We start from the raw sequence: 115,343 nt of genomic DNA on the forward strand, positions 1-115,343 counted from the left end.
AACAAGCTGGATTTTGCGACATACATTTTATTGATGACCGGATGCGCATGTACCCTACCGTGATCGCCCGGAAAACGAAAAACGTCGCGTAACGCATATAACGCATCCAAGAAAAAGGGGCGGCAAATGCCACCCCTTATCGCTTTCGGATGTTGTGAAAGCGGATGCTTAGTTAAGACGCTCTTTGATACGAGCAGACTTACCAGCACGCTCACGCAGGTAGTACAGTTTGGCTTTACGCACAGCACCACGGCGCTTAACGGTAATGCTGTCCACTACCGGAGAGTGCGTCTGGAATACGCGCTCTACGCCTTCGCCGTTGGAAATCTTGCGAACAGTGAATGCAGAGTGCAGACCGCGGTTACGAATTGCGATAACCACGCCCTCGAATGCCTGCAGACGTTTTTTGGAACCTTCAACGACCCATACCTTCACTTCCACGGTGTCACCCGGACGGAATGCAGGTACGTCTTGCTTCATCTGCTCTTGTTCAAGCTGCTTGATAATATTGCTCATAATATGTCTCTTACCCTAGGTAAACTGATATTTGGGTTCGCCCGGCACTACCGCAGCGCCCCCCTAATACTCATGCTGTTCAGACTGATATTCCTGTTGGAATTCCGTCAACAACGTTGCTTGCTCGTCAGTCAGAGCTAGGCTTTTCAGAAGTTCAGGTCTTCTAAGCCAGGTTCGGCCCAGCGACTGCTTCAAACGCCAGCGGCGTATTTCCGCATGATTGCCCGACAGTAACACTGCCGGCACATCCATACCTTCCAACACTTCAGGTCGGGTGTAGTGAGGACAATCCAACAATCCATCAGCAAAAGAATCTTCTTGTGCCGAAGCTTCATGACCCAGTACGCCAGGGATAAAACGGGCTACCGAATCAATCAGCGTCATTGCTGGCAGTTCGCCACCACTGAGAACGTAATCGCCGATTGACCATTCTTCGTCAATTTCGGTTTTGATGACACGCTCATCAATGCCCTCGTACCTTCCGCAAACCAGAATCATCTTCTGATGTGCGGCGAGTTGACGTACGCCTTGCTGATCCAGTTTGCGACCCTGCGGTGACAGATAAATCACCCGAGCCCCTTCGCCTGCCGCTGCTTTCGCTGCATGAATGGCATCCCGTAAGGGCTGCACCATCATCAACATACCAGGACCGCCGCCATAAGGGCGGTCATCCACAGTACGATGTCGATCGTAAGTGAAGTCACGAGGACTCCAGTACTGTACGCTCAGCAGGCCATTTTTAACTGCCCGGCCTGTGACTCCATAATCAGTAATGGCGCGGAACATCTCAGGAAACAGGCTAATCACCCCAATCCACATAATATCGTTCCACTCATTAACTACAGACTTTACAGAGTTCAAAAACCAGGATCCCAGTCTACTTCAATACGATGTGTAGACAGGTCAACGTGCTTAATAACCTGTTCAGTCAGAAACGGGATCAACCGTTCCTTGACTCCGTAAGCATCTTTCAGGTTGGCTCTCACCACCAGAACGTCATTAGAACCGGTTTCCATCATGTCAGTGACTTTTCCCAGCTCATAGCCACCTACGGTGACAACGTCGCAGCCAATCAGATCCTTCCAGTAATAATCCCCATCATCCAGCTCAGGCAACTGGGTCGAATCTACGACAATCTCGCAATTGGTCAATAAATTCGCCGCATCCCGATCATCAATATCTTTAATCTTAATGACCAGATCCTGATTATGGTGCCGCCAGCTCTCGATCTCGATCAATTGCCACAGCCCATTATTCTGGATGAACCAGGGTTGATAATCAAAAATGCTTTCGGCGTTTTCGGTGGATGAAAACACTCTGAGCCAACCTTTAATGCCGTATGTAGACCCCATTTTCCCCAATATAACCGGGTTAACCGGGACTTTCGGGCTGAGTTGCTTGCTCATTACCATTACCACCACCGCAACAGATTATGCTGCTTTTTTAGCGTCTTTGATCAGCGCAGAAACGCGATCAGAAACGGTAGCGCCCTGACCAACCCAGTGCTCGATACGGTCAAGATCCAGACGCAGAGCTTCTGCTTTACCGGTAGCGATCGGGTTGAAGAAACCTACGCGTTCAATGAAACGACCGTCGCGCGCATTGCGGCTATCGGTCACAACGACTTGATAGAACGGGCGTTTTTTAGCGCCGCCACGTGCCAAACGAATTGTTACCATAACATCCTCTTTAGTTAATAAAACAACCGGGCCCCATCGAGGAACGGGGCCCAGTGTCATATAAAAAGCCCGAAGATTTTACTCATTTTGGTGCAAAAAGCAATCTAAAACCGTGCATTCACACCACCGACTTTTCTGCCGGGGTCACATTTCCCCGACTTACCGACCCGGAAAACCTGGCGGCATCATCCCTTTCATACCACGCATCATTTTTGCCAGACCGCCATTCTTCATCTTTTTCATCATGCGCTGCATATCATCAAACTGCTTTAGCAGCCGGTTGACGTCCTGTACTTGCATACCCGAACCCATCGCGATGCGGCGCTTACGAGAACCTTTGATGATTTCAGGCTTAGCACGCTCTTGCAACGTCATGGAATTGATGATCGCTTCCATACGCACCAACACCTTGTCATCCATCTGCGATTTTACGTTATCGGGAATCTGCCCCATGCCCGGCAGTTTGCTCATCATGCTGGCCATACCGCCCATGTTGCGCATCTGTTTAAGTTGATCCAGAAAATCGGTCAGGTCAAAACCATCGCCTTTTTTAAGCTTTTTGGCCAACTTCTCGGCTTGAGAACGATCAACCTTACTTTCCAGTTCCTCAATCAGCGAGAGCACATCGCCCATACCGAGAATGCGCGAGGCGATACGGTCCGGATAGAAAGGCTCCAGCGCGTCGGTTTTCTCACCAACACCTAAAAACTTGATCGGTTTACCCGTGATATGACGGATGGACAGTGCCGCACCGCCGCGGGCATCACCATCGATTTTTGTCAGAATCACCCCGGTCAACGGCAACGCTTCGTTAAATGCTTTCGCAGTATTCGCAGCATCCTGGCCGGTCATGGCGTCAACAACAAACAGTGTTTCCACCGGATTAATAGAGGCATGAACCTGCTTGATTTCATCCATCATGGCGTCATCGACATGCAGACGACCAGCGGTATCCACCAGCAGAACATCATAGAATTTCAGTTTGGCGTGCTGTAACGCACGGTTAACGATATCGATAGGTTTTTCATGCACTTGCGAGGAAAAAAAATCGACACCGACGGTCTGTACCAGCGTTTCCAGCTGTTTGATAGCAGCAGGGCGATACACGTCCGCCGACACGACCAACACTTTCTTCTTCTGCTTTTCACGCAGGAACTTACCTAACTTACCCACGCTGGTGGTTTTACCTGCCCCTTGCAGACCCGCCATGAGCACCACTGCCGGCGGCTGGGCAGCCAGATTGAGCGCCTGATTGACCTCGCCCATGGCGGCAACCAGTTCATTCTGGACAATCTTGACGAATTCCTGGCCCGGCGTCAGGCTCTTGTTGACGTCATGGCCCACAGCTTGTTCTTTGACCCGGTTGATGAAATCACGCACCACGGGCAACGCCACGTCCGCTTCCAGCAACGCCATGCGCACTTCACGTAACGTATCCTTGATATTGTCTTCAGTCAGCCGCCCACGTCCGCTGATATTGCGCAGAGTGCGCGACAGTCGATCGGTTAAATTTTCAAACATATCTCATGCCCAATGTGAAACTGGCCGCTATCGCGACGCGAATAACGGGGAGTATAACACGAAAGCCAGACCAATCTGCGCGCTCCGGCGCGGATAACTGGTTGGTGGCGGTGGCGACTAAAGCTATACTGATCCTTCATTTTACTCAGTTGATATTGAATAACCCATCGCTATGTCTGTCTTCGCCATTGTAGCTTTAGCGGCCTATTTCCTCAGTCTGGGACTGATCATCCCAAGCCTGGTGCGAAAAAACGGAGCCTACCGCCGTCTGGCGGTGGTATCCGCCATACTTGCCCTGACCTGCCATGCAGTGGCCTTGTATCAGCGTATCTTCGATGTGCAGGTCGGGCAAAATTTGAGTCTGTTGAATATGGGTTCGTTGATAAGCCTGATTATGTGCACAGTGATGACTATCGTGGCATCACGTAATCGTGGCTGGTTTCTGCTGCCCGTCGTCTATACCTTTGCATTGATTAATCTGGCATTTGCCAGTTTTATGCCGGGAGAGTTTATTACCCACCTCGAAGCCATGCCGGGCCTGATGGTGCATATCGGTCTGGCGTTATTTGCTTACGCCACTCTGATGATTGCGGCGTTATATGCGCTGCAACTGGCGCTGCTGGACTACATGCTGAAAACCAAGAAACTGGGATTTGCCACCGATATGCCGCCGTTGCTGGGTATAGAACGCAAAATGTTCCACATTACCCAAATTGGTGTCATGCTGCTGACGCTGACGTTGTGCACCGGGCTTATCTACATGAACGATTTGCTCAGCAATAAAGAGAATCTGCATAAAGCACTGTTCTCCCTGCTGGCCTGGTTTGTCTACATTCTGTTGCTCTGGGGACACTACCACGAAGGCTGGCGTGGACGCCGGGTGGTGTGGTTCAACCTTATTGGCGCGCTGCTGCTGACGCTCTCCTACTTCGGCAGCCGGGTCATTCAGCATTTTCTGGCGCAGTGACAACGCTCCGACAGTAGATTTTACGAGAACTGGATTTTACGGGCATAAAAAAGAGAGCATCGCTCTCTTTTTTACAGCCCTAAACGTCAGCATCTCATTAGTCAGATGTGCAACTCTGACAGCTTATCTTTCGGCAATGCCAGCTCGTCGTTTTTATTGACCAGAACATCATGTTCCAGAATGTGGCGAGCAATATCCTGCGCTTCAGTCAGGGAATGCATTTCATAGGTACCGCATTGATATTCGTTCAACTCCGGGATCTTACGCTGGTCGGTAACCTTCAGCACATCTGCCATAGCCGCTTTCCAGGCATCGGCCACACGTTGCTCTGCCGGCGTCCCAATCAGGCTCATGTAGAACCCTGTACGGCATCCCATCGGCGAGATATCGATAATTTCTACACCATCACCATTGAGGTGATCACGCATAAAACCGGCAAACAGGTGTTCCAGAGTATGAATACCACGTTCTGGCATAATCTCATGATTAGGGCGACAGAAACGCAGGTCAAACACGGTAATCGTATCACCATGAGGGGTTGTCATGGTTTTGGCCACCCGAACGGCAGGAGCAGCCATACGAGTGTGATCGACAGTAAAACTATCTAGTAATGGCATGTTGCCACCTCCTCATGAAAAAAATTATTTCTTGTTTCCAGGAAACTTTTCTTACCAGTACCGGTCTTAATACATGAAAGACGCGCATTTATTATCATCATCCCTATTATCAGAGATGTTTCTTTGGTCACCCGATGAAAATCGGGTGACCTTTTCTTTTATATATATTGGTACTAGCCTCACTGTCTGGACAGATAGGCATCAAAACTCAACGTATCTTCCGACTCCAGTTGACGCTGGCGCTGCCATGAGCGCTCGCACTCAGCGGCAAACTGGGCTTCAGACAAAATCTCCAGCGGCTCTTGCAACAATTGCTCGCGGTATTGCCCAGACAGTTGGAGCCCAACACCACCGCTGCCATGCTCCAGCATCATCGCCAGTACCTGGGCCGAGAACGTCTTGTTCGGGTCATCGAACCCGTCCACTAGTTGATCGCAAACCTGCTGATAGTAAGGCTTCGCCTGCCCGTGATCCAACAACTGCGCAACATACCGCAAGTCAGCAAATAGCGCACGCCCAACTTCTGCAATCGGCTGACGCGCGGTTTCACAGCCCATTCCTATCGTCTGCCCCGGTTTACGCCCTTCCAGAATCACCCTATTCCAGTTTTTGCGTGTACAGAGCAACTCAGCTTCACTCATTTCCGGCGCATCAGCCAACGCACACCAAATCAGGAACAGATCGAGGAACCGAACCTGTTCCGCGCTGACGCCAATGGCCGAAAACGGATTAATGTCCAGCGAGCGAACTTCGATATATTCAATACCACCACGCAGCAACGCATCGGATGGCGACTCTCCCATACGGGTGACACGCTTGGGCCGAATCGGCGCATACAATTCGTTTTCAATCTGCAACACGTTGGTATTCAGTTGCAGATAACGGCCATCTTTCTTGAGACCAATCTCAGCATACTCTTGCGAAGGGGTGCGGATCGCTTTTTTCAGTGCCGAAACATACGTCTCCAGACTGTTGAAGGTAATGCCAAGATTACTCTGCGACTTATTGGTGTACCCCAGATCGCTCAGACGTAATGACGTAGCATACGGCAAATAGAGCATCCCTTTTTCAGAACGCTCAAACGGCAGGTGAGTGTCTTTACCCTGCAGGAAAGATGAGCAGATTGCCGGAGAGGCACCAAACAGATACGGGATCACCCAACCGAACCGATAGTAGTTACGAATCAGTTGAAAGTATCCGGCAGATATCGCTTCCTTGCCGCTGATAGCATCAGTAATACCATCACGGGCCTGCCAAAATGACAACGGTAGCGAAAAGTTATAATGCACACCGGAAATGGTCTGCATCAATGCGCCATACCGATTCTTCAACCCTTCACGGTATAGTGTTTTGAAACGGCCAATATTCGACGAGCCATATTGCGCGAGTTCGATATCCTGACCAGCTTCAATAAAACAAGGCATACTCAGCGGCCACATACGCTCATCACCCAGATGGCGGGCGACATAACGATGAATATCACGCAAAAAAGCGAGAAGGTGATCAATATCCTTGTCAACCGGCGTAATGAATTCCAGCAGCGTCTCAGCGAAATCCGTAGTAATCCAGGGATGGGTCAACGCCGCCCCTAGCTTCTCTGGATGCCCTGTTGTCGCCAGATGTCCATTTGCCATCACACGCAGTGTTTCACGCTCAATACCACGCTGGATCCCTGCTATAGACTGAGGATGTTTTTCCAGCCAGGACAGCGCTTTTGATACGTCCGGGATCAAATTGACCTCCAGCTATGAAGATATAGTCATGTTAATAAGAATGATGGATGCTATATGGGGACAACAATCGTGATTACAACTCACCCGGTTCCCATCGTCCATTCCAGTGTCACGACAGCCAAGATCAGGTAGCGCAACGTTTTTCCAATAAAAATACAGATTACTGAACCCACCCAGGGCATCCGCAGCCATCCCGCCAATACACACAATATATCGCCGACTATCGGCACCCAGCTAAATAATAACGCCGCCGTACCGTAACGCTGCAGCCAGCAACTCGCGGTGTCTAAGCCTTTTTGCGGTTTGAGTTCAGGGACCAGACGCCCAACAATAATATTGGTAATTCCTCCTAGCGTATTACCGATAGAAGCAATCAAAATCAGTAATAAAGGGCTGGCACTGTGGGTCAATAGTAACGATACCAATACAACTTCAGAGCTGCCCGGCAGCAGCGTCGCGCTCAGAAAACTACTCCAGAACAAAGAAAACAGCGCCAGAGACTCATTCACAGCGTTCTTACGTCAATCACGTCCATACCAGCGCTGGCAGCAGCACGAATGCCAAAATCAGCATCTTCAAACACCACGCAATGTTCGGGAACCACATGGATTAATGCTGCACAACGCAGGAACGTATCCGGGAAGGGTTTATGTCGCAGAACATCATCAGCACCAACCAGTGCAGAGAAATAATCACGCAAGCCAAGATGGCGCAGCAAACGCTCAGCCAGGCCATGTGTACTTCCAGTACCAACAGCCATCGGACGACGCCCATAATAAGCTTTGACGACCTCGATTAACGGCAGAGGCTGTACGGTATCCATTAGCATGGTTTCAGTCAGTGACGCTTTTTCTGCTGCCAAGACATGCGGATCAAGGTCCGACTGGTTGTGATTAAGAATTACCTCGGCGATACGCCAGGTCGGCGCACCATTTAGTGCTGTCATGGCATTGTTGTCATAACTCATACCATACTTTGCCAGTACCTGCTGCCATGCCTGACAATGGGTCGACTCCGTATCGAGGATAGTTCCATCCATGTCAAAGATGAGGCCTTGATAGCGATCGTACATCATGACTCCGTACCCACCGAAAGAGACGACTACTTTAACGCAAAGTCAAAACGTTGTCGCTTACTCAATAACCATAATAAAAACAGTAGAATATAAACATAGAGCAGCGGAAAGGCATTGATTTTATATTACGAAATAACAGAGTAGAGGTAGGAAGGATTAAGACGATACGAAAACTAAGATGGTGCATCCGGGAGGATTCGAACCTCCGACCGCTCGGTTCGTAGCCGAGTACTCTATCCAGCTGAGCTACGGATGCATTGTAGAAACAATCAAGAATATAAATTTACAACAAGAGGAAACCGCATCAGGAGAATGGTGCATCCGGGAGGATTCGAACCTCCGACCGCTCGGTTCGTAGCCGAGTACTCTATCCAGCTGAGCTACGGATGCATTTCAAGAATGACTGAAAACGTCTCTTAAATTGTATTACTGACAATAATCATTGTCATAAAACGCGCTACATTAAATGGTGCATCCGGGAGGATTCGAACCTCCGACCGCTCGGTTCGTAGCCGAGTACTCTATCCAGCTGAGCTACGGATGCAATTTAATGGCGGTGAGGGAGGGATTCGAACCCTCGATGCAGCTTTTGACCGCATACTCCCTTAGCAGGGGAGCGCCTTCAGCCTCTCGGCCACCTCACCGTACCGACTAGTAATCACTGAATTTTATTTTTATTCAGCGCTCACCTGTCTGCGTGGCGCACATATTACTTTCCCGGTCTTATAAGTCAAATAATTTTTCCGATATCAGTTCCGTTTGAACACTTCGCACCCAACAAGAACAGATTAACAACAAAAAGCCTGCTTTATCACTCATAAAACAACCAGTTACTTCTGTTCACCATAGCAATGCACCAGGTGACCATTTACTGGTCAAAAAAGGAAACTCAGGGAGCCGACGAAAACAGCAGAACAACAACAGCGCCTCGCCAACACGAGACGCTATTCAGTCAGTAGGAGGTGGGTTGAGATTTCTCTGCCTGGATACGCTGGTAGATCTCTTCACGATGTACAGACACTTCTTTCGGCGCATTCACACCGATACGAACCTGATTGCCCTTTACTCCTAGTACGGTAACCGTAACCTCATCGCCAATCATGAGGGTTTCGCCAACTCGACGAGTTAAAATAAGCATTCTTTGCTCCTTGAAAGATTATAAAGAGTCAGGTCACTCCATTCTCCCGTCATTATCCATCATGGGCGGGGAAAACGTAAACCTGGATGACAAAAATGTCTCATCATCGCACTCATTGTTTGTTACTAATGTTCAGTTTAGTCGATATAAGACAGCTTGCGCTTTTTGTTATCACAACCAGACATCGCCTCACAGTTCATCTCTGGAACCCCACAGATGGACTATTAATCAGTCTTGTTTATGGGCATCCTTACCGCAAGCAAAAAACGCCAAAACCACTCATAGGCATGGCGTTTTTGCCGAGATAACACGTATTTAGTATTTATATCTTATCAACCACCCAGGCTTCAACGCTGGTCAACGCCGACGGCAATGCATCAACATCGCTACCGCCAGCTTGCGCCATATCTGCACGACCACCGCCTTTTCCACCAACCTGGTTTGCCACAAAACCAATCAACTCACCCGCTTTTACACGGTCGGTCAATTCTTTGGTCACACCGGCTATCAGGCTGACTTTGCCATCCGCCACTGTCGACAATACGATCACCGCAGAACCCAGTTGATTCTTCAGATCATCGACCATCGTTCGCAGCAGCTTGGGTTCAACATTGTTCAGTTGCGTTACCAGCAACTTCACGCCGTTGATATCTTTCGCTTTGCTGGATAGTAAAGAACTCTCCTGCGCAGCCTGCTGTTCCTTCAACTGCTGCAACTCTTTTTCCAACCCACGAGTGCGTTCTAACAAAGAGCGTACTTTGTCGGCCAGATTGTTGCTATCGCCCTTCACCAGTTGTGTTACTTCATGCAACAAATCATTCTGATGGTGCAGGTTAGCAATCGCATTCTCGCCAGTAACAGCTTCAATACGACGAATACCCGCAGCCGTACCAGATTCAGACACAATCCGGAACAAACCGATATCACCAGTACGACGAGCGTGCGTACCACCACATAACTCAATGGAGAAATCGCCCATCGACAGTACGCGAACCTGATCGTCGTACTTCTCGCCAAACAGCGCCATCGCGCCTTTCGCTCTGGCTGCATCCAGCGCCATTACGTCGGTTTCTATCGACAGATTGCAACGAATCTGGGTATTAACGATATCTTCCACCTGACGAATCTGTTCCGGTTTCATCGCTTCAGGATGAGAGAAGTCAAAACGCAGGTAGTTATCATTAACCAGCGACCCTTTCTGTGCCACGTGCTCACCCAAAATCTGGCGCAGAGCCGCATGTAGCAAGTGAGTCGCCGAATGATTCAGACGAATACGGTCGCGGCGAGCGTGATCGACTACCGCATCGACATTATCGTTTACTCGCAGGGTACCCTGAGCCAGAGAGCCGACATGCCCAATAGCCTGACCATATTTCTGTGCATCGGCAACCGAGAAACGGGCAGCAGTTGACACCAATACACCCTGGTCGCCAACCTGACCACCGGACTCACCATAGAATGGCGTTTCACTCAGAATCACAACCGCATCGTCACCCGCCTGAATTTCCTGCACGGATTCGCCATGACGATAAATAGCCACGACCTTAGATTGCTGTTCGGTACGCTCATAGCCACAGAACGTCGTAGACTCATCGACACGGATCAGGCTGTTATAATCCGCGCCAAAGCCACTGGCATCGCGCGCCCGCTGGCGTTGAGCTTCCATTGCGCGCTCAAAACCCGCTTCATCGACTTTCAGATTACGTTCACGGCAGACATCCGCAGTCAAATCAACCGGGAAACCATAGGTGTCATAGAGACGGAATGCCGCTTCACCGCTCAGCGTATCGCCCTTGAGCTGCTTAATTTCTTCATCCAGCAACAACAAACCACGTTCCAGCGTTCGCGCAAATTGCTCTTCTTCATTCTTAAGCGCCTGCTCCACCAGGCTCTGCTGGCGTTTCAGTTCTTCGGCTGCCGATCCCATCACCTCAATCAGCGTACCCACCAGCTTATAGAAGAAAGTTTCTTTTGCACCGAGCATATTACCGTGACGAATTGCGCGACGAATAATGCGACGCAGCACATAACCGCGGTTTTCATTCGACGGCATCACGCCATCAGCAATCAGAAACGCACAGGAGCGGATATGATCGGCGATAACGCGCAACGACTTATTATTGAGATCATCAGTTCCTACCACACGGGCCGCTTTAGCGATCAGGGTGTTGAACAGATCGATTTCGTAATTGGAATTCACATGTTGAAGAACAGCGGAAATACGCTCCAGACCCATGCCGGTATCAACCGATGGTTTCGGCAGCGGCAACATTGTGCCATCAGCCTGTCGGTTGAATTGCATAAAGACCAGGTTCCAGATCTCAATGTAACGATCACCGTCTTCTTCCAAGCTTCCCGGCGGTCCACCCCAAATGTGATCACCATGATCGTAGAAAATTTCAGAACACGGACCACAAGGGCCGGTATCGCCCATTTGCCAGAAGTTATCTGACGCGTAAGGCGCACCTTTATTGTCGCCGATACGGATAATACGCTCACGCGGCACCCCCACCTCATTAGCCCAAATGTCATAGGCCTCATCATCGGTGGCGTAAACCGTAACCCACAGTTTTTCCTTGGGCAAACCAAACCACTGGGAGCTGGTCAACAGTTCCCAGGCATGAAGAATGGCGTCGCGTTTAAAATAATCACCGAAGCTGAAGTTACCCAGCATTTCGAAGAAAGTGTGATGACGCGCCGTGTAACCCACATTTTCCAGATCGTTATGTTTACCGCCAGCACGGACACAACGCTGGGACGTCGTGGCTCGCGTATAGTTGCGTTTGTCCAGTCCCAAAAACACATCCTTGAACTGGTTCATCCCGGCATTGGTAAACAACAGTGTGGGATCATTGTTTGGCACCAGTGAACTACTGGCGACAACCTGATGACCTTTACTATGGAAAAAGTCGAGAAACGCTTGACGGATCTCAGCGGTGCTCTTGCTCATAATTGTCCTGAAATCAAGCTAAAAGAACAGTCGCGGGCAAGGTGGATGCAACATACTGACGTGACCGAGCCAAACGCGAACAAAAAAGTGGGAATAAGATAAATTTTCTTAGGTGGGAAGTAAAATCCCGTATGCGTTCAATCGGAAAAATTCATATATACCGACTGAATTTCATCGTGGGAAAAACCGCGATAAAGCAAATAACGCTGAACTTTGGCACGCTCCTGCCAAGTGATTGGCAATGGTGAGCCGAATTTGCGGTTCGCCACTGTTCGCGCTTGCGAATACCAATCGATATTGCAGGACTGCAACGCCATACGTTGGATTGATTTATCAATTCCCCGCTGACTGAGTTCGGCACAGATACGCTGTGTACCATACCCTTTACGACAGCGGCCATGAATATAACGCTGGGCGTAGCGCTCATCATCCAGCCAGCCTTGTTGCCGACAACTGGCTACCACCTGCTCGATTTGCTTATTCAATTCAGATAATGCATAGCATTCATCTGCGTTATCGCATTCGAGATTTGTCTGCAAATACGCCGCAATTTTGCGGCGTAATTCTATCTCGCTGTGATCTCGCACAGCCAGCACATTCATCGCATAGCGGAGTATGTTAGACATGCCTGTCATCCAAAGAATGTGCTGTGCGCGCCACACCGACTATTAAAAGTCGTCGTTAAGTTCGCCAGCCGCTTCCTCATCATACTCAGCACTTTCGCCACTAACATTCGGCACGGCGTCATTATCCTTGTGCAGCAATAATTCACGTAACTTCTTATCGAGTTCAGTAGAAATGGCCGGATTATCCTTCAGGAAATTGCAGGCATTAGCCTTACCCTGACCAATTTTATCGCCGTTGTAACTGTACCAGGCACCGGCTTTTTCAATCAGCTTGTACTTCACACCCAGATCAACCAACTCACCAAAGGTATTAATCCCTTCGCCATAAAGAATCTGGAATTCGGCCTGTTTGAACGGGGCAGCAACCTTGTTCTTCACAACTTTGACTCTGGTTTCGCTGCCAACGACCTCTTCGCCTTCCTTTATCGAACCGATGCGGCGGATATCCAGACGAACAGAAGCGTAGAATTTCAGCGCATTCCCACCGGTCGTGGTTTCCGGGTTACCGAACATCACACCAATCTTCATACGGATCTGGTTGATAAAGATCAGCAGCGTATTGGATTGTTTCAGGTTACCAGCCAGTTTACGCATAGCCTGACTCATCATGCGCGCTGCCAGCCCCATGTGTGAATCGCCGATTTCCCCTTCGATCTCAGCTTTCGGTGTCAGCGCAGCTACGGAGTCAACAATGATCACATCCACGGCACCAGAACGCGCCAGCGCATCACAAATCTCCAGTGCCTGTTCACCCGTGTCTGGCTGAGAACACAGCAAATTGTCGATATCTACTCCTAACTTCTTGGCGTAGATCGGGTCTAGCGCGTGCTCGGCATCAATGAACGCACAGGTTTTCCCCTCACGCTGTGCCGCAGCAATCACTTGCAACGTCAGCGTGGTTTTACCAGAGGATTCCGGGCCATAGATTTCAACAATACGCCCCATTGGCAAACCACCAACACCCAGAGCGATATCGAGCGACAAGGAACCCGTGGAGATCGTTTCAACATCCATTGAGCGATCTTCGCCCAAACGCATGATAGAACCTTTGCCGAATTGTTTTTCGATCTGCCCCAACGCCGCCGCCAGTGCCTTTTGCTTGTTCTCATCAATAGCCATTTCTACTCCTGTCGCGCAGCCTGATGCTGCCTCTACGCTGTTGCTTATTCATGACTCACAGAAACCAATAGGCTCATTATACTGTATACGTATACAGCATCAAGCCTATTTTATAAAAATCTATCTAACAGCGTCTGCAAAGCAAAAGCTACCGCCTGCAGCCGAACATCATGGCGATCACCGTCAAACTGCACTCGCTGAGTCAGACTGTTGCCATCTTTATCGTTAAAGCCGAACCATACGGTTCCTACGGGCTTGTCCGGCGTTCCACCGTCGGGACCGGCAATACCACTGACTGATACGGCAACATTTGCGCCGGAACGGCTCAGTGCTCCCGCCGCCATTTCCCTCACCACTTCACAGCTCACCGCGCCAAACTGTTCCAGGGTATTTACCTGCACGCCAAGCAGCGCCTGTTTAGCCTGATTGCTGTAAGTCACAAAACCATAGTCAAACCATCCTGAACTGCCGGCCACATCAGTGATAGTCTTCGCCAACCATCCACCGGTACAAGATTCAGCACAGGTCATTTTCGCCTGACGCGCCTTAAGGCGCTCTCCCACCCGCACGCTTAGTCGCAACACTTCTGCTTCTGTCATCACGATGTCCCGTTTTCTTTAATTGCGGCAATTGCGGCTCAATATAATCGGCGCACTCCTCCTCAGGGTAGCATTTTTCCTGTTGCTCTCTTATTGATTAACAGGAATGCGAAGCAGCACGCAACATGACACTCAATGTTGTCGTATTATTGTCAACATGCCTATATATGCTTGATACACAATAATAACGGCGATAGCGTTTTTACGACATGCATGCCCCGCCTCGGGGCTTTTTTATTGGTGCTATAACCCGTCATATTTCAAGTTGCAGGACAACACGCTCGCGTGTTGAACAACGCAACGCACTGGTCCTTTAGGACAAGGCCCATTAGAAACTTGTCACGCGGCAAGTGAGTGACAACGCTGCCGGAAGCAAAGTTGAACAAGGCTGGCAATGACCCCACAAGGCTGAGGGATCCCCAGAAAACAAGACAGGCATAGAGTTTTATGATCTACTGATTTTCGCCAAAAAATTCAATGAGATCACCCTATGCCTGTCCGTAAAGTATGCCAGACTTTTTTCCGTAACGCTTTAGCTTCAACGCATCAATATCGACAACATGCGCTTATTGATTCTACCGCTGCGTTGATAAGCGGTGCGACGCTTTCACTCACCTGCATCGGGCGTTATTTACCCGGCCCTGCTCGCGTTAAAGATAAAATAAAACGGGTTGACCGCCTTTTGGGAAACACTGCGCTTCATAACGATATCCCGAAAATATTTAATCAGATTACATCCATGATGACCAAAAACATGCCGTGGTGTGTTATTGCCGTCGACTGGAGTGGCTATCCCTCTCAGGCTTTTCATGTCCTGCGTGCAAGTCTTGTCTGTGATGGTCGCGCTATCCCCTTGATGAGTCAGGTAGTTCCGTCAGAAAAACAAAACAATATTTTGATACAGAAGGCCTTTCTTGACGCGCTTGCCAGCGCCATAGCCCCACAAATGAAAGTCACCCTCATCACCGACGCGGGCTTCCACAATGAATGGTTTCGGCATATCAAAGCACTGGGATGGGACTTTATTGGCCGAATCCGGGGAAACGTAAAATTTTGCCTTCATCATGGCCCGGAACACTGGCTGAACGTGAAAGACTGTGCCGGGACAGCGCGGGCGGAATATCTGGGAACAGGTACGCTGGCGCGTTCAAAAAAAGCGCAATGCGATGGACATTTTTACCTTCACAAGAAAGCGTCAAAAGGGAGAAAAAGCAAACGTGCCAGAGGGAAACCGGGCTATCCGACCGTGGAAAAAGAGCAACGTGCGTCAGCCAAAGAGCCGTGGCTGATATTTACCAACACAGATGAATTTAAGCCCCGTGAAATCATGAAGCTCTACAGCAGGAGAATGCAGATTGAACAAAACTTTCGTGATGAAAAGAGTGAGAGATTTGGTTTTGGCTTACGCGCCTGTGGAAGCAAAACGGGTGAGCGGCTTTGGGTGCTGAGTCTGCTGGCGACACTGGCATCAATTGTTCTCTGGTTATTAGGATATCATTTTGAAAATAAAGGTCTTCATCTTCATTATCAGGCGAACAGCCTTAAAAATCGAAGAGTGATATCGTTTTTGACACTGGCGGAAAATGTACTGCGGCATTCACCACGAATAATCGGGCGGGTGAAACTGGAGAGTATTTTAGCCCAACTCACCAGCACCTACCGAAGCATGATGCTGGTTTATTAGCGGTGATTTTGTGGGGATCCCTCAGCCCACAAGGGCGATGCACAGGGATGGGCCGAGAATACCTGCAATTTGAAGTACGACGTGTCATAGAGCATTTAAAAAACATATTGAGCCATCCCTGCCTCTGACCATTTTTTTGAAACAAAAATCAATACCATTACCTTTTAAATGAATTTTTATTTCCCCACATGATTGTACCCTGATAAATTATTTTTATTTCACAATAAGCAGAATCGGTAATATATATAAAAAAAAACCCACCAACCGGTGGGCAAAGCTATTGAGTTTTTCAACAGCAAAAGATTAGTAGTACTGGCACGACAGTTATCCATCCACTGCGTATTTATAAATTTACCAGCCATTCCTTAAAATAACCTTAGTTTTTCCTTCATCTAATGAAAATTGATAAAAACAAAAAAACCGAAGTAACGCTATGTATTTAAAAAGCAAAAAAAAGCCCACCATAATGGTGGGCAAAATGACACTATTCTCTGGCATGAAGCATCCTGAAGACACAGGTCGGCGGTTTTCCTCCGCCTGTAAACAATTCTATGATATGAATATTAAGCCAACATTAGGAGCAATAAAAATATATCCCCTAACGCAGGACAACACGCTCGCGTGTTGAACAACGCAATGCGCTGGTCCATTAGGACAAGGCACGCTGATACCTCTCACTTCCCCACTCACTTGAAATAAGCAGGGAATTGCGGCCTTGCCATCTGTTTGCCACTGGCATCATTCTTATTATATGCACTGTAATGCAATCATTCGCTTATAGAAAACAGTACACATAAGCAGTACACATAAAAAAAGAAAAGCCCACCTGACGGTGGGCAAATATCATATTATTATAAAAACAAAACCCCGGTGTTTTGCGCAACAAAGTGATTACTTAAAAACAAAATTACACCATAGAGATTAAATAAACCTTAAAAAAATCGGGCATTTTATTTTTATGTGACAATAAAAACACAAAGATCACAAGCTCAAAAAATGGCTAATAATACTCATCGTCATTATCATCAGAAAACAAAAAGCCCATCAGTGGATGGGCTAAAAAATAATGAACATCGAAAGTACCCTAGTAACATGGCACAGCAGTCAATTAACTCTAATTAAAAGGATAACAGAAACTCAGCAGTCTGCCCGAAAATCAGTCACTATTCTCCGTTTTTGTGAGTGCACGCATTCTCTCCAGCCTCATGCAGGCAACAGCACCATGCATCTTAATGCAGTGCCGCCAATTTTTATTTCCTGCGGGTTTGCAGGTTTCCCCAGGCATCACGTACACTCGCCAGAAGAGATAACTGTACGTCAATACCACAAACTTATTGGGTCGGACTTTAATCACTCTACCGATATTACGTACGATAATAGCGGTATATCAGCTGTTTAAGGTGCTGTTTAAGATGACATAAAAGGGAGAAGACAACATGCCATCAACATTTTTACGCGGGCTTGGCATGACGGATAGCCACGCTGATGAACTCAGCAGTTCACTGATCATTCATCAGCCAGCTGAAGTGCTATTTGATTTATGGCGCAAACCCGAAACGCTACCGGTGTTGATGAACCATGTCGCCCATATCGACATCATCAATCGCACAGATTCTCTGTGGCGAATGAAAGCGCCCTTCGGCCAGTATATCGAATGGCGGGCGCGTATAATCGATGAACAACCCGGTCAGTTCATCCACTGGCGCTCACTACCAGGCGCCAGAATTCCCAATGAAGGTCGCCTCTCATTTCGTCCCGCTCCAAACGGCAAAGGCACCGCTGTGACTCTCAGCATTCGTTTCGATCCACCTGGTGGTTTTCTGGGACGAACCATCAGCCAGATGTTTCAACTGCTGCCCAAAGAAATGCTGCATAAGACGTTGTTACGTTTCAAACAAATGGCGGAACACCCTGATCCCATGCACTCCCCTGACCAGGAGTCATAAAAAAACGGGCGGCGGGTAAAGCCCCGCCGCCCGTCATTCATAGTGACGCCAATGACGATTATTTCTTGCCTGGCATCATTCGCAGCAACGTATTATCACGCACCACATAGTGATGATACAGCGCAGCCACCGCATGGAGTCCTACCAGAAAATACCCCGCGTTGGCGATCAGTTCATGGATGCTCAGCAATGTGTGTCTGATATCGTCATCCGGTTCTGCAGCAATCGGCATCGCAATACCGAATACCGACCAGTCTGCGCCGCGGTAGTACATCCCCAGCACGCCCAACACCGGCAACGCCAGGAATATCAGATAAAGAAAACCATGCACCGCATGAGAGATAATCACTATCAACCGATCAGGCTGTGGCGAGATCGGCGGAGTAGGATAACGAAAGCGCTGCACCATCCTCAGGACCATCAGCACCCACACGGATACACCGCAACTGTAATGAATAGTCGACATCAGTAATCTTGCATTACTCCCTCTGGGAGCAAAGCCACGCAGCTCCATCGCTGCGTAAGTAGCCACCACCAGCACGAGTGCCAACCAGTGTAAGACTATCTGGGATGAATGATACCTGGTCTTCATGGAATTCCCTCTCTGTATAAGCATACAAACACAACTAGCGTGATCTATAACCGATACAGACTACCTTCGCTCTATTAAGCCAACATTAGTTTTTGGCAGACTACCGCAAGATTTATTTGCGGACAAAAAAATCCCGCCTTACTCGAAGGCGGGAAAACAACATACTCTCTGACAGGGATGAATAACACAACATCAACAAGGGTTGATACAAACATTACCAGCTTCAGTGTATAGAACTGTCATTGGTCGGTAAGGTTGATTGATAGGATGTAAGTCGAATTTGGCGGGGACAATATTGCCGAACAGGCAATGCCACACTGGGAAAATGAGAAAAGTGCGAGGGGACGAGAAAAAAGTAGGTAAATAGTATTGGACCGAGCGTCCCCCGCTCACGCAATAGCAGCAAAGAGTATGACTATTTGGACACCCTCACCATCATTTACCTCGACAAATCACACATAGCCATTACTCCTCCGGCGGATAACGGTAATCCCACCGGAAAAAACCGTGATCCTGGAACGAACCAGACAGTAACGACTGTTTTCGCGTTTTGACATAGTTTGGCGGCGGACAGGTTACATTGCACATCCAGTATCCTGGAAACCACCCTTCCATACCAGGCAATCGTGCCATTCGTGTATCGAACGGATTAAGTTCCGGCAACGAGTAGTAAACAAATTCGCCAATAGAGTGTTCAATCCACTCCTCAGCGCTGCCCAATTCCGACAAGGGATTGGGGTGCAACGGCGAACGGGCCAGATCAACAAACTCCTTGACGTGATTCATTGACCAACCGCAAAACTCCAGCGAACGCGGCCTTTCCGCCATTTCGTACAATCTATCTACCGAAAGTGACGGCAACGGATCAGGCTGCTCTGGAAAAAATTCATTGTGTTTTTGCAGACATAACAACAGATAGGACGCCACCAGCGCCCCTAACTGATGGATAACCAGCGCCGGATGCTCGCCAGCGCCGCCGCCGATAATCAAATTGTCTGGCGTACATGAAAAATCATCCGCTTCCCAGGGAGAATCAGTCACCTCTTCGAGCGGATGATAGATTGGCAATCCGTTCAGGAAGCCAACCAGTTCGTGTTTGATGGTATCGATATAACTCATAGTTACCAGCTTTTAAACATTCATCAAGGCAAGTATCGGCGGGACATGACCCGAATGAGGGTCTTCGCAGGGTACACTGTGTTTATCGCCTTCTCCAGACCAATCTTTACAGCGCGCAAAACAACTCGCCTCACCACCGCTTTAGCATCAGAATAAAAAATCAAAAAATAAATACATCACAGTTATAAAAATCAAACTTAATTTATAAATGAAAAACTTAATCTATTTGACTGATAGTTATCGATATTTACTATAAGTTTTCATTCCTGTTGCCACACGTTAGCCTGCCGGTAGTAACGGTTCTTTCATTAACAACACAGGAAAAGACCATGAAACAAAAAGTCGCATTGGTCACTGGCGCAGGCCAGGGAATTGGTCGAGCCATCGCTCTTCGTCTGGCAAAAGACGGCTTTGCCTTAGCTGTCGTAGATTACAACGGTGATACGGCAGGCCAGGTGGTACAGGAAATCAGACACCACGGCGGTAACGCCATCGCATTCACCGCTGATGTCTCAGACCGTGACCAGGTATTTAATGCAGTACGTAGCGCGCACAAGCAACTGGGCGGTTTTCATGTAATCGTGAATAATGCGGGTATCGCCCCTACTACGCTGATTGAAGAGATTACCCCCGACATTGTTGATAAGGTTTACAATATTAATGTGAAAGGCGTCATTTGGGGGATACAGGCTGCGGTGGAAGCCTTCAAAGCCCAGGGACAAGGGGGCAAAATCATCAATGCGGCATCACAGGCAGGCCATGTCGGCAATCCGGAACTGGCGGTTTACAGCTCCAGTAAATTCGCCGTACGCGGCCTGACACAAACTGCCGCGCGAGATTTAGCGCCGCTCGGTATTACCGTCAACGCCTATTGCCCCGGCATCGTCAAAACACCGATGTGGGAAGAGATTGACCGCCAGATTTCCGAGGCGGCAGGCAAACCGCTCGGCTATGGTACGGCGGAGTTCGCCAAACGCATCACCTTGGGCCGCCTGTCCGAACCGGAAGATGTTGCCGCCTGCGTTTCCTACCTTGCCAGCCCCGATTCAGATTACATGACCGGTCAAGCCCTGCTGATCGACGGCGGCATGGTATTCAACTGATTGATAAAATTTGATTAATAGCGTTTCAGGGCATCAATAATTCCGCGTTGCCCTCCTGATCCTACGACGCCCCCATAGCACATTACTCACGCTATGAGGGGCTGTCTTCTGACTGAATCTTATTCCGATCCATAGAAGAAAATTTGAACAGACTTGTGCTATGGTAGCAATCCACTTGATACAAACCATGGTCAAAAAACACCGCCTTATGCCGGCAAGGTCGCACCGTGTCCCCTGGACTTCCAGACCGCCCTGTAGATGAAAAGTGACGCAGGCATCGAGTGGGCGGGGAGATCAGTGCTGGCTGTCGGTTGCCGTCATACGGTTTCACCGTCGAACAAAGGAGTCAAGGTGATGCAAGATGATGAAATCAATGCTGACGATCTATGGGAACGCCCCGGTTTCCTCATTCGTCGCTTAAATCAGATCCACCATACGATATTCTTTGAAGCACTCAAAGGTGAGCTTACTCCGCTGCAATACGGTCTTCTGGCGGTAGTCAACGCCAGAGGCGGGCAGGACCAGACCACGCTCGGCGCTGAGCTGGGAACCGACCGTACCACGCTGACCAGCACCATTGAGCAACTGGAACTCAAGGGGTATGTCCGGCGCGCAACTCACTATTCCGACCGCCGCCGCAAAATGGTCGAAATTACGCTCAAGGGAAGAAAAATTCTGAATAAAACCTCTGCCGACATGCATCGGGCACAGATAAAATTACTGGCACCGCTGCCACTCGCCTCAAGAAAAACCTTTATTCAGATGATGAGAACACTGGTTGAAGGCAACAACCACTACGGTAGTGTACCTATCAAGCGCTTTACATCGCAGGTAGCATCACTGGACTGAATATCGTACCGGAAAGCCTGTTTTTCCAAAGCATCGCGGTCTTTCCGGTACGCCTCGCCAACCGCTCCATTCTTTTCCCGTATTGTCCGTGGTGCCCATCACTCTTTTACCTATTCCCTATGAAAGACATTCCTATTAATTCGATAGAAATAACTGCCATTATCCATTATGTAAAAAACGGTAAAGTGTTTACAGTTGCTGTAGGCATTTAAGACTCTCCAGTAACAGCGACGGTTAACCATACCGCCGACCAGACGGAACACCATATCCCGTCATGACGACAGGTAAAGACCGGTAAACCGCATTCACCAACAGAGCACCCGTATTATCGACGTCTCTGATGGAGAATCTTCTCTGCTTATAGCTTCGAGCAGTGCAATGGAACCACAGCAATAACCAAACCTATTGTTGTTAAAAATCATATGGAAAATGAGGAAAGTTATGAGCAATCACACCGCCACATATCGTGTTCCCAGTTGGAAAAAATCGCTGGTGATCGTATCGTCGCTGTTGACGGCCTATCCTGTGCTGGCAGATACCCTGACCCGCGACAACGGCGCACCGGTAGGCGACAACCAGAACTCGCAAACCGCCGGCCCGAACGGTCCGGTTGTGCTACAGGATGTGCAGTTGCTGCAAAAGCTGCAACGTTTTGATCGTGAACGTATTCCTGAGCGTGTAGTCCATGCCCGCGGTACCGGCGCACACGGCACATTTACCGCTACAGCAGATATTTCGGACTTGACCATCGCCGAGGTGTTCAAAAAAGGCAGCGCAACCCCGGTATTCGTACGTTTCTCCAGTGTGGTACATGGCAATCACTCCCCGGAGACCCTGCGCGACCCGCGCGGCTTCGCCACCAAGTTCTACACCACCCAAGGCAATTGGGATCTGGTAGGCAACAACTTCCCCACCTTTTTCATTCGTGATGCCATCAAATTTCCGGACATGGTGCACGCGTTCAAGCCAGATCCTCGTACCAATCAGGATAATGACGGACGCCGGTTTGATTTCTTCTCACACGTTCCGGAATCTATCCGTACCCTGACTTTGCTTTACTCCAACGAAGGCACACCGGCCAGCTATCGCAATATGGACGGCAACAGCGTCCATGCCTACAAGCTGGTCAATGCCAAAGGGGAAGTGCATTACGTCAAATTCCACTGGAAGACGCTGCAAGGCGTGAAAAACCTCGATCCCAAACAGGTAGAGGACGTTCAGGGCAAAGATTACAGCCATCTGACTAACGATCTGGTCGCGGCCATCAACCGCGGCGACTACCCGAAATGGGATCTCTACATTCAGGTACTGACACCGGGCGACCTGGCTAAGTTTGATTTCGACCCGCTGGACGCCACCAAAATCTGGCCGGGTGTACCCGAACGTAAAATCGGCCAGATGGTGCTGAACAAGAACCCGGACAACTTCTTCCAGGAAACCGAGCAGGTCGCCATGGCCCCCTCGAATCTGGTCCCTGGCATCGAACCGTCTGAAGATCGTCTGCTGCAAGGCCGCCTGTTCGCCTATGCCGATACCCAGATGTACCGGCTCGGCGCGAACGGCCTGAGCTTACCGATCAATGCTCCGCTGAAAAAAGCCAACAACATCAATCAGGATGGCAGCCTGAACAGTGGCCATACGCAAGACAACGGAGTGAACTACCAACCAAGCCGCCTGTATCCACGCGAAGAGCTGGTTTCCGCCCGCTACAGCCAGACACCGCTCAGCGGCACCACCCAGCAGCGTAAGATCCAAAAAGAGCAGAACTTCAAACAGACCGGCGAACTGTATCGTTCTTACAGCAAGAAAGATCAGGATGATCTGGTGCAAAGCCTGGGTTCTGCTCTAGCGATGGCCGATACCGAAAGCAAAACCATCATGCTTTCCTATTTCTACAAGGCTGACGCGACCTACGGCACTCGTCTGACCGCCGTCGCCAAAGGCGACCTGAGCAAAGTGCAGTCACTGGCCAGCAAACTGGCTGACTAACTGAACGTCGCCGCCTGAGCACATTGTTCAGGCGGCACCAACGACCAGGGAATCGTCATCATGAAACCACTTCGTCTCATTTTTTGCCTGTTGGCGTTAGCCCAGGCAACGGCCCAGGCACAACAGCCTGTTGCCCCGGTAACGTCATCGCCCTCTATTGTCGCTAACGCCGCGCCTTCGACGACAGATGAACGGCAGATTCAAAACCAGCTCAATCAGTATTTATGGGATGCCGCCCGCAATGGCAACGACGCCGTGCTTCAGGAATTCGTCAGCGCCGGTTATAACCTAAATGCCCGTGATGACAAGGGCTTTACTGCGGTCATTCTGGCGGCTTATCACGGCCATTACGACACGGTATCACTGCTTATTAACCACGGCGCTGACCCTTGCCTGCAGGATAGTCGCGGTAATACCGCGCTGATGGGAGCAGTGTTCAAAGGCGAGCTGAAAATTGCTCACTTGTTGCTGAATGCAAAATGTAGCCCGGATACCCGCAATAATGCCGGACAAACCGCCGCGATGTACGCATCACTGTTTCAGCGCACAGAAATTCTTAAAGCGTTGCAGGAAAAAGGCGCGGATATGAATGCTACCGATGCGATGGGCAACAGCGTGCAAGCGTTAGGGAAAGGGGAAGTGAAAGGGCAATAACCGAAGCCTATCAGCTAAAGCAACACGCCCCGCATGAATCAATAACCTTCAGGCGGGGCGTATATTATCAGACTGGGTTAGCATTATTCAGTCATTCCATTTAGGACTCAGAAAGGCGGCCAGAAATCCCGGTACAACGATAACGGCCAGTATCGCTAAATAAACGGTAACTTGTTCGAGCATAACAACCTCCTACATCAACATGTAAAACGACCTCATAGTTCAACTACACATTCACTGACGACTCATTCACTACTACACCATGATTTTATCGGTAGAATGTTAAGCAAACATTAATGTCTCTTTGATGAATAAGAAATCGGATCAGGACGAAAATGGAAAAACTCGACGGTTTGATGACCTTTCTCACGCTTCCGTCAGCCTATTTTGCCATTAAACCTCACCGTGACCTTAGACCTGACGTTGCACAGGCCACCCAAAGGTTTACCACTCCTAATTACTCTACGAAACTAATATCAAATAAAATAATACACACCAATATGTATTTATACCGTAATATCGATTATTGATAATAATAAAAACGTATAGTTATTGTCAGGAAGCCAATAAACAAAAAACAAAATGTAATAAATTTTGACAATCAACACCTGACAACATTTACTTAAAAAAAGTAAGAAAAAAATGAACCATAAAAAACAGTTCTACCCTAAATAATTCGAGTTGCAGGCAGGCGGCAAAGCTCTGGGATGAGCCGAGTAATAAAGCCAACGCACCTGCAACGTGAAGTATGACGGGTATATAAGCCTTCGCATCACGTCAATAACACGTTTTCAATCCAGGTAATCAATAACAACGCGTGGATAACTACGCCTGTTTAACACGTCATTCCGGTAGTTGGCACCTGAAACATGACAGGAATAACGCGTTTTCATTAAACACGAGTGACATCAGCTGTGCATCGTTATTACATGGAGAAAACAGGGTGAAAAAACGATTATTACTTAACTCAGTGGTGATGCTGTTGGGTATTTATTTACCCGCAACGCAGGCGGCAGAAACCACCAACGAACCACCAGCCAACGCGTTTATGAATCCGCCGGTACTGACGGAGTCGTCGGTAAAATCCGTGGGAACGCTGTATCTGAAAAAACCGGACGCCTCAGCGCCGCATTCCGGTCGGGAACGCGTGCTTGATCTGAAAATACAATATACCGAAGGGGTTATCCGCAACCCGACTCAGGGCCACGCCGATAAAGTACGGCTGCGCAGTTACAGCGGTACCGGCATCGATCCGTACCATCCGTTCGTTGCTCCAACGATTGAAGCCACACCCGGCGATACCGTCAGAATCCGGTTGAACAACCAGCTACCGCCAGATCCTGACTGCTCGGCCCAACATACCACGCCTAATACGCCGCATTGCTTTAACAGCACCAATCTGCACAGCCACGGTTTATGGGTCAGTCCGTCGGGCAATAGCGACAACGTGTTGCTTACCATTAATCCGGGAGTGAAATTCGAATACGAATACAATATTCCAGCCGATCATCCGGCGGGAACCTTCTGGTATCACCCGCACAATCATGGATCTACGGCGTTGCAAGTAGGTAGCGGCATGGCTGGCGCACTGATCATTCGCGGTGATCGCCAGCCGACCACCACCACCAACGGTGATATCGATACACTGCTGACTACCACAGACGGCAAACCTCTGCCGGAACGGTTACTGGTGTTTGAACAGATTCCGTATGCCTGCTTTAAGGATGGCAAGCTGAAAACCAAGCCAGACCCTGAAAACCCAGGTAAAACCATTATCGACTGGTCTTGTGCCCCCGGTGAGATTGGCGAAGTCAATTCCTACGATCAATTCGCCCCCGGCGTTTGGGAGCAATCCGGTCGTCTTACCACGGTGAATGGCCGGGTACGCCCACTATTTAGCCATGTGGAAGCCGGTAAAGTAGAGCGCTGGCGTCTGGTACACGCTGGGGTGCGCGAAACCATCAAGGTAGAATTCCGCAAACTCAATAGCAGCGACTTTTTCTCCAGGGAAAAAACGCTGGGAGCTGCCGATCAGGACCGTTTCGTACGCGATCTTTGTACTGGCGCGCCAGTCCCTTACGCGGTTATCGCGGCTGACGGTTTGACTATGTCACAGGCTCAACCCCAAACCGACATCACTATGCAACCGGGGTATCGTAACGACTTGCTGCTCAACTTCCCGGAGGAAGGGATCTACTGCATTGTTAATCCGCCGGTTTCTGCTGCGGATAATGTATCTCGCTCAGAAAAGCAGCGCTCAGTACTCGGTTTTGTACGGGTCAAAGGTGGACATGCCGTCACCGACCCCATTGCGGCAACAACCGCTTATCTGGCCGAGCGTGCCGGGAAAACCTATCATCCCACCGCGCTGGCCGACAGCATCCGCCACGACCTGAACAACGGTTTCAGGCTGACAAAATTCACTCCTCATCCACCCATTACCGATAAAGAAGTAGCGGGTTCCCCCGTTCAGCAATTGGTCTTCTACATCAAGCTGCCCGCAAAAGACGCCAGTGCTCCGCCCCTTTTCGAAGTCGGCAATGCCTTCAATGTCGAGAAACTCAGCGATGGCACGTTCAATCCACAGGGAGCCAAACCCTATTCCCCGCATCAGATTGATCGCTCGCTGGTGTTAGGCAGCGCACAGGAATGGCAACTACGTTCCTACTTCGTTAGTCACCCGTTTCATATCCACGTCAATCCCTTCGAAATCATCAAAATCATTGACCCAAAAGGTAATGACGTCAGTTTACCGGGAGCCAAAGAAGCGGATGGTTCCGTTTCCCAATACGCCGGGCTAAAAGGAGTATGGAAAGATACGATTTGGGTTAAAAGCAACGTGCCGCCAACGGAACAGCTCTCATCGCAGACACCGCCGCTGGATAAAATCTATACCCTTTATATCCGTACCCGTTATGAACGCTATATTGGGGAATTCGTACTGCATTGCCATATCCTTGACCATGAAGATCAGGGCATGATGCAGAATGTCATGATTGGGTTGCCTGACGGCAACGGTGGTCTGGCTCAGGGACACCATTAGCCACTCACAAAGCGGCTGGTCGAGCCAGCCGCTTTTAACTACTCACATCGCACCTCCTGTATTAGCCATAAACCTTCAAACCGTTTTAACCATGAATAAAATCATTGCGCTACTCCGGTGGTTATAAATAACGAGTCTCCCTCACATTTCGCATAATTTATATTCCGCAGGCCACTGATGTCCTCGCTGAAAAACACGCCAAATATCCATATCATTCCTATACGCCTGGAATAAAAAGCGCGCTATGAATCAATACACCACTACTCACCCTATTTCATCAGACGTAATAAATACCACTAGTTAAAAAACATGACGCCGATAACAGAATACAGCACGCCGATGCCTGACACCGAAAAAATGACTTAAAACAATATTTGCGTGGGGTCACAGATTCCCCGCTGATGGCCATTTTATCCATAAGATCAGCGAATACGCCCTGACCCTCTTCCCATGACAAAAACTACTGTTTTGTTATGAACGTTGAGTGGAGGAAAAATAATGCCGCCTGTCGTATCCCGATACAGGCGACAATGTTGAATACCCAATAATACCGCTGTCCCCAAGAACGAAAACCGATAGCCAATGATTACCAGAGAGGACACTTTTATGTGGAAACGCGTCATTTTAGCTTCAGCTGTATGTGCGTCACTGTCATCAGTCGCGCTGGCAGCGCCATTGACAGTGGGATTTTCTCAAGTCGGATCGGAATCAGGCTGGCGCGCGGCTGAAACGACCGTGGCCAAAGAGCAGGCAAAAGCGCGCGGTATTAACCTGAAAATTGCCGATGCCCAGCAAAAACAGGAGAACCAGATCAAAGCAGTACGCTCCTTTATCGCACAAGGGGTGGACGCTATTTTCATCGCTCCCGTGGTAGCGACCGGCTGGGAACCCGTGCTGAAAGAAGCCAAAGAAGCCAGGATACCGGTAATCCTGCTGGACCGCGGTATTGACGTCAAAGACGACTCGCTTTATCTCACTACCGTACGCGCCGACAATATCAAAGAAGGGGCATTAATTGGCGAATGGCTGATTAAAACCGAAAACGGCAAGAATTGTAATGTCGTTCAATTAGAAGGCACCGTCGGTGCCAGCGTCGCCATTGACCGTAAAAAAGGGTTTGAAGACGCTATCGCTAAAACACCGAATATTAAAATTATCCGTTCCCAGTCTGGCGACTTTACCCGTAGCGGAGGCAAACAGGTAATGGAAAGTTTTATCAAGTCAGAGAATAACGGCAAAAATATCTGCATGGTTTTCGCCCATAACGACGATATGGTGATTGGCGCCATTCAGGCTATTAAGGAAGCGGGGTTAAAACCGGGAAAAGATATTCTGACCGGATCGATTGACGGTGTGCCGGATATTTTCCGTGCCATGCTGGCAAACGAGGCTAATGTCTCGGTTGAACTGACGCCAAATATGGCCGGGCCGGCGTTTGATGCGCTGGAAAAATATAAAAAGGATGGCACGTTGCCAGCCAAACTGATTCTGACGCCGTCCACCCTATTTAAACCAGACAGCGCACAGGCTGAGCTCGATAAGAAAAAGAACATGGGATATTGATAGCTCACCACCGCCATGGCCACTACCGCCATGGCGGACATCGCCTGTTTTGTGAGGGAGAATCGCATGAACGGTTTCGACAACCAGGAAATCTTGCGTACGGAAGGGCTGAGCAAAATTTTTCCTGGGGTGAAAGCACTGGACAAGGTCGATTTCAGCCTGCGGCGCGGGGAAATCATGGCATTGCTGGGGGAAAATGGCGCGGGCAAATCTACGCTTATCAAAACGCTCACCGGCGTATACCAACGCGATGCGGGCACTATCTATCTCGAAGGTCAGCCCATTTCACCGAAAAATACCGCTCACGCCCAACAACTGGGCATCGGCACGGTATATCAGGAAGTCAACCTGCTACCCAATCTGTCAGTGGCGGATAATCTGTTTATTGGCCGCGAACCCAGACGCTTCGGATTACTGCAACGCACCGAAATGGAAAAACGAGCGGCGGCACTGATGTCTTCCTACGGTTTTGAGCTGGATGTCCGCGAACCGCTGAACCGCTTTTCCGTGGCGATGCAGCAAATCGTCGCCATCTGCCGCGCCATTGACCTGTCCGCCAGGGTGTTAATCCTCGACGAACCTACCGCCAGTCTCGACACTCAGGAAGTAGAGATGCTGTTCACCCTGATGCGTCAACTGCGCGATCAGGGCGTCAGTCTGATCTTCGTCACCCACTTTCTCGACCAGGTTTATCAGGTGACCGACCGCATTACCGTGCTGCGCAACGGCGCATTCGTCGGCACCCACGACACGGCATCGCTGCCGCAGATAGAGCTGGTGAAAATGATGCTGGGCCGCGAACTGGAGCAAAACGCGCTGCAGCGCGCCGGACGCACGCTGTTGAGCGACAAGCCGGTAGTGGAATTCAAAGGCTACGGCAAAAAAGGGGTGATTGAACCGTTCGAACTGGCGGTACGGCCCGGCGAAATCGTCGGTCTTGCCGGGTTGCTGGGTTCCGGGCGCACAGAAACCGCCGAAGTGATCTTCGGCATCAAACCAGCTGATCGCGGTGAAGCGGTGATCAAAGGCAAATCGCAGACGTTGCGCTCGCCGCATCAGGCCTCCTGCCTTGGCATCGGTTTTTGCCCGGAAGATCGCAAAACCGACGGCATTATCGCTGCCGCGTCGGTACGGGAGAATATCATTCTGGCGCTGCAAGCCCAGCGCGGCTGGCTACGCCCCATCCCCCGCAAGGAGCAGCTAGCCATTGCCGAGCGATTCATTCGCCAGCTTGGCATCCGCACCCCAAGCGCCGATCAACCCATCGAATTGCTGTCCGGCGGTAACCAACAGAAAGTGCTGCTGTCTCGCTGGCTGCTGACCAAGCCGCAATTCCTGATCCTGGATGAACCGACCCGCGGCATCGACGTCGGCGCTCATGCCGAGATCATCCGGTTGATCGAAAGTCTGTGTGCCAACGGGCTGGCGCTGCTGGTGATCTCGTCCGAACTGGAAGAACTGGTGGGGTACGCCGACCGGGTACTGATTATGCGTGACCGGCAGCAGGTGGCGGAAATCCCGCTCGACCAGCTATCTGTTTCCGCCATCATGAATGCCATCGCGGCATAAGGAGGGCATAGTGATGCCTCGATCACTGAGCAAGCCGGGTTCTGATAAACACCCGTTTCGCTGGCCGTCATTACGGTTTTCACAAGGTATGCCGCAGATAGCCGCGCTGGCGCTGGTACTGCTGGTAGACAGCCTGGTCGCCAGCCACTTTTTCCAGATTGTCGTGCAGGATGGCCGCTTGTTCGGCAGCCCTATCGATATTCTCAACCGGGCAGCGCCGGTGGCGTTGCTGGCTATCGGCATGACGCTGGTGATCGCCACCGGCAGCATTGACCTGTCGGTCGGGGCCATTATGGCGATTTCCGGAGCGGTTGCAGCATCGCTCACCGTACAAGGCTACAGCCTGTCGGTAGTGCTGCTGGCGGCGCTCGGCGTCGGCATGTTGGCCGGGTTGTGGAACGGTATTCTGGTTGCTGTCCTGAAGATTCAGCCATTCGTCGCTACCTTGATCCTGATGGTAGCCGGGCGCGGTATCGCCCAGTTGATTACCGCCGGGCAGATAGTCACCTTCAACTCGCCGCCGCTGGCATGGCTTGGCAGCGGCGCGCTATTCTACTTCCCAACGCCGGTCATCATTGCGCTGGTCACACTGCTGTTGTTCTGGTTGCTGGTGCGGCGCACCGCGCTGGGGCTGTTCATCGAATCAGTGGGGATCAACATCCGGGCGGCGAAAAACGCCGGTGTCAGTACCCGCGCTATGGTGACCATGACGTATATACTGAGCGGGCTGTGTGCCGCCATCGCCGGGGTGATCGTCACCGCCGATATTCGGGGTGCTGATGCCAACAACGCCGGTCTGTGGCTGGAGATGGACGCCATTCTCGCCGTGGTGATCGGTGGCGGTTCGCTGATGGGTGGTCGCTTCAACATGGTACTTTCCGTGTTAGGCGCGCTGATTATTCAGGGTATGAACACCGGTATTCTGCTGTCAGGTTTTCCACCGGAGCTCAATCAGGTGGTGAAAGCCGTCGTGGTATTGTGCGTACTGGTCGTCCAGTCGCCACGTTTTGTGACCTTGCTGAAAGGAGCTGGCCGCCATGATAAAGCGTAACTTGCCGCTGATGATCACACTGGCGGTATTCGTGCTTGGGTACCTGTACTGCCTGACGCAATTTCCAGGTTTCGCCTCCACGCGTGTCATCTGCAACATTCTTACCGATAACGCCTTTCTGGGTATTGTCGCCGTCGGCATGACCTTTGTGATCCTCTCCGGCGGTATCGACCTGTCCGTCGGCTCGGTGATCGCGTTTACCGGCGTGTTCCTCGCCAAAGCCATCGGCATGTGGGGACTGTCGCCGCTGGTGGCGTTCCCATTGATCCTGCTGATGGGGTGCGCCTTTGGCGCATTCATGGGCCTGCTCATCGATGCGTTAAAAATCCCGGCGTTTATTATCACGCTGGCGGGAATGTTCTTTCTGCGCGGCGCCAGCTATCTGGTATCGAAAGAATCCCTGCCGATTAACCACCCGATCTACGAGACGCTCTCCAGTCTGGCATGGACTATCCCCGGCGGCGGTCGGCTCAGCGCCATGGGGCTGTTGATGCTGATGGTGGTCGCCGTCGGCATCGTGCTGGCGCGCCATACCCGCTTCGGCAATCAGGTTTACGCCATCGGCGGCAACAGCACCTCCGCCAACCTGATGGGTATTTCCACCCGCAGCACCACCATTCGCATTTACATGCTGTCCACCGGGCTGGCGACCCTCGCCGGGATCGTATTTTCCATTTATACCTCGGCAGGTTATGCGCTGGCGGGTGTTGGGGTCGAGCTGGACGCCATCGCCTCGGTGGTGATCGGCGGCACGCTGCTGAGCGGCGGCGTCGGCACCGTACTCGGCACGCTGTTCGGCGTGGCGATTCAGGGGTTGATCCAGACCTACATCAACTTTGACGGCACGCTCAGTTCCTGGTGGACCAAGATTGCCATCGGCATATTGCTGTTTGTGTTCATTGCCCTGCAACGCGGCCTGACCGCACTGTGGGAAAACCGCCAGAACGCGCCGGTAAAACGTGTCACTCCAGCGGTGAAAGCAAGTTGAACGACCAGCTTACGCCTCGCGGTGTCTCGCAATAAGGTGTTAAATATGACCACAAACGCGCCGGCCCCTCATCACAGGGTCTGGCGCGTTTTCAATTACCCCACTTCTGCCCTACTTTTCTTTTCGTGATCTCTTTCAACCTTTACGCCGACTTGCCGAATTTTGTTATTCGCTTTGACCTGCCATTGCCACAATGACCACAAGTCAACACAGGAAACACCGGGCCGCCCCATCAGAACAGGCGCGGCATTAAAATGGAAGGGTTCTCTCAGGGATGAGAATCCTCCGGGCGCGGCACAATCCTTCTGGCTTCCCTGGTTGGAATGGCGCCCTCTGCGCGTACCGAGCCGAACGCAGCCGGACTTGAATAATACGCCGAATCCGCATCCGTACTTTTTCCATACTTTTGGCCACGGCACTGTTGATCAACGCCATGTAAACCGATGATCAGCGTGGTTTAAACAAGTTACATAACAAGAGGATAGACTCTATGGAACACTCCTTGATCGAACCGACCGTACCGATGCCCGCCCCGGTGATGTTTGATGCACCGAGCGGTATTTTCGACTCGCTTGACGACGCGGTTCAGGCTGCAGCGCACGCTCAGCAGCAATTGAGCAGCGTCGAACTACGTCAACAGGTGATTAAGGCGATTCGGGTTGCTGGCGAGCGCTATGCTCAGGTACTGGCGGAAATGGCAGTGGCCGAAACCGGCATGGGACGCGTGGTCGATAAGTACATCAAGAACGTGTCGCAGGCGCGCCATACGCCGGGAATCGAGTGCCTGTCGGCGGAAGTGCTGACCGGCGACAACGGGTTGACGCTGATCGAAAACGCGCCATGGGGGGTCGTTGCATCGGTCACACCCTCTACCAACCCGGCAGCGACGGTAATCAACAATGCCATCAGCATGATCGCAGCGGGCAACAGCGTGGTGTTCGCCCCTCATCCATCGGCGAAAAATGTGTCGCTGCGTACCATCAGCCTGCTCAACAAAGCGATTGTCGCCACCGGCGGCCCGGAGAATTTGCTGGTCAGCGTCTTCGAACCCAACATTGAAACCGCGCAACGCCTGTTTTGCTACCCCGGCATCGGCCTGCTGGTGGTCACCGGCGGCGAAGCGGTGGTGGAAGCGGCACGCAAACATACCGACAAACGGCTGATTGCCGCCGGAGCGGGTAACCCACCGGTAGTGGTGGATGAAACCGCGGACATTCCGAAAGCGGCCCGCGCCATCGTTAAAGGCGCTTCATTCGACAACAACATCATCTGTGCCGACGAGAAGGTATTGATCGTAGTGGACAGCGTGGCTGATGCTTTGCTGGCAGAAATGCAGCACAACCATGCCGTGCTGCTCACACCGGAACAAACCGAACAATTGCTGCCGGTGCTGTTGAGCGATATCGACCCGCAGGGTAAAGGTCGCGTCAACCGCGATTATGTTGGCCGCGATGCCGCTAAACTTGCTGCGGCTATTGGTCTGGAAGTCAGCGAACATACCCGCCTGCTATTGGCTGAAACCGACGCCAGCCACCCGTTCGCCATCACTGAACTGATGATGCCGGTACTGCCGGTAGTGCGGGTGAAAAACGTGGATGACGCCATCGCGCTGGCGCTTACGCTGGAAAACGGCTGTCGCCACACTGCCGCGATGCACTCCACCAATATCAGGAATCTGAACCGTATGGCGAACGCCATCAACACCAGTATTTTCGTCAAAAACGGCCCTTGTATCGCCGGGCTGGGGCTGGGCGGCGAAGGCTGGACCTCGATGACCATCTCGACGCCGACCGGTGAAGGCGTGACCTCGGCCCGCACCTTTGTTCGCCTGCGGCGCTGTGTGCTGGTGGATATGTTCCGTATCGCCTGAATGGGGTCGCTGCGTTATTGCCGCTGGTTAACCTCAGCGGCAACATCACCACGTAACCGGACATAAAGGAGATAAACAGAGGACGAGGAAGCAACGGACGGGTCATACCAGAATAAGGCTAAATGTGCTTTAGCGCCTGTTCCTCCCCAATCGAATGCCGTATAACGGGCTAATGTATGGGTCTGCCTGAGTGTCGTCCACCGACATGGCGCAGCCATCATGCAGAGTGGACCCCGCCCGACATTGTCACGGAGGTGAGCTGACGATGAAACACAATCCGGTCAACCTGCATCATCTGGATGCAGAGCACCGTCTCCCGGCAACAACGCCAGTGTCGCCAGACGATAACATACACCAATGTCAGACACAGGATGTCTACGCCCAATCCCGCACCATTACCGCCTGGCAGCAGATTTATGACCAGGTTTCGCCGGGGCATTTCACAGGGGAATTACGAGAAATTCTGCTCGATGGCATCCAGCTTTGCCACGAATACACCAGTCTGGCGTTGCGCCAGTCCTGCATGATATGGCCGGATTCCTTCTGGTTCGGTATTCCCGCCCGCCATGCAGGAACCGGCTTCATCGGTTCTTATCCCATCAGCAACAGTGCGATTGCCGTCAGCCCCGGAGGTAAAGAATTCGAGCTGAACACGCCGGATGACTACGCCATTCTGGGCGTGGCTATCTCCCGCGACGAACTGCTGCAATACACCGATGTGCTGGAAGAACCGGAGCCATTGACCCGCCTGCTGGCGCAAAGCTCCACCTTACTGGTGGAGCCGCACAGGCGCGAGATCTTCTGGTCGTTTGTACGCGAAGCGCTGTGGTATGGCTGCAACGAGCCGCAACGTCTGCAACATAGCAATGCGGTCAAAGTACTGAAACACAATCTGCTGACTACGGTGATTTCGTTTCTGGAAAGCGCCCAACCAGCCGATGTCAACACTGCACATACCGGCAGACGCATCGGCTACCGCAGCCTGATTGGCTGCGCCAGAGAATATGTACTCAGCCAGCAGTCGGAACCGGTCACGGTGCTTGACCTGTGCCGCCGCCTGCATGTCAGCCGCCGCACGCTGCAAAACGCATTCTGCAATGTGATGGGCTGCGGTCCTAACGCCTGGCTGAAGATGATCCGCCTCAACGCAGTACGCCGCGAGTTAGTCAGCCCTTACTCCCGTCATCACACCGTGCAGGATGCCGCGATGCAATGGGGCTTCTGGCACCTGAGCCAGTTCGCCTGCGACTACCAGCGACTGTTTGGTGAAAAGCCCTCGGTGACGCTCAAGGCTCGATTAGCAGGATAAGTGAAAACAACTGTAAGCTGAAATAAGGAAGGTAGGTATTGCCGGATTTTCATCCGGCAAGCCTGGATCACGCATTCAGCGCATCAAACGCGCGGCGGATATCGTCTTCCGGCAGACGAATACCGATAAACACCATGACACTCTCGCGTGGTTCATCATCGTTCCATGGGCGATCCCAGTCGGCACTGTAGAGCCGTTGTACCCCTTGGAATAACAACCGACGATCATCCCCCTCGATTGCCAGCACCCCTTTGTAGCGCAGCAGGTTATCAGCACAGTCAACCAACAGTTGCTCCATCACCGCCGATACCGCCGCCATATCTACCGGACGCGTCAGTTGCACCACCAGCGAGGTGATGGCGTTATCCTGTTCGATCAGCGGTCGAAAACGCGGTAAAGACACCTGTAGCCGATCATCTAACATAAAACCATCGACGCCGAAGATCTGACGGTGGTCGATCTGACCGTTCACCACCCGATACAGGCTGGCACGGGCGTTGATACGCGCCAGTCTCTCCTCCAGTGCCTGCGTCTCACCTGCCAGATCAGTCTTGGTCAGCAATATCCGGTCAGCGTAGCCTACCTGCGCCTGTGCTACGGTGTGCCGGTTCAGTTGGTCATCGGCGTGCACCGCATCTACCAGCGCAATCACGCCATCCAACAGGAAGCGTTGGCTCAGGCGTTCGTCAGAAAAAAAGGTTTGAATCACCGGCCCCGGATCGGCCATACCGGTACATTCGATCACCAGCCGGTCAAACGCCAGCTCGCCGCTGTCGATGCCGTCCAGCAGTTCATGCAGCGCATCGGACAGCTCATTCGCGCTGCTACAGCAGATACACCCATTGCTGAGCGTGGTGATACGGGTCGCCCGGTCGCCCAGCAGGGCATCATCAATTGCCACCGCACCGAATTCATTTTCAATCACAGCGATCTTTTCACCGTGGTCGGCATACAACAGGTGCCGCAGTAGCGTGGTTTTACCCGCGCCGAGAAAGCCGGTAAGAATAGTTGCGGGTAATACCGCTGCCGGTAATGAATGGGTCATAATCGAAAAAACTCCTTCGCCCCTGGCGCGTCAACAGCACCGAAAACCGCCTTTGCCGCTGCCGCCATAGCGCGCCTGCTGGCGTTCACGGAAAAACTCCTCATAGCTCATGACATCCTGGTCCGGGTGGTTAGTCTGCATATGCTGCACGTAGTTATCATAATCCGGGATGCCCACCAGCATTCTGGCGGCCTGCCCCAGATATTTTCCCGCTTTACCAAGATTTCCGAACATATCGCCCTCTCTTCGTATGAGCGCCTGTAGTATGAGCCGACAAATATAAGCGCCGACAGGCCCGCACAGGCGCCTGTCGGCGGTATGTTCCTCACCGTCTGTTAATGATGGGAAGAAATCTTCACGCCACCTTCCGGCACCGGTACATAAGGCGTTTCCCGGTCGGAACGCTCCGACTGGTTACGTTCCCGCAACGCTGTACGAATACCATAGAAGATTATGCTATACACCACCACCAGGAACACCACGCTCAGCACCGCATTGGTGTAGTTGTTAACAACGATGTGATGCATGTTGGCAATCTGCTGCGCGCTCAGATCCGTCCCTTCGGCAATGCGCTGTTTGTAAACGCGCGCCAGGTACAGGAACCCTTCCATCTGGGGATTATTGCTAAACAACTTCAGGCCCAGCGCCCAGGTGGTGCAAATCAGCAGCCAGACTGCCGGCAGCACCGTTACCCAGATATAACGCGTACGTTTCATCTTGATCAGCACCACGGTGCCCAGCACCAGCGCTACGGCGGCCAGCATCTGGTTGGAGATGCCGAACAGCGGCCACAAGCTCTTGACGCCACCCAGCGGATCGACCACGCCCTGATACAACAGGTAGCCCCACAGGCCGACGCAACCGGCAGTACCAACAATACCGGCGATCAGCGAATCGGTCTTTTTCAGGAATGGTACGAAGTTACCCAGCAGGTCCTGCAACATAAAGCGGCCAGAGCGGGTACCGGCGTCCAGCGCGGTCAGAATAAACAGCGCTTCAAACAAGATTCCGAAGTGATACCAGAAACCCATGTTGGCGCTCGGAATGATCTGGTGGAACACATGGGCGATACCCACCGCCAGCGTTGGCGCGCCACCGGCACGGTTGAGCACCGACGGTTCGCCGATGTCTTTCGCCGTTTGCAGGATCTGCTCCGGCGAAATCACAAACCCCCAGGCACTGACAGTGGCGGCGGCCTGTGCGGTGACATCATGCAATTGCGCCATAATCGCCGGCGCATTCGCGCCGCCTAGCTCGTGCAGGTTAGGCATGGTGATACCCAGCCCAACCGGCGGGGTGTTCATCGCAAAGTACAAACCCGGCTCAATAATCGACGCCGCAACCAGCGCCATAATGGCAACGAAAGATTCCATCAGCATCGCGCCATAACCGATAAAGCGGGCGTCGGTTTCGTTAGCCAGTAGTTTCGGCGTCGTGCCGGATGCAATCAGCGCATGGAAGCCGGATACCGCGCCGCAGGCGATAGTAATAAACAGGAATGGGAACAGCGCGCCTTTCCACACCGGACCGGTGCCGTCGATAAACTGCGTGATCGACGGCATTTTCAGCTCAGGGTTGATGATCACGATGCCAATCGCCAGACCGACGATCACCCCAATTTTCAGGAACGTCGCCAGATAGTCACGCGGCGCCAGAATCAACCACACCGGCAGCAGCGCAGAAATAAACGCATAACCGATCAGCGCAAAAGTGATGGTCGTGTCCTTGAAGGTCAGTGCCGGCCCCCAGTACGGGTCGTGAGCGATGACGCCGCCAAACCAGATGGCCAGCAGCAGCAGCACGATACCAATCACTGAGACTTCCCCCACCCGACCAGGGCGCAGGAAGCGCATATAAATGCCCATAAACAGTGCGATAGGCACGGTGGAGCACACGGTAAACACACCCCATGGGCTTTCCGCCAGCGCTTTCACCACGATCAACGCCAGTACCGCCAGGATAATGATCATAATCAGGAAGCAGCCGAACAGCGCGATGGTGCCGGGCACCGGTCCCATTTCCTCTTTGATCATTTCCCCAAGCGATACTCCATTGCGGCGGGTTGACATGAACAGCACCATAAAGTCCTGCACGGCACCGGCCAACACCACCCCGGCCAGCAGCCACAGCGTGCCGGGCAGGTAGCCCATCTGAGCCGCCAGCACCGGTCCCACCAGTGGGCCTGCGCCGGCAATCGCCGCAAAGTGGTGACCGAACAACACATTGCGGTTGGTCGGCACATAGTTAAGCCCGTCATTGTTAACCACTGCCGGCGTGGCACGGTTAGCGTCAAGTTGCATCACCTTACGGGCGATATACAGGCTGTAATAACGGTAAGCCACCAGGTAGACCGCCACCGAGGCGACCACTATCCACATGGCGCTGACGTGCTCACCGCGACGCAGCGCGACTACCCCCAGGCAACATGCCCCAATGAACCCCAGCAACGCCCAGGGAAGATGCCTGAGAAGTTTATCTTTCATAGCGTTTACCCTTCTTATAATGTCGTTATTAATGATGTAGTCACGTTTCGTGACTGTAAGCGGGCCACAAGTGAGGTCATAGCTGAATTTGGGTAAGTGGTCGGATAAGCCGATGACCGGTCACATATCAGGATAAGCGGTGAAGAATTTTTACTTAATTTGAAGCAATTCACCCTGCAGTGAGCAACAGACGAGATGTCATGCCAACGCGTATTCACGCATCAGCCAAACAAGAAGCTAACAAGGCAACAGCAGCAAACACAGAAGACAGGCAACGCAGACAATTGCCGGGAGCAGTTCAGCCTTTGAGGCCAAGCCATTGCTTGAGGGTTTTCAGATAGCGACGGCTAACCGGTAACGCCAGGCCGCTTTTTAGCAGAATCTCCGCCTGGCCGCTCTCTTCCAGCCGGATTTCGCGCAGATAGTCCATATTGACCAGATATTGCCGATGACAGCGCACCAGCGGAGTACGGCTTTCCAGCGTTTTCAGCGTCAATTCGGTAAAGCACTCCTCCCCTTGCGGCCCCGTCACGTAGACGCCGCTCTGACGTGAGCTGGCAAACTGCACCTCGCTGCTTTTCATCAGGTAGATCCGGCTATGTCCGGTGCACGGGATGTAGTCAAGACCAGCCTGATGATCAGACAATTTGTCGATACTCTGTGCTGGCCGCTCACGATGCAGATTGCGCAAGGTTTTTGCCAGCCGCGGCGGATCGATAGGTTTAAGCAGGTAATCAAACGCCTGTTCCTCAAACGCCTTGATGGCATATTCGTCGTAGGCGGTAATGAACACAATGTAGGGCATGTTGTCCGGATCGATCATGCCGATCATCTCCAGCCCACTGATACGCGGCATCTGAATATCCAGAAACACCACATCAGGATGCAAGCGGTGAATCGCGCTGATCGCCTCTATCGCGTTCGCGCACTCGCCCACCAGCTCAAGACCATCATCCTGTTCCAGCAGGCAGCGCAGGTTGTCCCGCGCCAACGGTTCATCATCAACAATCAGTACGTTCAGCATGACTGGCTTTCCTCACAAGGCAGCGTCACATGGATATGGGTATAACGCTCAGGCTCACACTCCACGCTCAGGCCATAATCATTGCCATAGCGGCTGCGAATGCGCTTATCCACCAGATTCATCCCCAGCCCGGTGCAGTTGGTTCGCGGCTGGTACAAACCAGCATTATCCTCAATGCTCAGCAACAGCCTGTCACCCTGCCGCCTGGCGCTGATGGTGATAATCCCCGTCCCCAGCAGGTGTGCCGTACCGTGTTTTATCGCGTTTTCCACCAGCGGTTGCAGTGAGAACGCCGGTAACCGCATCGACATTAACGCCCGCGGCAGGTCAAAACGAATTTGCAGCCGTTCCTGAAAGCGGGCTTTCTCAATCTGCAAATAAGCGTTCACATGCTCTATCTCATCGGCCAGCGTAACCACTTCCTCAGAACGTTTAAGATTTTTACGGAAAAACGTCGAGAGCGACTGCACCAATTTACCAGCCTGTTCACTATCGCGGCGAATCACCGCCAACAGCGTGTTGAGCGCGTTAAACAGGAAATGTGGATTAACCTGCGCGTGAAGCAGTTTGATTTCCGATTGCGTCAGCAACTGCTTGCTGCGCTCATACTGGCCGGCCAGAATCTGCGCGGCCAGCAGGCGGGCAATGCCTTCGCCAAAGGTACGGTTAATTGAACTGAACAGCCGATTTTTGGCCTCATACAGTTTGATGGTGCCGATCACCTGCTGATTCTCGCCGCACAGCGGGATCACCAGCGTGGACCCCAAACGGCAACCGGACTGCAACGAGCACTGGTAAGGTGTTTCGTTGCCGTCGGCGTACACCACCTCGTTGTGCTCAATGGCTCGCCGGGTATGGCCCGATGCGATAGGTGTTCCCGGAAGATGGTGATCGTCGCCGATACCGATAAAGGCCAGCAGTTTTTCACGATCAGTGATCGCCACCGCGCCGATATCCATCTCCTGATAGATAACCTGCGCCACCTTCATGCTGTTTTCTTCGTTAAACCCTTGATGCAGGATACCTTCGGTACAGGCGGCGATTTTTAATGCTCTGGCAGAAAACGCCGAGGTGTACTTTTCGAACATGGCGCGCCGGTCCAGCAGGATTCGCATGAACATCGCCGCACCAATGCTGTTGGTAACAATCATCGGAGCGGCAATATCTTTAACCAGCCTCAGCGCATCATCAAATGGTCGCGCCAGCAACAGAATAATCGCCATTTGCAGCAATTCGGCGATAAACGTCACCCCAGCTACGGTAAACGGGTTAAATAATCGGTCGATTCGGCCACGACGCATCAACCAACGGTGCGCTATGCCGCCCAACAGTCCCTCAACGATGGTTGATACCATGCAACTGAACGCGGTCATGCCGCCGAGCGAATAACGGTGCAGCCCACCGGTCATCCCCACCAACACGCCAACGCCCGGCCCACCGAGCAGACCGCCCAGCACCGCCCCCATCGCACGCGTATTGGCGATGGAGTCCTGTACATGCAGCCCGAAATAGGTCCCCATGATGCAGAACATAGAAAACATGGCATAACACAACAGTTTATGTGGCAGCCGGACCGTGACCTGCATCAACGGAATGAATAGCGGCGTTTTACTAAGCAGATAGGCGATCACCAGATACACACACATCTGCTGGAGCAACAGTAAAACCAGTTTGAACTCATACATGATAGAAACTCGGACGGGGCAAAAACCGGGAACCGGGCGATTCCCTAAGACGCATACCCTACCACAAACTCACGACGTTACCTTGACGAGTTTCACTGATTTGTATACTGAGGTTCCTAAAATAAAGACCCCGAATGACAACATCCGGGGTGTTGAAAGATACAAATATTCCCCGTTTATCAAGGCTTAGCCACGATGCTCTTCGATGTAGCGAGCCAAATCCGCCGGAGTCTTCAGAACGTTGGCGACTTCGGTCGGCGGGATCATGCAGCCGTACACGTCCTGCACTTCCAGCACCAGATCGACCGCCAGAATCGAGTCGAGGATATCGGACTCAATCAGTTCATCATTAAACCCCACTTTACGAGATAAGACCTTTTCAAACAGGGCGAGTATTTCTTGTTCCATCATTTTTTCCTGGTGTAATTAATTCGTGCGGGCATGAGTATCCAGCAACTTACGGTCAATTTTACCGTTAGGATTAAGCGGCAACGAGTCTTTAATAATAATCTGAGAAGGCACCATATAGGGAGGAATTACCTTCGACAGCGAGGTTTTAATCGCTTCAGGGGCTAAGTGCGTCACACAGAAAGCAGCGATACGCAGAACGCCGCCCCCTGATTTCATCAGCGGCAGGACAACGGCTTCCCTGATGTCATGCATAGCCAGCAGGCGATTTTCAATTTCATTGATCTCGATACGATAGCCGTTGAGCTTGATCTGGCTGTCGTTACGGCCCTGACAATACAGGATACCGCCTTCTTCATAACCCAGATCGCCGGTTCGGTAGCCCCGGAATTCCTCGCTCTCCCGGCGTAACAATTTCTCCGCGTTCTCCTGAGCTAACCCAAGATAACCGCGCATCACGTTTTTACCCCAGATAATCAGCTCACCGTCCGCCGTAATTTCCATTCTGGAATCCGGCATCATCGCCCCCACCGGCAGCAGGTCCTGCTCGCTGTGCAGGATTTCATCCGTAATTTCAATCACAGTGGTAGCGATAGTCGCTTCCGTTGGACCATAGGAATTGAGAATTTTGGCGTGTGGGAAGCGGCGACGTAACTGTTTTACCAGCGCTTTGTTCAACACTTCGCCAATGAATACGAACACGTTGAGATCAGGTAAATAGTCGCTGTTGAACTGAGGGGAGAGCAACCGTTGATAGGCAAAAGACGGCGTGGAAACCCAAACGGACACTCCGTTGATTTTCAGTCTATCCAGCCAGTTTTCCGCTGCGATATCCTCTTTCGCATTCAGAACAATGTGCCCACCGGTTGCCAGATTAGCCAGCAGCGGGATCAGGGAGAGATCGAAGCTGAATACCGCATGGTTCATCAACACCGGCAGTTCAGGCAATGAAAAATCCTGACGTACCCATTTCATGAAGTGCCACAGGCTTTCGCGGCCAATCTGCACACCTTTGGGTTTTCCGGTGCTGCCGGAGGTGAACATGATATAGGCAAGATCCTGCTCAGCTAGTACCTGCCCCACCTCACCGGTAGTCATAAACTGCTTTGTGGCCACATCGTAATAGTAAGGAGCCTTCGCCTGCTGGCAAATCTCTTTGAGCCGCTCCTGCGGATAGATGCAATCCACCGGAATGTAGGGAATGTTATGCAACAGGCAGCTATAAATCGCTACGGCAAATTCAGCCTGCTGATGCCCGTATAACACTACCGGTGTACCGGCAGGCTGCTGGCAGTGCTGATAGCGCTGCGCCCAATCGGTCACCGCGGCGGAGAGCTGTTGCCAGGTCATCGCGTCGTCGCTACCGCTAATCGCCAACTGATGTGGATTCGCGGGCTTGAGTAATGCTGTGTGCAAGAAATCTTGCAGTTCCTTAAGCTCGGAGTGATAGTTCATAGAGGTGACATTCCGCTAAAGATGTAAAGGGAGACAGCGGCGCTTGCCAGCGTCAGAATTCGTCCCAAAAACACAATAACTGGATAATGTAACCAGTTGCTGAGCGTCGGACTGCGTTTGGCTGACCACTGCAACATGTTGTGTGCAACAGAAATGGCGCCAAACAGCGCGCCGCTGATGATATAGTGTCGTTCAAGCCCGTTCCATGCTCCCATGCAAAACAGGGTGCAAAAAATACCAATGTTTTGTGCCAGCGTTTTGTTTTGTCTGAAAAAATCGATCTTCATCAAATTCATATAAATCGGCATAAACACCACATCCCTTAGCCATTCAGACAAGCTAATGTGGAAGCGGCGCCAGAAATCCTGCGGATTCTTAGCCAAAATGGGCATATTGAAGTTTGCCGGAATATTCAGGCCAAATAAGCGCCCGGCACCGATAGCCATATTGCTGTAGCCGGCAAAGTCAAAATAGAGATAAGCGCTATAGGCCAACGACATAACGATGCCTACGCTTAAAGTAAACGGGCGCTGGCTCCAGGACTGAATAATCTGGGTATCTATCAGCATGGCGAATAAGAATTTCTGGATAATGCCGACAAAAATTTGCTCCATGGCAGCTAAAAACTGCTCGCGGGAGAGTGTGAAGACCTGCTTATTAATATCACTCATCCATGACCGCCAGCGATACATCGGACCAGCCTGAATGACAAGGGGCATAAAGAGATAACAAAGATAATTCAGGAAATTCTGACCATCTTTTTTGGTGCGGTAGAGTAATACATCAACGGCGCGGAATGTCATAAACGACAAGCCGATCATACCCCAGTGATTGTTAAGGTGTAATTTCACCAAAAACAACGGCAACAGAGTCAGGATTACTGACTGCCAGGTTTTTAACCATCCCTTCTCTTTTAGCGTAACAATAATATAAAAACTCAGGAAAACTGCCACGGGTACAATATAATCACCCTGGAAAATATATCCCCAACCGCACGCCACCAATACAGAAATAGCGGATAAATACGTCAACCGGTAATGCAATACCCGGTTAATCAACGCAAACAGCAACGCTGATGAAAACAGAAAGAAAAAAAATGTTCCGGAGCTATACATCATTTATCCTTCAGAACTTTTGATATTCAAAATGCACTTTTAAGCTCATGCTGTCATCAACAGAGGTCCACGCAACGATGGTCACCGCCAGCAAGAGATAAAGAAAAAAAAGGCGAATAGCGTGTTTCATCGTTTAAAGCTCTCAGCAATAAAGCGGTCCATCACAACCCATGCCGGGTCTGTTGGGTGCAGGCGATCCCAATTCCAGCCGTTCTGATAAGGTTGTGCATACATATCCAAATAAGGGACCTGATTTTTCTCCAGTACCGACCTGATCTGGCTATCAATGGACTGAAATTTTTCTGAATTGACAATCGCCCACGGATTAATCGCATCAACAATCACCACAAGCTGGACGTGGCGCTCTTTGAGCAGTTTGATAGTCGCCAGAAACGCTTCCATTTGTGCCGGAAAAAGCGGCGCGTTATCCCACTCATCCTTGGTTGGATCATCATCGAAAACCGACTTGTCCATCCAGAATGTCTGCGCGCTTTGCTGACGGTACTGATTCAACTCATGGGCGTGGGCCAGTTCGTGATCCCAATCGGGAATGATGTCTGTGGCGGGTCGCTGAGGCCACGGTTGCGCAGGCTGAGGGGCAATTCCCAGCATTGCCAGCCAGTCTTTCTTTATCATTTCGCAGAAAATCGCAAACTGATAGCTCACTTCCTGCCAGATAAGTTGCGGATGCCAGCCATAAATTTTCATTTGAGCGAAAGTTAAATGACTGAGCTCTTCTTCATTAATATGTTGCAAATAATCCACCAGCAGGGGGCGCGTCTGCGCATCCTCCATCAGGGGATTAAACATCGGTGCCGGAAAATGGTCGGCAAAAACCGATGCAGGAATGCCATCGCCATAAAAGCTATCGGGAGCAAGTTGTAAAACAACCTTACTGTTTTCGTTAAGATCATTTTTAAAACGTGACAACAGTAAAAAATGCGCAATATTATCGATATAAATATCGCCATAGGCGACTACGGGTCGATGCAGCTGGTTATTAAAGTAATTATATACTGCGTAATATTCATCTTCAGACGTGGAAACCTCTGAAGCGCCGATGAAGAAAATTGCATTTCCTTGTAAAGCATGGGAAATGGTCGCTATTTTTTCCCGCAGCTCCTTTGGCGTTCCTTCCATGGTTTTAATCAATGGTTGAAATTTTAGCGGCGGATCAAAGCTTGTCACCAACGGGTGAACACTAAGGAACACGATGGCCAGAACAGCCATCAAGATATGTAGGCAGAAAGTATTCTTGATTTTTATCATAAAAGTAAAACTACATCACATCAACTTGTTTGGAATTTGTTAATTTTCATCTTTACAGTCAATCAGCCACTGTTTTTTTTGACACTATATACCAGCCTAATCTTCAATGATGAGCGTTGCTGTGTAACGGTATGTACAGTGATTATGCCCGTTGTGTGATAACGATCCTGATTTAAAAATACTCCCCCCCTTTATTGAGTAATTGAGAAACTCATTTCACCAAATAAGGCAAATTCTCCCCCTTTATTCGCTCAATTAATAAACCGACACGCTGAAGGCAATCGTCATCAGGCCCCCCCGATGGCGGTGCGCTTTACCTTCTGATTCCCCGCCTCCAACATTTAGGATAATGCCGGAGGCGGAGATGATTGACTTATCTGTCACGCCCTTCCCACTGCATTACCAGGCTGATTGCCGCCGGTAATACCGTCAATGTCAGCAACGTAGCAACCACCAGCCCACCGATAATGGCATAGGCCATCGGTCCCCAGAACACCTGGGTAGCGATAGGGATCATCCCCAAAATCGCCGCCAACGCCGTCAGCAGAATCGGTCGTGAGCGGTGGCGGGCCGCAAGGATAATGGCGTCGTTGGCTGGCATACCTGTCGCTGTGTTCGCATCGACCTCGCTAATCAGGATCACCGCATTACGGATGATCATTCCCGCCAGCGCAATTACCCCCAGCAAGGCGACAAAACCCATCGGCGTCCCCGTCGGCAACATCGCCGCCACCACGCCAATCACCCCAAACGGCGCCATCAGCAGCGCCAGCATCATGCGCGAGAAGCGCTGTAACTGCACCATCAGTAAAATCAGCATCACCAGCAGCGTCACCGGCAATACCTGATACACCGAATTGTTGCCCTTATTAGACTTCGACACCACCCCGCCTTCTTTGATGCGATAACCCGCCGGCAGCCTCGCCTGATACGCCGCTACCTGTGGTGCCAGCGTGGCTGATAGCGTCTGAGCACGAACGCCCGGCGCCAGGTCGGTCTGCACGGTAATAAACGGCAGTCGCTGACGACGCCAGATGATCGGTTCATCTATGCCATACCGGACGGACGCTATCTGTCGCAACGGCACCCGCTGGCCATTAGCGGCGCGCAATTGCAGGCTGGCGACGGTATCCAGATCCTGACGCTCTTCATCCCGCGCACGCACCACCACCCCAACCATTCGGTTGCGATCTCGCACGCTGGTTACCGTCGTGCCGGAAAAAATGGTCGCCAGTGCGCTGGCTACATCCTGCGAGCTGATGCCGACCGCCCGCGCTTCAGTCTGGTTGATGTCAACGCGAATAGCGCGCTCTGGCTCGCCAGCGGTCAGATTGACCTCCCGTGCGCCGGGGGCGTTGCCAATCAGCGCCGCCAAACCGGTGGCATACTCACGAACTTTGCCGATATCCGGCCCGGTTACCCGATATCTGAGCGGCCAACCGACCGGTGGACCCAGTTCCAGCGGCGACACCCGCGTCACCAGATGACTGAAATCCTGCTGCAGGCGTTTTTCCAGCCGGGCGCGCAGCGCATCCCGTGCTGTTAACCCTTTTGCTACCACCACCAGTTGCGCGATGTTTTCATTCTGTAGCAACACATCCATCGGCAGATAGAAACGCACCGCGCCAGCACCGACATAGGTCGAGAAATGGTCCAGATCCGGATCGTCTTTCAGCGACTGCTCCAGCCGCACCACTTCCCGCTCAGTAGCCTGCTGCGAAGCATTGTTCGGCAGCGTCAGACTGACCAGCAGTTCCGGCCTGTCCGACGCCGGAAAAAACTCATCCTCCAATTGACCGGCGGCTACTATCGCCAGTCCCAGCAGCGCTACCGCCAGCAACAACGTACGACCGCGATAGTGCAGCGCTGCGGACAACAGCCGGTCATACGCCCGCGATAGCCGACCTGCGTGCAGTTGGTGTTTATGCGCACTCATCGTTTTTGGCAGCAGCCAGACACCAATCAGCGGCGAAAACAAGATAGCCACCACCCAGGAGCAGAGCAGCGCGATCATCACCACGATAAACAGCGAGTAGCAGTACTCGCCAGCGCTGGATGCGGCAAACCCGACCGGAATGAAGCCCGCCACCATCACCAACGTGCCGGTCAGCATCGGAAACGCGGTAGTTTCATAGGCGCGGGTGGCAGCCTGCTCGCGGGCCTCGCCCTTCTCCAGGCTGGAAACCATCGCCTCTACCGTAATCATGGCGTCATCCACCAGCAGCCCAAGCGCAATGATCAACGCGCCCAGTGAAATACGTTGCAGGCCGATGCCGGCTATTTCCATGCCAGTAAACGTCATCGCCAACACAATCGGTATCGAGGCCGCCACCACCAGCCCGGCACGACTGCCCAGCGACACGAACGACACCGCCAGTACGATTACCACCGCTTCCAGCAATACCTTAACGAAACCGTTGACCGACGATTTCACCACTGCTGACTGATCCGCCACCTTAGTGACTTCAATACCGTATGGCAGTAATGCGCTAATCGTCGCCATCTTGCTACGCAACGCCTGACCGAAATCCAGCATGTTGCCGGTCGGCGACATTGAGATAGCCAGCCCGATGGCCGGTTGTCCATTCACGCGAAACGCCGGCGCTGGCGGCTCGGCTGCCTGACGATAAATAGTGGCGATATCGGTCAACGGAATAAAACGGCCACCAATGCGCAGCGTTACCTGACGCAGACTCTCTTCGGAAACAAACGCACCGCTGACCCTCAGTTCCACCTTGTCGTTTGCCGTACGGATAGTACCTGCCGGGCTAACAGCATTCTGTGCCTGCAACGCCGCCGTCACCTGTTGCAGGTCCAGCCCCATGCCAGATAGTTGTCTGGGTGAAAATGCCACGATGATCTGCTCGTCCTGTGCGCCCAGCACATCAATTTTGCCGATATCCGGCGTAGCAAGCAGCGCAGTGCGAATGTCATCCACCTTGTCGCGCAGCTCACGCGGCGAGTAACCATCGGCGGTAAAGCCATATATGGTGCCGAATGTATCGTCAAACTCATCATCGACGGCGGGTTCAGCCACCCCTTCCGGCAGACTGGGAGCAACATCCTTCATCTTTTTGCGGACGGTGTACCAGATGTCCTTTACTCTGGATGGCGGCGTATCGTCGCGCAGATTAACGAAAATCACCGCTTCGCCGGGGCGGCTATAACTCTCAAGAACATCAAGATAAGGCGTTTCCTGTAGCTTCTTTTCCAGCACATCGGTCACGAAGCTGACGGTGTCCTGCACCGTGGCCCCCGGCCAACTGGCGGACACCACCGCTGTTTTAATGGTAAAGGCCGGATCTTCGTTGCGCGGCAACCGCTGGTAGCTCATCACGCCCGCCACCACAATCACCAGCATAAAAAAAGCCACCAGTTGCTGATGAGCCAGCGCCCAGGCAGAAAAATTCCACTTTTGCTTGAATCCGGATGGCATTATTTCGCCTCCGCCAGGGCGACCTTCTCACCAGCCCGCAGTTTACTCACGCCGGCGGTGACCACCTTGTCACCAACAGCAAGACCGCCTGCGACAACGATCTGTGTCTCGCTGTAATGACGCAGAGTGATCGGTTGCAGCCGCAGCATCTGCGTCTGTGGGTCAACCACAAACACCGCTGGATTATCGCCCTGACGGGTCAACGCCGAGGCGGGTAACTCAATAGCGCTGTTGCCGGGCAGCGTGATTCCGCCTTCCACCGTTGCGCCCAGCACCATTTCTGGCGGCGGGTCGATGAGCGAAACCCGCACCCGCCAGGTACGGGTTTCTGCATCAGCCTGCGGACTCACGTCACGCACATGTCCCTGGGTTTTGATAGCAGGATTGGACAACAATGAAACCATCACCAGCGGATCTTTCAGGCCGCTGGTAATCAAACGTTCGGAAACATTAAAAACTGCATCACGGCCTGCAAACGTCGCCAGCCGCACCACTTCCTGACCCGCATTCACCACCTGACCGGGATTGGCGCTGACCGAAGTAATCACCCCGGCAACAGGCGCGTACAACCGGGTATAACCGAGACGATCCTGAGCGGTTTTGACGCTGGCCTGCGCACTTTCACGCACAGATACGGCTGATGCCCAGTTAGACCTTGCCTCATCCAATTGCGCACGGGAAATCGCACCGTTAGGCACCAGTTGCCTCATGCGGTTAAGGTTCTGCTCCGCCAGACGTTCCGCAGCAACCGCACGGGTCAGATCGGCTTTGGCGCTCTGCAACTGGTTTTCGCTATCACGGCTATCCAGCGTAGCGACCACCTCGCCTTTCTTTACCATCGTCCCTACATCGACCGGGCGTGACACCACGCGTCCATCAAGACGAAATCCGAGCAAGGTTTCTTCCGCCGGGCGAATCTCCCCGACTTGCGACAACACCTTACCGGCAGTAGACGGCTCGACGGTAACCGTGCGAACCGGGCGCAGCGGCGCAGCCGGAGGCTCACTGCTGGCACCATCGCAGCCAGACAGCAGGCTGACAGCCAGCAACAACAAGGCTGCCAAACCGCCAGCGCGAAAAGTCACGCGCCTTCCTTGACGGGCCAGGCAATGAAGGGGAAAAAAGGTGAACTCGGTATTCATCATGAAGGGGTCCTGTTACCAACTGGCTACTATTACACCACGCACATTTCCAGATTATTTCCACACTTCATCAATAACCCGTCAAGATTGCTAAAAAAAATCGGTTTTATCCCAACCTATTACCGCCTATCCCATTGGGAAACCTATAGTCAATCGTGCACATCGTCAGCAGCGCCTGAAAATTATTGCGCTTCAGGTAAGTCTCCAGCACGTTGGCAGCATCCGCGTCATCTTCAATTATCAACATGCGTTTCGGACTCATCGTCGTTCTCTTAATAATTCTTCATAAATTCGCCGACAGGAGAGTGATGCAGAGGTGTATACTTCAACGCCTTCGTGCAAGGAGGCACGAAAACGCCAGTATCAGGCAACATCACTTTCCCGCTTTAAGGAGTTCCGACAGGATGATAGTGCGACATATTCCCTTTTACATAGCGACTCTTTTCTTAGTCGGCAGCAACGCCTGTTGGGCTGACGACACCGCGCCCGGTCAACAGGATGGCGTTACCCTTGGCCTCGCCGCCCACAATGCGCCGCGCTACAGCGGCTCTGATGAACGAGCCTGGGATCTGCTGCCAGTGATTCAGGCCCGCCAGGGTGCCTTCTTTTTCGATACCGCTAAAGGCGCTGGCTATGACCTGCAGTTCGGACAGTTTTATCTTGAGCACACGCTGGGTTACGCCCCTGGACGTACCGACAAAAAATCCTCTTTCCGCGCAGGTTCCGACAAATTACGCGGAATGGGCAAGATTGATGGCGTACTGAACACCGCCGTGGCGCTAGGCTGGCAATTTACCGATCAGTTGTCGGTGGAAGCGAAGGCAATTCTGCCGTTGACCGACAGCCAGGGCGTGCAATATCAGGCATCGCTGACCGACATCTTGTTCCAGAACAAATCGGATACGCTGGGCGCACAGGGCACATTGCTGTTCGGCGACGCGCGTTATAACAATCTGTTTTACGGCGTCAGCCAGCAGCAGAGCCAAAACTCCGGTTATCGCGCCTATCAGGCCGAAAGCGGTTTGTACGGCCAGTCTGTTTCGCTGTTCTGGATGCATCAGTTTGACCCACACTGGGCTGCTACGCTCAGCGGCAGTTATACCCGCCTGAACGATAAAGCATCAGACAGCCCCATCGTGTTTAGCGCCAATCAGAGCGAGGGCACGTTTGCGGTAACGTATACGTTTTAGGTCGCGCCCCGTATCATGCGTGATCATAAGCTATCCATATGAGTTGACTGTCATATGGCCGTATAACCGGGCGGGGTTCCTGCACATAGCGACTTCGTCTGGTATGTTCTGCCAGGTTTTATACCCAAAATAATTCGAGTTGCAGGAAGGCGGCAAGGGAGTGACAAATTCGTTGGGAACGAATTTGACCAGCCAACGGCTGGCCTCCGGTGAGAGACAAGATGTCTCTCATTTCATCCCGATGAGCTTACTCAGGTAAGTGATTCGGGTGAGCGAACGCCGCCAACACACCTGCAACTTGAAGTATGACGGGTATATCCATTAAAAGACATTTCATATTTACCTTAATCCACCATTATTTTTTGCTGTCTATGCGTTTCCCCCACCCCCATCATTTGGCCGGTGACAATTGAAAATTCCACTTAATATTTGAATAAAAATAAATAATTAGAAAAAATCACAACAGCACAAAAAAGCTAAACAGAGAGACAACAGAACGAGAAATGTTGATTATGAAATTGAAAACCTGGAACCTCATGAAATAGAATGTCACCGTTGTACCTGAGTGCGATTCATACAACACTACCCTTTACATAAAATGGTCTTAACATTATGAAAAAAATCCTCATCACCGGGGCCACCGGTTTCCTGGGCGGTGCGATTATGGAAAAAGCGCTTCAGGACAAGCAGATTGAAAATATATTTATGCTGGTCAGAGCTGAGACTAAACAAGATGGTCTTGAACGAATCTTAAATAACCTGCGTAAATTTGATATTTCGGAATTATCATTATCTCGTTTAACACAAGATAATATTATTATTGGCGATTTGGCCGAACCTGCCTCTTTCCTTCAGCATCCAGCACTGGATAGCATCACGCATGTCATCAACAGCGCAGCAATTGCCTCTTTTGGCAATAATCCGTTGATCTGGAAAGTGAATGTAGAAGGCACACTGGCGTTTGCCAAACGCATGAGCCAGGTTAAATCACTGCGTAAATTCATTCAGGTCGGCACTGCAATGTCCTGCGTACCGGATCAAGACCAGGTGGTGGTGGAATGCGGCCAGTTGGATACGGAAAAATCGCACATCGTCGAATACACCCTGTCCAAAGCTACCATTGAAAACCTGATGCGTGAGCACTGTCCGTCCATGCCGCTACTGATTGTGCGCCCGTCTATTATCGTCGGCCATTCGCGTCTGGGCTGTAAGCCTTCCAGCAGCATCTACTGGGTGTTCGAAATGGCGATGAAACTGAAGAGATTCATGTGCTCGCTTGATGACAAAATCGACGTCATCCCGGTGGATTTCTGCGCTGAAGCAATCCTGATGCTGCTGAACTCAGAACAGGCGGTTAATGATATCTACCATATTTCCGCCGGCGAAGCTTCCAGCGTAAGTTTCAGCGAAGTGGACCAGGCAATGGCACTGGCAGCGTCGCGTCCTCCTATGGGGGAAGACTACCGCCAGGTGAGTTATCACGATCTTATCAAGCTGCGCAGCAGCTTCAGCGATCTATACGGACCTTGCAACGAGCGCCTGATGCTGCGTGCGATGCGTCTGTACGGTTCGTTTGCCCAGTTAAACGTGAAGTTCAGTAACCGCAAACTGCTGCAACTGGGCATGAAAAACCCGCCGCGCTTTACTGAATACGTGGATAAGTGTGTGGAAACCACCCGCCAGTACAGTGTGCCAGAACTGATGACGGTAGATTTTAAATAATCTCGTTCACCACCCAGCCCTGCTGTCACCGCCGGAGATAGCAGGGCAAGTACAGATTAAATCAGACCATCTTCCCGCGTTTTACTACTCATTAATCCGCTTTGTATCGATAAATCTGTTTAGTATCGACCAGTAAAGAAATATCTTTTCGATAATAACCGACAAAAAACAGCTGCCGCAAAAAACATTCCCGCAAAGAAAGAAATACAAAAATGAAACAGCGTAACGGATAATATTAATCCGACACCGTATTACAAATCGGATTGAAAATAGATAACCTGCTGCTTATAAAACAGTTACCGAACCCATTCTAAAGCAAAAATAATGTTTTAATGATTGCCTCGGCAATCATTAAAATAACGCCCTGCAATTGGCAGGGCGTATGAGTTATCAGGCAAGGATATTTCACGCCTCATTGATAGGCTGGCGGGAGCCAGGGCAAACCAGTTGCCTGCTCTTAATGTGATACATCTCCAGATTGGGCCGCAGGAAAAACGCCATTTCCCACGGGTTCTTATTGATGAACGCATGACGAACTTCTTCAAATAACGGCGTCGCCGGGTCAATCAGATGCGCATCACCTTCAATCAGGGTGTAATTCCATTCGATTGAACGCTCAAAAGTGTAATGTGAGCGCTCATCCATAGCGAAAAAGCAGTGTGGGTTACGTTTAAGCAGTTTGGATTTGAACGTTTCCGGAAAGGTAATCAGGAAAATATCGTCCTCGACGGAGGAGAGAAACGCCAGTACCGTGGTATGCGGCTGCTGCTCCGCCATCGTCACCAACACACCGACTTTATTGGTAAAATCTTTACGCTCGGTATCCGGCAGTGCGGTCATCGATGTAAACGGCACGGGTCGTTCAGGCCGATTATCGGTTGGGAACACATAGCCCGGCTCACGAATATCCACGACCGGCGTGAAGCCATGCAGCAACTGGCATTCGCGCGGCGCCAGAATCACCCAGTCTTCATCCACGCTGACGACCCGGCCTTTATACGACGCACGATATACAGAAATATTGGCGTCAAACTCATCAACACCGGTGCGATTATCAAGGTGCACCGTCGCTAAATCCCCTACCGTCAGCTCATGTCCTTTCGGGAAAAACACCCGCAGGCTGTTGTCGGCACGCGGATAAACCCCGCAAATATGAATTACCACATTTCCTTGTTGGTAACAGGCCAGCACCCCCAGCACCTGTTTGCCCAGATACGTCGTCAGAAGACTCATGTTGCAGCACCTTAATTTATTATTTTCGTACCGAATACGTCAGGCTATGGCTATGTGTAAAGCTAAAGCCGCCGTTAGCGTCGGCTGGCAGAACGTGGCCCGTCAACCGCCATTGTCGTTTCCACCCTATGCGAGCAACAGATTGACTGTCAAGGCGTTTAGGGTCTTTACCACCGTACTGATTGATGTGTGAATTTCACTCACATGTTCGTGATTTTTTCGTCAGCGATCTTCATTCGGCACTCAGGTATGTCCGCCTCAGAAAAACCAATAAACACGATGAGGCGACATCCTGATGTTTCTCCAATAACCGGGATGTATATCGGTAAACGCTGTCCGTACGCTAACGCGGCGATGATGGTAATGACAAAAAATACTCAAGATAGTCGCGGTACTCATCACCCAGTGTCGGTAACGCCTGAAGATCGAAGAAACGTACATCGTGCGATTCAGTTTTATCTACCACGATATCTCCCTGCCAGTCACGGGAGACATACAAGGCCGTGATGACGTAGATTTGGTCCTGATTCGGTAAGGTAAAAAAGTGCCTGGGACCAGAGAACATTTTCAGAAAATCGAGTGAGTTCAGTTGCAAGCCGGTTTCTTCGCGCACCTCCCGGATCGCCGCCTCCTCCAGCGACTCGCCCAGCTCCAGCAAACCACCGGGTAACCCCCAAAAGCCCTCCAGCCGATGCTGTAGCAATACGTGTCCGCACGCGTTTAGCACAATCACGTTAGATCCTGCCAGCATTAACGGACGATGCCCAATCAGCTGGCGCATTTCCTGCACATAATTCATTGCGTTCTCCTCCTGATTCACTCCTTTCGAGCAAGGTACTGCTGGTGCATGACAGTAGTGTGAGCAAGCTGCTGTCATGACCGCGGCTTGCTCTGGTAGCCATGCCAATCGAGAGCGAAGCCTCCGTCAGACTGTATCACAGCCCGGAAATAACACCGTTATGGCCCGATATAACACATGTCTGATTGGAATAAGAGCTGACTGGTCTGCTCCGTAGCAGACTTGTATGATGGCAAATAAATAACAGGCTACCTAATAGGTTAGCCCTCATCTATACAGGCACAGCCTGCCCACCGAGGATGTTATGACAATCAAGCGTTATCCACATCTCGCCCATTGGGGCGCATTCACCGCAGTCGTTGAGGACGGTCGGCTTATCCGCTGCGAACCGTTTGCCAGCGATCCAGACCCGTCGCCCATGCTTGATTCCATCGTACCACTGGTCTATTCCGACAAGCGTATTCGCAAACCGGCGGTGCGCCGCTCCTGGCTTGCGAAACGCGAACACAGCGACCGCACGCTGCGCGGCAAGGAACCATTCATCGAGGTGGAATGGGATCTGGCGTTGGATCTGGTGGCGGAAGAAAACCGCCGGGTACGTGATCGCTACGGTGCTGACGGCCTGTTCGCCGGGTCATATGGCTGGTCTTCCGCCGGACGTTTTCATCATGCCCGCTCACAAGTGCGGCGTTTCTATTTCTCCGGCGGCGGCGCAGTAGACCAGACCGGCAATTACAGTTGGGGAGCCGCGCAATTTTTCCTGCCATATGTGATAGGCACTTTCCACCCGTTGACCGGCAAAGTCACTGAGTGGCGTAGCGTGGCGGATCACTGTGAGCTGTTCATTGCCTTTGGCGGACTGGCGCTGAAAAACGCTCAGGTAGCTTCCGGCGGTGCCGGGCATCACACGCTAAAACCGGCGCTTGAGAAACTGGTAGCGCGCGGCATTCCGGTTATCAACATCAGCCCGATGCGGGAGGACTGCCCGGCGTTCGTCAACGCAGAGTGGATTCCTATCCGCCCAAATACCGACGTGGCGCTGATGCTGGCGTTGGGCTACGAGATCCAACGACGGGACGCGGAAGATCACGATTTTCTTGCACGCCACTGTGTCGGTTACCCGCAATTGCGCGATTATCTCACTGGCCGCAGCGACGGCATCGCCAAAACCCCGGAATGGGCCAGCGCCATCACCGGTATCCCGGCGGCACGCATCGAAAAACTGGCTCAGCAGTTGATCGGCATACGCAGCTTTATTACCTGTTCTTATTCAGTACAACGCGCCCATCGTGGCGAGCAGCCTTACTGGATGATGATTGCGCTGTCCGCCATGCTCGGCCAGGTAGGATTACCCGGCGGCGGCTTCTCTTTTGGTCACGGTTCGATGAACAGCGTCGGCAACGAGCGCATGACATCGCCCGCGCCCGCGTCGCCCTCCGTTCCCAATCCCGGCCAGTCGATTCCGGTCGCACGTATCGCCGACATGTTGCTGCACCCCGGCGAAGCCTACACCTTCTGCGGCGAGCAGCGTACTTACCCCGATATCCATCTGATTCACTGGGCCGGCGGCAATCCGTTCCACCATCACCAGCAGCTCAACCGACTGGTGGAAGGCTGGCAGCGCCCGGATACGGTCATCGTGCAGGATATCGTCTGGACTGCCGCCGCGCAGATGGCCGATATCGTGCTGCCTGCCACCAGTTCGCTGGAAAGAAACGATATCGGCGGTTCCTCACGTGACCGTTTCGTGTTCGCCATGCATCAGGCGATTGCGCCGCAGCATCAGGCCCGCCATGACTACGACATCTTCAGCGAACTGGCCCAGCGTCTGGGCTACGGTGAAACATTCACCCACGGAGGCCGTACCGAGCGGCAGTGGCTGGAATCAATGTACCTTGCCTGTCGGGAACGTCAGGGCCGTGCCGGCGAAGCATGGCCTGATTTTGACGGTTTCTGGCAACAAGGGTACGTAGATATTCCGATGGATGACCAACCGTTCGTGTTTTTCGACGCATTCCGCCGCGACCCGACGGCTCATCCGCTCAACACACCCAGCGGTAAAATCGAGCTATTCAGCAGCACCATCGCCGATTACTGTTACCCGGATTTCGCGCCGCACCCGCAATGGCAGCCACCGGTGGAATGGCTGGGCGCTGAAGCCACACAACGCTGGCCGCTGCACTTTATCTCCATCCAGCCGGCTGATCGGCTGCACAGCCAGCTCGGCAGCACACCGCACGTCGCCGCCAACAAAACTGCCGGACACGAAACCCTGTACATGCACCCTCAGGACGCCGCCGTGCGCGGCATTCACCACGGTGAGAGGGTGGAAGTACGTAATGAACGCGGACGCATTTACGCCGGGGTGGAGGTGACCGACGGCGTCACGCCGGGGGTAGTGATCATGGCGACCGGCGCCTGGTTTGATCCGGGTTTCGGTCAGGCGCAATGGCACGCGGTGGAACAGTCCGGCAATGCCAACGTGCTGACCCACGATATCGGCACATCACCGTTAACCCAGGGCCCCAACGCCATGAGTTGTCTGGTGGACGTGATCGCACTCTGAAGCCACTTACGATAAGCAGAAAAAACGCGGCGGAAGAAAAAACGCCCCCGGTGGTCGGGGGCGCTTCATATCAACATACCGTTTTCATCAATGCTTATCGTGAGCGTTATCAGCACCGTGATGGGCATGATGGTCGTGACGAGACAGCCAGTCCAGATAGCCCATCACAAAAGCAGACAACACAAACGTCAGGTGGATTATCACATACCACATCAACTTGTTGTCCGGCACGTTTTTGGCATCCATAAACACCCGCAGCAAGTGGATGGACGAAATTGCCACGATCGAGGCCGCCACCTTGTTTTTCAACGAACTGGCATCCATTTTTCCCAGCCAGTTCAGTTTCTCCTTGTCCTCGCCGATATCCAGTGCCGATACAAAGTTTTCATAGCCGGAAAACATCACCATGACCAGCAGCCCGCCCACCAGCGTCATATCCACCAGTGACAGCAGTGTCAGGATCAAATCAGATTCTTCAATGGAAAAAATGTTCGGCAGAACCAGCCAGATTTCTTCAAAGAATTTGATAGCCAGCGCCAGTAATCCCAGCGACAGCCCCAGATAAACCGGAGCCAGCAGCCACCGTGCAGCGTACATCGTATTTTCCAGAAAACGTTCCATAGCGCCTATCAGGTACAGGTTTGAGAGAAATGCATAATAACGAAAAACGCCGCAAGGGTGTTATTCAATTGTTTATCGATATAGTGTGTTGATTTTTAATAACATTAACCACATTTCGCCACATTATACCGACAATTGCCCAGACGCAGCCACGCAGCGCCAGAATCAACAAACGGTACTCATCTTCGCGCCGCTGCCATATGGCAACAGTGATATCACGCTGGAACCAGAGGAAAAAATCATACCAGCAAGCTAATAAAACAAAAACGCTGCGCATAAGCGCAGCGTCATAAAAGGGAAAATACGGCGTATTTTCTACGCCTCCCTGAAGCGATAACACATCCGTTCTCGGTTCCCTGGTGTCGGATGTATGACTATTTACGTCAGTGACGTCAGAAACAATAATTAGTCTATTTAATTATATCTTATGGTTATTAGCGATTATTCGCGTTATGCACATTAATTAATTTCATTAAACCTTATAGCAATAAAAACAGGCAAGTCAACAAATTAATATACAAATTATGATCTTTAATGTTCATTTTTCATAGCTCCCTTACAGGAACCAACAATCCACTGAATAAATCCATACGATTTCTCTCGTTTTTTCCCGTCTCAACCGCCCACGACACGCCAGGATAGCTAACTTTTTCTACCTGATGGGGATAGGTGAAACTAACGCGTTATCGTAAGATGAACCTGTCTGAGAACTGACCTGAGAAGGGACGCCCATGAAAACAACCAATGCTCAGCGCAAAACCAATATCATTAAAAATATTGAATATCTGATGCGTACCAGAGGCGAAACCAAAGCCTCATTTTCTAATCGTACAGGTGTAACACGTACCACTATCTACAAAATTCTTGAAGGTAGGGTCAATAAGGTTCAGCAATCTACCATCAATCGCATCTCCGACTTCTTCGGCGTGTCCTGCGAGGAAATTGAAGATTACGATCTGGAAAAGGTTGAACGTCTGAACAACACCATCTCTTTTGACGGGAACAAAAATCCGGCGGCAATTCCTGTTATCCCACAGTCACAATTATTATCAGTACGGCAACACAAGATTGGCCAGTTAGTGGTTCAATATCCATTAACCTGGTTTTTCGCAGAAGAAGCCAACATGGTGGCGGTGAAGGTCGAATCACCGATTGGTGATATCTTCAATCCCGGCGCGTTGCTGCTCATCCGTAGGCCGCCGGCGCTGGTACCCAATACGCCGATGCTCTGCCACTCTCCTGCTGCGGGATTTTTCATCGAAACCCCGGATTCGCTGGACATAGCGGACAAAAAGCGCCCGGAGGACACCATCCTGCTGGGTTATATCATAGAGGAAAGGATATAGAGGAAAGGATATAAATGGATGCAAACAAGAAGTTCAAGCTGCTGGGGTTCAACCACAGCGGCGAGTTGTCCGCTAATATCATGGTGTTATCGACCGGCAAGATGATCCACATGGATCTCAAGGAGCTGGTTGATAGCGAAATCTCTGATGATCTGAGTCGGCACGAACTTAATGCATTGTACAAAAAGCTCTACGCCGGCAAAGACATCACTACCGCCTATGACATCAGCGACAGGAACGAACGCTCCTGGTATGCCTACCTTCTGATCACGGTGATGTTAAGCGTCATCTATATTTTTTCGAACGTCGCCGGTTCCAAACCCATTTTCATCCCCTCGCTGAACATGGTGGTTCCAGTCGCAATATTTATCTATCCCTTCACCTTCATACTGGTAGATATCCTCAATGAATTCTACGGATTACGTCTTGCCCGGCGTACCATTTACGTCGCGTTCTTCTCCAACCTGTTCTTTGTGCTCAGCTTGTGGTGCACCAGCCTGATTCCCAGCCTGCCGGAATGGGAATTTGGGAAAACGTACAATGGCATAACTGAAAGCATCATGTCCGTGCTGGTCGCCTCATCGCTGGCTTACCTGATCTCTGAAAACATCAATGCCTGGGTGCTGCACAAAATCAAGATCATGACCAAGTCCCGCTATTTGTTCATCCGCGTGATCACCAGCACCGTTACCGCCTCTGCCGTCGATAGTGTGATTTTCTGTATCATTGCGTTTTATAATGTGCTGAGTTTTGACGTGATCCGCACCATGATCCTGTCACAATTTCTGATCAAAGTGGTGTATGCGGTGTTGGGCGTCGGCCCTATTTACGGTACCCGCAGGCTGTTCAGAAAATACATTCATGCCGTACCCGTACCAGCAAGGAACTGAGCGATATGCATATTACAGAACACGATAGCATTACCCATCTGGGGGTGCGCTCCAGCTACCCGGACAAATACGACCCGACACTGCTGGAAGCGCTGCCGCGCGCTCGTGGCCGTGACCTTATCGGCCTGACCGGGTCAGCCCTGCCGTTTGACGGCTACGATTTGTGGACCGCCTTCGAACTGTCGTGGCTCAACCGTAAGGGAAAACCGCTGGTGGGCATCGCCGAATTCATCATCCCGGCCAGTTCGGAAAACCTGATCGAGTCCAAATCATTCAAGCTGTATCTTAACAGCTTCAACCAGACCCGTTTTCAGGATATCGGCGAAGTACACGCCACGTTAATCAAGGATCTGTCCGCCGCCGCCAACGGCGACGTCAAGGTGACGCTGTACCCAGGGCTGACCGGCTATCCGTCACAGATCGACACCCTGCCCGGCATCAACATTGACGAGCTGGATATCGAAGTGAACGATTACGGCTTCAATCCCGATTATTTGCAGCACGCGGTGCGTGATAATGCGCCGCACGTTAGCGAAACGCTGTGCTCCAACCTGCTGAAATCCAACTGTCTGGTTACCTACCAGCCGGACTGGGGTAGCGTGGTCATCAAATACGAAGGCCGGCAAATCGACCAGGAAGCGTTGCTGCGTTACCTGATCTCATTCCGCCAGCACAATGAATTCCACGAACAGTGCGTTGAGCGCATCTTCAATGACCTCAAACGTTACTGCCAGCCGGAAAAATTGACCGTGTTCGCCCGTTATACGCGTCGCGGCGGTCTGGACATTAACCCGTTCCGCAGCGACTTCGAAACTGAAGCCGCTACCGGTCGTCTGGTTCGTCAGTAATGCCCTGCGCCTCTCCATCGTCGGGGAGGCGCAGCCCCTCACCTTGCGGTAAATACTGTTTCAACCAGGCGATAAACGCCGAAATACGCGCCGGTACATGCCGACGCTGCTGATAAACCGCGTAAATATCCGCTTCCGGCATGATGTAATCCGGCAACAGCGCCACCAGTTCACCGCTGACCAGCCAGGGGCGCACATCCCACAACGAACGCAAAATAATGCCGTGCCCGTCCAGCGCGTAGCGCATGATCACCTCGCCATCGTTGGCGGAAAGATTGCCGAAAGCGCGATGGGTAAACTCGTGGCCATCACGATAAAAACGCCATAAGCCGTAATCGCTCTCATACTGACGCAACACCAGACAATTGTGGTCGGCAAGGTCAGCCACTGTCTTTGGTGTACCACAACGTGCCAGATACACGGGTGAGGCACACAGTACTCGCGGGTTTGCCATTAACCGATGTGCGACCAATCGGGAGTCTGGCGGTGCACCGAAGCGAATATCAATATCGACACCGGCATCCAGCATATTGAGTGGCTGGCTGGTGAGCTGCAACTGCACTTCCAGTTCCGGGTGCAGGCGGGCAAATTCGGAAATCAGCGGCGCGATATGCCGGCGCCCGAAACCGAACGATGCATTCACGGTCAACCGTCCGCGCAGCGTCAGTTGGTTACGGCGCACCTGACTTTCCAGTTCCTCTATTTCATGCAAAATCGGCAACGCACCGTCAGCGTATAACTGCCCTTCCGGCGTCAAATCCAGCCGTCGGGTAGTACGCCTGATCAGTTGCACCCCCAGCCGTTGATCCAGTTGCGTCAAACGCTTACTGACAGCCGGCAGCGACAGACCACTTTCACGCGCCACCGCCGTCAGGCTACCGAGCGCGGCGATGCGGCTGAAGAACAACAAATCATCGATTGAACGCATTTATTCTTCTCTTTTATTCAACAATGCCTTTACCGGAAGCGAAATTGTTTACACCAAATAGAGTAAATACACTCTCTGTTATCCGAGTGCAATCGTTCAAAAAAACGTTCAGGAGTTGTCATGTCTCAACCACATTACCGTATCGCCGTTATTCCCGGCGATGGCATCGGCAAGGAAGTGATGCCAGAAGGGGTACGGGTACTGAGCCGTACTGCCGAGCTGTTTAATCTCAAGCTGGAGTGGGAATGGTTTGATTTCGCCAGCGCCGATTACTACCTCCAGCACGGCAAAATGATGCCGGATAACTGGTTTGCGCTGCTCAAAGGCTTCGATGCCATCTACTTCGGTGCAGTGGGCTGGCCGGAAGTGGTGCCGGATCATGTGTCGCTGTGGCAGTCGCTGCTGTTATTTCGCCGTGAATTCGACCAGTACGTCAATCTGCGCCCCTGCCGCCTGATGCCGGGTGTGAAAGCACCGCTGGCTGGCCGCCAACCCGGTGATATCGACTTTTACATCGTGCGTGAAAATACCGAAGGCGAGTATTCCAGCGTCGGCGGTAAGATGTTCGCCGGCACCGAACGCGAAGTGGTGATTCAGGAAACGGTGATGACCCGTGTCGGCGTCGATCGCATCCTCAAATTCGCCTATGAACTGGCGATGCGACGCCCGAAAAAACACCTGACCTCAGCCACAAAATCCAACGGCATCGCCATCACCATGCCTTACTGGGACAGCCGCGTCGCCGAAATGGGTACCCACTATCCGGAATTGAAGGTGGACAAATACCACATTGATATTCTTACCGCCAACTTCGTGCTGCACCCGGACTGGTTCGACGTGGTGGTCGCCAGCAACCTGTTCGGCGATATTTTGTCCGACCTTGGCCCAGCTTGTACCGGCACCATCGGCATTGCGCCGTCGGCCAACATCAATCCGGACCGCACGTTCCCCAGCCTGTTTGAGCCGGTACACGGCTCAGCGCCAGATATCGCCGGCAAAGGCATCGCCAACCCTATCGGTCAAATCTGGTGCGGGGCGATGATGCTGGAACACCTGGGTCATTACGACGCCAGCGCGGCGGTACTCAGTGCAATTGAACGTGTGCTGGAACAAGGGCCGGAAAATGCACCGTTAACACGAGACCTTGGCGGCAGCGGCAGCACGGCGGCGCTGGGTAAGGCGATTGCACAGGCATTGAGCCGCTCACCACATCAAAATGAAGTAAAAGCAAGGTGAATCAAAACCGAAAAACATGAAAAGGCCGCTGTCATAGCGGCCTTCAGACTATCACAAGGTAAATATTGCACGTTTACGTAGGTTGAAGTTACATCAGGCTGCTGATTTGTCTCGTTTGCGTTCAGCCACCAGTACGACCCCTTTTCGTGATTCATTCGGCGCAAGGCTCCAGATGTCGCTCTCCGGGATACTGTGTCCATCGTATCGGACACGTTCACCATCATACGGCCAGAAAGCACGCCGTTCTGAGTCAAACACAAACACATCAATGCCAATCTCTTTACGTGCCATACGCGCCCACAATGCCTTCCCGCCAGGGAATTGAAGGTTATCACTTACCAGCACAATACCGTCATTAATGAGTGCTTTATACATAGCACTGGCGACATTGGCATTTCGTTCGCGCTTGGTGACAATCACGCCTTCAACCTGCGCAGAATGCGCATTCATCGGCTGCAGATTCTCGTAATAACCGATGACAGCCAGAATGGTTTCGGTTTCATCGTCGCTGTTACGGGATTTCAGGTCAATCTTTGCTACCACAACATGCCGTAAATCACCAGCAACGTCATCGGGTTCGCCATATATGGCAACGGCATGGTGTTGATCATTGTGAATATAAATATCCACAGCTCGACCGTTTACACTCGTTTCGCCAATTTTCCGGTATTCCCGCGCCATAGTGGCAGGGCTATATGACATAGGAATAATCGCCATATCAAAACTCCCGCTATCGTTGAGAACTGGTGACATTGTAAGCATAGCCTGTTGTAGTTGTTGGGATTGATAATATCAAACATCATGCCTATCTATTAGCCATTTAAGCGAGAGTAGCAAAACGCGCGTGTTAACGCTGCGTCCGACCATAACGCAATAACCCAGGAGCATATACATAAGATGAATATGTTCATACCCAACGAAAACAAGAAGGCCGCTGTCATAGCGGCCTTCTGTTTAATTCTGATCTGCTCAGAGCAATTAATGCATACCACCCAGCGGGATGTCTTTATAGGCATTGATATAAGCGACCAGAAGTTTTTTCAGTAAATTACGCATGTTGATCACCTTGGTTGACGAGAGAATTTGTGAACTTTCTGGTAAAAGATTGTACGTTTTGTTGAATGTCAGCGCAATGTTTTTGTGATTCAAATCACAAAAACATCATATGATACTCTGACCTTCCCGATTTACCCCGCAATGCAACCTGGTCAACCGGTTAATCCTGTGCAGCGTCGTTGCAACCAAAAGCATATGAATAACCGGGTTTGGATTATTCTTTGATCTATAAAATTATTTCCCGGCTAAGACAAAAGCCGCCATACTAGTCATGCCGCGTCATTCAGTGCGGCACTGCCGCGGGGGGCGCCCCACCCTTTCACTGACGATGTAAAACCTGCCCTATGGAAACCTGGAAACTCAACCTTTTCTCCGCCTGGCTGGGATGCTTTTTTACCGGCATGGCCATGAGTCAGATATTGCCGTTCCTGCCGCTCTATATCGAACATCTCGGCGTCAGCGATCACACAGCCCTTAATTTATGGTCAGGACTGGTGTTCAGTTCGGCATTTTTGGTTTCAGCCATTGTTGCGCCGATATGGGGCAGTCTGGCTGATCGCAAAGGCCGCAAGCTGATGCTGCTGCGCGCTGCGCTCGGCATGTCGCTGATCATGGGGCTACAAGGCATGGCGACCAATGTCTGGCAACTGTTCATGCTGCGTGCACTGATGGGGCTGACCTCCGGTTACATTCCTAACGCCATGGCGCTGATTGCCTCGCAGGTGCCGCGCAATCGCAGCGGCTGGGCGCTAGGCACGCTATCCACCGGGCAGGTGGCAGGCGTGCTGATTGGCCCATTACTCGGTGGTTTCATGGCCGATACCATCGGCCTGCGCATGGTGTTTTTCGTTACCTCCGCCATGCTGTTTATCTGCTTTCTGATTACGCTGTTCGCCATCCGCGAAAACGCGATTACCGTCAGTAAAAAAACACAGCTCAGTGGCCGGGCGGTATTCGCCTCGCTGCCTTATCCGCTACTGATTATCAGCCTGTGCTTCACCACGATGATGATTCAGATGGCGAACGGTTCCATCAGCCCAATCCTGACGCTGTTTATCCGTGACCTCACTCCCAGCACGGATAACATCGCCTTTATCAGCGGCGTTATCGCCGCCGTGCCGGGGGTGTCTGCGCTGTTATCAGCCCCTCGTCTTGGCCGCTTAGGGGACCGCATTGGCTCTCAACGGGTGTTGATCGTGGCGCTGTTTTTGTGCGCACTGCTGTTTTTCCTGATGTCGGCGGTGCAAAGCTCGGTCCAGCTCGGTCTGTTGCGCTTCGCGCTGGGGTTCGCCGATGGCGCGCTGATGCCTGCCGTACAGGCGCTGCTGGTGAAATACAGCAGCCAGCAGGTCACCGGGCGCATTTTCGGTTATAACCAATCCTGTATGTATCTTGGCAACGTGGTAGGGCCGCTGCTCGGCTCTACCGTTTCCGCCACGCTGGGTTACCGCTGGGTGTTTATGGTGACTGCAATGCTGGTCGTGATTAACGGCATCCAGTTGATGGTAAGTTTCGCTCGTCTGCCGAAAAAAGCCTGACCGTTTTCCGGGAAGCCGGGCTTCGGCTTCCCGTTTTCATCACCGCATCTCAGATTATTCATACGGCTTTCATGTTTCTGTCATTCTCATCGCCAAAGATAACGCCTGTGCAAACGTATGCACTCCTGACAAAAGGCGCTCACTATGTTTGGCAAAAATATGTTTGGCAAAAATACATCTGGCAACACCACTGGTTCACACAGCAAACACTCCTTTTCCCGCCTGCTGCTCGCCGCCGGTCTGGCCTGCAGCATGGCATCGCAGGCTGCCGACCTGGTCATCGCCGGACGCGATGACGTTTACGGCAAAGCACTCGACAGCACGCTGGCCCGTTTCCAGCAACAGCACCCTGGCAAGCAGATCGAACTGCTGAAACTGCCCTACGCCAACCTGTATGAAAAACTGGTGATTTCCCTGCGGGAAAACGCCTCATCCTACGACCTGATGTTGATGGACGACAGCTGGAGTCCGGAATTCGCCGGTAACGGCTGGCTGCAACCACTGCCGGAAAGCCTGCAAAGCAGCGACTTCATTCCTGCGGTACTGAATGTCTCGCGCGTGCCGGAAAACAGCGGCTCGGCGTACAGCCTGCCGGTAGTCGGCAACGTGGCGATGTTCGCTTATCGCCAGGACCTGTTCGATAAACACCAGCTCAAAGCGCCCGCCAGCTGGGATGCCGTATTAAGCGATGCCAAAACCCTGCAACAGCAGGAGCCAGGCGTCTCCGGCGTGGTGTTCCGCGGCATGAAGGGCAACCCGATTGTGTCCGGCTTTATGCCGATGCTGTGGGCCTACGGCGGCAATGTGGTCACCAATGGCAAAGCCTCGCTGGACTCTGCGCAAGCACTACAGGCACTCAATACCCTCAAGGCGCTGAAAGCCTTCGCGCCGACCGGGGTTGAGGTGTACAACGCCGCCGATGTCCGTCAGGCGATGGAGCAAGGTAAAGCGGCGATGGCGATCGAAGTATGGCCAGCCTGGGCTTCGACGCTGGACGACGCAGATAAATCCAAAGTGGTCGGCAAAATGACGCTGCAACCGGCACCGGGGCAGAACGCCGGTCCGTCGCCGATGCTGGGTATCTGGCAGATGGCTATCGCCAAAAACAGCCAGCATAGCGAACTGGCACAGCAGTTTCTGAGCTACCTCACCAGCGCGGAAAACCAGAAAGCGCTGGCGCTGGAACTGGGACTGCCGCCAACCCGTCGCAGCGTCTATCAGGATGCGCAAGTGGTGCAGAAATACCGCTGGTATCCGGCACAGTTGGCGGCGCTGGAAGCGGGCAAGGCGCGTCCGCGCATTCGCAACTGGCAGGAAGTGGAAAGCATCCTCGGCGACTACCTGCAACTGGCGTTGATGGATCAGATGCCGGCACAAGTGGCGTTACAGCAGGCCAATCAGAAGATTGCGCAGGTACTGAAGTAACCAGCACAGAAACCACCGTTGTCGGGCGGGCTACGGCCTGCCCACTCAAGGACACCCCATGCATTTTGATTCCCGCTGGCAACGCTGGCTGCTGCTGATGCCCGCCGCCTTGCTGTTGCTACTACTGACGCTCTATCCTATCGGCCAGATGTTGCTTTACTCCTTCAGCAAGGTGGATTACGCCGCTGCCAGCCGCAGTTGGGTAGGGCTGGAAAATTACCGCCAGCTGTTCGCCGACTGGTTCTTCACCACCAGCCTGAAAAATACCCTGCTGTTCTCGTTCGGCAGTTCGTTGCTTCAGGTGCTGCTGGGGCTGGCACTGGCGTTGTTGCTGTACCGCCATTTTCCCGGTCGCCAGTGGGTGCTGAGCCTGCTGATTTACCCGATGATGATCTCCACGCTGGTGTGCTCGGCTATCTGGCGCGTGTGGTTTCATTACGATTTTGGTCTGCTGAACAATTGCCTGACCGCGTTGGGGCTGATGCCGCAGCCGTGGCTGTCCAGCCCGCATCTGGCGCTGTGGTCGCTGATGCTGGTGGATATCTGGCAGTGGACGCCGATGGCTTGCCTGATAATCCTCGCCGGGTTGCAGGGCATCCCCAAAGACGTGCTGGAAGCGGCCGAGAGCGACGGCGCCAATGGCTGGAAACGGCTGTGGTACGTCACGCTGCCCTTGATCCGCCAGCCGCTGATGCTGGCGCTGCTGCTGCGCTCCATCGACACCTTCAAGCTGTTCGACAAAGTGTACGCCCTGACCGGCGGCGGCCCCGGTTATGCGACCGAAACCCTGTCGCTGTACATCTATCAGCAAGGCTTCAAGTTTTTTAATCTGGGACTCGCCAGCGCGGGGGCGGTCATCATGTTGCTGTTCGCCGCCGCCATGAGCCTTATCTACGCCTGGCAGTTACTGCGTGGAGGGAAAACGGCATGAGACTCCGTTACTGGCTGACGGCACTACGTGCCCTGGCGCTGGCTATCGCGTTACTGTTTTTCACCTTACCGATCCTGTGGATGGTAGCGGCGGCGTTTAAGTCTACCGCCGAATTCACCAGCCTTAGCAGCCCGTTCTGGCCGCAACAGTGGACGCTCACGCACCTCAAGAGCCTGCTGGAGAACGGCGCCGTCGCACGGCTGTTTAATACCCTGTGGGTCGCGGCGGGTGCCACGGCGCTATCGCTGCTGACCGGGTTTATGGCCGCCTATACGCTGGCGCGCCACCGCTTTCCGGCGCGGCTCGACAGCCTGTTCCTGCTGCTGGTGCTGTTGATCAAGATGATGCCGCCAATGGTGGTGGCTATTCCGCTGTATTCGTTGCTCAAATCGCTGCATCTGCTCAACAGTCTGGCCGGACTGATGCTGGCTTATCAGGTCTATACCCTGCCGTTTTGCATCTGGATGTTGCTCAGTTTTATCCGCGACGTGCCGCTGTCGCTGGAAGAAGCGGCGGCGATGGACGGTGCCGGGCTGTGGCGTCGGCTGCGTTACATCGTGCTGCCGGTGTGCGCCCCCGGTCTGGTCGCTACGGCGATCTTCACCCTGATCATGGCGTGGAACGAATTTCTGTTCGCCTTGCTGTACCTGCAAACCCCTCAGCAGTTCACGCTGCCGCTGTTTATCGCCAACTTCATGACCGAAAACCAGATCTACTGGGGAGAACTGATGGGCATCGGGTTGCTGTCTTCGCTGCCGGTGCTGCTGGTGGCGGGTTTTGTTCAACGTTATTTGCTGCGCGGCTTCGCCGTCAGCCAGAAATAGGACTTGCGGATGAGTGAATTACGATTACATCAAGTCGCCAAGCACTATGGTCGTCAGCCGGTACTGCACGGCATTGACCTGCATATCCGCCAGGGGGAATTGGTGGTGTTCGTCGGCCCATCAGGCTGCGGTAAATCAACGCTACTGCGTACCATCGCCGGGCTGGAAGCACAGGATAGCGGCCAGATTCTGCTGGGCGGCGACGATATCTCGCGCCAGCCGCCGGGACAGCGGGAAATGGCAATGGTGTTTCAGTCTTATGCGCTTTATCCGCACATGACGGTAGCGGAAAACATGGGTTTCGCGCTGAAAATGGCGGGCGAACGGCATCACGTGATTGAAGAGAAAGTGGCGCAGGTGGCGGAGATGCTGCAACTCACACCGTTGCTGAACCGCAAACCCGGTGCGCTTTCCGGCGGCCAGCGCCAGCGAGTGGCGATTGGCCGCGCCATCGTGCGTAAACCACGCCTGTTTCTGTTTGATGAACCGCTGTCTAATCTGGACGCCAAACTCCGCACCCATACCCGTGTGCAGTTAAAAGCACTGCATCAGCAACTGGCCGCCACCATGATTTACGTCACCCACGATCAGGTGGAAGCAATGACGCTGGCCGACCGCATCGTGGTGTTGCATGAAGGCCGTATCGCACAGGAGGGAACGCCGGAAGAGCTGTATCACCAGCCTGCCAACACCTTCGTCGCCGGGTTTATCGGCACGCCGGAAATGAACTTTTTTCAGTTGTCGCCGAGGATTACCCTGTCGCCGTGGCTGCAACGGCTGGTGCGTGATGAACGTGCCGCGACTCTCGGTATTCGCCCGGATGCCTTTGAGATTGCCGACGGCGTCCCAACCTTTCAGGTTGATCTGGTGGAAAACCTGGGCGCGCAGTATCACCTGCATGGTCACCTTATCCACTCCCCCGGTATCACGCTGGTGGTAGAAAGCCGCACTACGGCGCGTATCGGCCAGGAATTAGCGTTGCAGGTAATGCCGGAACGCTGTCACTGGTTTGATGCAGAGGGTAAACGTTTACCAACTACCCGGCAGCAGGAGAACGCCTATGGAGCTTGATATTCTCGGCAGCGGTGAGGCCTACGACAGCCAACGGGTCAACGCCGCAATACGGGTCAGCGAGCGCGGGTTCCAGTTGCTGGTGGATTGCGGTCCGACCGTGCCGCAAGCACTGTGGCAACGCCAGAGCGCACCGGACGACCTCAACGCCATCTACCTGACCCACGCGCACCCCGACCACGCACTCGGCCTGACGACCTGGCTTAACTGGTGCGAATCCTGCGGGCGCACCGCACCGCTGACGATTATCGCACCGCGTCAGCAACTGCCGCAGTTGCAGCATCTGGCGGATTTCGCCTTCTGGCCCACAGCCAAACCACTGTTTACCCTGCACTGGCAAGACAGCGAGAGCCTGAGCGAACTAGGCCCGTGGCGTTGTCAGACCGCACCGACCCGTCACTCAGTGCCCAACCGTTCACTGTGGCTCAGCAGCGCACAGGGTTCGCTGTTCTACAGCGGCGACGGTCAATTGACGCCTGCGGGCGCCGCCCTGCTGGCGCAGGCGGATCTGGCGCTGGTGGAGTGTTTTTCACCGCAGTCAGCGGACAACCCTTACCACGGTAACTGGCCGCAGGTACAAACACTGATGCGTAAACCGGGCGCGCCGTTGGGCCTGTACCACGTACAACAGTCGCAAAAAGCGGCACTGCGACAGATTATCGCTGGCTCGTCCGGCGTATTTCTGCCGGAACAGGGCGACCGGGCACAGTGCCGCGATGGCTACTGGCAGCTAATCAAGGGACCATGGCATGAATAAGACGCGCATCACCTCGATTGACGTCGCCCGCTACGCCGGCGTTTCACCCTCAGCGGTGTCACGCACCTATTCCGCGCCAAACAAGGTCAGCCAGGCAACCCGTTCGAAAGTGCTGGCGGCGGCGGATGCGCTGGGCTATCGCCCGAATGCACTAGCACGGGCGCTGGTCAATTCCAGGCGGCAAGGCTCCGGTATCGTGGCGGTGGTGATGGGCGAGTTCGACAACCCGTTCCAGCCCTGGTTGTTCCATCTGCTGACGCAGGCTCTGCAACAACACCGTCTGGTGCCGATGCTGGTCAGCGTCACCGAACACGATGACATTCGTGCCCGGCTACAACAGGCGCTGTCGTGGCAGGTGGAAGCGGCGATCATTTCCGCCGGTAGTCTGTCACGGGAGACCACCGAGCGCTGTCTGGAGCTGTCGCTGCCGATGGTGTTGATGGGCCGCGAGGATCAGCGTGAAACCGTCACGGCGGTGCTGTCCGACAACCGGCTGGCGGGCGAACTGGCAGCCGACCACCTGATGTCACAGGGGCTGACCCGGCTGGCGTATATCGCGGGTCGTCGGGACGGACAGGCATCACTGGAACGGCTGGCTGGTTTTCGCCAGCGTCTGCTCAGCCGTGGTCTGCCGGAACCGATTGTGGCCGATAATCCGGATTATGCTTACCACAGCGGCTACCGCGCCATGTGCTGGTTACGGCAACAGCACCCGGCGGTGGAAGGCGTGTTTTGCGCCTGTGATGCATTGGCCTTTGGCGCACTGGATGCGCTCAGGTTAAACGACGGCCCCGTCTGTAACGTGCCAGTCTGTAAAGTGGTAGGTTGCGACGATACGCCACAGGCCGCCTGGGAAGGTTACCGCTTAACCACGGTGCGTCAGCCGGTGGAACAGTTGGTAGAGCACGTGATCCGCCATCTGCAACGGGGGCTGAGCGGCGAAGCACAACACGGCGACACCGTTCGCATTAAGCCAACGCTTATCGTGCGTTAGGTTAACGGTTATCGGCGCTCGTCGTCGCCCGATAACCATATTCCCTTGCCATGCACCTTTACTCACGCAACATGGGGTGATTCCGCTCCATGAAGTCCAGAAATCGACGCACCACCGGAATACCCGCGCTACGTTTGAGATAACTGACGGCAAAGGTGCGGGTAATCGGCGTTGCCACCGGACGAATCACAATATCGTAGCCCTTAAGGCTGGTCGCCACCGAGGTACACAGAAACACCACGCCGCCGTGGTGCATCACCAGATCCATGATGATGTCGAGGTTGCTGCACTCACGAAAGCTGGTTTCTTCAAGCCCGGCGCGGCTGAATGCTGCCGATACCGCCGCATGTTCGCCGGTCCCCTTCTGCGGCACAATCGGCCTTTCCTGTGCCAGTTGAGTCAACGTCAGGCTGGGGTGATCCGCCAGCGGATGGTTGGCCGCCATCACCGCAACCAGATTCTCGTCCAGAAAAATGGTATGACTGAACAGCGGGTCCTGCAGATAGTCATCAAACGGCGTAGAGAGCGACACATGAATCTCAGCGTTTCTGACCTTTTCCAACAGGTCACTGCTGACGCCATCGATAAAAGATAACTCGATATTCGGATGCTGTTTTTGAAATGACGTGAAGACATCATAGTATTTCAGCCGGTTGAAGATGGGAATCACCCCCACCATCAGCGCCCCATCCTGACTCTCCTCGTACGACTGCACAAATTGCTCAACGTCATAATACTCCCGAATCAGCGGCTTGATTTTTTCGTCAAATGCTTCGCCAAATGGCGTTAACGCAAATTGACGGGTGGTACGATTAATCAACTTCCGTTCCAGCTCCTGTTCCAGCCGGGATATTTCCTGAGAAAGAAACGCCTGAGAGATATTGAGTGCTTTGGCGGCACGGGTAAAACTCCCTTTTCGCACCAGCTCATGGTAATAAAGTGCTCGCTTTATACTGATCATAATTATTTTTATTTATAACCTTATCGAATATTAATTATATGAATTTGTTAAAATACAAATGTGAGTTCAAGCACATTTGCATTAATCTCAGCCATGGTAGCCTGCCCGCTGGTTTTTCCCTCGTTCAGCTATCTATTAGTAAAGTTGTTCAAGAAACAATAATTGGAAAATTATTTTTAAGGAATATTCAATGCGCACCCCACCGCTCAAGATGATACTGTTATCCTCCGTGATGATCGCCGGAGCCTCCCAGATTACTAACACCATGGCAGCAGACACTATCCACGAACTGACGATAACCCCGCGCCAACCCTCGGTTAAACTGATTTCCGATGTGGTTTACGCTCAGGTGCCAATGCGCGGCTACCCCAATGTCGCATTGAAAATGGACATCCTGCAACCGGAAATGAAATCACCACAGCCTGCGGTTCTGTTTATCACCGGCGGCGGCTTCATTAACGCCAACAAAGACAACTACATCCAGCAACGGCTGAAACTGGCGGAAGCGGGTTACGTGGTCGCCAGCATGGAATACCGCGTGGCGCCGACCGTCATGTTCCCCGCCCCGCTGGAAGATGTAAAATCCGCCATTCGCTACCTGCGCGCTAATGCAGGCAAATTCGGCATCGACGCGGCGCATGTGGCGGTATTCGGTTCTTCCGCCGGTGGCTATCTGGCGGCATTCGCCGGTACCAGCAACGGCAACAAGCAGTTTGACCGCGGCGAACACCTCGACCAGAGCAGCCAGGTACAGGCGGTTATCGATTTCTACGGCCTGTCGGACCTGACCCGCGTCGGTGAAGGCTTCCCGGATAAGGTGGTGCAGAAACACGCGTCGCCATCCTCGACCGAAGCTATCTGGGTCAACGGCACATCCGTGTTCAATGAGGGCGGCCCGATCACCCGCTTCCCGGAAAAAACCGCCGCCGCTAACCCCATCAACTATATCAGCAAGAACACGCCGCCATTTTTGATCATGCACGGCAGCGCCGATACGGTGGTTTCACCCCATCAGACCGAGATCCTGCACAAGGCGCTGATAGCCCACGGCATCGACAGTACCTACTACATGGTGAAAGGCGCAGAGCATGGTGGCATTTACTGGCTGCAACCAGAAATCATGCAGAAAGTCATCCAGTTTTTGGATCGCCAGCTGAAGCCATAATCGGCTGATAGTGATTAATCGGCTAAGAGTCATTAATCGGCTGAGAGTCATTGTGCTGAAACGCCTCTAACGAGGCGTTTTTTATTCTTCGCTTTTTCTGTTTCGACGGGAATAACGTACCGCGCACGTTAATTATTGCGCTACATCATTTTTATTTATTTCAGCGACGGCGCGCCTTTATTACATAAATCAAAAACACCCCACAAACGACAAAAAAGAACAATTAAATAACAATAAAAATAAAAAAATACGACAATAATAATACCACCATATCGATTATCGTATTTTGCTATTATTTTTATCCCAATATACAAAAAATGAAATGTGAAGCGTGCCACACATCCTACCAGGAACGCATGTTTCAATTATTCCACCAACATATTTTATTTTCCGACACGCTGACCTTTTCATTATTTACCGTACTCATTCACCACTAATGAGTCAGAAAATAAAAAAATAGATTTATTGCTGAACAGATGTCGGCTACGCCATACCGATTTTCGATTTCTGAAAGGTTATTTTATGGAAAATTATACCCGACGCCGGTTTATTGCCATTATGGGCAGTACGCTGGCCGTTTCCGGCAGCGCTTTACCAGTCCTCGCACAGGAAGCAGCAACGCCTTCCGTCGGCCCACGCCCCGTCAAATTCGGCATACTACACAATGAACTACGCTGTATCGGCTGCAAAGCCTGCATGACCGCCTGCCGTAAAACCAATCAGGTACCGGAGGGCGTCACGCGGCTGGACATCATACAAACCGTTGATATCCCGGCCACCGATACCACCAAACCGATAAAACAGTTCTTTCGTCAGTCCTGCCAGCACTGCGATAACCCGCCCTGTGTCTCGGTCTGCCCGACCGGCGCCTCATTTAAAGACGCACTGACCGGTATTGTGGATGTCAATGACAAACGTTGCGTCGGCTGCCGTTACTGCATCGCCGCGTGTCCATACCATGTGCGCTTTATCAACCCGGTAACCAATACTGCAGACAAGTGCAATTTTTGCCGGGAAACCAATCTGGCGGCAGGCAAGAAACCGGCCTGTGTCGAGATCTGCCCGACCAAGGCGCTGGTGTTCGGCGATCTTAACGATCCGGAAAGCGATATCTCGAAAATGATCAAAAGTAATCCTATCTATCGCAGCAAAGTCTATCTGGGCACCGGCCCCAACCTCTACCGCATCCCCGGTAAATACGGAGAGAGCGACCATGCATGATGCCTTTCACTTTCACTCGCTGGTATGGGACTGGCCCATCGCCGTCTATCTGCTGCTGGTGGGGATTTCCTCCGGAATGATGGTGTTAACGCTGCTGTTTCGCCGCTATCTGCCTGCGGAAAATCAGCACCCCAACCGGTTGATTACCGCCACGGCAATCGTCGCCCCGCTGTCAGTGATAGTCGGGCTGGTGATCCTGATATTTCACCTCGCCCGCCCTGTCACTTTCTGGTATTTGATGTTTTTCTATAATCCTCATTCCATCATGTCGCTGGGGGTGATGCTGTTTCAGGTATATATGCTGGTGATGTTCCTGTGGATTGCCAGCCTGTATCAGCAACCGTTGCTGGCCTGGAGCGAGCGCCATTTACCGGGTGCGTTGCACAGTTTACTGAATCGCATAATCGCGCTGGTGACCCGCAGTCTGCGTCCGCTGGAGAATGTATTGCTGGTGCTGGCGCTGCTGCTTGGTTGCTATACCGGCTTTCTGCTCTCTGCACTGAAATCTTTCCCGCTACTGAATAATCCGGTGCTGCCGGTACTGTTTTTGGTGTCCGGCGTGACCTCCGGCATCGCGGTACTGATGCTGGCCAGCGCATCGGCGCACAGTCAGCGCGATTGTCCTCACACCCTGCATCTGCTGCACAAACTGGAAAAACCGGTCGCGTTGGTCGAACTGTTCCTGCTGTTCGCCTTCTTTATCGGCCTGATGCTGGGCGGTGGACAGAAAGCGGTGGCAGCGCAGGTGGCACTGAGCGGATTCTGGGGCGGGGTGTTCTGGATAGGTATTATCGGCATCGGCATGTTGGTGCCGCTGGCGGCAGGTAGCCTGCCCACCCTACAGCGACATGTGCGGTTTGTGCCGCGAATTGCCGCTGGCCTGACGCTGCTGGGTGTATTCCTGCTGCGGCTGTTCGTGCTGTACGCCGGACAGATGACGGTAGCCTGACCATGACCGGCCCTCGCGCACTCTTCTGGCTGGCATCGGTGGCGTTCTTCATGCAAGCGCTGGACACCACCATGCTGTATGTCGCCGTACCGGCGATAGCACGCTCGCTGCACCAGCCAGTGCTGCGTATGGAGCCTATCGTTATGGCTTACATCATCACCGTCGTGGCCTTTACCCCGATCAACAGTTGGCTGAGCCAGCATTTGGGAGAGCGACGCACCTGTCTGGCGGCGCTGACTATCTTCACCGGCGGCGCACTGCTGTGCTTTCATGCCGACTCCGCTCTTCACCTTGGTCTGGGGCGTTTTATTCAGGGAGCCGGCGGCGCGTTACTGCTGCCGGTGATCCGCACACAAGTACTGCGATATACCCCCGCCGATACCCGGCTGTCATTCCTCAACCGCATGACGCTGCTCGGCATGTTCGGCACCCTGACCGGACCGTTACTGGGTAGCCTGCTGACTGACTGGTTATCATGGCGAGCTATCTTTATCGCGCCGGTTCCGCTGGCGCTACTGTGCCTGTGGCTGGCATGGCACACCCTACCGACGGATGCTCGCGTCCGTACCTGCCGGATTTCCATGCGCAGCTTGCTGCCACTGATCGGCATTCTGCTGACAGTCACGCTGCTGCTGGTGGCCGCGCCGCGGCACCTGCTGTCGATACCGGTTATCGCGCTGCTGGGTCTGGCCGGCACCCTTTGCACCCTGTTCTACCTGCGCAGCGATTTACCGGGACGCGAAGCCCTGCTGCCGGTTTCCCTGTTCAGTATCCGTTCCTTTTATGTCGGCGTATGGGGCGGCGTACTTACCCGGCTGCTGCTGGCCTCGCTGCCGGTGGTGATGTCGTTGGTGATCCAAACCTCGCTGGGCCTGCCCCCTGCCATCGCCGGTTTTATCATGCTGATGTTTTCCACCGGCGCCTTGCTGGCCAAGCTAATGTTTGAAGCGCTGGTCCGCTGGCTGGGTTACCGCAATTTGCTGATTTACGGCACGTTGCTGGCTTCCGCGCAGGTACTGCTGCTCGGTCTGGCTATCCAGCACCATTTACTGCCGGTGATTGGCGTCTGTGCTGTCGGCATCGGCGTATTGACTGCGCTGCTGCACTCGGCGGAAAGCACACTGGCTTGCTGTCATTTGTGCAGCGACACCTACAACAGCGGCAATAACATCATGATTCTCAGTCAGTTGATTGCCGTCATGCTCAGCATGGCGCTGACGTTCCCGGCGTTACGCCTGTTTTCTCAACTCGAACCGCTGCTGAACATCAACCATTTCAGCCTGCTGCTGTTACTGCTCGGAACCGGATTACCGCTGAGTTGCCTGTTGTTTCGTCACCTCAGCCATGAAGAAGGAAAAACGCTGCTGGCACCCTAGCCCGGTGCGTTTTGCCGTTTATTGATGATGTCAACCACACAGAGTGAATGCACGTTATGAAAAAAAGCTCCATCAAATTATTAGGTTGTCTGTTGCTGGTCGCCGGGGCGGCGATTGCCGAAGACGCAGGTCAGTTCAAAGCCGGAACTTACTCGGCCACCGGGCAGGGCATCGGCGGTGACGTGACAGTCACGCTGGATGTCGATGCCACAGGCGTGGTGCAGAAAGCCACTATCGATGCGCCCAACGAAACCCCGGAAGTGGGCGGGGAAGCCGCTAAAGAGCTGGCTAAGACCATGACGGAGAAAAAGACTATCAACGTCGATGGCGTTTCCGGCGCCACCATGACCAGCGGTGCAGTACATGAGGCGTCTCAGGCGGCGTACGCCAAAGCTAAAGCGAAATGAATACCGGACGACGCGCTGGTTTTTGGCGCGTCATTCCACGCGTAAAATAAAAGGAAAATAATATGGTTCAATACCGAAAAAAACTCCTTGCGGCTTTGTGCCTCTCGGTGCTGGGAATTACGTCTGCTCAGGCATCAGGACAGGCCGAACCTGCTGCCGAACCCGCTAAAAGCGCTGAGCCGGCCAAACCGGTCGAGCTTCCTAAAAGTGCTGACGTGGTCGTGATCGGCGCAGGCGCTGCAGGCACCGCCGCTACCATGGCGGCAGCCGAGAAAGGCGCCAGCGTGGTGTTGCTGGAAAAACAACCCGCCGTCGGCGGCACCGGCAATTTTGCAGAAGGTATCTTCGCGGCCAACAGCTCGATGCAGAAACGCCAGGGCATCGTGGTTACGCCAGACATGGCCTTCAAGACCATCATGGAATACAGCCACTGGATGGCCAACCCGTATGTGGTGCGCACCTTCGTGAATCGCTCTGCCGACACCATCGAGTGGGTGAAATCCAAAGGCATCAAGTTTGAATACATCGGCCCCGGCGGACCGGGCGGAATGCTGACCTGGCACGTTATCGACGGTCCCGGCCACGGTCGCTACCTGATCAAAACCTTCCACGAACAGTTCAAAAACATGAAGGTCACCACGCTGGTGAAAACCGCCGGTAAAGATCTGGTGATGAAAGATGGCAAAATTACCGGCGTAATCGCTGAAGGCAGCGACGGCAAACCGTTCCAGATCGACACCAAAGCGGTGATCGTCGCCACCGGCGGCTACGCCAACAACAAAGAGATGCTGCAAAAATATGTCGCTATGCCCGACACCATCATGGTCGGCAACATTGGTAAAGACGGCGACGGCATCAAAATGGCATGGAAAGCCGGTGCCAAGGAAGAAGGCATGGGCGTGGTGCAGTCTTACCGTCCCGGCCTGCCGGATTATGCACCCAACTCCCAGATGCTGGCTGCGGCTCGTCAGCCGTACCTGTGGGTGGACAAAACCGGACGCCGCTTCACCGATGAGTCCATCGTCATCATTTGGCCGCACGCAGGTAACGCACTGGCTAAGGCTGGCGGCGTGATGTATTCCATCTTTGACGACGATACCCGCAAACACGTAGTCAATGATGGTATCGATGTACCTATCGGCGAATGGGTTATCGCTAATACCAAACTGGTGAAATTTGATGACGAGTTCGCCAAAGAGAGCCAGAAAAACCGTGGTTTTGTCTTCAAAAGCAACAGTCTTGACGACCTGGCTAAACAGATGGGTATCGACCCGGCAGTGCTGAAACGCACAGTTGAGGACAACAACCGCTACGCAGCCCAGAAACGCGACGACGTCTTCAACAAGAACATGGATTATTTGCGTCCGGTGAAAACCGGTCCGTTCTATGCCGTGAAGATGATGCCTGCGGCGCTCGGTACGCTCGGCGGCGTGAAGATTAACGAGAAAATGGAAGCTGTTAGTCCGAACGGCAGCCCGGTGCCAGGCCTGTATGTAACCGGCAACGATGCCGCCGGTATGTACGGCGACACCTATGACCTGCTGCTGGGTGGCGGTACGTTCGGCTTTGCGCTCAACTCTGGCCGCATGGCTGGCGAAAACGCCCTCGAATACCTCCACTTCACCGCCAAGTAATGCCTTTCGTCCCCCACGCTGTGGGGGACTTTCACACCTCACGAAACGTCTTCACACTTTACGAGTCTTCACACTTTACGAAACGTCAAATTAAAGCGCACTTCATCCGACATTCCCGCCGGCAGCGGCCCGCGTTTAAGCGGCAAAATGGCGTGGTAATACAGTCGGGACGGACCACCCCACACCACCACATCGCCGTGCGTCAGCGCCAGCCGCTGGCATGGGTCACTGCGTTTCCTCCCGCCAAACAGAAATACTGCACCTAACCCCAGTGAGACTGAGACAATCGGCTGGCGTAAGTCCTGCTCGTCTTTGTCCTGATGCAACGACAGTTTGGCACCCACCGCGTAACGATTAATCAGGCAGGCATCTGGCGAAAAGCCGGGGTATCCGGCGGCACTGGCCGCCGCCTGCGACAGTTGCAAAAAGCAGGCTGGCATAGCAGGCCACGGCTGGCCGCTCCGCGGGTCTTGCGTACTGTAGCGGTACCCCTGCTCGTCGCTCACCCAACCCTGCGGCCCGCAATTGCTCATCGCCACCGACATGGTATGTCCGCCCGGCGTCACCATGTGGCGAAACGGCGCACGTTGCGTCACCATTTCCAGCGCGGCCAGCAATTCACCGGCCTGTTGCCAGGCAAAGCCTCGCAGCAACATCGCACCGGGTGCCAGCGTTTCATTCCGGCGTTCCGGCGGCTCATCGGCAAACAGTTCGAAATTCATGCAATGACCTGTTCAAATAACCAGTATAATTGAGTATATCTCTCTTAGCAGAGCATTGCCTGCTGAAATGAATCACCAACTAGAATCACCCACAATAAGGATACCAATCAATGACGCCATCGCGGCTCCCATTCAACGAACCTCAGGCTCTCGCCCATTTGTCCGCGATTGACGGGCACTGGGCACGGTTGATCGACGGTGTCGGACATATTCGCTTTGAAAGCCGCCCGACACGGGAACCTTACGAGGCGCTGATTCGGGCGGTTGCCAGCCAGCAACTCAGTAACCGTGCTGCGGCTGCCATCATCAGCAAGCTACAGCAACGTTTTGAAGTGGAAGAAAACGAGTTTCCCTCCGCCAGACAACTGGCAACATGCGAACCGGCAGTGTTGCGCCAGTGCGGTTTTTCCGCCCGTAAAATCGACACGGTTACAGCTATTGCGCAAGGGGTGCTGAGCGGGCTGGTGCCAGGCAGGGCGGCAGCAGAACATCTGGATGACGACACGCTGATAGAACGCCTTTGCACCTTGAAGGGTATCGGACGCTGGACGGTAGAAATGCTGTTGATCTCTACACTGGAGCGGATGGATATCATGCCGGTGGACGATCTTGGCATCAAACAGGGGTTTCGTTACCTGTATCGCTTAACACAGGACCCGACGCGTAAAGCAATGCTGGAGATGAGTGAGCCATGCCGCCCCTATCGCACGTTGGCCGCCTGGTATCTGTGGCGCATTCCCCATATGCCGGATTACGCCGAATACCGGGCGTCGTTGCGTTAGTCAATCGGCGCATTATGCAACCAGCACGGACGCAAGAAGAAATGACACCATCCCGCTACACCTTGCGTCGTGCCATAGGGCTAGCGCCCCTGTACGACGGCCGCCAGCAACCGTTCACGCAATACATCGTATAGCCAGTTGTAGGCCATGGTGTACGGCAGGAAAAACAGGAAGAAACCGATCTCCACCATCAGCGCTTGCCGCAGCGTGATATTCAACATCCACGCTGCCAGCGGCAAGCCAATCAGGATAAAACCGCCTTCAAAGCCCAGCGCGTGGCCGATACGCACCCACAGGCTACGTTTAACGCGGCTGACCGGCCACAGGCTATCAAACAGACTGTTGTACGCCACATTCCAGACCATCGCCACGCCGGACAGCATGACAGACAGCATACCAACCTGAAGGATAGAACGCCCAAGCACCCAGGCGCCGATGGGAGCACAAATCAGCAATGCCATCACTTCAAAACCGATGGCATGTACTACCCTCTCACGCCATGTTTTTTGCTGATGACGCGCTTTCTGCTGGATTCGCTGTTGCATGTTTTCCTCCTTCTGATGGCATGACGGCGACAACGGGTTGCCATTCTCATCGAAATAACCAATAGTATTAAATTAGTTTCCATCTAAAAAACCGATAGAGTGCGCAATGCGTTATTCCCCCGAATCCCTGCTGGCGTTTATCGCAACCGTAAACACCGGTTCGTTTTCCGCCGCGGCACGCCACCTGCAAAAAAGCCAGTCCACCGTTAGCACCGCGGTAGCGAATCTGGAAGCCGATTTGGGCCTGACGCTGTTCGACAGGCGCGGTCATCAACCGGTGCTGACAGATGAAGGACGCAAGGTGCTCAGCCACGTCAAAGCAATTCTGTCTGCCAGCGAGGCACTGGACGAGCTGGCGATTCGGCTGGCGGACAAGGTTGAGCCGCGGCTCACCTTTGTGTTGTCGGACACCTGGCAGTGCCGCTACTACCATCCGGTATTGCGACGCTTCGCCGAGCGTTTTCCTGATGTAGAGTTTGAATGCTTGATTGCGGAAGACGAGGACGTGGTGGACCTGTTGCAGTCGCAGCGTGCTCACGTCGGCGTATTGCAGGCTCAGGCGCATTACCCCATCGATATTGCGGTGTCCCGGTTACAGGTGAAAACCGAAATGGCGGTCTATGTGGCCCGCAACCACCCGCTGGCACAGCAGCCGCAGGTAACGCAGGCACAACTCGCCACGGAGCGCCAGCTGTGCCTGCATACTTATACTCAGCACGAGCGCCCACGTTCCGAAGGCGCCACCTGGTCAACACCGTCGTATCTGATGCTGCTGGAAATGGCGGAACAGGGATTTGGCTGGAGTACGCTGCCGCGCTGGCTGGTGGACGAATACGCGCAAAACCGACTGGTGGAACTGGCGCTGTCAGGCTGGCCGCGGCAAATTGAGGTGGATATCGCCTGGTCACGCCCGTCGCCCCCCGGCCCGGCAGGGTTGTGGTTGATAGATACCCTGCTGGAGCAGCGTGAATGAATATCGGTCAGCCCAATGTCATTGAGCTGACAATAAACCGGTATTTAATGGAAAACTACCTGTCATGCCTCGCACTTAATTAATTTAAATAAATGATTTAATATGCAGGGTGCCAGAGGAATTGTTGCCAATAGCGACGCTGGGTTGCTGCCTGAGATATATTTTCGACAAAAACATGACGGAGATAAAAATAATGTGACTTGTCAGCGTGGTGCTACCTGTCATAAAGCCATAGTATGTGAGGTGGTATCCCTCAAGGGGCGCGGTACTGGCGCACGTTAAGGAATATCACCCAACGTTTATTGCTTTTGTCGCCGAGCCAGAGACGATTGACACAACAATAAGACCGACACAAAAGCCTGAACGGAAAATAAGACCCGATAAATCACTCAATTATGCAGCTGCAAGTGAGAAGAAAATGTCGAATAAACCGTTTTATTACCAAGAGCCGTTTCCATTAGCGAAAGATAAAACCGAATACCGTTTAATCAGCAGCGACTTTGTTTCCGTCAGCCAGTTTGAAGGCCAGGATATTCTCAAAGTTGACCCGCAAGGGCTAACGCTGTTGGCCCAGCAGGCATTCCACGACGCCTCTTTCCTGCTGCGCCCTTCCCACCAGCAACAGGTTGCCGATATTCTGCACGACCCACAAGCCAGCGAAAACGACCGTTATGTCGCCCTGCAATTTCTGCGTAACTCCGAAATCGCCGCCAAAGGCATCCTGCCCACCTGTCAGGATACCGGCACCGCCATCATCGTCGGCAAAAAAGGCCAACGTGTGTGGACCGGCGGCAACGATGCCGAAGCGCTGTCGCGCGGGGTATACAACACCTTTATCGAAGACAACCTGCGCTATTCACAGAATGCCGCATTGGATATGTACAAAGAGGTCAACACCGGCACCAACCTGCCTGCGCAGATAGACCTCTACAGCACCGAAGGCGATGAATATAAATTCCTGTTCGTCACCAAAGGCGGCGGTTCCGCCAACAAGACCTATCTGTATCAGGAAACCAAGGCGCTGTTGTCACCGGGCAAACTGAAAAACTATCTGGTGGAGAAAATGCGTACGCTGGGTACCGCAGCCTGCCCGCCGTACCATATTGCCTTCGTTATCGGCGGCACCTCGGCAGAAACCACCCTGAAAACCGTTAAGCTGGCCTCCACCCGCTACTATGACGAACTGCCGACCGAAGGTAATGAGCACGGCCAGGCGTTCCGTGATGTAGCGCTGGAGCAGGAACTGCTGGAAGAAGCCCGTAAGTTAGGGCTAGGCGCCCAGTTCGGCGGCAAATATTTCGCCCACGATGTGCGGGTGATCCGTCTGCCACGCCACGGCGCTTCCTGTCCGGTCGGCATGGGCGTGTCCTGCTCGGCGGACCGCAATATCAAAGCCAAGATCAACCGTCAGGGTATCTGGCTGGAACAGTTGGAAACCAATCCCGGCAAATACATTCCGGAACACCTGCGTCATGCAGGCGAAGGCGAGGTGGTGCGCATCGACCTGAACCGCCCAATGGCGGATATCCTCAAAACGCTGTCGCAGTATCCGGTTTCCACCCGCTTGTCACTTAACGGCACCATCATCGTGGCGCGCGATATTGCCCACGCCAAACTGAAGGAACTGCTGGATAACGGCGGCGAACTGCCGCAATACGTGAAAGATCATCCGATCTACTACGCGGGTCCCGCCAAAACGCCGGAAGGTTACGCCTCTGGTTCGCTGGGTCCCACCACTGCGGGCCGCATGGACTCCTATGTTGACCTGCTGCAATCCCACGGTGGCAGCATGATCATGTTGGCCAAAGGCAACCGCAGCCAACAGGTCACCGACGCCTGCAAAAAACACGGCGGCTTCTATCTCGGCAGCATCGGCGGCCCGGCAGCGATTCTGGCGCAGAATAGCATCAAGAGCCTGGAATGTGTGGAATACCCGGAACTGGGTATGGAAGCTATCTGGAAAATCGAAGTGGAAGACTTCCCGGCCTTCATCCTGGTGGATGACAAAGGCAACGACTTCTTCCAGGTGATCCAGTCTCAGAAATGCACCCGCTGCGGCTAAGATTACCGCCCATCGGATGCTGATCAACGGGGATGGCTGATGCCATCCCCGTTTTTTATCAAACCGCTTCAGCTCTTAATTCAGTTCTATCCCGCTCGGCCCATCGGCGACGCATTGCCACCATTATTTAATGCATTTTAAATGCAACTTATAGATATCCCGCTAAACAACGCATAAAATGGCGTCAGGAACTGAATCAACGAGGCCACTATGCACGAAACCACCAGGCAAGAACCACAAGACTTGCTGTGCTATAAACAGATGCCAGTCTGGAACAGCAGCACGCTGCCTGCCGCATTTCAGGAACAGCACAACACCAAACAAGGCACCTGGGCGAAGCTGCATATTTTAAACGGTGAGCTGACGTTCGACGTGCTGACAGAGCAAGGGGAGACGAAAGAACGCTTCCACTTCTCGCCGCAACAGCAACCGCCCTATATTGAACCGCAGTGCTGGCATCGTATTGTCTCGTTTTCAGACGATCTGGAGTGTCAGTTGGGCTTTTATTGCACGCCAGAAGACTATTATCACAAGAAATATGAGCTGACGCGCACCCATTCGGAAGTGATCGATGCCCTGCGTTATCTGCAACCGGGAAAAGCGCTGGATCTGGGCTGCGGCGGTGGTCGTAACGCGCTCTACCTGAATCTGAAAGGGTTTGATGTCACTGCCTGCGATAAGAACGCCCTGAGCATTGATAAGCTCAATCACATTATTGCCGATGAATCGCTCAGCCGAATTGACGCTTTCGTCCACGATATCAATCAGGCTGACATTCGCCATCAGTACGATTTCATCCTGTCAACGGTGGTGTTCATGTTTCTGGAGCGCTCGTGCATTCCGGCGATCATCAGCAACATGCAGAAACATACCGTCGCTGGGGGCTATAACCTGATTGTCGCCGCCATGTCCACCGACGATTTCCCCTGCCCAATGCCGTTCTCGTTCACTTTTGGGCACAACGAATTACACGACTATTATCATGACTGGGAGATAGTGAAATACAACGAAGATGTGGGAGAGCTGCACAAAACCGACGCCAACGGCAACCGCCTCAAACTGCGCTTTGCCACATTGCTGGCACGCAAACCTGACGCCTGAAAAACACAGGGCCGGAAAACCGGCCCTGCGAAAAAAGTGTGACATTGCCTGGCGGCAATCAGCTCGCTTTACGCTCAGCCGCCTGACGATAAGCCACCAGATCGTCGATAGTCAGCACCGGCATATTGTGCTGTTTCGCAAAGGTGATCACTTCCGGCGCACGAGCCATGGAACCATCATCATTCGTCAGTTCGCACAATACGCCGAATGGTTTAAACCCTGCCAGACGCATCAAATCCACCGTGGCTTCAGTATGACCACCACGCGCCAACACGCCGCCCGGCTGTGCACGCAGCGGGAACACATGACCTGGGCGATTAAGATCGCTCGGACGGGCGTCATCGGCAATCGCCGCGCGAACCGTCGTCACGCGGTCAGCGGCGGATACACCGGTGGTCACGCCTTCAGCAGCTTCAATCGTGACAGTGAACGCCGTCTGATAATGGCTGGAATTATTTTCCACCATCATCGGCAGCTCCAGCTTCTGGCGGCGCTCTTCGGTGATGCACAGGCATACAATACCGCTGCCGTGACGAATGGTGAGCGCCATTTGCTCAACGGTCATGGTTTCAGCCGGGAAAATCATATCACCTTCATTTTCCCTGTCTTCATCATCCAGCACCATCACACCACGACCGCTACGCAATGCGTCCAGCGCACGTTCAACACGTTCAACAGGGGTACCGAATTCGGAAAGTAAAGTCTGATTCATGGTAAAAAAACCTCATTATTAATATGGATTACCAGAATCAGGGCGAGCTTGAGGAGTCGTTTTTGCACTGAAAAAGCAAACAGGCATAAACGCAAAAATAACGCGGGCAGGTGCAAACCTGTCAGAAACCGTTACTCTCTCCCATCCGGACTATTACCGTCGGCCCCGGAATTACACCGGATCTGCTGACCTCAGATGATACTGTCTGAGCGCTCGCGGGCTTCCAGCTAGCCTGATGGCACAAACTGGTTTACCGCCGGTGGGGAATTGCACCCCGCCCTGAGAATAAGCGGTTCTACTATAACGCTAACCTGAGGTGCGGGCAATCTCTAACCCCGCTTATGGATCGCAAAATTCGTCGTATTGAAATCACTTTTTGTTTATACGACACAGGTCTGGCATTACACTTGTGGTATTCCACCATTTCGTCAAAACAGTTCAGGAAAGCGTCATGATTGACCCGAAAAAGTTAGAGCAGATTGCCCGTCAGGTGCAAGAATCCATGCCGAAAGGCATCCGGGAATTTGGCGAGGATATGGAGAAGAAAATCCGTCAGATTTTACAGTCGCAGTTGGGCAAGCTAGATCTGGTCAGCCGTGAAGAATTTGATGTGCAAACCCAGGTGTTGCTGCGCACTCGTGAGAAACTCGCACTACTGGAACAGCGAGTAAGCGCGCTGGAAACGAAAACGACAGACAACGAGCCAGGGCAACAGCCTCCCGCCGACCCGCAGTAATCCTGCAATGATACTCAGCCAGACAGGCTTTAGCCCTGTCTGGCTTCAGTCAACCGCCACAGCCTCACGCCTTTCTGGCAGCATAAGCCACAGTACCGCCAACATTCCTAACGCATACAGAGCCTTCCAACCGAGCGTCAGCAATAGCGCCGCGCACAGTACGATGCCGATACCCGCCATCACGCGGGAGCGTCCCTGCAACAGCCGCCACCCCGCCAACATGCACAGCAAATAAATCAGAATGAAAATACCGTTGGCGTAAACGATCAATTCAGACAGCGGCAACCGCAGCCAGTAAATGGCCAAACAGCAGAGAAGACAACAGGCCACGACCAACGACAACGCATTTACCGGCACACGCGATGCAGATAGCCGCGCCAGACGGCTTCCTTCTGGTGCTTGTGACCACACCAGCCGGGCAAAGCCCTGAGTATAGATGTTCACACTGGCAAAACAGGCAAGGTAACCGACGATGCAAGCCAGCCACAATGCGTGACTGCCAAACAGACGCACCACCACAGTGGGCAAAGACGCCGTTGCAGCCTGATGAGGACCGTAAGCGCCGAAATGCAGTACCGCAACAGTACACCCCCAGTAGACCGCACCCGCCAGCAACATGCCTATCAGCAGCGCACGTGGAAAATCACGTTCGGGTGATCTGAACTCGGTCGCCAGATGAGCAAACGCTTCCAGCCCAACGAAACACCAGAACATGACTGCCAGCGCGTCCAGCATTTTCGCTCCGCTAATCTCCGTCAGTGCAGGCCATGGAATCTGGGATGGCATAATCCGACCTTGCCACCAGATCCCCACGACCAATAACACCACCAACAGTGCAATCAGCGTCTGCACCGTAGCGCTGGAACCGGCGCTACGCATTCCCAGCAACCAAATCACCACCAGCGTCAGCAATTGCACCAGCAGCAATCCCCCTGAACTCACCCCAAAGGCTGCTTGCCAGAAACCAGAGGCAATCTGCATTGCCGCAGGCAAACCAACCGGAATAACCGACAAAAACAGCCACCCAGTCACCCTGGCCAACCGAGGTCCGAATGCCAGCCGGACAAAATGCGCTGCGCCGCCAGCATTCGGAAAATGACGACCAAGCGACGCAAAAACGATGGCAATCGGAAACACCAGCACAATCAGCAGCGGCCAGGCCCAAAGACTATCGCCATGCGCTTGTTCTGCGACTAATGCAGGCACAGCAAATACGCCAGTCCCCAGTAATGAGGTCGATAACAACCCAATGCCCTGAACCAGCCCCAACTCCTGCTTTAACGTATTATTGCCGCTCACAATCTGTGACCTTATCGCCAGTGGGTATGTTTATACCCGTCATACTTCAAGTTGCAGGTGTGTTGGCGGCGTTCGCTCACCCGAATCACTTACCTGAGTAAGCTCACCGGGATGAAATGAGAGACATCCTGTCTCTCACCGGAGGCCAGCCGTTGGCTGGTCAAATTCGTTCCCAACGAATTTGTCACTCTCTTGCCGCCTTCCTGCAACTCGAATTATTTTGGGTATATGCTCAACGCTGACACAATCAGCGTGTTCGCCAGTTGAACTATCATGGTAAAAACAAAAAGCCTCCACTTGCGGAGGCTTTTAAAAAATACAACGACCAACGACACATCGTCATTATTCGCTCTGAACGCTGTTCGCCCTGATAACTTCGCGGATACGCGCTTTATAGGCTTCCACTTTCTGCGGCGTCATCAGGCGGCGCTCGTCATCCAGCACCACGCCACCGACATCATCGGCGATACGCTGAGCGGACTGTAGCATCAGCTTGAAATTCTGGCTGGCATCGCCATAAGACGGCACCATCATGAAAATCGACACGCCCGGCGTGGAAAATTCAGACATGGCTTCCACATTAAAAGAACCGGGTTTGACCATGTTAGCCAGGCTGAATAACACTGGCCCACTGCCCGCCGGGTTAACGTGGCGATGGAAAATGTTCATTTCGCCGAACTGAAAACCTGCCTGCAGCACGCTTTGCAACAACAGTTCACCACCAATCACACTGCCCTGATGCGCTGCTACATGCAACACCAACACCGCTTCTTGCTGTTGCAATTCATGTTGTTGATGCTGTGCGGCCACTGCAACCTCAGGCGTCGGCTCAGGCTGTGAGTTATACGCTTGCGGTTCCGGCTCATCAACCGGCTGCACGGGTTCTGCGCGCTGAAAGGGTGATGAACGATGTGGAGATTCGACGTGCACCGCTGCAGGCTGAACAGGCTGACGCGACGGCGCTTGCGGTTCAACATCATCCAGTAACGGATCAAAGACTGCAGGCTCTTGCCTGAAAGAAGGTTCTGAACGATCACCTGAAGGTGCAACGTTGTCTGGCGACGCGTTTTTTTGACTGCGAGAAGGCGTTACCCGCACTTCACCGACACCGTCATCAAGCTCTTCAAGCGGGGTATCACCACGCTTTGGCTTCAGGCGCTTTACCGGACGCTCACGGAAAAGGGACGAACGCTCTTTACGGCTTGTCCAAAGACCATGCAGTAACAGTGCTATAATTGCGATCGCGCCAACAACAATCAAGATCAGACGCAGGTCCTGCATCATTGCTATCCCAGTTATTCCAAACATTGCCACTACGGCAAATACACATACCTCTAACTGTATTTGCCTGTGTAGCCAAGTGCAAGTCCGTGCACCAGTTTATGAGAATAAAGATCGACAGCAGGCATTTTTTTGCCGTTTTTTCATGCAAACCGCAACTAGCCAGCTGAAAATCATCCCGATATGATGCCGTAACCTGCATATCATAAGGTGAGAACCGCATCATGTCTTACACGCAACACCTTGATCCCAAACACAGTGGCTTACATTATTTTCTCAAAGGCTGGCAACTTCTTTCACTGCCCGGCATCCGCCGTTTTGTCATTCTTCCCATGCTGGTGAATATTCTGTTGATGGGCGGAGCCTTCTGGTGGCTGTTTCACCAACTTGGCGCCTGGATTCCACTGGTGATGACCCACGTGCCAGAGTGGCTGCAGTGGCTGAGTTACCTGCTCTGGCCGCTGGTGACCGTCTTCGTACTGCTGGTGTTCAGCTATTTTTTCAGTACTGTCACTAACCTGATTGCCTCGCCGTTCAACGGGTTGCTGGCGGAACAACTGGAAGCCAGATTAACCGGCCAGCCTCTTCCTGCCAGCAGCATTGTTGATATTGCCAAAGATGTCCCCCGCATCATACGGCGAGAAGTTCAAAAGCTGGGCTACTATTTGCCGAGAGTACTGGTGCTGCTGTTACTCTATCTCGTGCCCGGCGTCGGCCAGACGTTGATACCCGTATTGTGGTTCCTGTTTGGTGCCTGGATGTTGGCAATCCAGTACTGCGATTACCCATTCGACAACCACAAAATTGGTTTTTCCGCTATGCGTCAGGCGATGCGGCAAAACAAGCTGACGAATCTGCAGTTTGGCGCGCTGGTCAGTCTATGCACCATGGTGCCATTACTGAATCTGTTGATCATGCCAGTCGCCGTCTGTGGGGCGACAGCCTTGTGGGTGGATCGCTATCGCCATCTTTCCGGCACACCGCATCGGAGCTGAGCGCTCCAGGATGTTAGCGTTGATGTTCTATAACTGGATATTAGTGAAAATATATTTCCTCAGAACATATCGATATAGCGATTCTTTACTTCACTGACTTTCCTGAACGAGTATTCTCTCTGAGGTTCGCAAAATTTTGATACAGCTATTAAGGACGGGCTATGAGTAAGATCTACGAAGACAATTCTTTCACTATCGGCCACACGCCTCTGGTTCGTCTGAATCGCATCGGCAATGGGCGAATTCTGGCTAAGGTTGAATCACGTAACCCCAGCTTCAGTGTAAAATGCCGTATCGGCGCCAACCTGATTTGGGATGCTGAAAAACGCGGTGTGCTGAAGCCCGGCGTCGAACTCGTAGAACCGACCAGTGGTAATACCGGTATTGCGCTGGCGTATGTGGCCGCCGCACGTGGTTACAAACTGACGTTGACAATGCCGGAAACCATGAGCCTTGAGCGCCGCAAACTCCTTAAAGCACTGGGTGCCAACCTGGTGTTGACCGAAGGCGCCAAAGGCATGAAAGGCGCTATCGCCAAAGCCGAAGAGATTGTGGCCAGCGACCCGGAACATTACCTGCTGCTGCAGCAGTTCAGCAACCCGGCCAACCCGGAAATTCATGAAAAAACCACCGGCCCGGAAATCTGGGAAGATACCGACGGCGAAGTGGACGTGTTCATTGCCGGCGTAGGCACCGGCGGCACGTTAACTGGCGTCAGCCGCTATATCAAACAGACCAAAGGTAAGGCGATTATCTCCGTTGCCGTTGAGCCGACCGATTCGCCGGTCATCACGCAGGCGCTGGCTGGCGAAGAGATCAAACCCGGTCCGCACAAGATTCAGGGCATCGGTGCAGGATTTATTCCTGCCAACCTGGACCTGAAACTGGTTGATCGTGTTGAGCGCATCACCAACGAAGAGGCTATCAACACCGCACGCCGTCTGATGGAAGAAGAAGGTATTCTGGCAGGCATCTCTTCCGGTGCTGCGGTAGCCGCTGCCCTTAATCTGTTGAAAGAAGAAGAATTCGCCAACAAGACCATCGTCGTGATCCTGCCCTCTTCCGGTGAGCGCTACCTCAGTACGGCACTATTTGCTGATCTATTCACCGAACAGGAACTGCAGCAGTAAGCGCTTCCTCCCACGAATGTGATTTAAAAGTTAAAAAAGCACCCTTCAGGGTGCTTTTTTGTGGCAGAGCTCAAACTTTCTGCTACTTGCACATTGCTTTTCACTGACAGGTTTAGTATTTAAGCGGACAATTATTTTGATGCGTGAAATTAATATTCGTCGGAGCCCACGCATACGGATATCATTCTTGCGACATGGAGCAGCATGGCCGGACGCTTTATCTCTCGCAGGAAAATTACAAGGGCATTGCCGACTTAACCAGGGGTAAGCGCATTCCGTTTCCCTTAACCGCATCCCGGCCTGTCCTGAACCATTCAGGGCAACCAAACAGGCTAAAGTTTAACCCATACACTAAACTTTAGTTCCACAACATGAACCTAATCCAACAAGTTGGGGAAAACAGAATGTTCCAGCAAGAAGTAACGATTACCGCTCCAAATGGCCTGCACACGCGTCCAGCTGCACAGTTCGTGAAAGAAGCCAAAGGATTTACCTCTGAAATCACCGTCACCTCTAACGGCAAAAGCGCCAGCGCCAAAAGCCTGTTTAAATTGCAGACTCTCGGCCTGACTCAGGGTACTGTGGTCACTATTTCTGCCGAAGGTGAAGACGAACAGCAAGCCGTTGAACATCTGGTTAAACTGATGGCTGAGCTTGAGTAAACGGCCCGCTCTCTTTAGTGAACGTCAGAATCAAGTAAGGTAGGGTTATGATTTCAGGCATATTAGTATCACCGGGAATTGCTTTTGGTAAGGCGCTGCTACTGAAAGATGACGACATTGTCGTCAACCGGAAAAAAATCTCTGCAGATCAGGTTGATAAGGAAATCGAACGTTTCATCGCAGGCCGCGCCAAAGCTTCTCAGCAACTGGAAGCTATCAAGCAGAAGGCAGCTGAAACGCTAGGGCCAGAGAAAGAAGCCATCTTCGAAGGGCATATCATGCTGCTGGAAGATGAGGAATTCGAGCAGGAAATCATCTCCCTGATTAAAGACGACCACGCATCCGCCGATGCGGCGGCGTATTCCGTCATTGAGACGCAGGCGAAAGCGCTGGAAGAGCTGGATGACGAGTACCTGAAAGAGCGCGCTGCAGATATGCGCGATATCGGCAAGCGCCTGCTGAAAAACATTTTGGGTATGCATATCGTTGATCTGGGTGACATTCAGGATGAAGTGATTCTGATCGCCAAAGATCTGACCCCGTCTGAAACCGCGCAATTGAACCTGAACAAAGTGCTGGGTTTCATCACCGATATCGGTGGCCGTACGTCCCATACCTCAATTATGGCGCGTTCGCTGGAATTACCGGCCATCGTGGGCACCACCGATGCTACCCAAAAAATTCAGAATGGCGATTTCATCATTCTGGACGGGGTGAACAACAAGATTTACCAGAATCCTGACCAGGCGACTATTGACCAGCTCAAAGCCGTTCAGGAGCAGTACAACACCGAAAGATATGAACTCGCCAAGCTGAAAGACCTGCCGGCCATTACGCTGGACGGCCATCAGGTGGAAGTGTGCGCCAACATCGGTACGGTGCGTGACATCGCCGGTGCAGAGCGTAACGGCGCGGAAGGTGTGGGCCTGTATCGTACCGAATTCCTGTTTATGGACCGTGATGCCCTGCCGACTGAAGAAGAGCAGTTCCAGGCGTACAAAGCCGTTGCAGAAGCGATGGGCGCGCAGGCGGTGATTGTGCGCACTATGGATATCGGCGGCGATAAAGACCTGCCGTACATGGACCTGCCGGAAGAAGAGAACCCGTTCCTCGGCTGGCGTGCGATTCGTATCTGTCTTGATCGCAAAGAAATTCTGCATTCGCAGTTGCGCGCAATTCTGCGTGCCTCCGCGTTTGGCAAACTGCGCATCATGTTCCCGATGATCATCTCGGTGGAAGAAGTACGTACGCTGAAAGCCGAGCTGGAGATGCTCAAAGCTCAGTTACGCGCCGAAAACAAAGCATTTGACGAAACTATTGAAGTCGGCGTGATGGTGGAAACGCCAGCCGCTGCGGCTATCGCTCATCATCTGGCGAAGGAAGTTGACTTCTTTAGTATTGGGACAAATGACTTAACCCAGTATACTCTGGCGGTAGATCGTGGGAACGAGTTGATTTCTCATCTTTATAACCCGATGTCTCCGGCTGTGTTGACTCTAATCAAACAGGTGATCGACGCGTCACACGCCGAAGGCAAGTGGACTGGTATGTGTGGTGAACTCGCTGGCGACGAACGTGCTACACTACTGCTGTTGGGGATGGGTCTGGATGAGTTCAGCATGAGTGCCATCTCGATTCCTCGCATCAAGAAAATTATTCGCAATGCCAACTATGAAGATGCGAAAGCGCTGGCGGAGCAGGCATTAGCCCAACCGACAGCAGAAGAGTTAAGCAGTCTGGTAAGCCGGTTCATTAAAGAAAAGACGCTTTGCTGATACCGCTGTGCTGACCCAATATTAATGCTTAGGAGAAAATCATGGGTTTGTTCGATAAACTGAAATCTCTGGTTTCTGACGACAAGAAAGAGGCTGGCAGCATCGAAATCATTGCCCCGTTATCCGGTGAAATCGTCAATATCGAAGACGTGCCTGATGTCGTCTTCGCAGAGAAGATCGTCGGCGATGGTATTGCTATCAAACCTAGCGGCAACAAGATGGTGGCACCAGTAGACGGCACCATTGGAAAAATCTTCGAAACTAACCATGCGTTTTCCATCGAATCAGATACGGGTATCGAACTCTTCGTGCACTTCGGTATTGATACCGTTGAGCTGAAAGGCGAAGGCTTTAAGCGTATTGCCGAAGAGGGGCAGCGTGTCAAGAAAGGCGATGTGGTGATCGAGTTTGATCTGTCGTTGCTGGAAGAGAAAGCCAAGTCCACGCTGACTCCGGTGGTTATCTCTAACATGGACGAGATCAAAGAGTTGGTCAAACTGACCGGCACTGTTGTCGTTGGGGAAACCCCGGTCATTCGCATCAAAAAATAAGCGAGTCGCTACCATGAAAAACGGCACCTGCGCGGGTGCCGTTTTGATTTATCAGGTCATGATTCCCACCGTCATTACATGCTGCGCGCTATCCTGCGAATTACTGCCAGCGAGGAATACAGATACGGATCTGCAACCCTCCCTGAGCACGATTCTCCGCTTCAATACGACCGCCGTGGGCTACCACTGCCTTGCGGGCAATAGCCAATCCCAGCCCATACCCTTTGCCCGACTGCGGTGAATCGATGCGCATGAAAGGGTCAAAAATGCTGGAGAGTTTACTGGCTTCCACTCCCGGCCCGCTGTCTGCCACATCGATGTACCACTCTTTATCATCACGGGACTTATCATCACGAGACAACGTAACCAGTACCTGCTGGCCACGCGAAGAGAAACGCAGCGCATTGCGGATGATGTTATCCAACGCATGTCGCATTAATTCCGCCGAGCCTTTGACGGTATAGTCATCGTAATCGCCGGCGCTAAGCGCAATCTCCACCCCCGGCACTTGCGCTTCGTAGCGCGCATCGTTAACGACTGCACTCACCAGACCAAGCAGGTCGAAATACTCTTCGTTATTAACGGCGTTGTTTTCCGCGCGGGACAGCGTCAGCACTTCGCCAATCATCTTATCCATACGCTCCGCTTCACGTTCGATGCGCTGCAATGCATTTTCTACGTTATCCGGATTCTGACGCGCCAGCCCTATCGCCAACTGTAACCGTGCCAGCGGTGATCGCAATTCGTGGGACACATCGTGCAGTAGTTGTTCCCGCGCGCTCACCAGTATCGACAAACGGCTAACCATGGCGTCAAAGTCGCGTGCCACATCACCTATCTCATCATGGCGACGCCGCATTGACGGATAAAGCCGTATCGACAAATCTCCCTGTGCGACCCGTTCAAAACTGGCTCGCAACCGGCTGAGCGGACGCGACAGATTCCACGCCAGCATACCGCTGAATAGCAACCCACCCAGCGCGCCAATCCAGATCATCGGCGGCGGCAAATGAAGAAAAAACGGCAACGGCTCTGGGCCGTTCTTCGGCATTAAATCTTGCTGTAAGCGCATAGTATTGAAGAGCACTCGATAGCGCTGCCCATCAGGCCCCTCCACTACTTGTAGCGATGCTGCATCCGGCCAGTCCGTCACGTCACCCGGCACCGGTCCGAACCCCAGCAGTCCCAACTGCGCTGGCAGCTCTCGCGGCCTTTCTGATTGCGGTAATGGTTGGTGATTTATCGCAGTGGCGTGCTGATTGTCGCTGAGTACCGAGACATTGATATAACCGCGTTCACTCTTAGGCCAATCGGCCAGAGTTCGCTCCAGTTCCGCCATGCCGCCCTGACGTAACGCTTTTGTCGCCAGCGCCATTTGTAGCGACATGATATGTCTTCCTATACGCACTTCCGGCGGTTCATCACGCCTGCCGTAAAATGAGAATCCGACCCACAATAATTGTGAAATGACGAAAAACGTCAGCCACAACCCAAGCAGAATCTTCCAGAACAACCGTCCATGCATGATTAACGAATCCGGTATCCAACGCTGCGCACCGTCTCAATGATCAGATTACACCCTTTCAGCGCGGCCAGCTTTTGACGGATATTACTAATGTGCACATCGACGCTGCGATCATACGCTTCACGGCGGCGCCCCAGACACTTCTCCGACAACTCATCCTTGGTCACTACCCGCTCGGACGAGCGCATCAGCAACTCCAGCAAGTTGAACTCCGACGCAGTAAGATCAAATGCCTGCCCACGCCATTCACTGGTGCGGGTAAAAGAGCAGATCGCCAGTTCACCATAGATCACCATCCCGGTGTCCTTGCTTTTTCCCGACTTATCCTCATAACGGCGCAACACCGCACGCAGGCGCGCCACCAATTCTCGCGGGTAGCACGGCTTTGGCACATAATCGTCCGCACCCATTTCCAGCCCGATCACGCGATCAATATTATCGCCTCTGGCCGTCAACATAATGATGGGAATCGAGCAGTTACGGCGCACCTGTCGCAGTACGTCAATTCCGCTCATATCAGGCAGCATGATGTCCAAAATCATCGCGGTGTACTGATCGGACATGGCGCCGTCCACCCCTTCTTTGCCGCTCATCACCTGTGAAGTACTGAACCCTTCTGCCGTAAGGTATTCACACAGCATGTGTCCCAGTTCAGCGTCATCGTCTACCAGTAAAATTTTCATACTGTCATTCCCATACATTGCTACCGCTCCTATTGTCAGGGCTGGTTGCAATCTGCGCAGCACCATTTACGGAATCCTTACCTTTCACTATGCAAAACATAACGAATGTGAAAGGGGATAGTGAGCATGATGCTGTCAGTGTCGGCAGGCGCGATAACCAGTTAGGGCAATAGCGTGACATTCGTGATATGCCGCTACCTCAATGGTAGTCGCATTCTTGCGCAACAGCCTGAATGGGCGCCATTCTAAGCGTCGTCCCAAGCCGTCGGCATACGGAAACGCGAGTAAGCGCATACACGCTAACATGCAGGCGTTAGCCAAACACGCCAGTGGAGAGATAACGATCACCTCGGTCACATACCACGGTGACGATCAGACGGCCTGGCTGTTCGGCAGCGATGCGCAGCGCGCCAGCCACCGCACCGCCAGAGCTGACGCCGCAGAACACCCCCTCTACTCGCGCCAGCTGCTGCATGGTGGTTTCCGCCTCTTGCTGCGACATATCCATAATCCGGTCCACCAGTTGTGGCTGAAAAACACCCGGCATATAGTCAGGCGACCAACGACGAATTCCCGGAATCTGGCTACCGTCCTGCGGTTGCAGGCCAACAGTGCAGACCTTATCACTCTGGCTTTTCAGGTAACGGCTGACACCGGTGATAGTACCGGTGGTTCCCATGCAGGAAACGAAATGGGTAAGTCGCCCCTGCGTTTGCTGCCAGATTTCCGGGCCGGTAGTGGTGAAATGCGCCAGCGGGTTGTCTGGGTTATTGAACTGATCGAGCAGCGTCCCCTCCCCCGCCTGCGCCATCTGTCTGGCCAGATCGCGTGCACCTTCCATCCCCTGTTGTTGGCTGACCAGCAGCAATTCCGCACCATAAGCGCGCATCGCGGCCTGCCGTTCCTGACTCATGTTTTCCGGCATCAGCAACCGCAACCGGTAGCCTTTCATCGCCGCCACCATCGCCAGCGCGATACCGGTATTGCCGCTGGTAGCCTCAATCAGCGTATCGCCTGGTACTATCTCGCCCCGGCGCTCCGCCTGCTGAATCATCGACAACGCCGCGCGGTCCTTCACCGAACCGGCTGGATTATTGCCCTCCAGCTTCAGCCAGATTTCGCTGCCGGTGTGCTGAGCCAGACGTTGTAATTTAATCAGCGGCGTATTGCCGACGCACTGTTCAAGCGTGGTCACATTTTCTCTCCGCACGACGTCAGGCGACGCCAAAAAAACAGGCACCGCGGTGCAGTGCCTGTCTGTCGTTCTGTAACAAAAACGGATTCTGTTATAGCGATAATAAACGATCAAGAGAAGGGGCAAAAAAGTAACTGCCGCTGACCGCACGGGTAAAGCGCAACATCTCGTCACGTTTGCCGTCACGGTCGCCAAACATGCTCAGCAATTGCTGTTCAATGTTGTAAAGTCGGGCACAGTAAGCCGCGAAATAGAGACCGTGCTTGCCGCTGGCGGTGCCGTAAGGCAGGCTCTGACGCAGAATTTTCAACCCTTTGCCGTCTTCTTTGAGGTCAACACGGCTCAGGTGCGACGTCACTGGCCGCGACTCGGACGACAACTCGTCATTGTCTTGTTTGGTGCGACCAATCATCTGTTCCTGCTGTTCCACGCTCATACGGTTCAACTGGCGCAGATTGTGCTCCCAGCGCTGAACAAACACATAACTGCCGCCTTCGCCAGCCTGACCGTCCGGTACAATGGCGACGTCACGCCGGGCATCACCCTGCGGGTTTTCGGTGCCATCGACAAAACCGCTCAAATCACGGTCCTCCACCCAGCGAAAGCCGTGAGTTTCCTCTTCAATATTGATGGTGTTGCCGAACGCCGCCAGCACCGCCTGTGCCAGTGAAAAATTAACATCATGGCGCAGCGACTGGATGTGAATCAGCATGTCGCGCTGCGTGGCAGGTGCCAGCCCGTTGCCCAGCGGGGTGAAGGGTTTGAGTTCCTGCGCACTGTTGTCGCAATCCAGCTCACGCCAGACGTCGTAGCCAAAAGCGATTACCGCGCCAAGCCCGGCGTCAGGGAAACGCTGCTGCAACTCGCCCAGTGCCTGACAAAATTTCTTGCAGCCCTGGCGGATGGCATCAAATTCTCCCTGTACCATAGCCTCCATGAAGATGGCAAAACGGCGATGCTCCAGCAAAATACCGCTTTGAATTTGTGTCATCTGTTGCTTCCTCACTCGGTGCAGTTTCTCTCGCGCCGGCAAGCCATGCCGGGCTGCTATCTCAAGGCTGCTATACAATAAAACGAGGCGTGACCAGCACGCCCCAATCTATTTACATGATATCAGACGATGTTGACGATAACAGGATAACCTTACCAATAACGGTGGAAAACGCAGGTAACTGTTTTTGCAACAATGCTCAGAAGCAGGCAGATTACCTGCCACCTGGGGGTTTCGCTGCCGGTAACGTCACCTTGATCACCCAATACAACACACTGGCTGCCAGCAACGAATTCAGCGCCGGAATCCCCCATTCAGTAAACAACCCTATGGCACTTCCTGCCAGGCTGGCAATCATCGCCGCCCAACCAACAGATGGCGTGCTGTCTGCCCCTGGCAATTCGCCATGCTGACGGCTCTCATCCAGCAGCCTCCGGCTGGTACGCAGAATATAGTAATCCACCAGCATGACGCCGATCACCGGCGGGAAAAACACCCCCAGCAAGGTCAGAAAATCCACAAACCGATCCAGAATGCCGATCACCGACAGAAAAGTACCGATAAAACCAATCAGCAGGGTGATAGACTTGTAACTCAACTTTCTGCCCGTGATGCCTTCCACCGCATTGGCAATGCCCAGCGACGAGGAATACAGATTGATGTCATTGATGCGCAAGGTAGAGAAAATCACGGTAATCAGCCCGATACCGCCAGCTGTCTGCGACATAATCGTCACGATGTCGGCAGTATTCAGCGCACGGGCAATCAGAATCGCCAGCCCATTTACGATAAACTCGCCGACAATAATCGACAGTATCGTGATCCAGAAAACATGCCGTCCGCGGCGAGAATAACGCGTCATATCAGGGGTAATCAGGCTCGCTACAATACAACCGCCGACCACCATGGTTGCCCCGGCGCTCACTGAAATAGCCTCGCCAGACACGCTTTTTTGCAGCAGTTCAGTCATATTGTGGCCGGTCAGCGTCATGGTAGAAATATAACCCACCACCATGATAAACAGCGGTACTGCGATTCGTGCGGTATAACGCAGCGCACTGAAACCAAAGGTAACCAGCAACGTCAGCGCGCCACCGGAAAGGGCTGCCGACCAGCCGAACCCCAACCGGTCACCCAACGCAAAATTCAGTGATTTGGCAAACACCGCGTTTTGTACGCCGAACCAACCCAGCAGGCTGACGGCGATAATGGCACCGATAAACACCGCGCCGATCCGACCAAAACCACACCAGCGCGCCAGCAAACTACCGGACAACCCCTCCTTCATGCCGGCGTACCCCAGCCCCAGCGTGACGACACCGAAAATCGCGCTGCCGATGGCAATCGCCAGAAAAGCCTCACCGAGTGTCATTGAATGCCCTAATACTGCCCCCAGCATAAATTGGTCCAGAGCGGTGAGCATACCGATATGGACCAACGCCACATTAAAGAAAGGCAACCGGACCGATGCCGGAACCCGACTTACCGGATAATCATCAATGTTTTCCATTACATCGATCCTTGCTAGAGAAATAAAATGCCTTTAGTCAGCAATGCGTGCGGTATAAAACTGTCAAATCCACGTTGATAGCAAAATTCTTCAAACTGATTGAACGAATGCACACCCGCTTTTTGGTACATATTTTGTATTCTGTTCTCAATCGTTCTGTTGGACAGGTTGAACTGTTTCGCTATTTCCTTGCTGGAAAAACGCCGTAACACCAGAAAAAGCGTGTCCAACTCAGCACGAGTAAAAAGATCGGTCGTTATTTCCGTTCTCAATATGCTTGGCTTACGCTTATCAATATGGATCAGCGGCGATAATGTACTCATTGGCCGGGCATTCCACAAAATCCCAACACATTCTTTTGCAACATTAAAAATAGGCATTTTTTCACTGATAAATGGCGACAGCTCCGTTTTGCCAAACCAATAATGGGTTTCTATCACGGTAACCCGCTCAGCACAGACTTCTGTACGACGATCATGCTCGATAAATTTCTCCGATAATTCCGCCCAGGCTATCGGAAATTCTTCATCGAACTTTCCCTCAATATCAAAATTCGCTGGCGTATTGGTGTAGCTATACGCTGGTGTGTTCATATACACGTGACGAGAGGTAATATCTTTTATTCCCCATGGTTCATTCAGCCCGTCCAACAAGGGAATAAACGCACGGAAATAATCTTGCGAGTCATTCATTGCAAACAACATCCTGTATGTAAACCCTTCACCAAAAACAAACCACAAAATAATTAACAAGATAATTAATTCACTTCATAATTCATCGAAAATAATATTTTGTGAAAAATAAATTTCGTTAATTATTAGCAACCATTCAAAAGTTATCGAACTATATCATCACCTAACATTTTCCTATGATATAGCTAATTTTTTTAAATGAAATTTAAATCAAGAGTATTTTTTACCTATAGAAGTGTGTAATAGTAAATGTATGTCACAAAAGAATAGTAATCAGCCACAGCCATCGAGGATAGAAAATGCGTTCAAGGAGAAAAGACTGGCATTCAGCAGATATCATTGCCGCGCTGAGGAAAAAAGGTACATCTTTATCAGCGGTATCACGGCAATCAGGATTAAGCTCTTCTACGCTGGCGAACGCGCTATACCGACCGTGGCCGAAAGGAGAATTGCTGATAGCCAACGCATTAGGGGTTAAGCCAGAGGAAATATGGCCCAGCCGTTATTATGATCCTGAAACCGATACATGGGTTGATCGTCAAAAACTGATGCGCAATTCGTCCAATAAATCACAGCCATCAGCCTGAACATCTGCCGCACAGACAGAGATAATTCGCCATGTCATATGACTACACAAAGCGTGATAAAAATGGCGATGAGAAAAAATAAGCTAGCCAATCATCAGGAGATTGGTTGCATGGCGTACAAAAAACAGCTACAGACGCCGGGATAACACTATCCCGGCTCTGAATGCACCACTAATATTGATTATTCCCGTCCCTGTGCGTGCCAGACAATCTTGCTGACTTTCCAGTTCCTGAGAATATCATCAGATGGCATCAATCCTTCCGGGCCGCTCCAGTCGCCGGAAAACAGGTAGCTGACGTGTTTACCTTGTGGCGCCACACACTCCACGCTGCGGGCATCCGCGCCCTGTCCCGGCTGACAGACGCCAAATGCTTTGCTGTAAAGTGAACTGAATTCATCGCCGATTTTCACCCCCCACTCGCTGGCAATAGCCTTGTCCATCACCGCTACCTGCTTCACCTGGCCTTTTGGCACGCCGCTGATTTCCAGCCTGACGCTGTCATCCTTGAGCGCTTCATAGATCGATACCAATTTGCCGTTGCGGGTTTCCATGCCGCCACGCAGGCGATAATCACCGTTCAACGCGTTGTCCAGCGCTGACTCCAGCATAGGCGTCGCAGCGTTGATTTCGCCGACACCGGCGTCTGACACCGTCAGACGATGGCCGAACCAATTGAATGGTGACAAACTGGACCAGGAAAAACCGGATAAGGTGCTGCACCCTGCCAGCAACAACGGGAAAACCAAAAACAACGGACGCACTTTTGTCACTCTCGACTCCTCAACATAAAACGGTACCGGCACACAGATGCCGCCAAGATTACCATTGTTCGGGCTGACCGGGAAAAACTTCGCCCTGGAAAAGGCGTTCCGCAGGGAAGGCCATCCCGGCAGCAACAAGGGAACGAACATCGGAACAGAGCAGTGAGTACCTGCTGGCGGGGAACGGCAATTCCGGCATCAAACAGGGAGGGAACTACGCGAAGTTTCTCAGGCACCGTTGGCAGCGCACAACGGTGCCAAATGGGAACGATCAATACTCCTGGTCTTCAATCAGGCGCTTGCCCAGCGTAATGCTATCGACCATGTCGTAATTCATCTTTTCATACATACTGATGACAGCGGTGTTGCTCTGACGCACCATCAGGTGGATCTTCGGGCAGCCGCGCGCGATCAATTTTTTTTCCAAACGACTGATCAACGCATTGGCAATGCCGCGACCACGATAATCAGGATGCACCCCCAGATAGTAGGCTGAACCACGGTGGCCGTCATATCCGCCCATCACCGAACCGACCACCTCACCGCCCACTTCCGCTACCAGAAACAGGTCAGGATCATGATTAAGCTTACGCTCAATATCCATCTCCGGGTCATTCCAGGGACGCAGCAAATCGCAGCGTTCCCAAAGGGTGATCACTTCTTCAAAGTCATCTTGCCTGAATATGCGGATTTCCATCACGGCTCGCCATCTAGAGTTAACAGGTCAATGTTGATTATCCCGCGATTCATCACAGACGCAATAACACTTTTCAGCAATAGCCGACAATCCATATCTGCGACGGACAATTCATGCCTGCAACAATTCCGGCAATGGGTGAACTGCCGAATTTCGATATACTAAGACAGAATAAGCCCAGGCTGGATGACGCCCAACCAGCCTTTCAACATCATGATAAGGGATATTATGAGTGCACCTGATATCAACGCGATCAAGCAATTTCTGCTCACACTACAGGACACCCTGTGCCGGCAACTGGAACTGACCGATGGCAACGCCACCTTTATTGAAGATGCCTGGCAACATGTTTCCGGCGGTGGCGGGCGCAGCCGTGTTTTGCGTCAGGGGCAGGTATTCGAACAGGCTGGGGTGAATTTCTCTCACGTTTCCGGCGCCTCGTTGCCGTCCTCAGCCAGCACCCACCGCCCGGAACTGGCTGGGCGCAGCTTTCAGGCGATGGGCGTTTCGCTGGTGATTCACCCGCTCAATCCGTATGTGCCAACCAGCCACGCGAACGTGCGCTTCTTCATCGCCGAAAAGCCGGGCGAACCCGCTGTATGGTGGTTTGGCGGCGGTTTTGATCTCACCCCGTACTACGGTTTCGAAGACGACGCTATCCACTGGCATCAAACCGCTTTTGATCTGTGCCAACCGTTCGGTGATGACGTCTACCCGCGCTACAAGCAATGGTGCGACGATTACTTCTTCCTCAAACATCGCAACGAAGCACGTGGCGTTGGCGGTCTGTTCTTCGACGATCTCAACACGCCGGACTTCGACACCAGCTTCGCTTTCATGCGTGCGGTGGGCGAAGGGTTCCAGCAGGCGTATCTGCCAATCGTCAATCGCCGAAAAGACATTCCGTGGGGCGAGCGGGAACGCCAGTTCCAGCTTTATCGTCGTGGGCGCTATGTAGAGTTTAATCTGGTGTGGGACCGGGGCACGTTGTTCGGCCTGCAAAGCGGCGGGCGCACTGAGTCGATCCTCATGTCGATGCCGCCGCTGGTGCGCTGGGAATACCGGTATCAACCGGAACCAGACAGCCCGGAAGCGGCATTATACCGCGACTTTTTACCCGCACGTGACTGGCTTGGGCTGGCTACACAGCCGGAGCCACGAGGATGACCGCCATTTGGGTGGATGCCGACGCCTGCCCCAACGTCATTAAAGAAGTGCTATACCGCGCCGCTGATCGCACTGCAACCCGCCTGACGCTGGTCGCCAACCAGCCTCTCAAAACGCCGCCTTCGCCACACATCCATAGCCTGCGCGTCGCCGCGGGATTTGATGTGGTGGATAACGAAATCGTGCGCCGCGTTCAGCCGGGCGATCTAGTGATCACTGCCGATATTCCGCTCGCCGCCGAAGTGTTGGCAAAACAAGCGGTCGCACTCAACCCGCGCGGTGAACGTTACACTCTGGATACCATACGCGAACGGCTGACCATGCGGGATTTCATGGATACGTTACGCGCCAGCGGCGTGCAAACCGGCGGCCCGGCTGCATTAAACCAACGAGATCGCCAGCAGTTTGCCAACGAGCTGGATAAGTGGCTGCGCCAGCAGGCGTAAAAAAACCGGCAGGGTAACCTGCCGGTTTGGTCTTTTCATCTCAGCAATATGTCAGCAATACGCCACATTACAGCGGCGCAGTCTGCGCTTCCACCACCGCCAGCGCCACCATATTAACGATGCGACGCACAGAGGCAATCGGCGTCAAAATATGCACCGGTTTAGCCACGCCCATCAGCACCGGCCCGACAGTCACACCTTCAGAAGAAGAGACACGCAACAGGTTGTAGCTGATGCGGGCGGCTTCCATGTTCGGCATGATCAGGATATTGGCCGCGCCTTTCAGCGGACTGTCCGGCATCTGCTCACGGCGAATGGCTTCCACCAGCGCAGCGTCGCCGTGCATTTCGCCATCAATCTGCAGTTCTGGTGCCATCTTATTCACCAGCTCCAGCGTGGCGCGCATTTTCTTCGCGGTTGGCGAATCTGAGGTGCCAAAACTGGAGTGCGACAGCAACGCCACTTTGGGTTCGATACCAAAACGACGCACGGTAGTAGCCGCCATCAGAGTAATTTCCGCCAGTTGCTCCGGGGTCGGATCCGGATTGACGTAAGTGTCTGCGATAAAGGTGTTGCCGCTTGGCAGCAGCAACGCGTTCATCGCCCCCGCGACATGTACGCCATCACAGTAACCGAGCACTTTCTCCACCACGCTGAAATGCTCGTCATAGTTACCAACCGTACCGCAGATCATCGCATCCGCTTCGCCGCGGTGAACCATGATGGAACCGATCAGAGTCGGGTTGCCACGCATGTCGCGTTGGGCCTGTTCCTGAGACACGCCACGGCGCTTCATCATCTCAAAATACTCGGTCCAGTATGCCTTGAAGCGTGGGTCGGATTCGTTGTTCACCACTTCAAAATCTTTGCCGATAGCTATCTGTAATCCCAACTTCTGGATACGTTTCTCGATCACACTCGGACGACCAATCAACACCGGGAACGCCAGCCCCAGCGACACCATCTCCTGCGTGGCGTGCAGCACGCGCGGATCTTCCCCTTCCGCCAGCACCACACGCTTCGGCTGAGTACGGGCCTGAGAGAAGACAGGCTTCATGAACAGGTTGGTTTTGTAGACAAACTGCGTCAGTTTCTCGATGTAATCATCGAAGTTTTCAATTGGGCGGGTCGCCACGCCGGATTCCATCGCCGCTTTCGCTACCGCCGGCGCAATCTTGATGATAAGACGCGGGTCGAACGGTTTAGGGATCAGATATTCCGGCCCGAAGGAGAGATCCTGATCGCCATAGGCAGACGCCACCACTTCGCTCTGCTCCGCCAACGCCAAATCAGCAATGGCGTGCACACAGGCCAGCTTCATCTCTTCATTGATGGTCGTCGCCCCTACGTCCAGCGCACCGCGGAAAATGAACGGGAAGCACAACACGTTGTTGACCTGGTTCGGGTAGTCGGAACGGCCAGTGCACACAATGGCATCCGGGCGCACTTCTTTTACCAGCGGCGGCAGAATTTCCGGTTCCGGATTAGCCAACGCCATAATCAGTGGACGCGGCGCCATGGTTTTTACCATCTCCTGCGTCAGCACGCCTGGGCCGGAACAACCCAGGAAAATATCCGCGTTCGGAATAACATCGGCCAATGAACGGCTGCCGTTATCATCAATAGCATATACCGCCTTGGTTTCCGCCATGTTGGCTTCGCGGCCTTTGTAGATAACGCCACGGGAATCGCACACCACGATGTTTTCGTGCTTCAAACCCAGCGCCACCAGCAGGTTCAGGCAGGCAATGGATGCCGCGCCCGCGCCCGACACCACCAGCCGGACGTCGGCAATTTGTTTTTCCACCACACGCAAACCATTCAGCACTGCTGCGGTACAGATAATCGCGGTGCCGTGCTGGTCGTCATGGAATACCGGAATTTTCATGCGCTCACGTAGCTTCTGTTCGATGTAGAAGCACTCCGGCGCTTTGATATCTTCCAGATTGATACCACCGAAGGTCGGCTCCAGCGCCGCGATCACATCGATAAGCTTGTCCGGGTCCTGCTCATCCACTTCGATATCAAACACATCGACGCCAGAAAACTTCTTGAACAGCACCCCTTTGCCTTCCATTACCGGCTTGCCGGCCAGCGCACCGATGTTGCCCAACCCAAGCACTGCGGTACCGTTGGAGATCACCGCGACCAGATTGCCGCGCGCGGTATATTTGTAAGCAGCCAGGGGGTCTTGCGCAATTTCCAGACAAGGCGCAGCAACACCCGGAGAATAAGCCAATGCCAGATCACGCTGGGTTGCCAGCGGTTTGGTCGGGGAGACCTGGATTTTTCCCGGCACCGGATATTGATGGAAATCCAGTGCGCTTTGCTTAAGTTGTTCATCCATAGCTAATTACCTTATTTTATCGCTTTGTTAGTAGGGCAGCAGGTCACCCAGTGTATCGTGTCTGTGATTTGCGAAACCATGAAGCATTACAAAATCCGCGCCGGAATACCGCTTAATATAATTAATTAATGAGATTGAAACTCACTCACCTCAGCGAGCGCTTTCCCGATATATATACCCTAAATAATGCGAGTTACAGGAAGGATCAGTCAGAGCGGCAACGTTGCAAATGTACTCCCACATAAGCAACAAGGGGCCAAATTGGCCCCTTGTTATCGACATCATCAACTTACGGTTTTATCGTGCGGTTAACGTGCGTTGGCAAACCAGCCATTAATCTGTGCGTGCTGCAATAACATAATGGTTTTGCCATCTTTAATGCGGCCATCTCTGACCATGGTCATCGCCTCACTAAACGGCAACTCCAGCACTTCGATATCTTCATCTTCCACACCCCCACCAGAAGTGCGTTTTTGCGTATCATCATATTCCGCAGCGAAAAAATGCAGCAATTCGGTTACACCACCCGGCGACATATAAGCCTCAAACAGCTTTTCCACTTCACCGATCCGGTAGCCGGTTTCTTCGATAGCCTCATTACGGATACACTGTTCCGGCGACTGATCATCAAGCAGACCGGCACAGGCTTCCAGCAGCATCCCGCTGTCGTTACCGTTTAGATACGTCGGCATACGGAACTGACGCGTCAACACCACCGTGCCTTTTACCCGGTTATACAGCAAGATGGTCGCACCGTTACCACGGTCATACACTTCGCGCATCTGGCGCACCATGCCGCCATTCTTCCGCTTCAAATCGAACACATATTTATGCAATACAAACCAGTGATCAGATAACAGCTTCTTCTCAACGATAGTAATCGGCACCGACATAATTGCATCTCTGTATCAAAAATCAGCTTCAGATAATAGGCCGGGCATCGACGAATTGCACGTAATCATCAGTGAAAGCAGAAAAGTCGTAACCACAAAAAGCAAACGCCCCCGACTAGCGGAGGCGCAACGAAGAACGCGTCAAGTCATCCCAGCAGCGTATCGATAACCAGATACAGATTGAGCGCAATCACCATACAGACGATCACCTTGCCGGTGTTCTGTACCCAGCGACTGTTCACCAGGCATCCCATCAGGTCGCGGTTACCGGTAAACACCAGCAATGGAATCAACGCCAACGCAATGCCGAAGCTCAACAATACCTGGCTTAACACCAGCACCCTGGTCGGGTTCATACCGGACAGAATCACAATAAAAGATGGCAACATAGTCACAACGCGGCGAATCCACAGCGGAATATGAAAACGCACAAACCCCTGCATCACCACCTGACCGGCCAGCGTCCCCACTACGGTGGACGACAACCCCGCCACCACCAGGCTCAGGCCAAAAATAGTCGCCGCCGCCTGCCCCAGCAACGGTTTCAGCGTCAGATACGCCTGATCCAGTTCAGCAATCGAGGTATTGCCGCTAAAGTGAAACGCCGCCGCCGCTGTCGCCATCATGGCCAGATTCACGAACCCGGCGATAGTCATAGCCACTGCAACATCTACCTTGGTAGCGGAATAACGCTCGGCACGGGTTATATGGCTCTGCTGCTGCGTCAGAGACGAATGCAGATAAATGACATGCGGCATGATAGTCGCACCCAGCACGCCGGCAGCCAGCAACACCGCATCAGAATTAGGCAAACTGGGCACAACCATCCCCTTCGCCAGAGAAGCCAGCTCCGGGCGGGAGAAAATCAACTCAACAATGTAGGCCGCCGCAACGAATAACAGTAAGCCGCCAATCACCATCTCCAGTGGTTTTTGCCCACGCTGCTGTAATGTCAGGATCAAGAACGTGGCAATTCCGGTGAGGATTGCCCCCTCCAGCAACGACACGCCAAGCAATAACTTAAAACCAATTGCCGCGCCGATAAATTCAGCAAGATCCGTCGCCATAGCGATGATCTCGGCTTGTATCCAGTAGGCCCAGACAACAGGTTTCGGGAAACGATCACGAATATGCTCCGCCAGATTCTTGCCGGTTGCGATACCCAGTTTGGCAGAGAGTAATTGGATCAACATCGCCATCAGGTTGGCCCAAACCACCACCCACAGCAACTGATAGCCATACGCCGCGCCCGACTGAATATTGGTAGCAAAATTACCGGGATCGATATAACCGATCGCCGCGATAAAGGCCGGCCCCATCAACGAAAGCTTGAGCTTTCTTGATGTTCGGCTGACTGATTCCACTACACGACTCCCCGGCATATGAGTACCCCTTCTGACGCTACTGTTTTATGACTATCGCAAAAATGATAATGATTATCAACTGCATTTATAGTGAAAGAAGTGATTACTCTGATAGGTATTGACGATGCTTTTGTCTGACAGACAGCACACATTTTAATACGAAGAGACTAACAAAATACAAACAAAAAAACGACTAATGAATAATCACCCCAATAAAGCACTTTACACAATACCACACAAATAAAACATTTAAGCAACAAGAGCCATTTATTAACAACAGAGTGGGAACAGAGAAGAAGGTCAGGGTAACAATGAAAGGAAAGATATGATGAAACACCCCAGGAAGGAACCCATTGGCTACTTCCTGGAGGGCAACAGAAAGAGGTTACTCTTTGGCTTTGGAGACGGCAACCATCGCCGGACGCAACAAGCGACCATTCAAGGTATAACCCTTCTGCATCACCATCATCACATGGTTAGGCGCATGATCGGCAGATTCGATCAGGGTCATAGCCTGATGAACATCCGGATTAAACGGTACATTCACTTCTGCCACCACCTCAATGCCAAATTTGCTCACGGCAGAAAGCATCGCTTTGAGCGTCAGTTCAACCCCTTCGATCATGCCGGACAGCGCCTCATTGGATTTGTCCGCCATTTCCAGCGCACGCTCCAGGTTATCAATCACCGGCAGTATTTCACTCGCAAATTTCTCCAACGCGAATTTATGTGCCTTTTCCACATCCAGTTCGGCACGACGACGAATGTTCTCCATTTCGGCGCGGGCACGCAGTGCGCTTTCACGCTCGCGCTGCTGAAGTTCGTTCAGTTGCGCTTCCAATTCTGCGATACGTTCATCACGCGGGTCAGCGACATCCGTCGTCTCTGGCACGGCATCCGCTTGCTGACCTTGCGCTGTTTCCTTTTGATCCAAGACTTGCTCGTCAGGCGACTTCTGTTCTTTACTACTCATGAAAATCTCCGCGTTTTTCGCATTCATCTCGCTAGTTCGCTTATTATGGGGATCAAAACCGGGGTTTCAAGGGAATCACTCACATATTATTGGTCTGATTATCGGTCCAAAAACCGTGAGCTGCCGGTGTTCTTATGAGGATAACGCACCCAAATGAACAGATCGTTTAACTGCATTGGCATTGTTGGTCATCCACGTCACCCACATGCCTTGACCACCCATGAAATGCTGTATCACTGGCTACGCGCACAGGATTACGCCGTCGTAGTCGAACAACAGATTGCCCGCGAACTGCAATTAACAGACGCCATGACCGGCAGCTTGTCGGACATCGGTCAGCAGGCAGACCTGGCGGTGGTGGTCGGCGGCGACGGCAACATGCTGGGCGCCGCACGGGTGCTGTCTCGCTACGATATCAACGTTATCGGCGTTAACCGCGGTAATCTCGGCTTCCTCACCGATCTCGACCCGGATCATACTCAGCAACAGTTGAGCGAAGTGCTGGCCGGTCGCTACATTCGTGAACAACGCTTTATGCTGGAAGCACAAGTGTGCCGTGCCAACCATCCCAACAGTAGCAGCACCGCCATCAACGAGGTCGTGCTTCATCCCGGCAAGGTAGCACATATGATTGAATTTGAAGTCTATATTGACGACAAATTCGCTTTCTCCCAGCGCTCTGACGGTCTGATTATCTCCACCCCTACCGGCTCTACCGCTTACTCGTTATCCGGCGGCGGCCCGATACTGACCCCATCATTGGATGCGATTGCCCTGGTGCCGATGTTCCCACACACCTTGTCGGCTCGCCCACTGGTGATCAACAGCAGCAGTTCCATCCGGCTAAAATTTTCCCACATCACTCAGGACCTGGAAATCAGCTGCGACAGTCAGATTTCACTGCCGGTTCAGGAGGGTGAAGAAGTGCGTATCCAGCGCAGCAAGCATCAACTAAACTTAATTCATCCTGAAAATTACAGCTATTTCAATACATTGAGCAGCAAACTCGGTTGGTCTAAAAAATTATTCTAAAAGTGGCGCTTGCTACTTTACTGTACAAAAAACCAGTCTATACTGTATTTAATAACAGTTGTTGTTACATACAGGACACTATCATGCTGGCGCAACTCACAATCAGTAATTTCGCCATTGTGCGCGAACTGGAAATTGATTTTCAGGCAGGGATGAGCGTCATTACCGGTGAAACCGGGGCGGGAAAATCCATTGCCATTGATGCTCTCGGCCTTTGTTTGGGTAATCGCTCTGACGCCAATATGGTACGTCCCGGCGCCAGTCGAGCCGACATTTGCGCCCGTTTTTCACTGACGGATACGCCAACTGCGTTACACTGGCTGGAGCACAATCAGCTTGATGACAACAACGAATGCCTGCTGCGCCGCGTCATCAGCGCAGACGGTCGCTCCCGTGCGTTCATCAATGGTACGGCTGTGCCGTTGTCGCAATTACGCGAACTCGGCCAGCACCTGATTCAGCTCCACGGCCAGCACGCTCACCAGTTACTGCTCAAACCGGAACATCAACGTCACCTGTTGGATGCCTACGCCGACGAATCACAACTGCTCTGTGCCATGCGTCAAATCTGGCAACAGTGGCACCAAAGCTGCCGCGAACTGGCGCAACACCAGCAAGCAACCATCGAACGGGAAGCACGCCGGGAATTGCTGCAATATCAGCTCAAAGAACTCAATGAGTTTGCTCCTCAGTCGGGCGAATACGAGCAGATAGACGCAGAATACAAGCGACTCGCCAACAGCGGACAATTGATGTCGCTCAGCCAGCAGACACTGCAGATTCTCAGCGAAGATGAAGACCAGAATGTGCTTGGCATGTTGCACAGCGCCAAACATCAGTTGTCAGAGTTGGTCAGTATGGATGAGAAACTCTCTGGCGTGTTTTCCATGCTGGAAGAGGCCAGCATTCACATTAGCGAGGCCAGTGATGAGCTGCGCCATTACTGTGACCAAATGGATCTGGATCCTATCCGGCTGTACGAACTGGAGCAGCGCCTGTCACGTCAGTTAACGCTGGCACGTAAACACCATGTGACACCGGAAGAACTACCTGCATTTCATCAACAGTTGTTACAGGAACAGCACTTGCTGGAACAGCAAGAAAGCGATCATGAAACCCTGAACCGTGCGGTACAGGAATTTCATCAGCAGGCTCTGCACGTGGCCGAACAGCTTCACATCCGGCGCCGCCAACACGCCAGCGAACTGGCGCACATGATCACGACCAATATGCATGAACTGGCGATGCCGCACGGCCATTTCACTATTGAGGTGACTTTCAACCCTGATTCGCTGACGGCTACCGGTGCCGACCACATCGAATTCTGCGTCACCACCAACCCTGGCCAGCCACATCAACCACTGGTCAAAGTGGCTTCGGGAGGGGAGCTGTCTCGTATCGCACTCATTATTCAGGTCATCACCGCTCGCAAGATGGACACACCAGCGCTGATTTTCGACGAAGTTGACGTGGGTATCAGCGGTCCGACTGCGGCGATTGTCGGCAAAATGTTACGTCAGCTCGGCCAATCGACTCAGGTGATGTGCGTCACCCACCTGCCTCAGGTGGCAGGATGTGGTCACCACCATTACTTTGTCAGCAAACACACTGACGGCGCAGAAACAGAAACCCTGATGACACCGCTGGGCAAACGCGAACGTCTGCAGGAACTGGCACGTCTGCTCGGCGGTTCGGCGGTTACCAAAAACACGCTGGCAAACGCCAGAGAATTGCTTGCAGCCTAGTGAGGATCAACTTTTTCGAATTCCCGCGGTCTTACAGACGTCTTGCAGGTTTTCAAGTCAGGCAAGGTCTATTATCATCTGCAACCTATGCCCTTAAGGAATGTAATCACTATGCGCTGTAAAACGCTGACTGTCGTCGCCGCGGTGGTTGTTGCTATGTTAACCGCCGGTTGTTCCACGTTGGAACGTATAGTCTATCGGCCTGACATCAATCAGGGGAATTACCTGGCCTCTGCTGACGTTGCCAAAATCCATATCGGAATGACCAAACAACAGGTCATCTACACGCTGGGTACCCCCATGATGCAGGACCCGTTTGGTTCAGATACCTGGTATTACGTCTTCCGTCAGCAGCCGGGGCACGAAGCGGTGAAACAGCAAACGTTGATTCTGACTTTCAATAGTCAGGGAATACTGGCTAATGTGGACAACAAGCCCTCGTTGCAGGCACAGTAAGTGGACAGGCACGGCGAAGTTTACCCTTCTCTCGACTGCACAAAAAAACAAGGCACGTTACCGTGCCTTGTTTTTTGAGCGCTCCGCACGCTGACGGCGCAACTCTTTAGGGTCAGCTTGCAGTGGCCGATAAATCTCCACCCGGTCGCCATCACTGAGTATGTCGTTCAGTTTCGCTGGACGACTAAAAATACCGATTTTATTGACGTCAAGATCGATATCCGGACGCAAAGCCAGTAAGCCTGATGCCTGAATAGCCTGTTCAGCCGTACTCCCAGCCGCCAATGTCAACGGGCGCAAATACTGGCGTTCCGGCAAGGCATAGACGACTT

At 52.7% G+C, this 115,343-nt stretch carries 105 protein-coding genes, 4 tRNA genes, 1 pseudogene and 1 riboswitch (1 of these 111 running past the window's edge); of the genes and pseudogenes, 51 read left to right on the forward strand and 59 right to left on the reverse strand.

What is annotated here, in order from left to right:
• Positions 1–168: 168 nt before the first annotated feature.
• The 5 genes from rplS to ffh all read right to left on the reverse strand — a co-directional run bounded on the left by rplS (position 169) and on the right by ffh (position 3,716).
• On the reverse strand, positions 169–516 hold the full coding sequence (gene rplS, locus Dpoa2040_RS07290; protein ID WP_012768745.1) for a 50S ribosomal protein L19: 348 nt from the start codon (positions 514–516) through the stop codon (positions 169–171).
• Positions 517–579: 63 nt separating this feature from the next.
• Positions 580–1,335 (reverse strand): tRNA (guanosine(37)-N1)-methyltransferase TrmD, encoded by a 756-nt coding sequence (gene trmD / locus Dpoa2040_RS07295; RefSeq protein WP_013319087.1) that lies wholly within the window; start codon positions 1,333–1,335, stop codon positions 580–582.
• A 38-nt stretch (positions 1,336–1,373) separates the two neighbouring features.
• Entirely contained in the window at positions 1,374–1,922 is a 549-nt protein-coding gene (gene rimM, locus Dpoa2040_RS07300) for a ribosome maturation factor RimM (protein ID WP_042872280.1), read from the reverse strand.
• A 24-nt stretch (positions 1,923–1,946) separates the two neighbouring features.
• On the reverse strand, positions 1,947–2,195 hold the full coding sequence (rpsP, locus tag Dpoa2040_RS07305; RefSeq protein WP_012885817.1) for a 30S ribosomal protein S16: 249 nt from the start codon (positions 2,193–2,195) through the stop codon (positions 1,947–1,949).
• 159 nt (positions 2,196–2,354) lie between these two features.
• Positions 2,355–3,716 carry a signal recognition particle protein gene (gene ffh, locus Dpoa2040_RS07310; protein WP_168640854.1) on the reverse strand — a complete coding sequence of 454 codons (1,362 nt, stop codon included), beginning with the start codon at positions 3,714–3,716 and terminating at the stop codon, positions 2,355–2,357.
• A gap of 172 nt (positions 3,717–3,888) precedes the next feature.
• Here ffh and Dpoa2040_RS07315 point away from each other — a divergent pair, with 172 nt between their 5' ends.
• Entirely contained in the window at positions 3,889–4,683 is a 795-nt protein-coding gene (locus tag Dpoa2040_RS07315; RefSeq protein ID WP_168640855.1) for an inner membrane protein YpjD, read from the forward strand.
• A gap of 101 nt (positions 4,684–4,784) precedes the next feature.
• On the opposite strand, the gene luxS is transcribed toward Dpoa2040_RS07315, so the two are convergent.
• The 13 genes from luxS to pncC form a co-directional block, all read right to left on the reverse strand.
• Positions 4,785–5,300, reverse strand: a complete 516-nt coding sequence (luxS, locus tag Dpoa2040_RS07320) for an S-ribosylhomocysteine lyase (protein WP_168640856.1) — start codon at positions 5,298–5,300, stop codon at positions 4,785–4,787.
• A 179-nt stretch (positions 5,301–5,479) separates the two neighbouring features.
• Complete coding sequence (gene gshA / locus Dpoa2040_RS07325; protein ID WP_168640857.1) at positions 5,480–7,033, reverse strand: glutamate--cysteine ligase; 1,554 nt, start codon at positions 7,031–7,033, stop codon at positions 5,480–5,482.
• Between the two features lie 80 nt (positions 7,034–7,113).
• The gene (locus Dpoa2040_RS07330) at positions 7,114–7,542 is read right to left on the reverse strand and encodes a YqaA family protein (protein WP_168640858.1); all 429 of its coding nucleotides are present in this window, start codon (positions 7,540–7,542) and stop codon (positions 7,114–7,116) included.
• Entirely contained in the window at positions 7,539–8,105 is a 567-nt protein-coding gene (yqaB, locus tag Dpoa2040_RS07335; RefSeq protein ID WP_168640859.1) for a fructose-1-phosphate/6-phosphogluconate phosphatase, read from the reverse strand. Before yqaB ends, Dpoa2040_RS07330 begins: the two co-directional genes overlap by 4 nt.
• Positions 8,106–8,287: 182 nt before the next feature.
• Positions 8,288–8,364, reverse strand: a tRNA-Arg gene (locus Dpoa2040_RS07340).
• A 57-nt stretch (positions 8,365–8,421) separates the two neighbouring features.
• Positions 8,422–8,498: transfer RNA gene (locus Dpoa2040_RS07345), tRNA-Arg, on the reverse strand.
• Between the two features lie 77 nt (positions 8,499–8,575).
• Positions 8,576–8,652, reverse strand: a tRNA-Arg gene (locus tag Dpoa2040_RS07350).
• Between the two features lie 7 nt (positions 8,653–8,659).
• A tRNA-Ser gene (locus tag Dpoa2040_RS07355) sits at positions 8,660–8,752 on the reverse strand.
• 308 nt (positions 8,753–9,060) lie between these two features.
• The gene (csrA, locus tag Dpoa2040_RS07360; RefSeq protein ID WP_005972168.1) at positions 9,061–9,246 is read right to left on the reverse strand and encodes a carbon storage regulator CsrA; all 186 of its coding nucleotides are present in this window, start codon (positions 9,244–9,246) and stop codon (positions 9,061–9,063) included.
• A 322-nt stretch (positions 9,247–9,568) separates the two neighbouring features.
• Positions 9,569–12,196: an alanine--tRNA ligase gene (gene alaS / locus Dpoa2040_RS07365; RefSeq protein WP_168640860.1), complete on the reverse strand. Its 2,628-nt coding sequence runs from the start codon at positions 12,194–12,196 to the stop codon at positions 9,569–9,571.
• A gap of 137 nt (positions 12,197–12,333) precedes the next feature.
• On the reverse strand, positions 12,334–12,822 hold the full coding sequence (gene recX / locus Dpoa2040_RS07370; protein WP_168640861.1) for a recombination regulator RecX: 489 nt from the start codon (positions 12,820–12,822) through the stop codon (positions 12,334–12,336).
• Between the two features lie 42 nt (positions 12,823–12,864).
• Positions 12,865–13,941, reverse strand: a complete 1,077-nt coding sequence (gene recA, locus Dpoa2040_RS07375) for a recombinase RecA (protein ID WP_042872298.1) — start codon at positions 13,939–13,941, stop codon at positions 12,865–12,867.
• 110 nt (positions 13,942–14,051) lie between these two features.
• The gene (gene pncC / locus Dpoa2040_RS07380) at positions 14,052–14,540 is read right to left on the reverse strand and encodes a nicotinamide-nucleotide amidase (RefSeq protein WP_168640862.1); all 489 of its coding nucleotides are present in this window, start codon (positions 14,538–14,540) and stop codon (positions 14,052–14,054) included.
• Positions 14,541–15,030: 490 nt separating this feature from the next.
• Between pncC and Dpoa2040_RS07385 the strand changes: the two genes are divergently transcribed.
• Entirely contained in the window at positions 15,031–16,224 is a 1,194-nt protein-coding gene (locus Dpoa2040_RS07385) for an IS4 family transposase (protein WP_168640863.1), read from the forward strand.
• A gap of 1,436 nt (positions 16,225–17,660) precedes the next feature.
• On the forward strand, positions 17,661–18,170 hold the full coding sequence (locus Dpoa2040_RS07390) for an SRPBCC family protein (RefSeq protein ID WP_168640864.1): 510 nt from the start codon (positions 17,661–17,663) through the stop codon (positions 18,168–18,170).
• 58 nt (positions 18,171–18,228) lie between these two features.
• Here Dpoa2040_RS07390 and cybB read toward each other — a convergent pair whose 3' ends face one another.
• Both cybB and Dpoa2040_RS07400 read right to left on the reverse strand, forming a co-directional pair.
• Entirely contained in the window at positions 18,229–18,762 is a 534-nt protein-coding gene (gene cybB, locus Dpoa2040_RS07395; RefSeq protein WP_168640865.1) for a cytochrome b561, read from the reverse strand.
• A 465-nt stretch (positions 18,763–19,227) separates the two neighbouring features.
• Positions 19,228–19,881 carry a hypothetical protein gene (locus tag Dpoa2040_RS07400; protein WP_042868900.1) on the reverse strand — a complete coding sequence of 218 codons (654 nt, stop codon included), beginning with the start codon at positions 19,879–19,881 and terminating at the stop codon, positions 19,228–19,230.
• A 329-nt stretch (positions 19,882–20,210) separates the two neighbouring features.
• Here Dpoa2040_RS07400 and Dpoa2040_RS07405 point away from each other — a divergent pair, with 329 nt between their 5' ends.
• The 4 genes from Dpoa2040_RS07405 (at position 20,211) to Dpoa2040_RS07420 (ending at position 24,476) form a co-directional block, all read left to right on the forward strand.
• Positions 20,211–20,984, forward strand: coding sequence for a (S)-acetoin forming diacetyl reductase (locus Dpoa2040_RS07405; RefSeq protein WP_042868898.1), 774 nt, complete (start codon positions 20,211–20,213; stop codon positions 20,982–20,984).
• A 354-nt stretch (positions 20,985–21,338) separates the two neighbouring features.
• Entirely contained in the window at positions 21,339–21,833 is a 495-nt protein-coding gene (locus Dpoa2040_RS07410) for a MarR family winged helix-turn-helix transcriptional regulator (RefSeq protein ID WP_042868896.1), read from the forward strand.
• A 441-nt stretch (positions 21,834–22,274) separates the two neighbouring features.
• On the forward strand, positions 22,275–23,822 hold the full coding sequence (katB, locus tag Dpoa2040_RS07415; protein ID WP_146411519.1) for a catalase KatB: 1,548 nt from the start codon (positions 22,275–22,277) through the stop codon (positions 23,820–23,822).
• Between the two features lie 60 nt (positions 23,823–23,882).
• Positions 23,883–24,476 carry an ankyrin repeat domain-containing protein gene (locus tag Dpoa2040_RS07420; RefSeq protein WP_168640866.1) on the forward strand — a complete coding sequence of 198 codons (594 nt, stop codon included), beginning with the start codon at positions 23,883–23,885 and terminating at the stop codon, positions 24,474–24,476.
• Between the two features lie 87 nt (positions 24,477–24,563).
• Here the strand turns inward: Dpoa2040_RS07420 and mgtS are convergent, their stop codons facing one another.
• A complete protein-coding gene (gene mgtS / locus Dpoa2040_RS07425) occupies positions 24,564–24,659 on the reverse strand; it encodes a protein MgtS (protein ID WP_146411522.1) in 96 nt (31 codons plus the stop codon).
• A 760-nt stretch (positions 24,660–25,419) separates the two neighbouring features.
• Between mgtS and Dpoa2040_RS07430 the strand changes: the two genes are divergently transcribed.
• The 7 genes from Dpoa2040_RS07430 (at position 25,420) to eutR (ending at position 35,869) form a co-directional block, all read left to right on the forward strand.
• Positions 25,420–27,519 (forward strand): multicopper oxidase family protein, encoded by a 2,100-nt coding sequence (locus tag Dpoa2040_RS07430; RefSeq protein WP_371810588.1) that lies wholly within the window; start codon positions 25,420–25,422, stop codon positions 27,517–27,519.
• Positions 27,520–28,125: 606 nt separating this feature from the next.
• A complete protein-coding gene (gene ytfQ / locus Dpoa2040_RS07435) occupies positions 28,126–29,082 on the forward strand; it encodes a galactofuranose ABC transporter, galactofuranose-binding protein YtfQ (protein ID WP_168640867.1) in 957 nt (318 codons plus the stop codon).
• Positions 29,083–29,148: 66 nt separating this feature from the next.
• Positions 29,149–30,651 carry a galactofuranose ABC transporter, ATP-binding protein YtfR gene (gene ytfR / locus Dpoa2040_RS07440; RefSeq protein WP_168640868.1) on the forward strand — a complete coding sequence of 501 codons (1,503 nt, stop codon included), beginning with the start codon at positions 29,149–29,151 and terminating at the stop codon, positions 30,649–30,651.
• 13 nt (positions 30,652–30,664) lie between these two features.
• On the forward strand, positions 30,665–31,702 hold the full coding sequence (ytfT, locus tag Dpoa2040_RS07445; protein ID WP_168640869.1) for a galactofuranose ABC transporter, ATP-binding protein YtfT: 1,038 nt from the start codon (positions 30,665–30,667) through the stop codon (positions 31,700–31,702).
• Entirely contained in the window at positions 31,689–32,690 is a 1,002-nt protein-coding gene (gene yjfF / locus Dpoa2040_RS07450; protein WP_168640870.1) for a galactofuranose ABC transporter, permease protein YjfF, read from the forward strand. The genes ytfT and yjfF overlap by 14 nt, the downstream gene beginning before the upstream one ends.
• A 490-nt stretch (positions 32,691–33,180) precedes the next feature.
• Positions 33,181–34,560 carry an aldehyde dehydrogenase family protein gene (locus Dpoa2040_RS07455; protein ID WP_168640871.1) on the forward strand — a complete coding sequence of 460 codons (1,380 nt, stop codon included), beginning with the start codon at positions 33,181–33,183 and terminating at the stop codon, positions 34,558–34,560.
• 265 nt (positions 34,561–34,825) lie between these two features.
• Positions 34,826–35,869, forward strand: a complete 1,044-nt coding sequence (gene eutR / locus Dpoa2040_RS07460; RefSeq protein WP_168640872.1) for an HTH-type transcriptional regulator EutR — start codon at positions 34,826–34,828, stop codon at positions 35,867–35,869.
• A 67-nt stretch (positions 35,870–35,936) separates the two neighbouring features.
• Here the strand turns inward: eutR and yjiA are convergent, their stop codons facing one another.
• From yjiA to Dpoa2040_RS07520, 12 genes and pseudogenes are all read right to left on the reverse strand, one after another.
• Complete coding sequence (yjiA, locus tag Dpoa2040_RS07465; protein WP_168640873.1) at positions 35,937–36,914, reverse strand: GTPase; 978 nt, start codon at positions 36,912–36,914, stop codon at positions 35,937–35,939.
• A gap of 30 nt (positions 36,915–36,944) precedes the next feature.
• The gene (locus Dpoa2040_RS07470) at positions 36,945–37,148 is read right to left on the reverse strand and encodes a YbdD/YjiX family protein (protein WP_012768713.1); all 204 of its coding nucleotides are present in this window, start codon (positions 37,146–37,148) and stop codon (positions 36,945–36,947) included.
• A 101-nt stretch (positions 37,149–37,249) separates the two neighbouring features.
• Entirely contained in the window at positions 37,250–39,397 is a 2,148-nt protein-coding gene (locus Dpoa2040_RS07475) for a carbon starvation CstA family protein (RefSeq protein ID WP_042868873.1), read from the reverse strand.
• Positions 39,398–39,695: 298 nt separating this feature from the next.
• Positions 39,696–40,421: a two-component system response regulator BtsR gene (gene btsR / locus Dpoa2040_RS07480; protein WP_168640874.1), complete on the reverse strand. Its 726-nt coding sequence runs from the start codon at positions 40,419–40,421 to the stop codon at positions 39,696–39,698.
• A complete protein-coding gene (locus tag Dpoa2040_RS07485; protein ID WP_168640875.1) occupies positions 40,415–42,106 on the reverse strand; it encodes a sensor histidine kinase in 1,692 nt (563 codons plus the stop codon). Before Dpoa2040_RS07485 ends, btsR begins: the two co-directional genes overlap by 7 nt.
• 186 nt (positions 42,107–42,292) lie before the next feature.
• Positions 42,293–42,514 carry an acyl carrier protein gene (locus tag Dpoa2040_RS07490; RefSeq protein ID WP_013319137.1) on the reverse strand — a complete coding sequence of 74 codons (222 nt, stop codon included), beginning with the start codon at positions 42,512–42,514 and terminating at the stop codon, positions 42,293–42,295.
• A gap of 18 nt (positions 42,515–42,532) precedes the next feature.
• Entirely contained in the window at positions 42,533–43,969 is a 1,437-nt protein-coding gene (locus Dpoa2040_RS07495; RefSeq protein WP_168640876.1) for an AMP-binding protein, read from the reverse strand.
• Complete coding sequence (locus tag Dpoa2040_RS07500) at positions 43,966–45,084, reverse strand: MBOAT family O-acyltransferase (protein ID WP_042868862.1); 1,119 nt, start codon at positions 45,082–45,084, stop codon at positions 43,966–43,968. Before Dpoa2040_RS07500 ends, Dpoa2040_RS07495 begins: the two co-directional genes overlap by 4 nt.
• 126 nt (positions 45,085–45,210) lie before the next feature.
• Positions 45,211–46,353, reverse strand: a complete 1,143-nt coding sequence (locus tag Dpoa2040_RS07505; RefSeq protein WP_173024008.1) for a D-alanyl-lipoteichoic acid biosynthesis protein DltD — start codon at positions 46,351–46,353, stop codon at positions 45,211–45,213.
• 373 nt (positions 46,354–46,726) lie between these two features.
• Positions 46,727–49,789, reverse strand: a complete 3,063-nt coding sequence (locus Dpoa2040_RS07510; protein ID WP_168640877.1) for an efflux RND transporter permease subunit — start codon at positions 49,787–49,789, stop codon at positions 46,727–46,729.
• Positions 49,789–50,934, reverse strand: a complete 1,146-nt coding sequence (locus Dpoa2040_RS07515; protein WP_210423862.1) for an efflux RND transporter periplasmic adaptor subunit — start codon at positions 50,932–50,934, stop codon at positions 49,789–49,791. Before Dpoa2040_RS07515 ends, Dpoa2040_RS07510 begins: the two co-directional genes overlap by 1 nt.
• Positions 50,935–51,097: 163 nt before the next feature.
• Positions 51,098–51,193, reverse strand: a pseudogene (locus Dpoa2040_RS07520) (DNA-binding response regulator); the annotation flags it as partial.
• A 142-nt stretch (positions 51,194–51,335) separates the two neighbouring features.
• On the opposite strand from Dpoa2040_RS07520, the gene Dpoa2040_RS07525 reads away from it, so the two are divergent.
• Positions 51,336–52,121 carry a MipA/OmpV family protein gene (locus tag Dpoa2040_RS07525; protein ID WP_168640878.1) on the forward strand — a complete coding sequence of 262 codons (786 nt, stop codon included), beginning with the start codon at positions 51,336–51,338 and terminating at the stop codon, positions 52,119–52,121.
• Between the two features lie 612 nt (positions 52,122–52,733).
• A complete protein-coding gene (locus Dpoa2040_RS07530; protein WP_168640879.1) occupies positions 52,734–53,843 on the forward strand; it encodes an SDR family oxidoreductase in 1,110 nt (369 codons plus the stop codon).
• Between the two features lie 405 nt (positions 53,844–54,248).
• Here Dpoa2040_RS07530 and Dpoa2040_RS07535 read toward each other — a convergent pair whose 3' ends face one another.
• Positions 54,249–55,076 carry a hypothetical protein gene (locus Dpoa2040_RS07535; RefSeq protein WP_168640880.1) on the reverse strand — a complete coding sequence of 276 codons (828 nt, stop codon included), beginning with the start codon at positions 55,074–55,076 and terminating at the stop codon, positions 54,249–54,251.
• A 52-nt stretch (positions 55,077–55,128) separates the two neighbouring features.
• Here Dpoa2040_RS07535 and Dpoa2040_RS07540 point away from each other — a divergent pair, with 52 nt between their 5' ends.
• Positions 55,129–55,269 (forward strand): hypothetical protein, encoded by a 141-nt coding sequence (locus Dpoa2040_RS07540; protein ID WP_155683841.1) that lies wholly within the window; start codon positions 55,129–55,131, stop codon positions 55,267–55,269.
• A gap of 150 nt (positions 55,270–55,419) precedes the next feature.
• Here Dpoa2040_RS07540 and Dpoa2040_RS07545 read toward each other — a convergent pair whose 3' ends face one another.
• On the reverse strand, positions 55,420–55,875 hold the full coding sequence (locus Dpoa2040_RS07545) for an NUDIX domain-containing protein (RefSeq protein WP_168640881.1): 456 nt from the start codon (positions 55,873–55,875) through the stop codon (positions 55,420–55,422).
• A 304-nt stretch (positions 55,876–56,179) separates the two neighbouring features.
• Here Dpoa2040_RS07545 and Dpoa2040_RS07550 point away from each other — a divergent pair, with 304 nt between their 5' ends.
• Positions 56,180–58,441, forward strand: coding sequence for a molybdopterin-dependent oxidoreductase (locus Dpoa2040_RS07550; protein WP_168640882.1), 2,262 nt, complete (start codon positions 56,180–56,182; stop codon positions 58,439–58,441).
• A gap of 87 nt (positions 58,442–58,528) precedes the next feature.
• On the opposite strand, the gene Dpoa2040_RS07555 is transcribed toward Dpoa2040_RS07550, so the two are convergent.
• Positions 58,529–59,062 carry a TIGR00645 family protein gene (locus Dpoa2040_RS07555; RefSeq protein ID WP_168640883.1) on the reverse strand — a complete coding sequence of 178 codons (534 nt, stop codon included), beginning with the start codon at positions 59,060–59,062 and terminating at the stop codon, positions 58,529–58,531.
• 64 nt (positions 59,063–59,126) lie between these two features.
• Positions 59,127–59,402, reverse strand: coding sequence for a hypothetical protein (locus tag Dpoa2040_RS07560; RefSeq protein ID WP_168640884.1), 276 nt, complete (start codon positions 59,400–59,402; stop codon positions 59,127–59,129).
• Positions 59,403–59,793: 391 nt separating this feature from the next.
• Between Dpoa2040_RS07560 and Dpoa2040_RS07565 the strand changes: the two genes are divergently transcribed.
• The 3 genes from Dpoa2040_RS07565 to queF are packed head-to-tail and all read left to right on the forward strand — an operon-like array spanning position 59,794 to position 62,146.
• On the forward strand, positions 59,794–60,408 hold the full coding sequence (locus Dpoa2040_RS07565; protein ID WP_168640885.1) for a helix-turn-helix transcriptional regulator: 615 nt from the start codon (positions 59,794–59,796) through the stop codon (positions 60,406–60,408).
• Between the two features lie 14 nt (positions 60,409–60,422).
• Entirely contained in the window at positions 60,423–61,298 is an 876-nt protein-coding gene (locus tag Dpoa2040_RS07570; RefSeq protein WP_168640886.1) for a queuosine precursor transporter, read from the forward strand.
• Between the two features lie 5 nt (positions 61,299–61,303).
• Positions 61,304–62,146: an NADPH-dependent 7-cyano-7-deazaguanine reductase QueF gene (queF, locus tag Dpoa2040_RS07575; protein WP_042868837.1), complete on the forward strand. Its 843-nt coding sequence runs from the start codon at positions 61,304–61,306 to the stop codon at positions 62,144–62,146.
• On the opposite strand, the gene Dpoa2040_RS07580 is transcribed toward queF, so the two are convergent.
• On the reverse strand, positions 62,121–63,074 hold the full coding sequence (locus Dpoa2040_RS07580) for a LysR family transcriptional regulator (RefSeq protein ID WP_168640887.1): 954 nt from the start codon (positions 63,072–63,074) through the stop codon (positions 62,121–62,123). The two genes, queF and Dpoa2040_RS07580, sit on opposite strands and share 26 nt — an antisense overlap.
• A gap of 120 nt (positions 63,075–63,194) precedes the next feature.
• Here Dpoa2040_RS07580 and Dpoa2040_RS07585 point away from each other — a divergent pair, with 120 nt between their 5' ends.
• Positions 63,195–64,310 (forward strand): tartrate dehydrogenase, encoded by a 1,116-nt coding sequence (locus tag Dpoa2040_RS07585; protein WP_168640888.1) that lies wholly within the window; start codon positions 63,195–63,197, stop codon positions 64,308–64,310.
• Between the two features lie 93 nt (positions 64,311–64,403).
• Here the strand turns inward: Dpoa2040_RS07585 and Dpoa2040_RS07590 are convergent, their stop codons facing one another.
• Positions 64,404–65,027 (reverse strand): hypothetical protein, encoded by a 624-nt coding sequence (locus Dpoa2040_RS07590; protein ID WP_168640889.1) that lies wholly within the window; start codon positions 65,025–65,027, stop codon positions 64,404–64,406.
• Between the two features lie 261 nt (positions 65,028–65,288).
• On the reverse strand, positions 65,289–65,366 hold the full coding sequence (gene azuC, locus Dpoa2040_RS18515) for a stress response protein AzuC (protein ID WP_227983215.1): 78 nt from the start codon (positions 65,364–65,366) through the stop codon (positions 65,289–65,291).
• Positions 65,367–65,710: 344 nt separating this feature from the next.
• Between azuC and Dpoa2040_RS07600 the strand changes: the two genes are divergently transcribed.
• The 7 genes from Dpoa2040_RS07600 to Dpoa2040_RS07630 all read left to right on the forward strand — a co-directional run bounded on the left by Dpoa2040_RS07600 (position 65,711) and on the right by Dpoa2040_RS07630 (position 72,906).
• On the forward strand, positions 65,711–66,904 hold the full coding sequence (locus Dpoa2040_RS07600; RefSeq protein WP_168640891.1) for a multidrug efflux MFS transporter: 1,194 nt from the start codon (positions 65,711–65,713) through the stop codon (positions 66,902–66,904).
• A gap of 144 nt (positions 66,905–67,048) precedes the next feature.
• Positions 67,049–68,329: an ABC transporter substrate-binding protein gene (locus Dpoa2040_RS07605; protein ID WP_168640892.1), complete on the forward strand. Its 1,281-nt coding sequence runs from the start codon at positions 67,049–67,051 to the stop codon at positions 68,327–68,329.
• A 58-nt stretch (positions 68,330–68,387) separates the two neighbouring features.
• Positions 68,388–69,260, forward strand: coding sequence for a carbohydrate ABC transporter permease (locus Dpoa2040_RS07610; RefSeq protein ID WP_168640893.1), 873 nt, complete (start codon positions 68,388–68,390; stop codon positions 69,258–69,260).
• On the forward strand, positions 69,257–70,084 hold the full coding sequence (locus Dpoa2040_RS07615; RefSeq protein ID WP_168640894.1) for a carbohydrate ABC transporter permease: 828 nt from the start codon (positions 69,257–69,259) through the stop codon (positions 70,082–70,084). Before Dpoa2040_RS07610 ends, Dpoa2040_RS07615 begins: the two co-directional genes overlap by 4 nt.
• Positions 70,085–70,093: 9 nt before the next feature.
• The gene (locus tag Dpoa2040_RS07620) at positions 70,094–71,155 is read left to right on the forward strand and encodes an ABC transporter ATP-binding protein (RefSeq protein ID WP_168640895.1); all 1,062 of its coding nucleotides are present in this window, start codon (positions 70,094–70,096) and stop codon (positions 71,153–71,155) included.
• Entirely contained in the window at positions 71,145–71,912 is a 768-nt protein-coding gene (locus tag Dpoa2040_RS07625; protein ID WP_042868820.1) for an MBL fold metallo-hydrolase, read from the forward strand. The genes Dpoa2040_RS07620 and Dpoa2040_RS07625 overlap by 11 nt, the downstream gene beginning before the upstream one ends.
• Positions 71,905–72,906, forward strand: a complete 1,002-nt coding sequence (locus Dpoa2040_RS07630) for a LacI family DNA-binding transcriptional regulator (protein WP_168640896.1) — start codon at positions 71,905–71,907, stop codon at positions 72,904–72,906. Before Dpoa2040_RS07625 ends, Dpoa2040_RS07630 begins: the two co-directional genes overlap by 8 nt.
• A gap of 58 nt (positions 72,907–72,964) precedes the next feature.
• Here Dpoa2040_RS07630 and Dpoa2040_RS07635 read toward each other — a convergent pair whose 3' ends face one another.
• On the reverse strand, positions 72,965–73,867 hold the full coding sequence (locus tag Dpoa2040_RS07635) for a LysR family transcriptional regulator (RefSeq protein WP_042868816.1): 903 nt from the start codon (positions 73,865–73,867) through the stop codon (positions 72,965–72,967).
• A gap of 190 nt (positions 73,868–74,057) precedes the next feature.
• Between Dpoa2040_RS07635 and Dpoa2040_RS07640 the strand changes: the two genes are divergently transcribed.
• The 6 genes from Dpoa2040_RS07640 (at position 74,058) to Dpoa2040_RS07665 (ending at position 80,619) form a co-directional block, all read left to right on the forward strand.
• A complete protein-coding gene (locus tag Dpoa2040_RS07640; protein ID WP_168640897.1) occupies positions 74,058–75,032 on the forward strand; it encodes an alpha/beta hydrolase in 975 nt (324 codons plus the stop codon).
• Positions 75,033–75,554: 522 nt separating this feature from the next.
• Positions 75,555–76,253 carry a 4Fe-4S dicluster domain-containing protein gene (locus Dpoa2040_RS07645; RefSeq protein ID WP_042868812.1) on the forward strand — a complete coding sequence of 233 codons (699 nt, stop codon included), beginning with the start codon at positions 75,555–75,557 and terminating at the stop codon, positions 76,251–76,253.
• Positions 76,246–77,202, forward strand: coding sequence for a cytochrome c nitrite reductase subunit NrfD (nrfD, locus tag Dpoa2040_RS07650; protein ID WP_168640898.1), 957 nt, complete (start codon positions 76,246–76,248; stop codon positions 77,200–77,202). Before Dpoa2040_RS07645 ends, nrfD begins: the two co-directional genes overlap by 8 nt.
• A 2-nt stretch (positions 77,203–77,204) precedes the next feature.
• Positions 77,205–78,578 (forward strand): MFS transporter, encoded by a 1,374-nt coding sequence (locus Dpoa2040_RS07655; RefSeq protein WP_146411525.1) that lies wholly within the window; start codon positions 77,205–77,207, stop codon positions 78,576–78,578.
• 56 nt (positions 78,579–78,634) lie between these two features.
• Positions 78,635–78,985, forward strand: a complete 351-nt coding sequence (locus Dpoa2040_RS07660; RefSeq protein ID WP_042868808.1) for an FMN-binding protein — start codon at positions 78,635–78,637, stop codon at positions 78,983–78,985.
• A 62-nt stretch (positions 78,986–79,047) separates the two neighbouring features.
• A complete protein-coding gene (locus tag Dpoa2040_RS07665; protein ID WP_042868806.1) occupies positions 79,048–80,619 on the forward strand; it encodes an FAD-dependent oxidoreductase in 1,572 nt (523 codons plus the stop codon).
• A 68-nt stretch (positions 80,620–80,687) separates the two neighbouring features.
• Here the strand turns inward: Dpoa2040_RS07665 and alkB are convergent, their stop codons facing one another.
• Complete coding sequence (gene alkB, locus Dpoa2040_RS07670; RefSeq protein ID WP_168640899.1) at positions 80,688–81,341, reverse strand: DNA oxidative demethylase AlkB; 654 nt, start codon at positions 81,339–81,341, stop codon at positions 80,688–80,690.
• 110 nt (positions 81,342–81,451) lie between these two features.
• On the opposite strand from alkB, the gene Dpoa2040_RS07675 reads away from it, so the two are divergent.
• The gene (locus Dpoa2040_RS07675) at positions 81,452–82,123 is read left to right on the forward strand and encodes a DNA-3-methyladenine glycosylase (protein WP_042868802.1); all 672 of its coding nucleotides are present in this window, start codon (positions 81,452–81,454) and stop codon (positions 82,121–82,123) included.
• 80 nt (positions 82,124–82,203) lie between these two features.
• Here Dpoa2040_RS07675 and Dpoa2040_RS07680 read toward each other — a convergent pair whose 3' ends face one another.
• A complete protein-coding gene (locus Dpoa2040_RS07680; protein WP_168640900.1) occupies positions 82,204–82,668 on the reverse strand; it encodes a multidrug/biocide efflux PACE transporter in 465 nt (154 codons plus the stop codon).
• 106 nt (positions 82,669–82,774) lie between these two features.
• Between Dpoa2040_RS07680 and Dpoa2040_RS07685 the strand changes: the two genes are divergently transcribed.
• The 3 genes from Dpoa2040_RS07685 to tehB all read left to right on the forward strand — a co-directional run bounded on the left by Dpoa2040_RS07685 (position 82,775) and on the right by tehB (position 86,804).
• The gene (locus tag Dpoa2040_RS07685; RefSeq protein ID WP_168640901.1) at positions 82,775–83,641 is read left to right on the forward strand and encodes a LysR family transcriptional regulator; all 867 of its coding nucleotides are present in this window, start codon (positions 82,775–82,777) and stop codon (positions 83,639–83,641) included.
• 418 nt (positions 83,642–84,059) lie between these two features.
• Positions 84,060–85,703 carry a class I fumarate hydratase FumA gene (gene fumA / locus Dpoa2040_RS07690; protein ID WP_168640902.1) on the forward strand — a complete coding sequence of 548 codons (1,644 nt, stop codon included), beginning with the start codon at positions 84,060–84,062 and terminating at the stop codon, positions 85,701–85,703.
• A gap of 210 nt (positions 85,704–85,913) precedes the next feature.
• Positions 85,914–86,804: an SAM-dependent methyltransferase TehB gene (gene tehB / locus Dpoa2040_RS07695; RefSeq protein ID WP_168640903.1), complete on the forward strand. Its 891-nt coding sequence runs from the start codon at positions 85,914–85,916 to the stop codon at positions 86,802–86,804.
• A 58-nt stretch (positions 86,805–86,862) separates the two neighbouring features.
• Here the strand turns inward: tehB and ribB are convergent, their stop codons facing one another.
• Complete coding sequence (gene ribB / locus Dpoa2040_RS07700) at positions 86,863–87,516, reverse strand: 3,4-dihydroxy-2-butanone-4-phosphate synthase (RefSeq protein ID WP_042868793.1); 654 nt, start codon at positions 87,514–87,516, stop codon at positions 86,863–86,865.
• Positions 87,517–87,645: 129 nt separating this feature from the next.
• Positions 87,646–87,807, reverse strand: a riboswitch (FMN riboswitch).
• A 160-nt stretch (positions 87,808–87,967) separates the two neighbouring features.
• On the opposite strand from ribB, the gene Dpoa2040_RS07705 reads away from it, so the two are divergent.
• On the forward strand, positions 87,968–88,252 hold the full coding sequence (locus tag Dpoa2040_RS07705) for an accessory factor UbiK family protein (protein ID WP_168640904.1): 285 nt from the start codon (positions 87,968–87,970) through the stop codon (positions 88,250–88,252).
• A 45-nt stretch (positions 88,253–88,297) separates the two neighbouring features.
• Here the strand turns inward: Dpoa2040_RS07705 and yjeH are convergent, their stop codons facing one another.
• A complete protein-coding gene (yjeH, locus tag Dpoa2040_RS07710; protein ID WP_168640905.1) occupies positions 88,298–89,551 on the reverse strand; it encodes an L-methionine/branched-chain amino acid transporter in 1,254 nt (417 codons plus the stop codon).
• Between the two features lie 342 nt (positions 89,552–89,893).
• Positions 89,894–90,835 (reverse strand): cell division protein ZipA, encoded by a 942-nt coding sequence (gene zipA, locus Dpoa2040_RS07715; RefSeq protein ID WP_168640922.1) that lies wholly within the window; start codon positions 90,833–90,835, stop codon positions 89,894–89,896.
• Positions 90,836–91,056: 221 nt separating this feature from the next.
• Here zipA and cysZ point away from each other — a divergent pair, with 221 nt between their 5' ends.
• The 5 genes from cysZ to crr all read left to right on the forward strand — a co-directional run bounded on the left by cysZ (position 91,057) and on the right by crr (position 95,945).
• Positions 91,057–91,827: a sulfate transporter CysZ gene (gene cysZ, locus Dpoa2040_RS07720; RefSeq protein ID WP_042868785.1), complete on the forward strand. Its 771-nt coding sequence runs from the start codon at positions 91,057–91,059 to the stop codon at positions 91,825–91,827.
• 161 nt (positions 91,828–91,988) lie between these two features.
• Positions 91,989–92,957: a cysteine synthase A gene (gene cysK / locus Dpoa2040_RS07725; protein WP_042868782.1), complete on the forward strand. Its 969-nt coding sequence runs from the start codon at positions 91,989–91,991 to the stop codon at positions 92,955–92,957.
• Between the two features lie 404 nt (positions 92,958–93,361).
• Positions 93,362–93,619 carry a phosphocarrier protein Hpr gene (gene ptsH / locus Dpoa2040_RS07730; protein WP_013316619.1) on the forward strand — a complete coding sequence of 86 codons (258 nt, stop codon included), beginning with the start codon at positions 93,362–93,364 and terminating at the stop codon, positions 93,617–93,619.
• 47 nt (positions 93,620–93,666) lie between these two features.
• Complete coding sequence (gene ptsI, locus Dpoa2040_RS07735) at positions 93,667–95,394, forward strand: phosphoenolpyruvate-protein phosphotransferase PtsI (protein ID WP_042868781.1); 1,728 nt, start codon at positions 93,667–93,669, stop codon at positions 95,392–95,394.
• Between the two features lie 41 nt (positions 95,395–95,435).
• Complete coding sequence (gene crr, locus Dpoa2040_RS07740; RefSeq protein WP_042868779.1) at positions 95,436–95,945, forward strand: PTS glucose transporter subunit IIA; 510 nt, start codon at positions 95,436–95,438, stop codon at positions 95,943–95,945.
• 100 nt (positions 95,946–96,045) lie between these two features.
• Here the strand turns inward: crr and Dpoa2040_RS07745 are convergent, their stop codons facing one another.
• The 6 genes from Dpoa2040_RS07745 to Dpoa2040_RS07770 all read right to left on the reverse strand — a co-directional run bounded on the left by Dpoa2040_RS07745 (position 96,046) and on the right by Dpoa2040_RS07770 (position 102,541).
• Positions 96,046–97,470 (reverse strand): ATP-binding protein, encoded by a 1,425-nt coding sequence (locus Dpoa2040_RS07745; RefSeq protein ID WP_168640906.1) that lies wholly within the window; start codon positions 97,468–97,470, stop codon positions 96,046–96,048.
• A gap of 2 nt (positions 97,471–97,472) precedes the next feature.
• Complete coding sequence (locus tag Dpoa2040_RS07750; protein WP_042873787.1) at positions 97,473–98,153, reverse strand: response regulator transcription factor; 681 nt, start codon at positions 98,151–98,153, stop codon at positions 97,473–97,475.
• A gap of 313 nt (positions 98,154–98,466) precedes the next feature.
• Positions 98,467–99,348: a cysteine synthase CysM gene (gene cysM, locus Dpoa2040_RS07755; protein ID WP_168640907.1), complete on the reverse strand. Its 882-nt coding sequence runs from the start codon at positions 99,346–99,348 to the stop codon at positions 98,467–98,469.
• 91 nt (positions 99,349–99,439) lie between these two features.
• Positions 99,440–100,339, reverse strand: coding sequence for a Dyp-type peroxidase (locus tag Dpoa2040_RS07760; protein WP_168640908.1), 900 nt, complete (start codon positions 100,337–100,339; stop codon positions 99,440–99,442).
• A gap of 214 nt (positions 100,340–100,553) precedes the next feature.
• Positions 100,554–101,849: a cytosine permease gene (locus Dpoa2040_RS07765; protein WP_168640909.1), complete on the reverse strand. Its 1,296-nt coding sequence runs from the start codon at positions 101,847–101,849 to the stop codon at positions 100,554–100,556.
• A 14-nt stretch (positions 101,850–101,863) separates the two neighbouring features.
• Positions 101,864–102,541 (reverse strand): helix-turn-helix transcriptional regulator, encoded by a 678-nt coding sequence (locus tag Dpoa2040_RS07770; protein WP_371810591.1) that lies wholly within the window; start codon positions 102,539–102,541, stop codon positions 101,864–101,866.
• Positions 102,542–102,840: 299 nt separating this feature from the next.
• Between Dpoa2040_RS07770 and Dpoa2040_RS07775 the strand changes: the two genes are divergently transcribed.
• Positions 102,841–103,128: a helix-turn-helix transcriptional regulator gene (locus Dpoa2040_RS07775; RefSeq protein WP_168640911.1), complete on the forward strand. Its 288-nt coding sequence runs from the start codon at positions 102,841–102,843 to the stop codon at positions 103,126–103,128.
• Between the two features lie 181 nt (positions 103,129–103,309).
• Here the strand turns inward: Dpoa2040_RS07775 and Dpoa2040_RS07780 are convergent, their stop codons facing one another.
• Together Dpoa2040_RS07780 and Dpoa2040_RS07785 are read right to left on the reverse strand one after the other, a co-directional pair.
• A complete protein-coding gene (locus Dpoa2040_RS07780; protein ID WP_168640912.1) occupies positions 103,310–103,900 on the reverse strand; it encodes an RpoE-regulated lipoprotein in 591 nt (196 codons plus the stop codon).
• Between the two features lie 262 nt (positions 103,901–104,162).
• Positions 104,163–104,588: a GNAT family acetyltransferase gene (locus tag Dpoa2040_RS07785; protein ID WP_012770957.1), complete on the reverse strand. Its 426-nt coding sequence runs from the start codon at positions 104,586–104,588 to the stop codon at positions 104,163–104,165.
• A 228-nt stretch (positions 104,589–104,816) separates the two neighbouring features.
• Here Dpoa2040_RS07785 and hemF point away from each other — a divergent pair, with 228 nt between their 5' ends.
• Positions 104,817–105,755: an oxygen-dependent coproporphyrinogen oxidase gene (gene hemF / locus Dpoa2040_RS07790; RefSeq protein ID WP_168640913.1), complete on the forward strand. Its 939-nt coding sequence runs from the start codon at positions 104,817–104,819 to the stop codon at positions 105,753–105,755.
• Complete coding sequence (locus Dpoa2040_RS07795; protein ID WP_168640914.1) at positions 105,752–106,201, forward strand: YaiI/YqxD family protein; 450 nt, start codon at positions 105,752–105,754, stop codon at positions 106,199–106,201. Before hemF ends, Dpoa2040_RS07795 begins: the two co-directional genes overlap by 4 nt.
• A 67-nt stretch (positions 106,202–106,268) precedes the next feature.
• Here Dpoa2040_RS07795 and maeB read toward each other — a convergent pair whose 3' ends face one another.
• The 4 genes from maeB to grpE form a co-directional block, all read right to left on the reverse strand.
• A complete protein-coding gene (maeB, locus tag Dpoa2040_RS07800; RefSeq protein WP_168640915.1) occupies positions 106,269–108,548 on the reverse strand; it encodes an NADP-dependent oxaloacetate-decarboxylating malate dehydrogenase in 2,280 nt (759 codons plus the stop codon).
• A 308-nt stretch (positions 108,549–108,856) separates the two neighbouring features.
• Positions 108,857–109,441: a GDP-mannose pyrophosphatase NudK gene (nudK, locus tag Dpoa2040_RS07805; RefSeq protein WP_042868759.1), complete on the reverse strand. Its 585-nt coding sequence runs from the start codon at positions 109,439–109,441 to the stop codon at positions 108,857–108,859.
• 146 nt (positions 109,442–109,587) lie between these two features.
• Positions 109,588–110,823, reverse strand: a complete 1,236-nt coding sequence (locus Dpoa2040_RS07810) for an Nramp family divalent metal transporter (RefSeq protein WP_042868758.1) — start codon at positions 110,821–110,823, stop codon at positions 109,588–109,590.
• Positions 110,824–111,190: 367 nt separating this feature from the next.
• Positions 111,191–111,778, reverse strand: coding sequence for a nucleotide exchange factor GrpE (gene grpE / locus Dpoa2040_RS07815; protein ID WP_042873786.1), 588 nt, complete (start codon positions 111,776–111,778; stop codon positions 111,191–111,193).
• A gap of 153 nt (positions 111,779–111,931) precedes the next feature.
• On the opposite strand from grpE, the gene nadK reads away from it, so the two are divergent.
• The 3 genes from nadK (at position 111,932) to bamE (ending at position 115,011) form a co-directional block, all read left to right on the forward strand.
• Positions 111,932–112,810, forward strand: coding sequence for an NAD(+) kinase (gene nadK / locus Dpoa2040_RS07820; protein WP_042868756.1), 879 nt, complete (start codon positions 111,932–111,934; stop codon positions 112,808–112,810).
• A gap of 83 nt (positions 112,811–112,893) precedes the next feature.
• Complete coding sequence (gene recN, locus Dpoa2040_RS07825; protein ID WP_168640916.1) at positions 112,894–114,555, forward strand: DNA repair protein RecN; 1,662 nt, start codon at positions 112,894–112,896, stop codon at positions 114,553–114,555.
• Between the two features lie 111 nt (positions 114,556–114,666).
• Complete coding sequence (gene bamE, locus Dpoa2040_RS07830) at positions 114,667–115,011, forward strand: outer membrane protein assembly factor BamE (RefSeq protein ID WP_168640917.1); 345 nt, start codon at positions 114,667–114,669, stop codon at positions 115,009–115,011.
• A 57-nt stretch (positions 115,012–115,068) separates the two neighbouring features.
• Here bamE and Dpoa2040_RS07835 read toward each other — a convergent pair whose 3' ends face one another.
• Positions 115,069–115,343: the 3' portion of an RnfH family protein gene (locus Dpoa2040_RS07835; protein ID WP_042868750.1), read on the reverse strand. Its footprint extends 19 nt past the window's final position; the window shows 275 of its 294 coding nt (coding positions 20–294); the start codon falls outside the window, past its right edge; it ends in the stop codon at positions 115,069–115,071.

Source organism: Dickeya sp. CFBP 2040 (genome assembly GCF_012273755.1).
GTDB classification, from domain to species: domain Bacteria; phylum Pseudomonadota; class Gammaproteobacteria; order Enterobacterales; family Enterobacteriaceae; genus Dickeya; species Dickeya poaceiphila.

Excerpts from the sequence above, each read along its gene's own strand:
- Dpoa2040_RS07775 (WP_168640911.1), top strand. The coding sequence starts at position 102,841 with ATGCGTTCAAGGAGAAAAGACTGGCATTCAGCAGATATCATTGCCGCG.
- cysK (WP_042868782.1), top strand. The coding sequence starts at position 91,989 with ATGAGTAAGATCTACGAAGACAATTCTTTCACTATCGGCCACACGCCT.
- trmD (WP_013319087.1), bottom strand. The coding sequence starts at position 1,335 with ATGTGGATTGGGGTGATTAGCCTGTTTCCTGAGATGTTCCGCGCCATT.
- Dpoa2040_RS07645 (WP_042868812.1), top strand. The coding sequence starts at position 75,555 with ATGGAAAATTATACCCGACGCCGGTTTATTGCCATTATGGGCAGTACG.
- Dpoa2040_RS07745 (WP_168640906.1), bottom strand. The coding sequence starts at position 97,470 with ATGCATGGACGGTTGTTCTGGAAGATTCTGCTTGGGTTGTGGCTGACG.
- Dpoa2040_RS07565 (WP_168640885.1), top strand. The coding sequence starts at position 59,794 with ATGAAAACAACCAATGCTCAGCGCAAAACCAATATCATTAAAAATATT.
- queF (WP_042868837.1), top strand. The coding sequence starts at position 61,304 with ATGCATATTACAGAACACGATAGCATTACCCATCTGGGGGTGCGCTCC.
- csrA (WP_005972168.1), bottom strand. The coding sequence starts at position 9,246 with ATGCTTATTTTAACTCGTCGAGTTGGCGAAACCCTCATGATTGGCGAT.
- Dpoa2040_RS07475 (WP_042868873.1), bottom strand. The coding sequence starts at position 39,397 with ATGAAAGATAAACTTCTCAGGCATCTTCCCTGGGCGTTGCTGGGGTTC.
- Dpoa2040_RS07660 (WP_042868808.1), top strand. The coding sequence starts at position 78,635 with ATGAAAAAAAGCTCCATCAAATTATTAGGTTGTCTGTTGCTGGTCGCC.
- ribB (WP_042868793.1), bottom strand. The coding sequence starts at position 87,516 with ATGAATCAGACTTTACTTTCCGAATTCGGTACCCCTGTTGAACGTGTT.
- Dpoa2040_RS07760 (WP_168640908.1), bottom strand. The coding sequence starts at position 100,339 with ATGACACAAATTCAAAGCGGTATTTTGCTGGAGCATCGCCGTTTTGCC.
- Dpoa2040_RS07400 (WP_042868900.1), bottom strand. The coding sequence starts at position 19,881 with ATGAGTTATATCGATACCATCAAACACGAACTGGTTGGCTTCCTGAAC.
- Dpoa2040_RS07555 (WP_168640883.1), bottom strand. The coding sequence starts at position 59,062 with ATGGAACGTTTTCTGGAAAATACGATGTACGCTGCACGGTGGCTGCTG.
- tehB (WP_168640903.1), top strand. The coding sequence starts at position 85,914 with ATGCACGAAACCACCAGGCAAGAACCACAAGACTTGCTGTGCTATAAA.
- Dpoa2040_RS07630 (WP_168640896.1), top strand. The coding sequence starts at position 71,905 with ATGAATAAGACGCGCATCACCTCGATTGACGTCGCCCGCTACGCCGGC.
- ytfQ (WP_168640867.1), top strand. The coding sequence starts at position 28,126 with ATGTGGAAACGCGTCATTTTAGCTTCAGCTGTATGTGCGTCACTGTCA.
- Dpoa2040_RS07665 (WP_042868806.1), top strand. The coding sequence starts at position 79,048 with ATGGTTCAATACCGAAAAAAACTCCTTGCGGCTTTGTGCCTCTCGGTG.
- Dpoa2040_RS07785 (WP_012770957.1), bottom strand. The coding sequence starts at position 104,588 with ATGGAAATCCGCATATTCAGGCAAGATGACTTTGAAGAAGTGATCACC.
- Dpoa2040_RS07765 (WP_168640909.1), bottom strand. The coding sequence starts at position 101,849 with ATGGAAAACATTGATGATTATCCGGTAAGTCGGGTTCCGGCATCGGTC.
- ytfR (WP_168640868.1), top strand. The coding sequence starts at position 29,149 with ATGAACGGTTTCGACAACCAGGAAATCTTGCGTACGGAAGGGCTGAGC.
- ytfT (WP_168640869.1), top strand. The coding sequence starts at position 30,665 with ATGCCTCGATCACTGAGCAAGCCGGGTTCTGATAAACACCCGTTTCGC.
- rplS (WP_012768745.1), bottom strand. The coding sequence starts at position 516 with ATGAGCAATATTATCAAGCAGCTTGAACAAGAGCAGATGAAGCAAGAC.
- Dpoa2040_RS07770 (WP_371810591.1), bottom strand. The coding sequence starts at position 102,541 with ATGAATGACTCGCAAGATTATTTCCGTGCGTTTATTCCCTTGTTGGAC.
- Dpoa2040_RS07495 (WP_168640876.1), bottom strand. The coding sequence starts at position 43,969 with ATGAACTATCACTCCGAGCTTAAGGAACTGCAAGATTTCTTGCACACA.
- ptsI (WP_042868781.1), top strand. The coding sequence starts at position 93,667 with ATGATTTCAGGCATATTAGTATCACCGGGAATTGCTTTTGGTAAGGCG.
- eutR (WP_168640872.1), top strand. The coding sequence starts at position 34,826 with ATGAAACACAATCCGGTCAACCTGCATCATCTGGATGCAGAGCACCGT.
- Dpoa2040_RS07600 (WP_168640891.1), top strand. The coding sequence starts at position 65,711 with ATGGAAACCTGGAAACTCAACCTTTTCTCCGCCTGGCTGGGATGCTTT.
- ptsH (WP_013316619.1), top strand. The coding sequence starts at position 93,362 with ATGTTCCAGCAAGAAGTAACGATTACCGCTCCAAATGGCCTGCACACG.
- Dpoa2040_RS07590 (WP_168640889.1), bottom strand. The coding sequence starts at position 65,027 with ATGGCGATTATTCCTATGTCATATAGCCCTGCCACTATGGCGCGGGAA.
- Dpoa2040_RS07515 (WP_210423862.1), bottom strand. The coding sequence starts at position 50,934 with ATGATGAATACCGAGTTCACCTTTTTTCCCCTTCATTGCCTGGCCCGT.
- nadK (WP_042868756.1), top strand. The coding sequence starts at position 111,932 with ATGAACAGATCGTTTAACTGCATTGGCATTGTTGGTCATCCACGTCAC.
- luxS (WP_168640856.1), bottom strand. The coding sequence starts at position 5,300 with ATGCCATTACTAGATAGTTTTACTGTCGATCACACTCGTATGGCTGCT.
- Dpoa2040_RS07315 (WP_168640855.1), top strand. The coding sequence starts at position 3,889 with ATGTCTGTCTTCGCCATTGTAGCTTTAGCGGCCTATTTCCTCAGTCTG.
- btsR (WP_168640874.1), bottom strand. The coding sequence starts at position 40,421 with ATGCTGAACGTACTGATTGTTGATGATGAACCGTTGGCGCGGGACAAC.
- Dpoa2040_RS07570 (WP_168640886.1), top strand. The coding sequence starts at position 60,423 with ATGGATGCAAACAAGAAGTTCAAGCTGCTGGGGTTCAACCACAGCGGC.
- Dpoa2040_RS07640 (WP_168640897.1), top strand. The coding sequence starts at position 74,058 with ATGCGCACCCCACCGCTCAAGATGATACTGTTATCCTCCGTGATGATC.
- bamE (WP_168640917.1), top strand. The coding sequence starts at position 114,667 with ATGCGCTGTAAAACGCTGACTGTCGTCGCCGCGGTGGTTGTTGCTATG.
- Dpoa2040_RS07585 (WP_168640888.1), top strand. The coding sequence starts at position 63,195 with ATGTCTCAACCACATTACCGTATCGCCGTTATTCCCGGCGATGGCATC.
- Dpoa2040_RS07410 (WP_042868896.1), top strand. The coding sequence starts at position 21,339 with ATGCAAGATGATGAAATCAATGCTGACGATCTATGGGAACGCCCCGGT.
- Dpoa2040_RS07535 (WP_168640880.1), bottom strand. The coding sequence starts at position 55,076 with ATGAGTCTTCTGACGACGTATCTGGGCAAACAGGTGCTGGGGGTGCTG.
- alkB (WP_168640899.1), bottom strand. The coding sequence starts at position 81,341 with ATGAATTTCGAACTGTTTGCCGATGAGCCGCCGGAACGCCGGAATGAA.
- hemF (WP_168640913.1), top strand. The coding sequence starts at position 104,817 with ATGAGTGCACCTGATATCAACGCGATCAAGCAATTTCTGCTCACACTA.
- rimM (WP_042872280.1), bottom strand. The coding sequence starts at position 1,922 with ATGAGCAAGCAACTCAGCCCGAAAGTCCCGGTTAACCCGGTTATATTG.
- nudK (WP_042868759.1), bottom strand. The coding sequence starts at position 109,441 with ATGTCGGTGCCGATTACTATCGTTGAGAAGAAGCTGTTATCTGATCAC.
- maeB (WP_168640915.1), bottom strand. The coding sequence starts at position 108,548 with ATGGATGAACAACTTAAGCAAAGCGCACTGGATTTCCATCAATATCCG.
- Dpoa2040_RS07615 (WP_168640894.1), top strand. The coding sequence starts at position 69,257 with ATGAGACTCCGTTACTGGCTGACGGCACTACGTGCCCTGGCGCTGGCT.
- azuC (WP_227983215.1), bottom strand. The coding sequence starts at position 65,366 with ATGCGTAATTTACTGAAAAAACTTCTGGTCGCTTATATCAATGCCTAT.
- Dpoa2040_RS07810 (WP_042868758.1), bottom strand. The coding sequence starts at position 110,823 with ATGCCGGGGAGTCGTGTAGTGGAATCAGTCAGCCGAACATCAAGAAAG.
- cybB (WP_168640865.1), bottom strand. The coding sequence starts at position 18,762 with ATGAAGACCAGGTATCATTCATCCCAGATAGTCTTACACTGGTTGGCA.
- Dpoa2040_RS07750 (WP_042873787.1), bottom strand. The coding sequence starts at position 98,153 with ATGAAAATTTTACTGGTAGACGATGACGCTGAACTGGGACACATGCTG.
- Dpoa2040_RS07620 (WP_168640895.1), top strand. The coding sequence starts at position 70,094 with ATGAGTGAATTACGATTACATCAAGTCGCCAAGCACTATGGTCGTCAG.
- pncC (WP_168640862.1), bottom strand. The coding sequence starts at position 14,540 with ATGACAGAAGCAGAAGTGTTGCGACTAAGCGTGCGGGTGGGAGAGCGC.
- cysZ (WP_042868785.1), top strand. The coding sequence starts at position 91,057 with ATGTCTTACACGCAACACCTTGATCCCAAACACAGTGGCTTACATTAT.
- Dpoa2040_RS07680 (WP_168640900.1), bottom strand. The coding sequence starts at position 82,668 with ATGCAACAGCGAATCCAGCAGAAAGCGCGTCATCAGCAAAAAACATGG.
- Dpoa2040_RS07470 (WP_012768713.1), bottom strand. The coding sequence starts at position 37,148 with ATGTTCGGAAATCTTGGTAAAGCGGGAAAATATCTGGGGCAGGCCGCC.
- recX (WP_168640861.1), bottom strand. The coding sequence starts at position 12,822 with ATGTCTAACATACTCCGCTATGCGATGAATGTGCTGGCTGTGCGAGAT.
- alaS (WP_168640860.1), bottom strand. The coding sequence starts at position 12,196 with ATGAGCAAGAGCACCGCTGAGATCCGTCAAGCGTTTCTCGACTTTTTC.
- Dpoa2040_RS07655 (WP_146411525.1), top strand. The coding sequence starts at position 77,205 with ATGACCGGCCCTCGCGCACTCTTCTGGCTGGCATCGGTGGCGTTCTTC.
- Dpoa2040_RS07510 (WP_168640877.1), bottom strand. The coding sequence starts at position 49,789 with ATGCCATCCGGATTCAAGCAAAAGTGGAATTTTTCTGCCTGGGCGCTG.
- Dpoa2040_RS07530 (WP_168640879.1), top strand. The coding sequence starts at position 52,734 with ATGAAAAAAATCCTCATCACCGGGGCCACCGGTTTCCTGGGCGGTGCG.
- grpE (WP_042873786.1), bottom strand. The coding sequence starts at position 111,778 with ATGAGTAGTAAAGAACAGAAGTCGCCTGACGAGCAAGTCTTGGATCAA.
- Dpoa2040_RS07605 (WP_168640892.1), top strand. The coding sequence starts at position 67,049 with ATGTTTGGCAAAAATATGTTTGGCAAAAATACATCTGGCAACACCACT.
- yqaB (WP_168640859.1), bottom strand. The coding sequence starts at position 8,105 with ATGTACGATCGCTATCAAGGCCTCATCTTTGACATGGATGGAACTATC.
- zipA (WP_168640922.1), bottom strand. The coding sequence starts at position 90,835 with ATGATGCAGGACCTGCGTCTGATCTTGATTGTTGTTGGCGCGATCGCA.
- Dpoa2040_RS07550 (WP_168640882.1), top strand. The coding sequence starts at position 56,180 with ATGACAATCAAGCGTTATCCACATCTCGCCCATTGGGGCGCATTCACC.
- rpsP (WP_012885817.1), bottom strand. The coding sequence starts at position 2,195 with ATGGTAACAATTCGTTTGGCACGTGGCGGCGCTAAAAAACGCCCGTTC.
- Dpoa2040_RS07635 (WP_042868816.1), bottom strand. The coding sequence starts at position 73,867 with ATGATCAGTATAAAGCGAGCACTTTATTACCATGAGCTGGTGCGAAAA.
- ffh (WP_168640854.1), bottom strand. The coding sequence starts at position 3,716 with ATGTTTGAAAATTTAACCGATCGACTGTCGCGCACTCTGCGCAATATC.
- Dpoa2040_RS07500 (WP_042868862.1), bottom strand. The coding sequence starts at position 45,084 with ATGTATAGCTCCGGAACATTTTTTTTCTTTCTGTTTTCATCAGCGTTG.
- Dpoa2040_RS07540 (WP_155683841.1), top strand. The coding sequence starts at position 55,129 with ATGTGTAAAGCTAAAGCCGCCGTTAGCGTCGGCTGGCAGAACGTGGCC.
- nrfD (WP_168640898.1), top strand. The coding sequence starts at position 76,246 with ATGCATGATGCCTTTCACTTTCACTCGCTGGTATGGGACTGGCCCATC.
- Dpoa2040_RS07705 (WP_168640904.1), top strand. The coding sequence starts at position 87,968 with ATGATTGACCCGAAAAAGTTAGAGCAGATTGCCCGTCAGGTGCAAGAA.
- crr (WP_042868779.1), top strand. The coding sequence starts at position 95,436 with ATGGGTTTGTTCGATAAACTGAAATCTCTGGTTTCTGACGACAAGAAA.
- Dpoa2040_RS07485 (WP_168640875.1), bottom strand. The coding sequence starts at position 42,106 with ATGTATGAGTTCAAACTGGTTTTACTGTTGCTCCAGCAGATGTGTGTG.
- Dpoa2040_RS07390 (WP_168640864.1), top strand. The coding sequence starts at position 17,661 with ATGCCATCAACATTTTTACGCGGGCTTGGCATGACGGATAGCCACGCT.
- Dpoa2040_RS07525 (WP_168640878.1), top strand. The coding sequence starts at position 51,336 with ATGATAGTGCGACATATTCCCTTTTACATAGCGACTCTTTTCTTAGTC.
- Dpoa2040_RS07675 (WP_042868802.1), top strand. The coding sequence starts at position 81,452 with ATGACGCCATCGCGGCTCCCATTCAACGAACCTCAGGCTCTCGCCCAT.
- Dpoa2040_RS07795 (WP_168640914.1), top strand. The coding sequence starts at position 105,752 with ATGACCGCCATTTGGGTGGATGCCGACGCCTGCCCCAACGTCATTAAA.
- Dpoa2040_RS07610 (WP_168640893.1), top strand. The coding sequence starts at position 68,388 with ATGCATTTTGATTCCCGCTGGCAACGCTGGCTGCTGCTGATGCCCGCC.
- fumA (WP_168640902.1), top strand. The coding sequence starts at position 84,060 with ATGTCGAATAAACCGTTTTATTACCAAGAGCCGTTTCCATTAGCGAAA.
- Dpoa2040_RS07385 (WP_168640863.1), top strand. The coding sequence starts at position 15,031 with ATGCCTGTCCGTAAAGTATGCCAGACTTTTTTCCGTAACGCTTTAGCT.
- yjiA (WP_168640873.1), bottom strand. The coding sequence starts at position 36,914 with ATGACCCATTCATTACCGGCAGCGGTATTACCCGCAACTATTCTTACC.
- Dpoa2040_RS07490 (WP_013319137.1), bottom strand. The coding sequence starts at position 42,514 with ATGGAACAAGAAATACTCGCCCTGTTTGAAAAGGTCTTATCTCGTAAA.
- katB (WP_146411519.1), top strand. The coding sequence starts at position 22,275 with ATGAGCAATCACACCGCCACATATCGTGTTCCCAGTTGGAAAAAATCG.
- Dpoa2040_RS07420 (WP_168640866.1), top strand. The coding sequence starts at position 23,883 with ATGAAACCACTTCGTCTCATTTTTTGCCTGTTGGCGTTAGCCCAGGCA.
- yjfF (WP_168640870.1), top strand. The coding sequence starts at position 31,689 with ATGATAAAGCGTAACTTGCCGCTGATGATCACACTGGCGGTATTCGTG.
- Dpoa2040_RS07545 (WP_168640881.1), bottom strand. The coding sequence starts at position 55,875 with ATGAATTATGTGCAGGAAATGCGCCAGCTGATTGGGCATCGTCCGTTA.
- Dpoa2040_RS07455 (WP_168640871.1), top strand. The coding sequence starts at position 33,181 with ATGGAACACTCCTTGATCGAACCGACCGTACCGATGCCCGCCCCGGTG.
- mgtS (WP_146411522.1), bottom strand. The coding sequence starts at position 24,659 with ATGCTCGAACAAGTTACCGTTTATTTAGCGATACTGGCCGTTATCGTT.
- Dpoa2040_RS07625 (WP_042868820.1), top strand. The coding sequence starts at position 71,145 with ATGGAGCTTGATATTCTCGGCAGCGGTGAGGCCTACGACAGCCAACGG.
- recN (WP_168640916.1), top strand. The coding sequence starts at position 112,894 with ATGCTGGCGCAACTCACAATCAGTAATTTCGCCATTGTGCGCGAACTG.
- recA (WP_042872298.1), bottom strand. The coding sequence starts at position 13,941 with ATGGCTATTGATGAGAACAAGCAAAAGGCACTGGCGGCGGCGTTGGGG.
- Dpoa2040_RS07405 (WP_042868898.1), top strand. The coding sequence starts at position 20,211 with ATGAAACAAAAAGTCGCATTGGTCACTGGCGCAGGCCAGGGAATTGGT.
- Dpoa2040_RS07685 (WP_168640901.1), top strand. The coding sequence starts at position 82,775 with ATGCGTTATTCCCCCGAATCCCTGCTGGCGTTTATCGCAACCGTAAAC.
- Dpoa2040_RS07505 (WP_173024008.1), bottom strand. The coding sequence starts at position 46,353 with ATGATAAAAATCAAGAATACTTTCTGCCTACATATCTTGATGGCTGTT.
- Dpoa2040_RS07580 (WP_168640887.1), bottom strand. The coding sequence starts at position 63,074 with ATGCGTTCAATCGATGATTTGTTGTTCTTCAGCCGCATCGCCGCGCTC.